Raw genomic sequence first — 114,990 nt, forward strand, 5'->3', positions numbered from 1 at the left:
GTTCGCGCAGCAGGTCGCGGAGCATGGCGGCGATCTCGTCGAAGCCGCCGGCCGCGTCCTCGGCGGACCGGTGGGCGTCGAGGAGGTCGGTGTGGGCTTCCCGGGCCTGGCGCAACGCCTCGCTGTGGGCGGACAGTTCGGCGGTCGCGGTGCGCAGCAGCGCCTGTGCGTGTCCGGCGTCGGCGGGGGCCAGCTCGTCGGGGAGCGCGGTGTGCGCCTCGCCGTCGTCGGGCGCGAGCCGCTCGGCCTCGCCCCGCAGCCGGCCGAGCTGCTCGCTCGCGCCGGACATCCGGGTCTCCAGGATCTGTACCAGTTCCTCGGCGCGGGCCGCGGCAGCCTGCCGGCTGGGCCCGTCGGAGCCGTCGGGCGACTGCAGCAGCAGCTCCGCGCGCGTGCGGACCTTGTTGCTGAGCCGGTCCAGCTCGGCGCGGGCGGCACTCTCGTCGCTCTCCGCGCGGGCCTGTTCGGCGCGCAGATCGGCGCCGACGCCCACCTTCTCGTAGACCTGCGACGCGGCACGGTACGCCTCGCGCAGAGCGGGCAGCGACGCCTGCGGGGTCTGCGTGCCGTCCTCGGGCACGTCGTCGGGGGCGCCCGCGATCTCGGAGCGCTCGGCGCGCAGGGCGCGGGCGGTGCGCCGGGCGTCGTCCGCCGCGCGCTGGGCGCCGCGCCGGTCCTCGTCGGCGGCGCGTGCCCGGTCCAGGCAGGTCTGGGCGCGTGCCTCCGACTCGCTCGCGTCGTCGGCCAGTTCGCGCAGCTTGACCTGCCAGCCGGCCCGTTCGCGCAGCCGGAAGGCGAGTCCCGCGAGGGCGTCGGCCGCGCGCCTGGCCTTCTGCGCGGCCTCCTGGCGCTCGTCGCGGACCCGGGTGGCCTCGACGGCCGTCTCCTCGGCTTCCGCGCGCACGGTGCGTGCCTCGGCCAGTTCGGCCTCCGCCTCCTCGGCGAAGGCGCGTGCCTCGTGCGCCGCCCCGGCCAGTTCGGTGAGCCGTCCGGCGGGGCAGCCGGTGCGCCAGGAGGTCAGCCGGGCGGCCAGTTCCCGGTCCTTGCCGAGCCGGGCGGCCAGGGAGCGGATCTCCTCGTCCCGTTCGGTGGCCCGGGCGCGCAGTGTCTGCCGCTCCTCGTCGGCGGCGTGCTCGTCGTGCATGGCCGGGTTCGGCGGTACGAGGAACACCTCGCCGCTGTCCGTGCCGGGTGCCGGCGTGGGGGCGAGCAGGGCGGCGGCCGTACCGACGGCGACGGCGGACCGGGGCAGCAGGGCGGCGTCGCTCAGCGCCTCACGGGCGCGGAGGTGGGAGCCGGGGTCGGTGATGATGACGCCGTCGACCAGTTCGGGGCGGGCGGCGAGGACACGCGCGTGGTCGGCCGGGTCGACGGCCTGGGCGAGGTAGCGCCATCCCGGCAGGGCGGGGATGCCGTGCTCGCCGAGGAACTCGACGGCGGCCAGCACGTCCGGGCCGGGCGGGAGCAGGCCGCCGTCACCGAGGGCGCCGAGGATCCGGGCGTCGTCCGCGGCGGCGGTGCGCAGGTCGAACAGCTGCCGTTCGGCGGAGGAGACGGCGTCGTCGAGCAGTTCGCGCAGTTCGTCGGCGAAGCGGTCGAGTTCCTCCGCGGTCAGGGCGCCCTCGCCGGTGGCGCCCGGGGCGTCGTCCTCGGTGCGCGGCGCCGGTACGCCGGCCCGCCGTCCGCCGGAGGCTCCCGGCAGGCTCAGCAGGTCCGCCAGCCGCTGCTCGGCGGCCAGCGCTTCGGCCGTGCGGCGCTCGCCCTCGTGGGCGCGTTCGGCCGCCGTGGCCGCGTCGGCCGCGCGGGCCGCGGTGAGTTCGGCGCGGCTCTCGGCGGCGGCCGCCTCCCGCGCGTGTTCGGTGGCCCGGCCGGACGTCTCGCGGGCGGTGTCCCAGGCGGCGACCGCCGCCTTCTCGGCGTCGCTGGCGGCGAGGGCAGCCCGGGCGGGGTCGGCGTCGGGGGCGCTGTCGTCGAGCCAGCCGGCCCGTACCGCCTCCGCGGTCTCCTGTTCGACCTCGGTGAGCCGCTGCCGCAGGTGACCGATCTCGCTGCGGGCCCGCTGTGCCTCGGTGGCGGCGGCGGTGGAGTCGCGGTAGGCGCCGTCGCTGACCTCCTGGAGGGCGGCGGACCGCTCCTCCTGTTCGTTGGCGAGGTTCTCGGCGTTCCGCGCGGCCGCGTGCAGGGCGCGGACCAGGTCGACGGCGGCCTTGGCGCGGGCCGCGAGCGCCGGTGCCGCGTCCCGTTCCGCTTCCTGGATCGCGGCGGAGACCCTGGCCACGCGGTCGGCGGCGGCGCGGTGGCGCAGTACGGCCTCGGCGGCCTGCCAGGCCGAGTACAGGGTGCGCGCGTCGGCGAGTTCGCGCTTCTGCGCGGCGGCGGACTTCTCCGCGGCGGCGAGCGCCAGGGAGGCGTGCCGGTAGGCGAGTTCGGCGGAGATCAGCGCGCTGTGCTCGCGCGCGGACTCGGCGTGGGTGACGGCGTGCGCGGCCTCGGTGACGCGCTGGGCCAGGTCGGCGGCGCGGACGCGTTCCCGGGCGCCGCGTGCGGTGAGCCGGCGGGCCAGGGTGCGGGTGCGGCGCTCGGCCGCGGTGTGGATCTCCCGTGCGCGGGTGCGGGTCTCGGCGACCTCCACGATCCGGCCGAGCAGGTCGACGGATCCGGCGGTGAAGTCGCGTTCGGCCATCAGTTCGGCGCGGCGGCCCAGTTTGTTGCCGAAACCGCTGACCAGGTCGGCGAGTCCGTCGGTGTCGCGGGTGTCGGTGACGGCGCGCAGCAGCAGGTCGGTGAAGTCGGAGTCCTTCTTGACCGCGAAGAGGCCGGCGGCCTCACCCTCGTCGGCGTTCATCTCCCGCTGGTAGCGGAAGAGTTCGGGGTCGAGTCCGAGCTCGCCGAGGTGTTCGGTCCAGCGTTCGTGGATCTCCTCCCAGTGGACCTCCAGGTGCGGGTAGGTCTTGCCGGCCTCGGTCAGGGCGTCGCGGAAGCCCTTCATGGTGCGGCGCCGTCCGCGGGCGCCCGACTGGCCCTCGGCGGAGGGCCGTACGGCGGTGGACTCGGCGACGGGGAGGTTGTCGAGGCCGAGGCCGGGGCCGGGGCGCAGCGAGTACCAGGCCTCGGCGAACTTCCGCGGGTCGCCGGAGACCTGGCGGCCCCGCCACTCGCTGACCTTGCCGACGACGACGCACTCGCCGGTCTGCACGTGCTGCCACTCCAGCGCCACGTGGCCGCAGTCGTCGGCGAGCAGGAATTTGCGCAGCACGCCGGAGCTGGCGCCGCCGAGGGTGTTGCGGTGGCCCGGGAGCATCACGGAGAAGATCAGTTTGAGCAGGACGGACTTCCCGCCGCCGTTCTCCAGGAAGAGCACCCCGGCGGGGGCGGGCCGGCGCGGCGGGCCGACGGGTTCCTCCTCGAAGAACTCCGCCTGCGTCGGGGCGGGGTCCGGCACCACCCCGCCGACACCGCGCAGGTCGAGAACGGTGTCGGCGTAGCGCGCACCGGCAGGCCCGATGGAGTAGAGGCGGACCCGGGACAGCTCGTACATGGCGGACTCTCGTGAGGCTTCGTGAGGTGGGGGGGTCAGGCGGAGTGGAACGGCAGGCCGGCGTCGGCGGCCAGTTCCAGGTCGTCGGTGTCCTCGGGCGGCAGCAGGGTGGGCGTGCCGTCGGTGACGGGGACGACGCCCAGTTCCAGCAGTTCGGCCATGGCCGCGCCGCCCGCCATGTCGCGGACCTGGAGCTGGTAGCGGGCGGTGGTGCGGTAGGTGCCGCCGTTGTCGTCGCCGGTCCGCTGGAGGAAGCCGGAGTCGGTGAGGAAGGTGACGGCCTTGGCGACGATGCCGGTGGTGGAGCCCGCGAGGCGGCGCGCGTCCTTGGTGGCGCCGGTGGCGCTGCGTCTGGCCCAGATCCGCCAGGCGGCCTCCAGGCCGGGGGCGTCGCTGGCCGGGTCGGTGTTCTCGCCCTGCCGCGCTGCGCGCTCCTCGAGGCGGTGGCATGCCTGGCGGACGAAGGCGTCGACGCCGTTGACCGTGACGCGGCCGATGTATCCGTCGTCGGCGAGGTCCTCGGGGCGGGGGAAGGCCATGGCGGCGACGGCGAGGTGGGCGAGGCCGTGCAGGAAGCGGTCGCCGCCGTCGGCGGAGGTGCGGCGCGCGTAGTCGCCCATGCGGACGGCGAAGACGGAGTCCTCGGCGGCGGTGACGGCCATGCCGGCGCGCGGGGACACCTCCAGGACGATCAGCCCCAGGCCGGTGGCGACGGCGTCGGCCAGTCGCGCGAAGGGCGGGTCCTCGCGGTAGCGGCGCAGCAGGTCGGCGTACTCCTGGTCGCGGGCGGGCTGGAGCTTGGGCTGGAGGCCGAAGGCGACGAGCCGGGCCGCGTCGGCGGCGTCGGCGGGCGTGACGGCGGTGCTCGCCGGTGGGGCCGCGGCCTCCTCTTCACTCCACTCGACGTACTCGGTCACGGTCGGGACTCCTTGCTCCGGGTTGCCTCGGTTCGCGCTGCTGCCGCGGTCATGCCGCCTCCGTCCGGTCCGCGGCCATGCCCGCGGCGTCGAGCAGGGCGGTGCCGACGACGAGGTCGGCGCCGCCGAACTCGGGGTCGTCGAGCTCGGTGCCGTCGTCCACGGCGAACAGCAGTTTCCGTTCGCCCTGGCGGTAGGCGGTGCCGACCGGCGGGCTGGCGGCGTGGACGGCCAGGAGGGCGACGAGGTAGGGCAGTTCGGGGTCCCGGCGGCGGGCTTCGGCGAGCAGGCCGGACAGCCGGCGTGGCGCGTCGGCCGGGAGGTCCAGCAGTTCGGTGGCGGCCGCCAGCTGTTCCTCGCTGAAGCGGCTGTCGTCGGGGGTGGCGATCAGGTCCGGTTCCGGCATCTCGGCGCCGAGGTGTTCCCGCTCCACGGGGGGTGTCAGCAGGATGTCGACGAGGTCGGCGATCCGGACGGACACCGGGGTGCGCAGTCCGGTGCCGTGGGCGAAGAAGGCGTCGGTGACCCGGGACGCCCGCTCCACGGGCAGCGGCAGCAGGGGTGCCAGGAGCTGGCCGTACAGGTCGGTGCCGGCGGCCGCGGCGGGGGTGGCGAAGGCCTGCCGGTCCTGTTCGGCGCGGAACAGCGGGCCGGCCTCCAGCAGCCGGGACTGGAGCTGGGTGTGGCGCCGGATGCAGTCCTTGACGATGTCCACCAGCTCGGCCGCGCGGCGCTTGTGCTCGGGGTCCTCGGACTCGTCACGGGCCTTGCGGATGTTGGTGAGGATCGCGTTCTCGTGGCGGTAGCGGTCCGCCACGTGGTCGAGGGCCTCGGCGATCATGTCGGGCACGGTGCTGAGCCAGTCCACCGCGCGGACGTTGCGCCGGGTGGCGTCCAGGGCGCGGCGGAGGGTCTCGGAGTACTGCACGGTCCGGTAGCGGGCCTGCTCGGCGGCGAGCTGGGCGTCGGCGAGCCGGCCCCGGCTGATCAGCACCTCGAGCTTGACCTCGGCGGCGATCTGCGCGCTGGTGACATCGGTGTCCAGGGCGCCGACCAGGACGTTGACCGCCTCGTCCGTGGTCCGCAGGTACACGGTGCCGCCGGGGCCGGGGACCTCTTCGATGAGCTTGAAGTCGTAGTCGCGGCGCACATAGCTGCCGTCCGCCCCGAACACGCCGTACACCGCGCGGAAGCCGCGGTCGACGCTGCCGACGTTGATCAGGTTCTCCAGGACCCAGCGGGCCACCCGCTCGTGCTCGCCGGCGGGCCGGCGCGGGGCCTGGGCGGCGATGCGCGGGATGAGCCGGGCCACTATCTGGTCGTGGTCGGCGCCCGTGTCGAAGTCCATGTTCAGGGTGACGAGGTCGATGCCCGCGAGGGCGATCTCCGCCATGCCGTAGACCGAGTACTCGCCGGCCAGGTTGGCCTTGCGCGCGTCGAGGTCGTGCAGCGGCGCGGTGCAGGCGAGCGCGCGCAGCCGCCGCGCCAGACCCTCGTCGGCGGCCGGGCCCGGCGCGGGCCGCGGCCCCGCGCTGAGCTGGGGCGGAACGCTGTCCGTCGATGCAGGCGAAGTCACGGTGCACAGACTAGGTCCTCGGTCTGACAAGGACCCAAACGAGGCAGATGGGGTCCGGCGTCACGGTTGTCGCACCGTGGCCCCGCGCCCGGCCGGGGGCCGGTTTCAGCCGCCCTGTCCGTCCTCCCCCACCCTGCGCCGGTACACCTCCAGCACCCGCTCCAGCGAGACGTCGAGGTAGGCCGCGAGCAGGTGCTCGGCCCGTTCGCGGTCACCGGCCCGGAGGGCGTCCAGGATCTCGACATTTCGTGCGATGTACGGTTCGTGGAGCTTCCGGGGCTCGTCCACCACGTGGAAGGCGAGGCGGAGTTCGGCGAAGACGCTGCGCATCAGCTCGTCGGTGCGCTCGCCGCCGGCCAGCGCCACCAGTTCCCGGTGGAAGTGGATGTTGGCCGTGCCCACACCTTTCCAGTCACCTTCGCGCGCCGCCCGGCGCCCTCGTTCCACCGCCCCGGCGAGTCCGTCGAGCGGGTAGGGCGGGTCGCCGAGGCCGCGCACGACCGCGCACTCGACGAGCCTGCGGGTGCGGTATATGTCCTCGACGTCCTCGACGGTCAGGACCCGCACGAACACGCCCCGGTTCAGCTCGTGGACGAGCAGCCGCTCGTGGGTGAGCAGCCGGAACGCCTCGCGCAGCGTGTTGCGCGAGACGCCGAGAGCGCCGCCGATGCCGTCCTCCGACAGGCGGGTCCCCGGGGGGAAGTACCCCTCGGCGATCCGGCTCCTGAGGATGTCCGCGACCCGCTCGGCGGTGCTGGTGCGGCCCAACAGGGCGCGGTCCTCGGCCAGTCCGCTCAGCTGCTCCGTCATGCCCGGAATTCAACCGCACCCGGAAGGACGAGACAACGGGGGTATTGAAGGATCGTTCAACGATCCTCTACCTTGCTGCGCACGGCACGGCACGGCTCGTCTCCTCCCGCACCCTTCGTCCTCCCTCTGCGAGGTGCCCATGAGCGCGACCCCTCCACCGAAGGCCCCGACCGACGAGGAACGCCCCGCGGCGCCCGTACTCCCGCACGGAGACGGGGCGTTCGGGAACGGCATCGCGGCCCTGGCACTGCCGGGGCCGGCCGGAGACGTGCGGGAGGGAACTCGGGTGAGGCCCACCGACGACCGCACGCCCACCGTCGTGCCCGACCGCCCGGTGGCCCTCACCGACGAGCACGCGCGTGAGTGGAGTCCGCGCGCGGCGCGTGCCCGCTTCCGGGAAGGTCTGGCGGGTCCCACGGCCGGAGTGGCCACGGGGCACACACAGGCCAACCTCGTGTCGGTGCCGGCCGACTGGGCGTACGACATGCTGCTGTTCTGCCAGCGCAATCCCAAGCCGTGTCCGGTCCTGGACGTCACCGACGCCGGTTCGCCGGCCACCGTACTCGCCGCGGACGCCGACCTGCGCACCGATCTGCCGCGCTACCGGGTGTGGGAGCACGGCGAGCTGGTGGACGAGCCGACGGACGTACGGGCGCACTGGCGCGGCGACCTGGTGTCGTTCCTCATCGGCTGCAGCTTCACGTTCGAATGGGCGCTGACAGCGGCGGGGGTCCCGGTCCGGCACCTCGAGCAGGGCCGCAACGTCCCCATGTACGTGACGAGTTGGCAGTGCCGCCCGGCGGGGCGCCTGAGCGGTCCGATGGTGGTGTCGATGCGCCCGGTACCGCCCGGGCGGCTGTCCGCCGCGATCCGGGAGAGCAGCCTGCTGCCCGCGGTGCACGGGGGTCCCGTGCACTGCGGGGACCCCTTCGGGCTGGGCATCGACGACCTCGGCCGACCGGACTTCGGCGATGCGGTGGACTTCGAGCCGGACGACATCCCGGTGTTCTGGGCCTGCGGAGTCACCCCGCAGGCCGCCGTCATGGCCTCCCGCCCGCCGTTCGCCATCACGCACGCACCGGGACAGATGTTCCTCAGCGACGCCCGGGACGAGCAGTTCCGCGTGGTGGTGTGACGGACCCGCCCGAGCACGAACAGGAGAAGCGAGGAACCCATGACCCCGATCGATCTGAACGCCGACCTCGGCGAAGGCTTCGGCCGCTGGCGCCTCACCGACGACGAGCGGCTGCTGTCCGTCGTCACCAGCGCCAACGTGGCCTGCGGTTTCCACGCCGGGGACGCGGCCACCATGCGCCGGGTGTGCGAGCTCGCGGCCGAGCGGGGGGTGCGGATCGGCGCCCAGGTCTCCTACCGGGACCTCGCGGGGTTCGGGAGGCGCGCGATGGACGTGCCGCCGGCCGAGCTGACGGCGGAAGTCGCCTACCAGATCGGCGCCCTGGAGGTGTTCGCCCGCGCGGCGGGTTCCCGCGTGGCGTACGTCAAGCCGCACGGAGCGCTCTACAACCGGGTCGTGCGCGACGAGGAGCAGGCCCGCGCGGTGGTCGACGGGGTGGTCCTGGCGGACGCCGGGCTGCCGGTGCTCGGCCTGCCCGGTTCCCGTCTGCTGGAACTGGCCGGGAAGGCGGGCCTGCCGGTGGTCACGGAGGCGTTCGCCGACCGGGCGTACACCGACGAGGGCGCGTTGGTGCCGCGCCGTGAGGAGGGTTCCGTGATCACCGACCCGGAGTCCGTCGTGGCGCGCTCGGTGGACCTGGCCCGCCGCGCGGAGGTCACCGCGCGGTCCGGGCGGCTCATCGAGGTGCGGGCGCGCTCCTTGTGCCTGCACGGGGACACGCCCGGCGCGGTGGACCTGGCACGGCGGGTGCGTACGGCGCTGGAGGCGGCCGGGGCCCGGGTGGAGGCGTTCGCATGAGGGTGCTGCCCGTCGGTGAGGACGCCCTGCTCGTCGAGGTCTCCACCGGCGACGAGGCGCAGGCGCTCCACGCGGAGCTGCTGCGGCGCCGCGCGGAGGGCTCGCTGCCGGCCGGTGAGATCGTGCCCGCGGCCCGTACGGTGCTGCTCGACGGCGTGACCGAGCCCGGCCGGCTGGCCGCCGAACTGGCCGCCCTGCGGCTGCCGCCGGTGCCCGCGCGTGCGGCGGAGACGGTCGAGATACCGGTGCGCTACGACGGACCGGATCTGGCCGACGTCGCCGCGCACTGGGGTGTTCCCGTCCGGGAGGTGGCGCGTGTGCACGCGGCGGCCGAGTTCCGTGTCGCCTTCTGCGGGTTCGCTCCCGGTTTCGGATATCTCACCGGTCTGCCGTCGCACTACGACGTGCCCCGCAGGCCGACTCCGCGCACGGCCGTCCCCGCCGGTTCGGTGGCTCTGGCGGGCCCCTACACGGGTGTGTACCCGCGGTCGTCCCCCGGGGGCTGGCGGCTGATCGGCACGACCGACCTCACGCTGTGGGACCCCGCGCGGGTGCCGGCGGCGCTGCTCTCCCCGGGCACGCGCGTGCGCTTCGTCCCGGTGCCGGCGACGGGGCGCGCGGCATGACGGACCGTGCGCTCGCCGTCGTACGGGCGGGTGCCCTGACCACGGTGCAGGACCGGGGCCGCCCCGGTCACGCCCACCTCGGTGTGCCCCGCTCGGGGGCGCTGGACGGGCCCGCCGCGGCCCTCGCGAACCGGCTCGTGGGCAACGCGCCGGACGCCGCCGTCCTGGAGACCACCCTGGACGGCTGTTCCGTACGCCCCCGTTCGACGGTCACGATGGCGGTCACCGGTGCGCCCTGCCCGGTGACGGTGGACGGCCGCCCGGCCGCGTGGGGGGCGCCGGTGCGGGTGCGGGCCGGTTCCGTGCTGGAGGCCGGGGCGGTGGTCCGCGGGGTGCGTTCCTATGTGGCGGTCTCCGGCGGGATCGCCGTCGAGCCGGTGCTCGGCAGCCGCTCCACGGATCTGCTCTCGGGCCTCGGCCCGGCCCCTCTCACGGCCGGTGCCGTGCTTCCCCTCGGACCGCCGCGGGAGGGCCACGCGGGCGTGGACGTCGCGCCGCAGCCCGCGCCCCCGGCGGAACTCGTGCTGCGCGTCACCACGGGCCCGCGCGACGACTGGTTCACCCCGGAGGCGGTACGGCTCTTCACGTCGCGGACGTACCACGTGTCGCCGGCGAGCAACCGCATCGGACTGCGCACGGCCGGGCCGGCCCTGGAACGGGTGAGGCGGGGGGAACTCCCGAGCGAGGGCATGGTGCTGGGCGCGGTCCAGGTGCCGCCGGACGGCACACCGGTGGTCTTCCTGGCCGACCATCCGACCACCGGGGGCTACCCGGTGATCGCGGTCGTCCACCGCGCCGACCTCCCGGCCGCCGCCCAGGCCCCGCCCGGCACCCCGGTCCGCTTCGTCGCCGTACGCCGCCGCCGAGGACCCGGGGCTTGCGGCAGCCGTCGTCTTCGGACGTGATCCGCAGACGGGGGGGCCGGGGCGCCCTTCCGTCCCGCCCGGCGGCTCGACGCGGCGCCCCGGCCCGGGCCGTGCCGCACAGGCCGGCCGGTGTCCGCCGGCCGCGCCCACGTCAGTGGCAGGGCGGGGTCGTGGCCGGCGAGAGGCCGGGCGGTCAGGCCGCTGCGGTGAGCCGCGCCGGTTCACATCGAGGGAGGACCCGGTGCCGACGACACGCGCACCCGGCCCCGGGGGCGCCCCGCCGTTCACGCCGGGCGGGCGCCGGCGGGTCACACCGCGGTCTCCTCGGGGCCGATCCGGCTGCGTACGGCGGTCTGGACCTCGGCCTCCTCGGCCGGGTCGGCGGCGAGCCTGCGCAGGCGGTCCACGACCCGGGTGTCGCCGGTCTCGGCGTGCCGGGCGGCGACCTCGCGGGTGGTCTCCTCGCAGTCCCACAGGCACTCGACGGCGAAGCCGGTGCCGAAGGAGGAATCGGTCGCGGCGAGGGCGCGGGCGGCCCTGCCGCGCAGGTGGGAGGAGGCGGTCTCGCGGTAGATGTGCCGCAGGACCGGGGCGGCGCAGGTGATGCCGAGGCGCCCGGCGCCGTCCACGAGGGTCCACAGGGTGGGAGCGTCGGGGCCCTCGCCCCGTACGGCCTCGCGGAGGGCGGCGAGGACCGGGTCGCGGTCCTGGAGGCCGCCCCGGCAGGCGAGCACCCGGCCGGCCGCGGCGCCGAGCGGGTCGGGCCGGCGGGCCCAGCCGCGCGCCCGGTCGACGGCGGTGAGACTGCGCATGCGTTCGAAGGCGTCGACGGCGGCCTCCACGACGGGCGCGGATCCGGTGGCCACGGCGCGCTCGATCAGTGTCAGGGCGTCGGGGTCGTTGCTGTCGGCGAGGTACCGCAGGGCGGTGCAGCGGGCTCCCTCGGTGCCGTCCTCGGCGGCCTGGACGATCTCGGGCCGGTCCTCGGGGCCGGCCACGGCGGACAGGCACCGGGCGGCCGGGACGTGGAGCGCCGCGCCGCGCTCCACGCCCTGCTGCGCCCATTCGAACACCGCTCGCACACTCCAGCCGGGGCGCGGTCCGGTGGGGCGCATCTGCCGCTGCCAGCGGTCGAAGCAGCCGGCCTCCTGGGCGGCGCGCACGCGGGTGGCGACGGACGGGCGCGGGTCGTCGGCCCACAGCCGCCACGGCCGCGGTTCGAAGGCGTCCCGGACGGTGGCCGCCAGCTCCGCCTCGCCCTCGGCGTCGGTGGCGAACCGGGCCAGTACCGGGGCGGCGAGGGCGCGCAGGCCCGCGTCGTCGTCCCTGAGCGCCAGTTCGTCCAGGGCCCAGGCCCAGTTGGTGCCGTGGGCGGCGTACCTGCGCAGCAGTGCCAGGGCGTCCCGCCTGCCGTAGGAGGCGAGGTGTCCCAGGACGGCCAGCGCGAGCCCGGTGCGTGACTCCTCGGTGTCGAGGACGTCCTCCGGGTCGAAGAGGTGGGCCTCGATCGCGTCGAGTTCGCCGTGCAGATCGAGGTAGAGGCGGGCGTAGTAGAGGGAGCGGTTCTCCACCTGCCAGTCGTGGCGCGGGTCGCGCAGCACACAGTGGTTCAGCGCCGCGAGCGCTTCGGGCCGCGGAGCGGTGAGCGCGTGCAGCGTGCCGTCGCCGCGGCCCCGCTGGAGCAGGCCGAGCAGCGTACCGCTGGGCGCTATGACCGGATCGAACATGGGAAACAGCCTCACATCAAGCGTCGACGCAACCGGGGACGTGCATTACCTGGCCGCGTGACAACACGTCGGGGCGCCCGCCGTTTCCTGCTTGCTGTAGACCATCTCTCTCTGCCTCTCGTCGGTGGCCCATGCGGGCCGGCGTCACGGCCCGCGCGGTGCGGCAACACCTGCCCAGCCATCGCGTCCGTGAATCACGTCGTCATGATGACCCGGCGGTCACATCCACCGCGACCGAAATTTCGGCGGCCCGGTACCGCCTCCCCGTTTTCCGTGTCCGCGCTGGTCGGAGCGTGTGGCTCAGTGCTCGCCGAACAGCTCGAGCAGTTCCGTGCGTTGGAACATCCGGGCCGTGTCGACGGCCGAGGGGGTGCCGGCGGACGGGTCGGCGCCGCCCTTCAGCAGGGCCTCGATCACCTCGGTCTCGCCCTTGAAGACCGCTCCCGCGAGTGGGGTCTGGCCCCGGTCGTTGACGCGGTCGGCGTCGGCGCCGCGCTCCAGCAGCGCGCGCACCGTCCCGGCGTGGCCGTGGTAGGCGGCGAGCATCACGAGCGCGTCGCCCCGGTCGTTGGTGAGATCGGCCGGGACCCCGGCGTCGACGTAGGCCACGAGTTCCTCGGTCCGACCGCGCCGGGCCAGGTCGAAGATCTTGGTCGCCAGCTCCACGACCTCGGGGTCGGGGGCATCAGTCATCGCCGGACCGCCTCTCACAGCTCATGCTTCACGCATCGGGGAACGAACGGGCGTCTGCGAGCGGTGCAGAGCCGTACGGGTGAATCGCCAGCGTACTGGCTCGCGCGGCACATGACCGGATCCGCCCGAGGTAAAGATCACGACAGGCCCGTCCGAGGGTTTTCGCGAATAATCCACCCAGTTGCACCTTTTATCGTATAGATACATTGTGTGATCCTGGAAGTACTCATGGTGACTGTCCCCGCGAACCAGGAGAGCTCAAGTGATCATCTCGATTTCGTGCGTGGTGCTGCTCGGCGTCGTCGTCTTCATCTTCTTCCGCAAGGACGGACTGAAGGCGTCGCACGCTCTGGTGGCGATGCTGTTCGGCTTCTACCTGGCCAGCACGGCCATCGCCCCGAGCATCAAGGCGGGCGGCGAGAGCCTGGCCGGCCTCCTGGGCGGGTTCAAGTTCTGACCCGCCCCCACCACGCCCCGCCCGCCCGTACGCACCCTCTGGAGACAGCAGTGGCCCGGCGCCCCCTCCCCCGCATCCTCAGCAACGGCAGCGCGCGTCTCGTCCGGAGCCGGGAGCTGGCCAGGACGGCGGCCGACAGCGCCACGGATGTCCTCCACCCGCTGATCACCATCACGCGCGGTCTGCGCCGGCTGGCCTCGGCCGGGCGGCGCAGGTGGGCCGACACCCCCAAGGACAGGCGGGGCGCGCTGCTCTTCCTGGTGGCGTCGGTCGTGCTGGTCGTGGCACTGGCGCCGTACGGTCCGCTGCTCGCCGTCATCACCCTGATGGCGGCGGCGGCCTGGCAGGGCCGGGACCGCGGCCCCGCCGTGCCGGAGGGACCCGACGCCACTCAGATCCAGCGCCTGAAGTACCTCTACGAAGCCCTGGTGCCCTACTTCTCCACCCCCGAGGACCCCGAACCGCTCTACGCCCACGGCGGTGACTGGGAGAAGTCCCTCTCCGAGTACGAGTTCGACGGCACGGGCCGCCTCACCCACCTCGTCATCGCCTACCCCGCCTACTTCACCGACGGCGAGCCCGAGTCCCGGGCGCGGATCGAGCACCTGGTCGCCGCCAAGTCGGGGCGCGGCCGCGAGTACCACTTCGTCTGGGACGAGGAGGGCAACCAGCTCACGGTCCGCGTCCTCGCGCCGCTGCCCACGGACATCGCCGCGCAGCCCTTCGTCACGGCCCCGGGAGAGACGGTCCTCGGCTTCACGGACCCCATCCGGGTGCAGCGGACGCTGCCGCTCACCCACGGCGCGCACGGCGAGGAGCAGCGCGACGTGCCCCCGGTCGTGTGGCGCACCGGCATCCGCTCCACCGAGCCCCATCTGCTCGCGGCCGGCCAGCCGGGCAGCGGCACCTCGACCCTGCTGCGCTCCATCGCACTGCAGGCGCTCCACCACGGTGACGTGGTGATCGTCGACGGCGGCGGCACGGGCGAGTACGCCTGTCTGACCGGCCGGGACGGTGTGCTCGCCGTCGAGTGCGGGCTGACGGGCGCGCTGACCAGCCTGGAATGGGCCGCGCACGAGACGGAGCGCCGGCTGATCGCCGCCAACCGGGCCCACCAGGCGGGCGATCCACCGCCGGAGGACACCAGGCGCCCGCTGTGGCTGTTGCTGGACCGGCCGAGCGCGTTCACCCACCTGGCCGCGGCGGACGGTCGCACGGACCCCCAGACCCTGCTCCAGGTCCCGCTGCGGCACGGCCGCCCGGCGAACGTCACCGTGGTCGTCGCCGAGCAGCTCGACGCCCTGGACACCCTCATCGACCCGGTACGGCAGCACACGCGCGCGCGTGTCGTCCTCGGCCCCGCGACGGCGGAGCAGCTCCGGACCGTCCTGGGGGCGCCTCCGCACACCACGCCCGTCGACCAGGTCCCGCCGGGGCGCGGCTTCGCCCGCCTGGGCGCGGGGCCGGTGCACCGCCTTCAGGTCCCGGCGACACCGGACCCGTACGACGACGCGACCAGTGACGTCCACCGGCAGGCGGTCCTGGACCTGCTGCCGCCGCGGACGACCCCGGCGGACGAGGAGCCCCAGCTGCTGGAGACGGAACGGGCGGACGCCGCCGTCATGCTCGCCGAGTCCGTGCGGCCGGAGAAGGTGGCCATGGAGAAGGTGCCCGCGGGGGCGGTGGCCGCCGAGGCGGAGGAACGGCCGGCCAACGGTTCCGCCGGTGCCGAGCCGGCGGCCGGGCAGGCGGCGGTGGCGGAGCCGTCCTCCTGACGGGCCGCCGGCGGCCACACGCCCCGCGTCCGGGCGCGGTACCCGGCTACGCCACGAAGGAGCGCGGGGCGTCCGTGCCGGTCGTCCCGCCGGACTCCACGATGCGGGCCGCCGCCGCCAGGCGTGCCGCGGCCTCGTCGGCCACCGCGCCGCCCACGGTGAACGGCAGCCGTACGTAGCCCTCGAACGCGCCGTCCACCCCGAAGCGCGGCCCGGACGGCACCCGCACACCGACCCGCTCCCCCGCCTCGGCCAGCCGGGAGCCGGAGAGACCGCCGGTGCGGACCCACAGGGTGAGTCCGCCCCGCGGCACCTCGAACTCCCAGTCGGGCAGCTCCCGCCGCACCGCGCTCACCAGCTCGTCCCGGTTCTGCCGGGCCTGGGCGCGCCGCACCTCCACCGCCTGCTGCCAGCCGCCCGCCCCGAACAGCCAGTTCACGGCCAGTTGCTCGAGAACGGGCGTACCCATGTCGGCGTACGCGCGCGCCGCGACGAGGCTGCGGATCACGTCGGGGGCCGCGCGGACCCAGCCGATGCGCATCCCGGCCCAGAAGGCCTTGCTCGCCGAACCGACCGTGATCACCGTGGACCCCGCCGGGTCGAACGCGCACACCGCGCGCGGCATCTCCACGTCCGCGTCGAGCCACAGCTCGCTCATCGTCTCGTCGGCGATCAGCACGGTCCCCGCGGAGCGTGCCGCGTCCACCAGCCGGCGCCGCTGGTCCTCGTCGGCGAGCGCTCCGGTCGGATTGTGGAAGTCGGCGACGACGTACGCGATCCGGGGGGCGGCCTCCCGCAGCACCTGACGCCAGCGGTCCATGTCCCAGCCGGTCAGCCCTTCGGCCATGGCGACGGGGACGAGCCGGGCGCCGGCCTCCCGCATCAGCTGGAGGATGTTGGCGTAGGACGGGGACTCGACGGCGATGCGTTCGCCGTGTCCGCCGAAGAGGTGGCAGATGGCGTCGATGGCGCCCATGGCGCCCGTCGTCACCATGATCTGCTCGGGCATGGTCGGGATGCCCCGCGCGGTGTAGCGGTCCGCGATCATCGACCGCAGGGCGGGCAGCCCGGCGGGATAGTCGCCGTGGGTGTGCGCGTACGGGGGAAGCTCCTCCAGGGCGCCCCGGACGGCCCGGGTGAGCCACGGTTCGGGGGCGGGCAGCGCCGCGCAGCCGAGGTCGATCATCGAGCCCAGGGCCTCGGGCGGCAGAGGTTCCAGTCCTCGCGCGGGGACCGGGTTGCCGGCCGGGACGGCGGTCCAGCTCCCCGCGCCGCGCCGTGACTCCAGGAAGCCCTCGGCGCGCAGTGCCTCGTAGGCGGCGGCGACGGTGGTGCGGCTGACGGACAGGGCGAGCGCCAGTTCGCGCTCGGCGGGCAGCCGCGCGGCGACGGGGACACGCCCCTCCAGCACCAGCAGGCGGATGCCGTCGGCGAGCGCGCGGTAGGCGGGCGGACGCCTGGCGCCCGGGCCGGCCGGGCGGTCCTGCTGCGAGCCGAGCAGCCGGGCCAGTTGCGCCGCACCCACCGCCGAGGTCCACTGCGCCATGGGAATCAGTCCACCTTCCTCGGATTGGCCATGGATGACATGACCAGTCGAGCCACAGGGTGTCATGCGTCGGTCCACTTCCACCACAGGGGGGCACATCTTGGCCAGGAACTCGTCCCGGCGGCATCTGACGCGTCAGCTTTTCCAGCTCTACGCCGGGCTGGCGCTGTACGGGGCGAGCTCCGCGCTGCTGGTGCGGTCGGGGCTCGGTCTGGAACCGTGGAACGTGCTGCACCAGGGTCTGTCCGAGCGCACGGGGCTGTCGATGGGCGTGGTGCTGACCGCCGTGGGCGCGGCGGTGCTGCTGCTGTGGATCCCGCTGCGGCAGCGGCCCGGGCTGGGCACGGTCTCCAACGTGCTGGTGATCGGCGCGGCGATGGACGCGACGCTGTCCGCGCTGCCGGAGGCGCACGGCGCGGCCGTGCGTCTGCCGCTGATGGCGGCGGGGATCGTGCTGAACGGGGCGGCGACCGGGCTGTACATCGCGGCGCGCTTCGGCCCCGGGCCGCGCGACGGGCTGATGACCGGGCTGCACCGGCGCACGGGGGTGTCGGTCCGTGTGGTCCGCACGGCCATCGAGGTCTCGGTGGTGGCCACGGGCTTCGTGCTCGGCGGTACCGTGGGCGTGGGCACGCTGCTCTACGCGGTGACGATCGGGCCGCTGGCCCAGTTGTTCCTCCGGGTCTTCGCCGTCTCCCCGACACCCGACGGCGGCACGGTCGTCGCCGCGGGTCGACCGCGAGGAGCGATACTGCGTCCGTGACCCCGCGGATACGCCACCCCTACCTCGACCATCCCGGCCCGATCGCCTTCGCCCACCGGGGCGGGGCGGCGGACGGCCTGGAGAACACCGTCCGGCAGTTCCGGTGCGCCGTCGAAGCCGGCTACCGGTACATCGAGACCGACGTGCACGTCACGCGCGACGGCCGGCTCGTCGCCTTCCACGACGCCACGCTCGACCGGGTGACGGACGGCGCGGGCCGGATCGCGGACCTGCCGTGGCGCGACGTCGAGCGGGCGCGCGTCGCCGGTGAGGAGCCCGTCCCGCTCTTCGAGGAGCTGCTGGAGACGTTCCCCGGGGTGCGGTGGAACATCGACGTCAAGGCCGGACCGGCCCTGCTGCCGCTGCTGGACCTGATCGAGCGCACCGACTCCTGGGACCGGGTCTGCCTCGGCTCGTTCTCCGAGGCGCGGGTGGTCCGCGCGCAGCGGCTGGCCGGCCCGCGGCTGGCCACGTCGTACGGGACGCGGGGTGTGCTGGGTCTGCGGCTGCGGTCGTGGGGACTGCCGGCCGCGGTGCGCCGGTCGGCCGTCGCCGCCCAGGTCCCCGAGGAACAGTCGGGCGTCCGGGTGGTCGACCGGCGTTTCGTGCGGGCCGCCCACGCGCGCGGGCTGCAGGTGCACGTGTGGACCGTCAACGAGCCGGAGCGGATGCACCGGCTCCTGGACCTGGGGGTCGATGGCATCATGACCGATCACATCGACACACTGCGCAAGGTCATGGAGGACCGCGGCATCTGGGTCTGAGACCCCCGCGCCGTCGCCTCCGCGCGTTCACGGGGAAGCGAGGGCACGGGTGGACACCGACACCGTGCGGTCGGCGGCGGGGGACGAGGCCGCCGACCTCAGGCGCCAGCAGCGCGGCTGGTATTTCTACGACTGGGCCTGCTCCGTGTACTCCACGAGCGTGGTCACCGTGTTCCTCGGCCCCTATCTGACCTCGATCGCCGAGGCGGCGGCCGACGCGGACGGGTTCGTCCACCCGCTGGGCGTACCGGTACGCGCGGGCTCCTTCTTCGCCTACGCGATCTCCGCGTCGGTGATCCTGGCCGTGCTGGTGATGCCGCTGGTGGGCGCCGCCGCCGACCGCACCGGGAGGAAGAAGCCGCTGCTCGCGGCCGCGGCGTACACGGGGGCCGCCACGACGGCGGGCATGTTCTTCCTGGACGGGGACCGCTACCTGCTCGGCGGTCTGCTGCTGGTGGTCGCCAACGCGGCGCAGTCCGTGGCGATGATGCTCTACAACGCCTACCTGCCGCAGATCGCACCGCCCGAGGAGCGCGACGCGGTCTCCTCGCGCGGCTGGGCGTTCGGATACGCGGCCGGGGCCCTGGTGCTGGTCCTCAACCTCGTCCTCTACACCGGCCACGAGAGCTTCGGTGTCTCCGAGGGCATGGCGGTGCGCATCTGTCTGGCGTCGGCCGGCCTGTGGTGGGGAGCCTTCGCCCTGATCCCCCTGCGCCGGCTGCGCGACCGCCGCGCCCCCGCGCGGGAGGCGGGGAAGGGCGCCCTGCCGGGGTTCCGGCAGCTCGCGGCGACCATCCGCGACATGCGCCGGCATCCGCTGACGCTCGCCTTCCTGCTGGCGTACCTGGTCTACAACGACGGCATCCAGACGGTGATCTCCCAGGCCTCGGTGTACGGGTCGAAGGAACTGGGGCTCGGGCAGTCGACGCTGATCGTGGCCGTGCTGCTGGTGCAGGTGCTGGCGGTGGCGGGCGCGCTGGCGCTGGGCCGGCTGGCCCGGCGGTACGGGGCCAAACGCACGATCCTCGGCTCCCTCGTCGCCTGGACCCTGACCCTGGCCGCCGGGTACTTCCTGCCGGCCGGGGCGCCGGCCTGGTTCTTCGTGCTGGCGGCCGGCATCGGGCTGGTACTCGGCGGCAGCCAGGCGCTGTCCCGCTCGCTCTTCTCCCACCTGGTGCCGCCGGGCAAGGAGGCCGAGTACTTCTCGGCGTACGAGATGAGCGATCGCGGGATGAGCTGGCTGGGGCCGCTGCTGTTCGGGCTCACCTATCAGCTCACGGGCAGCTACCGGGACGCCATCATCTCCCTGGTGGGCTTCTTCGTCCTCGGGTTCCTCCTGCTCGCCCGGGTGCCGGTGCGGCGGGCTATAGCCGACGCGGGCAACCCCGTTCCCGAACGGATTTAGCACTCGACGCGAAAGGGCGGTAGTGTACGCGTTTGGCCTGCCAGGCGTACCGTTACTGCGCGTCAAAGATGCCGAAACGCTGTGTCACATCTGCGAGTAGATGTGACAATCCGGGCGTCGGTGGGTACTGCAATGGTTGACAAGGCTGCGGCTACGACGGCGACGCAGACCCGGGACGGGACCCGGAACGGGAATCTTTACCGCCGACCGGACGTTGACCGGATGACGACGACAGCGACACCTGTCCTGTGGGCGACAAGCCCGGGAGGCACGATTCATGAGTGAGCGAGCTCTTCGCGGCACGCGCCTCGTGGTGACCAGCTACGAGACGGACCGCGGCATCGACCTGGCTCCGCGCCAGGCCGTGGAGTACGCATGCGAGAAGGGGCACCGCTTCGAGATGCCCTTCTCGGTCGAGGCGGAGATCCCGCCGGAGTGGGAGTGCAAGGTCTGCGGTGCCCAGGCACTCCTGGTGGACGGCGACGGCCCCGAGGAGAAGAAGGCCAAGCCCGCGCGTACGCATTGGGACATGCTGATGGAGCGGCGCACCCGAGAGGAACTCGAAGAGGTCCTCGAGGAGCGTCTCGCCGTTCTGCGCTCCGGTGCGATGAACATCGCGGTACACCCCCGGGACAGCCGAAAGTCGGCTTGATCCCGGCGGAGCCGGGCGACAACACACAAAGCAGAACAGGACCGTGGGCGCCGTACGAGTACGGCGCCCACGGTCCTGTCCGTGTCCGCTTCCGCCGGCGGGCGGCCCGGGCGCCCTACCGCGTCAGCGGCGGGGGCGGGCCCTGCGGGGTGTCGCCGGGAGTGCGCGCGGGTTCGTCGCGGATGACCTCGCCCTGGACGACCTTGCCGTCGGGCCGGTGGATGCGGACCTGCTGGAAGGCGCCGCCCAGGGAGCCGTTCCCCGCTTCCCGGAGCTTGCGCTCGAAGGTGCGCTCGGCGTAGCGGCTGACGGCCTTCTGGACCGGCGGCACCAGCAGGAGGAGTCCGAGCGCGTCCGAGACGAGACCGGGGATGATCAGCAGCAGGCCGCCCAGCATCATCAGGCCGTTGCCCTCGCTGTTGGGGCGGGGCTCCGACATCGCCGTGCCGCTCTGCTGCTGTTGCAGCGTCTCGGTGAGGTTCCTGAAGGCCCGCCGGCCGGCCCGCTTGATGACGACGGAGCCGAGGACGACGCCGCCCACCAGGATCAGGAAGGCCACGAAACCGTTCGACGCCCCGGCCACCACCGTCAGCAGCCAGATCTCCAGTACGAGCCACGCGGCGACGGCCAGCGGCAGGATGCCGCGCAGCCGGGAGCGCCGGGGCCGGACGGGATGCGGGGTCTGAGCGCCAGTCGTCATACCCCCAGTGTGCCTGGGGACGGCTCAGGGCGGGATAAGCGCGGGGTGAGGCCCCGCCGGCGCGGCGTACGCCTACGCCCCGGGCTGCCTGACGCCGGGGGCGGGCTGCTTGTCGTCGCCGGGGGCGGGCTGCTTGTCGTCGCCGCGTCCCAGGACCTTGCCCACGCGCTCCCCCACGCCCCACGCGGTGACCCGCCACAGCGCCTCGACGAGGATGTCGCGGCTCATCTTGGAATCACCGAGCTCGCGCTCGACGAAGGTGATGGGCACCTCGACGACGTGGTAGCCGGCCTTGACCGCGCGGCGGGCCAGGTCGACCTGGAAGCAGTAGCCCTGGGAGGCCACGTCCTCGAGGCCCAGACCCGTCAGGGTCTCGGCCCGGAAGGCACGGAACCCGCCGGTGATGTCACGCAGCGGCAGATCGAGCGCCACGCGCGAGTAGAGGCTGCCGCCGCGCGAGATGAACTCGCGGGACTTCGGCCAGTTCACCACCCGGCCGCCCGGCACCCAGCGGGAACCGAGCACCAGGTCGGCGCCCTTGAGCGCGGTCAGCAGGCGGGGCAGTTCCTCGGGCTGGTGGGAGCCGTCGGCGTCCATCTCGACCAGGACGTCGTAGCCGTGCTCCATGCCCCAGCGGAAACCCGCGAGGTAGGCCGCGCCCAGGCCTTCCTTGCCCTTGCGGTGCAGCACCTGCACGTGGTCGTCCGCGGCGGCCAGTTCGTCGGCGAGTTCGCCGGTGCCGTCGGGGCTGTTGTCGTCGGCCACGAGCACGTGTGCCTCGGGGACGGCCTTGCGCACCCGGCCGACGACGGCCTTGATGTTCTCCGCCTCGTTGTAGGTCGGAATGATCACCAGAGCCCTGCCGAGCGGGCCGAAGTTCCGCCCCTGGGATCCCGCCTCGGGGGTCCCGTCGCCGTCTTCCACTGCTGGCCCCTTCATCTCCTGTGCGCAGGGTCCCACCATAGTCGCCGGGACCTGCGCCGAGGCGACAGGACGTTCGTATGGTGGTGTCGTTTTCCGAAGATCGGGTAGCGATCCGCTTCTGAGCCGTGTTCCGGGGCGGGTACGGCGGCGGATGGGGGCCCGGCGCCCTTCGGGCCGGCCTGGGATCCGCCGGCTGCGGATCGACCTGAAGCCGTTGTCTACTGAGCGCCCGGGCCCCACCCGGGGTCGCACCTCCCCGACCGGCTGGAACCTTCCCTCGGTACTGCGCCGGCGCTGAGCCTGGCTCCCAGTGGCGGTGCCCCGGTGCGGCACACCGTCCCTGACCCAGCGGCGCTGACACGAGTGGCCGGAAGTTCTCCGAGCGGGCGTCCGGTGGTGGACCCGGCCGAACCTACCGGCCCCCTGCCGCCGCCTGTCAACAGTCGTTTGACCTGCGTATTGCGGTTCAAAGGCCTGGTCAGCGGCGAGGATGCGCAGGTCGCGAGACGAGGGCGCGGTACATGATCGCCACCGCGCCCGCGTCGTAGATCACTCGCCCGGCCGTACGAAGACGGTGCGGCCGCCGACCACCGTGCGCAGGCAGACGGGCAGGTCACGGCCCGGAGTGAGGTCGGGCAGGCCCGGGGTGCCGGAGCGGGGGTCGGTGGACCAGCGGGCCACCCGGTCGTCCGGCGCCTGGACGACGAGTTCACCGGTACGCCAGACGGCGTAGTCGGCGGGCGCGCCCGGCACCAGGACACCCGCGTCGTCGCGTCCGACGGCCCGCCAGCCGCCGCGCGTGTGGGCGGTGAAGGCGGCGCGGACGGAGACGCGGTGCTCCGGGGTGTGGTGGAAGGCCGCGGCCCGGACGGTGCCCCAGGGGTCGAGCGGGGTGACCGGGCTGTCGGATCCGAAGGCGAGCGGCACACCGGCGCGCAGCAGCGCCGCGAACGGGTTCAGGGAGCGGGCCCGCTCCCGGCCCAGGCGCTGGGCGTACATGCCCTCCTCCCCGCCCCACAGGGCGTCGAAGGCGGGCTGCACGGAGGCGGTCAGGCCGAGCTCGGCGAAGGCGGCGACGGTGTCGGGGGTGAGCATCTCGGCGTGCTCGACGCGGTGCCGGGCGGCGCGGACGCGGGCGAGGCCGAGCTTCTCGGCGGCGGCGCGCACGCCGTCGACGACGGTGCTCACCGCGGCGTCGCCGATGGCGTGGAAGCCCGCCTGGAGACCTGCCTCGGTGCAGGCGACGACATGGGCGGCCACGGCGGCCGCGTCCAGGTGGGCGGTGCCGGTGTGGCCGGCGTCGGCGTACGGCTGGTGCAGGCACGCGGTGTGCGAGCCGAGGGCGCCGTCGGCGAACAGGTCTCCCGCGGCGCCGGTCGCGCCCAGTTCCCGGGCCTTGGTGACGTCCTGCTCTGCCCAGTAGCCGACCACGCGCGGGCCGCTCTCCGCGGCGGCGAGCCGCAGCAGGCCGGTGAAGTCGTCCTCGGAGGAGATCTCCGGTCCGCCGCACTCGTGGACCGTGCCGATGCCGAGGGAGGCGGCGTGGGCGAGGGCGGCACGCTGGGCCCCGGTGCGCTGGGCCGGGGTGACGGCGGCCAGGGCGGCGGCGCGCACCGCGTGGTGGGCGTCCCCGGTGAGCGGGCGGTCCTCGCGCGCGGTCCCGCCCGGGACGAGGTCGAGCAGCGCGGTGGTGACGACCGCGGAGTGGACGTCGATGCGGCTGAGGTAGAGGGGCCTGCCGCCGGTGGCCTCGTCGAGTTCGGCGCGGGCCGGGGCCCGGCCGCCGGGCCAGCGGGCGGCGTCCCAGCCGTGGCCGAGCAGGACCCGGTCGTCCGGGCGGGCGGCGGCGAACTCCCGTACGCGGGCCAGTGCGGCCTCGAGCGTGGGCGCGGTGGACAGGTCGAGCCCGGTGAGGGCGAGACCGGTGGCCGTGGTGTGGACGTGCGCGTCGGTGAACGCGGGGGTGACCAGGGCACCGTCGAGGTCCACCACCTCGTCGACGCCGTCCGCGAAGGCGTCGGCGGCGCCTTCGGAGCCGACCCAGGCGACCTGACCGCGCTCGACGACCATCGCGGTCGCGAAGGGGTCGGCGGGACTGTGCACCTCTCCGCGGCGGAGCAGGACGGTGTGCGGCGGGACGGTACGTTCACTCATGTCCCACAGTCTCCCGCGTCGGCCCCCGTGAGCGGCACGCAGGTCCGCTTCACGGCGGACGCCCTCCGCGCCGCGACGGCCCCGCCGGCCGAAGCCGCCGTCGACCCCTGACGGGCCGTACGCCCCGCCGGGCGGCCGCCGTTCCGGGATCGCCCGGCCACGGTCCGGGTCGGACGCGGCCTGGGTCAGACGCGGGGCGGGCGGGCCTCGTACGGGGTGGACAGCACGACCGTCGTGCGGGTCGAGACGCCGGCCAGGGAGCGTACGCGGGCGAGGAGTTCCTCCAGTTCGTGCGGTGTGGACACACGCACCTTGAGGATGTAGTTCTCGTCGCCCGCGACGCTGTGGCAGGCCTCGATCTCGGGCACGTCGGCGAGGCGGTCCGCGATGTCGTCGGGGGCACTGGGGTCGAAGGGTTTGACCGAGATGAAGGCCGTGATGGGCAGCCCCACGGCCTCCGGGTCGACCACCGCGGCGTAACCGCGGATGACACCGCGCTGTTCCAGCCGCCGCACCCGCTGGTGCACGGCCGACGTGGACAGGCCCGTGGCCTTGCCCAGGTCCGTGTAACTCATCCGCCCGTCCTTGACGAGCAGCTGCACGATCTGTCGGTCCAGCTCCTCCATGGCGCAGAACCTACAGTGCGCTTGATCGTCCCGGATACCTGAGTGGGAGCGCCGCGGTCGCCGCGCAGGGCACCTGCGAGCGGCATGTGACGAACGCCACACCCTTTGGACCGTCTCCGTGATGTTCCCGTGATTACGCCCGAGGGGCGACGGGAAGTGCTTGCTGTGGTCGAGGCCGCAGTGCCTTCACGGCCCAGCCCGAGGGGGAGAACCCAGATGCAGAGTCTTAAGCGCCCTGGTCGTACCACGTCCAAGCGGCAGCAGCCGGTCGTCATGCCCGAGCCGGAACACTTCGAGTCCGACACCCTGGACGACGAGCCCGACGCGTACGACACCTTCGAGATGTACCGGGTGATCTGCCCGGACTGCGCGCAGCCGATCGCCCTGCTGGCGGACGAGGACGTCCTGCCGGAGCACGCGCTGTGCGCCTCGCCGTGGAACCCGTTCGGGCTCACGGTGTGCGCCGGCACCGGCCGCCCGGCCTCCGCGGCCCGGCCCGCGGACGAGTCCGCCGAGCCGCAGGAGCAGGACACCGCGCTGCTGTTGACGCTCCCTCAGGGGCTCGACTGGCGCACCCAGCCCTTCTCGCACGTCGGCGGCCCGGGCTCGCGCCCGATCAGGGTCCCGTCGATGCGGCGCCACGCCGCCTGAGCGCCCGCGGGGGCGAGGGAGCGCATCCGCCCTCCTCGCCCCGCCGTCGACGCCGTGCCCCGGTGCCGGCGCCCGGGATGGCGGTCGTATGCGCCCCTGCCACCCCGGTCGCCGGATCCCCGAAGGTCCACCGCGGTCCGCCACGGGTCCGGCTCACGGGGTTCCGCTCCTTCAGCGTGTCTCCGGCCCCGCCAGGTGGCGGGCGATGACCATGCGCTGGATCTGGTTGGTGCCTTCGACGATCTGCAGCACCTTGGCCTCGCGCATGTACCGCTCGGCCGGGAAGTCCGCGGTGTAGCCGTAACCGCCGAGGATCTGCACGGCGTCGGTGGTGACCCGCATCGCGGTGTCGGTGCAGTGCAGCTTCGCCATGGCCGCCTGCTTGGCGTACGGCCGCCCCGCGTCGCGCAGCCGGGCCGCCGCCAGGTACAGGGCGCGCCCCGCCTCGATCTGGGTGGCCATGTCGGCGATCATGAAGCGCAGACCCTGGAAGTCGGCGATCGGCTTCCCGAACTGCCGCCGCTCGGCGGCGTAGCCGAGCGCCTCGTCGAGCGCCGCCTGGGCCAGGCCGATGGCGCAGGCGGCGATGCCGAGCCGGCCGCCGTCCAGTGCCGACAGGGCGATCGCGAAGCCCTGCCCCTCCTCACCGACGCGCCGGGTGTCGGGGACCCGGACGCCGTCGAAGTGGATCTGGGCGGTGGGTGAGCCCTTCATGCCCATCTTCTTCTCCGGCACGGCGGCGCTCAGCCCCTCGGCGTCACCGGGCACCAGGAACGCGGTGATCCCGCGCGGGCCCTCCTCGCCGGTGCGGGCCATGACCGTGCAGAAGTCGGCGACACCGCCGTGCGTGATCCACGCCTTGGTGCCGGTGATCACCCAGTCGTCGCCGTCGCGCACCGCCCTGGTGCGCAGCGAGGCCGCGTCCGAGCCGGAGGCCGGCTCGGAGAGGCAGTAGGCGCCGAGCAGACCGCCGCCGAGCATCGCGGGCAGGTGCTCGGTCCGCTGCTCCTTGGATCCGAAGGCGGCGAGCGCGTAGGAGGCCAGGGTGTGCACGCTGACGCCGAGCCCGACGGTGAGGCGGGCCATGGCGAGCTCTTCGAGGACCTGGAGGTAGACCTCGTAGGGCTGCTCGCCGCCGCCGTACTCGGCGTCGTAGGGCAGTCCGAGCAGGCCGGACTCGGAGAGGAGGGTGAAGAGCTCGCGCGGGAAGCGTCCGGCGTCCTCCTCCTCGGCCGCGCGGGGGGCGATCTCGCGCTGGGCGATGTCGCGGACGAGCGAGATGAGATCCCTGGCCTCGTCCGTGGGCAGTTGCCGGTCCACCGGCTGCGGGGCGCGGTCGGGCATGGCGACGCTTCCTCCCTGTAGGGGCACGACGGCGTGCGCCTTGGGTGGGGGCGGCTCCGCCGGGGGTCGTTTCGGTGCCTGGCCGTGCTCGCGTTCCCGGGTCCCGGAAGCTGCTGACCAGCGGCTGTGCGCTGTGAGTATGCCCGATCGGCGGAAGGGAGTCACCAGTTAACGACCGCTTACTTCAGGATAACCGCGCGAGACGTTCCCCGGCCCGTTTTCCGTCCGCACCGTCGACCGGCTGATCGAGTGCTCTCCGGTCCTGGCGCAAGGCGGGCCGGGCCCGGATCAGGCGTCGCGGCGGGCGGGCGCGGGGGCCGGGCAGGAGGGGTCCAGCTCCTCGATGGCGCGCAGGGCGCCGCCCAGCGTCTTCACCAGCAGCTCGCACATCGTCTCGCGGGACAGCTCACCGCGGTCGATCCAGGCGAGCGCGGCACCCTCCACGCTGCACACCCAGGCCAGCAGCCCCATCCGGGCCACCGGGGCGATGTCAGTACGCCCGTAGGCACCCTCGGCGATGGTCGCGACGATCGCCTCCCGCACGCCGTCCCGGACGGCGTGCACCTCGGCGTCGAAGCCGACGCCGCCGCTGACGATCGCGCGGTACGCGGCCTGGTTGTGCTCGGCGTACCGCAGGTAGCTGTCGATGGTGCGCTGCACCCGCTCCACGGGCGGCAGTTCGGCTCCGCTCGCCGCATAGGTGACCAGGCCGGCAACCGAGTCCTCGATGATCGCCAGGTAGTAGCCCCGCTTGGAGTGGAAGTAGTAGTAGATCAGCCCCTTGGCGACCTGCGCCTGGCGTGCGATGTCGTCCATGGAGAGGGCGTCGTACGACGTGTCGGCGAACAGGCTCCGCCCGATGGCGATGAGTTCGGCCCGGCGGGTCGCGGAGCGCTGGGTGCCGCGCGCACCGGGGCGCGCGACGGGCTGCTTGCTGGTGTTCAATTCGACCCAGGTCTCCTGCTGGCGGCGGGACAATCCCGCAGTATGGCAGGTCGGGCGCCGGGCCGGGCGGCCCGGGTTACAGCAGTCCGAGCCGGGTCACGAGCATCGCGAGGACCACGACGAGGGTCCATCCCATGACGTGTTCGAGGATCTTCGGTCCGTCCTCCCGCGGGCCTCCGGTGCGGGCACGGGTGACGGTGGCTGCGTTCGCGGTCATGGCTACTCGCTGGTCTCGGTGGTGCGTGGACTCCCCCTGCGGCTGCGTCCACTGTGCCACCGCGAAGGGATTCCACGGCCGAGACGTCGGTCACACGACAGCGGGCCCCGGGGGTGCCCCGGGGCCCGCTCGCCGGAACGGCTCAGCGCACTCCCACCGCCGCGAGCGCCTTGCGCTGCCGCGGGGTCGGACGGGCCGGGAAGTAGAGGTAGCAGACCCCTCCGGTGCCGGAGACCACCCTGCCGGAGGCGTTGTACCGCTTGGTCCTCAGCCAGATGTTCTCCCACTCGCGCCGCCGGTAGACGCGGCGCACGGCCTCGTTGTCGTCGGAGGCGGGGTCGTTGGCGATCACATCACCGTCGGCGGTGAAGCCGATCACGGTCATCAGATGCCCGGCGGTGCCGTATCCCGCCCCGGTCAGCTCCTCCTCCAGGAACGACTGGGACGTGATGGCCGGGATGCCCGCGGCGATCAGCTGCTCCAGGTCGGTGAGGGAGGTCAGGCGGGTGACCACGCCCTGCAGGCCGTCGAAGGTGGCCGCGTAGGCGGCGTTGAACGGCCAGTTGCCGCAGCCCTCGTACTGGTGGTCGTAGGTGTACCGGGCTGCGTGGCAGACCTGCGGGTCGGCGTAGGAGGGGTCGACCCAGGACAGCTGCTCCTCGGTGAGCCGGCCGCCCCAGTACTCGATGATCATCTGCGAGGAGGTCGGGCTGCACCAGGCCTCGCCGCCGTTGTCGTACTCGGGGTACTGGCCCTTGTGGATCTCCTGCGAGTAGCGCGGGACGGCCAGTTCCCCGGCGAGGCCGGGCTTCGAGGCGGGGACGGTGAACCGGTCGGGGACGTCGGATCCCATCGCGCCGGCCCGCCACACGGTCGGGGTGAGGCGGGTGCCCGGGCGGCGGTGGAGGGTCAGGCGGAGCCGGTAGGAGACCAGGCGCAGGCCCGAGGCCGCGTCGTCGATGGCGAAGGTGTCCGTCCAGACGCTGCTCTTGCCGTCGCCCTGGTCGTCCACCGAGGTGCGCCGGATGTCCTGGTCCCCGGCCGCCCAGCGGCCCATGACGTACCAGGGGGTGTCCGTGCCGTCGGAGTAGCCGCCCTTCAGCTCGACCTGCAGCCAGGTGCCCTCGGGGGTGTGCGCGTTCCACGAGGGGATGACCTCGGTGGCCGGCACCTCGAGCCGGTGGACGGGCGAGGTCCACCGTGCGTACTCCCAGGCGGACGTGCGGCCCGTGTGCGGGTCGGTGTAGTCCGTGGTGCCGGCGGCCCTCGCGATCACCAGGCCGGGGCGGGCACCGGCGACGGCGCGCGTCCCCTCGGCGGTGCCGCCGCGCCAGTCGGTGTACGAGGTCCAGGCCCGGTAGTCGACGGTGCGGGCGGCGGCCCGGCGGGCCCGCGCCGTGCCGGGGGCGCCGGTGGTCAGGGTGCCGGCGGACGCCGGGCCCGCGCTCCCGGCGACGGTGGCGACGACCGCCGCGGCGAGGAGGGCCCTGCGGGAGGGCAGTTCGGCTCTGCTCATGGGTGGAGGACCCCCAGGTGTCGGAGTCGGGGACAGGACCGGTGCGCGGCCGGCGGACGGTGTACGTCCGCCCGCCGGAGCGTGTGTGGGCCAACTATGAACGCAGCCGGACGGATCCTGCCAGCACCCGGGCCGAACCACGCCCGACCAACATGGGACTCGACCAATGGCGGGACGCCGGCGGCGGGGCCCTAGAGTGCTGCCGTCAGCCCTCCGCCCAGCCCCCGGGGAACCAGCCATCCACGATCTCGCCTCCCGCATCCGCCGGCTCGGGCCCTCCTGCGGCCCGGTCCGCCTCGTCGGTGTCGACGGGCACGCCGGCTCGGGCAAGTCCACGTTCGCCGGTCGGCTGGCGGGGGCGCTGGACGGCGCCCCGGTGCTGAGGCTCGACGACGTGGCCAGCCACGAGGAGCTGTTCGACTGGACCGGGCGGCTGCTGCGCCAGGTGATCCGGCCGCTCGGCCGCGGTGAGACCGCGCACTGCTCCGCCTACGACTGGCGCACCCGCCGCTTCGGACCGCCCCGTCCCCTTCCGCCCGCCCCCGTGATCCTCGTGGAGGGCGTGGGCGCGGGCCGGCGGGCACTGCGTCCGTATCTGGCGCTGCTGCTGTGGATGGACCTGCCCCGTGAGGAGTCCTGGGCGCGGGGCCGGGCACGGGACGGGGAGGAGCAGCGGGAGTTCTGGGAGGGCTGGGTGCGCGCGGAACGCGAGCACTTCGCGGGTGACCCCACGCGCCCCTTCGCGGACCTCCTGGTGCGTCAGCGCGGGGAGGGGTACGAGGTGCTTCCCGGGCCTGCCGGGACGGCTGAACCACCCCCTTCGATCACCCAGGGTGACGGGCCGTAGGCGATGTGGTGATCCTGTGAAGGGCGGCCCGGAGCAAGTCGCCACAGTCGCCCAACTCCGCTTGACCCGGGGCCCGTACAGGTCTTACGTTCTCAATGTGCGGCTCTTCGGGGTCGCCCGCGGACACGAAGCCCCCGGTTGTTCCCCCGTGATCGGGGGCTTCGTTCTGCCCTCAGGCCGTCCCCCGACCGCTCAGCGGCATATGCCGATCACCCTGAGTCACCGGATGGGCCGCCGCCTCCTCCCCTCCGCTCCGCTCCCCCACCCGCACGGCACCCTACGGACGGGACGCCGCCGCAGGTACCATGCCCTCGGTGCGCCCTACGGACGACGCTTCGCGCACCTTGCAACTCCGGTCCGTGGCAGAGCGGTTCGACCACAGGGAGCCGACGGGCGAGGGCCGGCCGGCACACCGACGGGGGCACGGTTCGTGGGGGACGTGATGGACTTCGGCACGCAGGACCCGCAAGCCCCGGCCGACCTCGCCTGGCTGCGAGGCGTCGACGCCTACACCATGGGCGCCTATCCGCAGGCCGAGGAGGAGTTCCGCACCGCGGTGCGGATCGACCCCGGGATGGCCGACGGCTGGCTCGGACTGCACGCGCTGCGCATCGACACGACGGCCGCGCTGCTCCGGATGCACCGGCACCGCGAACGCTTCGGCGAACAGCGCGCCCGGCACCGGCGCACCCTCAACTCCTGGTACTGGCTCGGCTGGTGGGTGCAACCGGTGCTGGAGAGCCCCCGCGACCTGCTGCTGGCGCACGCCTCCCACTGGCTGGACGGCCGCCATGTCCCCGAGCTGGACCGGGCACTGGCCGGACTGCCCCCCGTGGACACCGATCCGCACGTCCGCTTCCTGCACGCCTGCCGCGCCTACCTCGTCAAGGACTGGGAGCAGTTGGTGCGACACACGGACTCCCTGGTCGAGGACCCGGTGCTGGGCATCGAGGCGGGACTGTTCGGCGGCATGGCCCGGGTGCGGCTGGAGATGTACGGACAGGCCGAACCGCTGCTGTCGGCGGCGCTCATGCGGTGCCGCAGCGAACAGCCGCAGCGCAAGGAGCTGCGCTACTGGCTGGCCCGCGCCCACGAGGGGACGGGACGCAGTGCCGCAGCGCTCCCCCTGTACCGGGCGGTGCACCGGGTCGACCCGGCCTTCATGGACACCTCCGCCCGGCTCGCCGCGATCGCCGAGGGCGACGGCTACGACGACGCCGCCGCGGATCTCGCCGCGATCGCTCTCGCGGGTGCCGGGGACACGGTCGACGGCACCGACACGCTCGATCCGCTCTTCGGCACCGAGGGGCGTGAGCTGCGCCTGTCCGAGCCCGAGCCGCCGCCGGCACCGCCGCCGTCGGTCTCCGGGCCGGGGGTGCTGCGGGTGCGGGCGGACGGTTCCGGCCCGGCGTTGCCGACGGGCCCCGCCGATCCGGCGTTACTGGAGGAGGCGCTCGCCGAGCTGGAGCGCATGGTGGGGCTGGAGCCGGTGAAGCGTCAGGTCAAAGCGCTGTCGGCGCAGCTGAACATGGCGCGGCTGCGGGCCGGGCAGGGGCTGCCGGTGCAGCCGCCGAAACGGCACTTCGTCTTCTCCGGACCGTCCGGGACGGGGAAGACGACCGTGGCCCGGATCCTGGGCCGGGTGTTCTACGCGCTCGGGCTGCTGGGAGGTGACCACCTCGTGGAGGCGCAGCGGGCGGACCTGGTGGGCGAGTACCTCGGGCAGACGGCCGTGAAGGCCAACGAGCTGATCGACTCCGCGCTCGGCGGGGTGCTGTTCGTGGACGAGGCGTACGCGCTGTCCAACTCCGGTTACGGCAAGGGCGACGCGTACGGGGACGAGGCGCTGCAGGTGCTGCTGAAGCGGGCGGAGGACAACCGGGACCACCTGGTGGTGATCCTCGCCGGGTACCCGGAGGGGATGGACCGGCTGCTGGCGGCCAATCCCGGGCTGTCGTCGCGGTTCACCACACGGGTGGACTTCCCCTCGTACCGGCCGCTGGAGCTCACCGCCATCGGGGAGGTGCTGGCCGGGGAGAACGGGGACGGCTGGGACGAGGAGGCGCTGGACGAACTGCGGTCGATCGCCGGGCACGTGGTGGACCAGGGGTGGATCGACGAGCTGGGGAACGGGCGGTTCCTGCGGACGCTGTACGAGAAGAGCTGTGCGTACCGGGATCTGAGGCTGTCGGTGTTTCCGGGGGCGCTGACCCGGGAGGATCTGGCGACCTTGCGGCTGCCCGATCTCATGCAGGCGTACGGGGAGGTGCTGTCCGGGCGGGGGCCGTCGGCCCCACCGGGGCTGTGAGGTCCCGGTGGGGCCGAGCGCGGCGTCCGGCGCGGTGGCGACGACCGCCTCGGCGGCTACGTCGCCAGGACATCCTCCGGGGTTCCGCCCGCCCTCGGGGGCGTGAGCGTCACCTCGCGGTGGGCCGGGTCCCTGACCTCGCCGACCAGGAGTTCCAGGACGTCCTCCAGGGCCACCAGGCCCAGGACCCGGCCGGTGGGATCGGCGACCTGGGCCAGATGGGTCGCGGCACGGCGCATCAGGGTGAGGGCGTCGTCCAGGGGGAGTTCGGGGCGCAGGGTCGTCATCCGGCGCCAGAGCCGGCGCGGGACGGCACGGTCGGAGTCCTCCAGGTCGAGCACGTCCTTGACGTGGAGGTAGCCAAGGAAGGAGCCGCCGTCCCCGGACACCGGGAAGCGGGAGTACCCGGTGCGGGCGGTGAGCTCCACGATCTGCGCCGGGGTGACCGCGGGGGTGACCGTGACCAGCGACCCGCCCTCGATCAGGACGTCCGTCACCGGGCGGGACCCCAGTTCCAGGGCGTCCTCCAGGTGCTCGGCCTCCTCGGGGTCGAGGAGCCCCGCCTGCCCGGCGTCCTCGACCAGCCGGTTGAGCTGCTCACTGGTGAAGACGGCCTCGACCTCGTCCTTCGGCTCGACGCGGAACAGCCGCAGGACGGCCTCGGCGCAGGCGCCGAGCGCGACGGTGACGGGCCGGCACAGCCGGGCGAACCAGACCAGCCCGGGGCTCAGCCACAGCGCGGCCGTCTCCGGGGCCGCCATCGCCAGGTTCTTCGGGACCATCTCGCCGATGACGAGGTGGAAGAAGACCACGACGGCGAGCGCGATGGCGTAGCCGAGCGGGTGGATCAGTCCGTGGGGCACGTGCATCCAGGCGAAGACGGGCTCCAGCAGATGGGCGACCGTGGGTTCGGCGACCGCGCCCAGGGTCAGCGAGCAGACGGTGATGCCGAACTGGGCCGCCGCCATCATCTGCGGCAGGTGCTCCAGGCCGTACAGCACCTGGCGGGCGCGGGCGGTGCCGAGCGGTTCGACCTGGCTGCGGCGGACCGACACCAGGGCGAACTCGGCGCCGACGAAGAAGCCGTTGGCGAGCACAAGCAGCGCGGCGAAGAGGAGCTGCAGCACACTCATCCGGCCACCTCCACCAGGGGCAGCGGGACCGTTCTGACCAGGCGGACGCGTTCGGCGCGGTAGTGGCCGACCCTGCGCACCGACAACCGCCAGCCGGTGAGTTCGGCGCGGTCGCCGACGGCCGGGATACGGCCGAGCAGGTCGGCGACCAGGCCGGCCACCGTCTCGTAGGGGCCCTCGGGCACGTGCAGTCCGATGCGCCGCAGCGCGTCGACGCGGACGGCGCCGTCGACGTCCCAGGCCGGGTTGCCGTCCTCCGGCGGGGCGGCGGCCAGTTCGGGGAGGGCCTGTCCGTCGTGCTCGTCACGCACCTCGCCGACGATCTCCTCGACGATGTCCTCCAGCGTGACGACCCCGGCCGTGCCGCCGTACTCGTCGACCACGACCGCGATCGGCTGTTCGCTGCGCAGCCGGGTGAGCAGCGGCCGCACGGGCAGGGTCTCGGGGATCAGCAGGGCCGGGCGGGCGATGCGGCCGGCGGGGGTGCGCAGCCGCTCCTCGGCGGGCACCGCGAGGGCGTCCTTGAGGTGGACCATGCCGACGATCTCGTCAATGCGGTCCCGGTACACGGGGAAGCGGGACAGGCCGGTGGCCCGGGTCAGGTTGACCACGTCCTCGGCGGTCGCCGACGCGTGCAGGGCGCTGACCCTCACGCGGGGGGTCATGACGTGCTGTGCGGTCAGCTCGCCCAGGGACAGGGTGCGGACGAAGAGGTCCGCCGTGTCCTGTTCCAGGGCGCCGGCCCGCGCGGAGTGGCGGGCCAGGGAGACGAGTTCACCGGGGGTGCGGGCGGAGGCCAGCTCCTCGGCGGGCTCGAAGCCCAGGGCGCGCACCAGCCGGTTGGCGACGGCGTTCAGCCCGGCGATGACCGGGCGGAACAGGCGGGCGAACGCGTGCTGCGGGCCGGCGACGAAGCGGGCGACCTGCAACGGGCGGGACACCGCCCAGTTCTTGGGCACGAGTTCGCCGATCACCATCTGCACGGCCGAGGCCAGCAGCATGCCGACGACGACGGCGACGCCGGGGACCGCGCCGCCGGGTATGCCGATGCCGGTGAAGGGGCCGTGCAGCAGTGCGGCGAGCGCCGGCTGGGCCAGCATGCCGACGACGAGGGAGGTGAGGGTGATGCCGAGCTGGGTGCCGGAGAGCTGGAACGACAGTTCCCTCAGCGACTCGACGACCCGGCGGGCGCGCCGGTCACCGGCCGCGGCGGCCCGTTCGGCGTCCGGCCGCTCGACGGTGACGAGACCGAACTCGGCGGCCACGAAGAATCCGTTGGCCAGGATCAGCAGGAAGGCGGCTGCCAGGAGCAGCAGGGGGGTGGTCATGATGCCGCCGCCTCGGCGCGCGCGCGAACCCGGTGACACGGGTCCGCGCTCGGTCGGCAGGGGGCGGCGCAGGTACTACAGGACGATCCGTCCATCGCCGGAGAGGGTCACTCCTCGGTCAGCAGGAGCCCCTGGGCCACCGGGCGGGGCGGCAGGGGCGAGGGCGCGGTCGTCGCGCCCTCGCCCACCAGATTAATCAGGACAGGGCCGGCCGCGGCAGGCGGACGACCCCCGTACTTCCCCGAGCCGTCACCCGTACGGGGCGCGGCGAGCGGTGCGCGGGGGCGGCCGGGGGTCAGTCCCGTACCGTGCCGGGCCCGGCCGTGGAGCGGTCCTCGGCGAGGGCCCGCAGGGTGCGCGCGTCGTCGACGGCGCGCGCCTTGGCGATGCCCGGCTGGATGCCGAGGACGGGCATGCTGGTGCCGTCGCTGAGGTCGAGGAAGACCCAGGGATCACCCGGGCGGAGGTTCACCCGAAGGATCTGCGCCCACTCCAGGCGGCGCCGGCCCACGATGTTGACGACCGTGACACCGTCCTCGTCCACGACGACCTTCGGCCGGGCCAGCAGGAACAGGACGCCGGCCAGCAGTGCGGCCGTGAACACGAAGCTGATCCGCTCCCCCGGGCCGAGCTGTTTCAGCAGCAGCCCGATGAGGGAGACGGCCACGAACAGCGCGATGCCGGCGGCGTGCAGCACCGCCCGGGTGCGGGCGGGGCGGAAGGTGACGGGCAGGGCGGGCAGGCGGCCCGTGGATTCCGACATGGGGTGCTCCGGGGCCGTCAGAGGCGGCAGGCGTGGATGGCCGTGGTGAGGATGGCGCGGGCGCCGATGTCGTAGAGGTCGTCCATGATCCGCTGTGCTTCCTTGGCGGGGACCATCGCGCGGACGGCGACCCAGCCCTCGTTGTGCAGCGGGGAGACGGTCGGCGACTCCAGGCCCGGGGTGAGCGCGACGGCCTTCTCCAGCTGCTCGACGCGGCAGTCGTAGTCCATCATCACGTACGTCCGGGCGACGAGGACGCCCTGGAGGCGGCGCAGGAACTGCTGCACCTTGGTCTCCACGGTCTCGTCGGCGTCGGCGGAGGCGCCGGTGCGGCGGACGACGACGGCCTCGGACTTCATGATCGGCTCGCCGAAGACCTCCAGGCCCGCGTTGCGCAGGGAGGTGCCGGTCTCGACGACGTCGGCGATGACCTCGGCGACGCCCAGTTCGATGGCGGTCTCGACGGCTCCGTCGAGGTGGACGACGGAGGCGTCGACGCCGTGGTCGGCGAGGTGTCCCGCGACGATCCCCTCGTAGGAGGTGGCGACCGTCCGGCCGGTGAGGTCGGACATGCCGCTCGCCGTGCCGGGCTTGGCGGCGAAGCGGAAGGTGGAGCGGGCGAAGCCGAGCGGGAGGATCTCCTCGGCGTCGGCGCCGGAGTCGACGAGCAGGTCGCGGCCGGTGATGCCGATGTCGAGCTTGCCGGAGGAGACGTAGATCGCGATGTCGCGGGGCCGGAGGTAGAAGAACTCGACCTCGTTCGTCGGGTCGACGATCCGCAGTTCCTTGGACTCGCGGCGCTGCTGGTAGCCGGCCTCATGCAGCATCTCCCCCGCGGGGCCTGACAGGGAACCCTTGTTGGGGACGGCGATGCGCAGCATGAGGTCGGCTTCCTTCGTGTGGAGGGGTGTGTCGCGGGGCGCGCGGGTTCACAGGTGGGCGTAGACGTCGTCGAGGGAGATGCCGCGGGCGACCATCATCACCTGGACGTGGTAGAGCAGCTGGGAGATCTCCTCGGCTGCCGCTTCCTTGCCCTCGTACTCGGCGGCCATCCATACCTCGGCGGCCTCTTCGACGACCTTCTTGCCGATGGCGTGGACGCCCTTGTCGACCAGCTCCGCGGTGCGGGAGGTGGCGGGGTCGCCGTGGGCTGCCTTGTGCTGGAGCTCGGTGAAGAGCTCCTCGAACGTCTTCTTGGCCATGGTGGTCCTTACCCTACGCGCTGAGGGGGACTGCTCACCGCCAGGGTTCGGATACCGAGCGCAGGCAGGCGGCGGTCGCCACGGCCGCGGTGACCGCCTCGTGGCCCTTGTCCTCGCTGGAGCCGTCCAGTCCGGCGCGGTCCAGGGCCTGCTCCTCGGTGTCGCAGGTGAGCACGCCGAAGCCGACGGGCACGCCGGTGTCGACCGAGACCTGGGTGAGGCCCTGGGTGACGCCCTGGCACACGTAGTCGAAGTGGGGCGTGCCGCCCCGGATCACGACGCCGAGGGCGACCACGGCGTCGTAGCCGCGGCCGGCCAGGACCTTGGCGACGACGGGGAGTTCCCAGCTGCCGGGGACCCTGAGCAGGGTCGGTTCGTCGATGCCGAGGTCGTGCAGGGCGCGCAGGGCGCCGTCGACCAGTCCGTCCATCACCTTCTCGTGCCACTGTGCCGCGATGACGGCGACCCGCAGGTCACCCACATTGCGTACGGACAGCTCCGGTGCACCCTTGCCGCTCACGTCTCTCCTCGGTGTTCTCTCTACTGGTTGCCGCAGGCGGGCACGGTCGGTGTGTCCAGCCAGGGCAGGTCGTGGCCCATCCGGTCCCGCTTGGTGCGCAGGTAGCGGAGGTTGTGCTCGCCGGCGGTGACGGGCATCGGCTCGCGCCGGACGACCTCGATGCCGTGGCGGGCGAGCGCGTCGGACTTGTCGGGGTTGTTGGTCATCAGGCGGACGCCGCGCACCCCGAGGTCGGCGAGGATCCGCGCTCCGGCGCCGTAGTCGCGGGCGTCGGCGGGCAGGCCGAGTTCGAGGTTGGCGTCGAGGGTGTCCCGGCCGCGTTCCTGGAGTTCGTAGGCGCGCAGCTTGGACATCAGGCCGATGCCGCGGCCCTCGTGTCCGCGCAGGTAGACGACGACGCCGCGGCCCTCGTCCTGGATGCGGGCGAGGGAGGCGTCGAGCTGGGGTCCGCAGTCGCAGCGCCGGGAGCCGAAGACGTCGCCGGTGAGGCACTCGGAGTGGACGCGGACCAGGACGTCCCGGCCGTCGCCGATCTCGCCGTGGACGAGGGCGACGTGTTCGACGCCGTCGACGGTGGAGCGGTAGCCGTACGCGGTGAAGGTGCCGTGGGAGGTGGGGAGCCGGACCGCGGCCTCGCGGCGGACGGTGGGTTCGGCGGAGCGGCGGTAGGCGATCAGGTCCTCGATGGAGATGATCGTCAGGCCGTGCTTGCGGGCGAACGGGACGAGCTCGGGCAGCCGCAGCATGCGGCCGTCCTCGCCGGCGATCTCGACGATGGCGCCGGCGGGGCGCAGTCCGGCGAGGCGGGCGAGGTCGACGGCGGCCTCGGTGTGGCCGTTGCGCACGAGCACACCGCCGGGGCGGGCGCGCAGCGGGAAGACGTGGCCGGGGCGGACGAGGTCGTCGGGTCCGGCGGTGCCGCCCGCCAGCAGCCGCAGCGTGGTGGCGCGGTCGGCGGCGGAGATGCCGGTGGTCACGCCGTGGGCGGCGGAGGCGTCGACGGAGACGGTGAACGCGGTCTTCATCGACTCGGTGTTGTCGTCGACCATCTGCGGGAGGCGCAGCCGGTCCAGTTCGTCGCCCTCCATGGGGGCGCAGATCAGGCCGCGGCACTCGCTCATCATGAAGGCGACGATCTCCTCGGTCGCCATCTCGGCGGCGATGACGAGGTCGCCCTCGTTCTCGCGGTCCTCGTCGTCGACGACCACGACGGGCCGGCCCGCCGCGATGTCGGCGACGGCCTGGGCGACGGGGTCGAGCCGCAGGTCGAGGTCGTCGGTGTCGTAGAGCATCGCCGGGGCGGCGCGGCGGGGGTCCGCCCAGCGCTCCGGGGAAGCCTGGCTGGGGGTGGTGGTGGGAGACGGGTGGGCGCTCATGCCGGCGCTCCTTCCAGGGCGGGCCGCGCGTCGCGGGAGCGCAGCCACCAGTCGCGCAGGCCCCACAGGACCAGTGCGCCGTAGATGACGTAGACGAAGCCGGAGAAGGCGAAGCCGTTGGCGAAGTTCAGCGGGACGCCGACGAGGTCGACCAGCAGCCAGGCGAACCAGAACTCGACCATGCCGCGGGCCTGGGCGTACATGGCGACGATCGTGCCGACGAAGATGTAGGCGTCCGGCCAGGGGTCCCAGGACAGGGACGGGTAGAGGGTGAACAGCCCGCCGACGGCGAGGGTGCCGAGCACCGCGCCGGCCGCGAGGGCGCCGCGTTCGCGCCAGGTCGCGAAGCGGACGGCGATGGAGCCGTCCTGCGCCTGCCGGCGGCCCCGGTTCCACTGCCAGAAGCCCCAGGAGGCGACCAGCATGACGACGATCTGCTTGCCCGCGCTGCCGGAGAGGTGGGCGGTGGCGAAGGCGGCGAAGAGGATGAGTCCGGAGACGAACTGGGCCGGCCAGGTCCACAGGGAGCGGCGCCAGCCGAGGGCGAGGGCGATCAGACCGATCACGTTGCCGATCATGTCCGACCACTTGATGTGCTGGTCGAAGAGCGTGAAGGCCTCGGAGTTGAGCCAGTTCACCGGGTTGCCTCCTCACCGGTGGCGCGGGCGCCGAGCATCCGCTCGACGTACTTGGCGATGACGTCGACCTCGAGATTGACCGGGTCGCCGGGCTGTTTGATGCCGAGCGTGGTCAGGGCGAGGGTGGTGGGGATGAGGCTGACGGTGAAGTGGTCGTCCGCGGCGTCGACGACGGTGAGGCTGATGCCGTCGACGGTGATGGAGCCCTTCTCCACGACGTAGCGGGAGAGGTCCGCCGGGAGCGAGATCGTCACGATCTCCCAGTGCTGCGACGGCTCGCGCCCGAGGATCTTCCCGGTGCCGTCGACGTGTCCCTGCACGATGTGGCCGCCCAGGCGGGAGCCCACGGCCGTGGGCCGTTCGAGGTTGACGCGGGAGCCGACGGCGAGGGCGCCGAGGCTGGAGCGGTTGAGGGTCTCGGCCATCACGTCCGCGGTGAACTCGTCGCCCTGGTGCTCGACCACCGTGAGGCAGACGCCGTTGACGGCGATGGAGTCGCCGTGTTTGGCGCCCTCGGTGACGACGGGGCCGCGCAGACGGAAGCGACAGGCGTCGTCGAGCGTCTCGACGGCGGTGATCTCGCCCAGCTCTTCGACGATTCCGGTGAACACTTCCCGGGCCTCCTGCCTCTTCGGGCACGGACTCCGGGGCTGTCGACGACGACAGAGCACGGGCGAGGACACCGGGGGCGACGCCGGACAGGGCTCGCCCGTATGGCGAACCGGTACGGCAGCGCGCATGGATGCCCGCCCGCCGCGCACTGCCTCCCATCCGGACTTTAACCGTCGGTCCAGGAATTTCACCTGGTCAACCGGCCGCTGGAAGCGACCGGGTCGCGGACTGTAACCGCCGGTTCGGACTTTCACCGACCCCGGAGTGCGCTGCTACTGGTACAGGGCCAGTGTGCCACGGCGGGGCGCCCTCCATACGGGCGAAGAGTGTGGGGTGGGTCACAGACGGCGACGCCGGGGCTGCCGGGTGTGGCGCCATCGACAACTCCGGGGCGGAGGCGCCCCCTTGAAAGCAGTGCGAGGTTGGTCCATACCTATTGACGCTGTGGTCTAGTCCACTTAGGGTCCGAGCCACCTGCCGAGGACAGGACCGGCCCGGCGGTGGTGACGACGGCCCTTGCCCACCGCCGGGCCTCACCATGCGCGGATGCGTGCGGCGCGGGACCCGGCGAAGCTGGACGGCGTACGGCGCCGGCCGGCGCGCGATGTCGCATCCGGCGGTGGCCGGTCCGTCCCGGCGCGAAGGGTGCTCCGCCCCAGGGGTGCTCCGCCGGGGAGCGACGGTGTCCGAAGGGACTGAACAGCATGACCACGATCCTGGTGACCGGCGGTACCGGAACCCTAGGCCGGCATGTCAGCGAGCGGCTGCGGGGGGCCGGGCACGAGGTGCGGGTGCTCAGCCGGAAGACCCGGCCGTACGCGGTCGACCTGCGCGAGGGCGGAAAGGTGCTGGAGGAGGCGGTCACGGGCGTGGACACGGTCGTGCACTGCGCGACGTCACCGCGCGGTGGCGACGAGCAGGCCGCGCGGAACCTGATCGCCGCGGCGCGGCGGGCCGGGGTCGGGCACCTCGTCGACATCTCGATCGTCGGTGTGGACCGGGTGCCGTACGGCTATTACCGGTCCAAGCTGGCGGTGGAGCGGCTGATCGAGGACTCGGGGACCGGCTGGACGGTGCTGCGCGCCACCCAGTTCCACGATCTGGTCCTCACCGTGCTCCAGGGTCTGGCGAGGCTTCCGGTCGTGCCGCTGCCCGCCCGGGTGAAGGACCAGCCCGTCGACGTCACGGAGGTGGCGGACCGTCTGACCGGGCTGGCCCTGGGCGCGCCGGCGGGCCGCGTGGACGACATGGGCGGACCCGAGGTCCGGACGTTCGACTCCCTCGCCCGCGCGTATCTGCGGGCCACGGGCCGCCGTCGTGCGGTGGTGAAGGTTCCGCTGCGCGGTGCGGCCTACCGGGCCTTCCGCGACGGCGGCCACCTCGCTCCGGACCACGCGGTCGGCAGGACGACCTTCGACGAGTTCCTCACCCGCCGGTTCGGCGCCGGCGCCGCACACCGGTAGGGAACGTCCCCGCCCGGCCGGTGAGCGGCACGCCCCGGGGGGGGCCGAACCCGCTGCCCCCGATGCCGGGTGGGACGCCGGCTCCCGGCGGGCGGATCAGTGCCCCGGGGTGCCGAAGAGTTCGTCCTGGGCCCGGTCGCGGGCGGTCAGGAGGGCTCCGCGCAGCACCGCGCCGCCGCCGAGGGTGCTGGGGCGCACCTCGGCCGGCAGCGGGGACAGCGCGGCCAGCCGGTCCCGGACCCGGGATGCCAGCGGTTCGCCGCCCGCCTGCCCGATCTCCCCGCCCAGGACCACGCAGCCGGGGTCCAGCAGCGCGACCACGGACGCGGCGCCCACCGCGATCCGGTCGGCCAGGGCGTCGAGGAAGGGTGCGCCGGCGGAGGTGGCGGCGGCGGTCCGTACCGCACCCGCCGCTCCTGAGGTGGCCTCCCGCTCCGCCTCGACGCCGTACTCCCGCGCCAGCTCCGCGACCGCCGCCGACCCGACCAGGGAGTGGAAGCCGCCCTCGCAGTCGGTGGCCGAGGGCAGGCCGCGGGTGCCCGGGACCGGGAGGAAGCCGATCTCGCCCGTGCCGCCGGAGGCGCCCCGGCGCAGGGTTCCGTCGAGGATCACGGCCGCTCCGGTGCCGTGGCCCAGCCAGAGCAGGACGAAGGTGTCCCGGTCGCGTGCCGCGCCGTAGCGCTGCTCGGCGAGCGCGGCGAGGTTGGTCTCGTTCTCCACGCTGACGCGTGCCTGGGGGAGCCGGTCCTGCAGCGCGGCGACCAGGCGGCGGTGCCACGCGGGCAGGCCGGTGGAGTCGCGCAGTTCGCCGCTCGCGGGGTCGATCAGCCCCGGCGCCCCGATCCCGACGGTGTGCAGCCGGTCGGCGCCCGCCTCCTTCGCCGTCCGCTCGACCAGTTCGACCGCCCGGTCCACCGCCGTCCCCGTGCCGGTGTCGCCGGTGATGGGCGCGGCGGCCTCGGCCAGGACCTCGCCGACGAGGTCGGACACGACCACGGCGACGCCTTCGGTGCGCACGTCCAGCGCGGCCAGGTGCGCCCGGCCCGCGACGATGCCGTACAGCTTGGCGTTGGGGCCGCGGCGCTGCTCCTTCGCCTCACCGGCCACCGCGATGAGGCCGGCCTCGCCGAGACGCTCGACGAGGTCGGCGACGGTGGGCCGGGACAGACCGGTCAGCTGCTTCAACTGCCCCGCCGTGAGCGGCCCCTGCTGCTGGAGCAGGCGCAGGGCGAGCCGGTCGTTGATGGCTCTGGCGGTGCTCGGGGATGCGGCCATGCCGGGATCCTTCCAGATCGGCGGGACCGGTCGGCGCGAGGACCGGCGGCGCGGGGCGGCGCGGAGGACGGACCTGGGGCGCCGGGGAACGCAGGGTCACGCCCCCTTATCTATCAGGCAAGGTTCCTGATAGTTTACGGCGGCGCTTGAGGGAACGGACCACCGGGAGGGGCGGCGCGATGAGCACAGGGGTGTACGCACCACAGGAGGTGAGGCGGGCACGGTACGCCGTGGGGGCGGTGTTCGCCGTGCACGGCGCGGTCACCGGCTCGTTCGCCACCCGCGTCCCCTGGATCCAGGACCACGCCGGGGTGAGCGCCGGGCAGCTGGGCCTCGCGCTCGCCTTCCCCGCGCTCGGCGCCTCCCTCGCCATGCCCCTGGCGGGGAGCATCAGCCACCGCTTCGGCGCCCGCAACGCGCTGCGCGGGCTGATCGCGCTGTGGACGCTCGCGCTGGTCCTGCCGTCGGTCTCCCCCAACCTGCTCACCCTCTGTCTGGCCCTGTTCGTCTACGGCGCCACGGCGGGCATGTCGGACGTGGCGATGAACGCGCTGGGCGTGGAGGTGGAGAACCGCCTCGACAAGTCGATCATGTCCGGGCTGCACGGCATGTGGAGCGCCGGCGCCCTGATCGGTTCGGCGGCCGGCACGCTCGCCGCCCACCTCGGCACGGACGCCCGGCTGCACCACGCCCTCGCGGCGGCCGTGCTGACGGTGACGGGCGTCGCCGCCTGCGCCTGGGTGCTCGATCTCCAGCCCACCGTCGACGAGGAGCCGCCGCCGCGGTTCGCGCTGCCGCCCCGCTCCGCGCTGCTGATCGGCGCCATCGGATTCTGCGCGGTGTTCGCGGAGGGCGCGAGCCTGGACTGGTCGGCGGTCTATCTGCGCGACCAGCTGGAGACGTCCGCGGGTCTCGCGGCGGCCTGCACCACCGGCTTCACGCTCACCATGGCGATCGCCCGGATCGCCGGAGACCGTGTCGTCGACCGTTTCGGCGCCGTGCGCACGGTCCGCACGAGCGGTGTCGTCGCCGTGCTCGGCGGGCTGCTGATCGTCCTCGCCGAACACCCCGCGACGGCGATGGCCGGCTTCGCGCTGATGGGCCTCGGCATCGCGGTCGTGGTGCCGCTGTGCTTCGCCGCGGCGGGCCGCAGCGGCGCGAACCCGAGCCTGGCCATCGCGGGCGTCGCGACCATCACCTACACCTCGGGGCTGATCGCCCCCAGCGCCATCGGCCTGCTGGCCCAGGCGACCAGCCTGCTGGTGTCGTTCGTCCTGGTGACGGTGCTCTCGTGCGGTGTCGCGGGGTTCGCGGGCGTCCTGCGCGCGGGAGACCGCACAACGGTCACGCGTCCGGACGCAGCAGTTCCCGAGCCGCGTCCCTGAACGCCTCGCTCCAGGGCGCCGGGCGCAGCGTCGTGGCGTCCAGCCGCACCAGCACCCGGCTGCCCCGGGCGTAGGTCACCGTGCCGTCGGCCGAACAGAAGCGGAAGCCGTAGGTGAGTCCGGTGGTGCCGAGCCGGTCCAGCCAGAGGTGGACGCCGTAGGTGCCCGGCCGGGTCACGGGGGCGTCGTAGGTGACGCGCAGTTCCCTCACCGCGTTGCAGGCGTCACCGGCCGCGTTCCAGTCGCCCTCGAAGCGGACGCCGTTGTCGTGCCAGAGCTCGGTCCAGGCCCGCTCGACCAGCAGCGGATAGCGGGCGTTGTGCAGCAGCCCCAGCGCGTCGAGGTCGTCGAAGTGGACGGTCACGGGGATCAGCCGGCCGTGGGAGAGGGTGGGGGCGAGCGTTGCTTCGGCGGTCACGGGTGGGACTCCTGGGACGTACGGGACGAGTGCCGCTCTCCATCGAACGACGGCGCACCCTCATCCTAAGCAGACGCTCAGCAGGCGGGAGGGGCCCGGCCACCTGTACGAAGCACGGTTGATCAGCCCGCACAATGGTCCGGACACGCTGGCCTGACGACGAAAGCGACACCCCATGAAACTCGGCGTCCGCTGGACACTGCACGGCGACGGACGCACCCCGGCGCCCGGCGCGGTGGTCCGCCCCGACGAACGGCTCTCCTGGCCCCGCACCGCGGGCCTGGGCGCCCAGCACGTGGTGGCGATGTTCGGTGCCTCCTTCGTCGCCCCGGTGCTCATGGGTCTCGACCCCAACCTGGCCATCATGATGTCGGGCGTCGCGACGATCGTCTTCCTGCTGGCGACGCGCGGCCGGGTGCCCAGCTACCTGGGCTGCTCGCTCTCGTTCGTGGGTGTCGCCGCGGTCATCCGGGCCGACGGCGGCTCCAGCGCCACCGTCACGGGCGCGGTGTTCGTGGTCGGCGCCGCGCTCTTCCTGGTGGGTCTCGCGGTGCGGCGGTTCGGGGCGCGGATCATCCACGCCGCGATGCCGCCGATCGTGACCGGCGCGGTGGTGATGCTGATCGGCTTCAACCTGGCGCCGGTGACCGCCGCCACCTACTGGCCGCAGGACCAGTGGACCGCCCTGTTCGTGATGCTGTTCACCGGTCTGGCCGTGGTCTGCCTGCGCGGTTTCTGGTCCCGGATCGCGATCTTCCTCGGTCTGGTCTTCGGATACGTCCTGTCCTGGGCCCTCGACCTGATCTTCGGCAAGATCCACTCGGCGGACGCCGGCGGCAAGGTCACCGACCACTGGCGCCTGGACCTGTCCGCGGTGGGCCGGGCGGACTGGATCGGCCTGCCGACCCTGCACGGGCCGTCCTTCGAGCTGTCGGCGATCCTCGTCGCCCTGCCGGTGGTCATCGCCCTGGTCGCGGAGAACGCCGGGCACGTGAAGGCGGTCGGCGAGATGACCGGCGACAACCTCGACGACAAGCTCGGCACGGCCATCTCCGCGGACGGTGTCGGCTCCATGCTGTCCACGGCCGTCGGCGGCCCGCCCAACACCACCTACTCCGAGAACATCGGCGTGATGGCCGCGACCCGCGTGTACTCCACCGCCGCGTACTGGGCCGCCGCCGGTTTCGCCCTGCTGTTCGGACTCTGCCCGAAGTTCGGCGCCGTCGTGGCGGCCATCCCGGGCGGAGTGCTCGGCGGGATCACCGTCATCCTGTACGGCATGATCGGCCTGCTCGGCGCCCAGATCTGGATCAACGCCAAGGTGGATCTGCGCAATCCGCTGAACCTCGTACCGGCCGCGGCGGGCATCATCATCGGCGTCGGCAACGTCTCGATGGAGTTCACCGACACGTTCTCGCTGAGCGGTATCGCCCTCGGCACGGTGGTGGTCATCACCGGCTACCACACGCTGCGCGCCTTCGCGCCGGCCCACCTCAAGACGCAGGAGCCGCTGCTCGACGAGGGCACGTCCTCCTACGACACCGGGGGCACCGAGGGCGATCAGCGCGCCAAGTCGTAGGCGTACGACGGGGTGAAGGTGCCCGGCGCCCCCTCGCAGCCGTCGGACTCGCCGGGGAGCTTCACCCACAGGTAGCCGTGGATCCTGGCCTCACCGGTGCTGAGCGTCGGGGCGCGGCCCAGTTTGCGGCCGGCCGGGTCGCACCATGCGCCGTCCGCCGGGGCGCCGTTGCCGTTGCGGCTGGTGTCGATGACGGCGCCGAGGCTCGACGGGCCACCGAGGGCGCCGAGCACGGCGCGGTCGTAGGAGATCTCGGCGGCCGTGCCGTGGAAGTTGGAGACGTTGCTGAAGATGCCGTCCGAGGAGGCGGCCGAGGCCGCCCCCGCCTGTCGCAGCCAGCCGGCCTGCTGGGCGGGCGCGTTCCAGCCGGAGTGCCCGGCGTCGAAGTAGACGCGGGCGCGGGGGTTGGCCTCCTTGAGCACCCGTCCGGCGCGGGCCAGCGAGGCGAAGCGGTCGGCGCGCTGCCCGGCGGAGAGGCACTCGGCCTGGGCGACCGAGTCGGGTTCCAGTATCACGATGACCTCACCGCCGCCGAGCCCGGCGGCGAAGCGGTCGATCCAGGCGTCGTAGGCGGCCAGGTCGGGGGCGCCGCCCTGGGAGTGCCCGCCGCAGTCGCGGTCGGGTATCGCGTACGGCACCAGGACCGGCGTCCGGCCCTGCGCGGCGCCGCCGGACGCCACCGCGCGGACCCGGGAGGTGATGGTGTCCGGGGAGTAGTCGGCGAACCACACGGCCGCGGGCCGGTCGGCTATCCGGGACTCGATGACCGCGCGGCGCGGGTCACCGGGGTTGGCCCGCACCCAGTCCAGGACACGGCTCTCGGGGTGCCGGTAGAGACGGGTGGACACGGGGGCGGTCTGCCGCTTCTTCGCGGTGCGGGACGCGGACGGCTTCGGGCTCGCCTTCCTCGCCGGGCCGGCGGTGGGCGAAGGGGACACCGACACCGACGGGGAGGGCGACGGCGGCACCGCGGGCAGCGGTGCCAGGCGCGGGGAGGAGGACACCTCGGGCCGGGCCTCGTCCGCACCGCGTCCGTCACCGACCGCCGAGATCATCCCGGTGGCGGCGCCGACGGCGACCACGACGGAGGCGGCCGCGACCATCGTGCCGCGCCGGGCGGCACGCCGACGTTCGGTTCTTCGCGCGGACAGGCGCTGGGCACGCGAGCCTGACACAGTACTGCTCCCCTCCCCCGCGGCGGGCGCGTTCCCCCGTTACGGGGAAGCGTGGGGCCCGCCGCCACTGGCACCACACTAAAGGTGCCACTCTGCGCTCATGGCGCAATGCGAACAAGTCCTCACCCCGGTGGACGGGGTCGTCTCCCGTGTGCGCGCCCTCGACGCGGGGCTGCACGCGCGGGACGGGGTCGCGGTCTTCCACCGCGTCTACCTCGCCGTGACCGAGGCCGCGGACCGGGGCACCGGCGCCGGCCCGTTCACGGACGCCGGCGCCGCGTCCGCGCTGGACGTGCGGCTCGCGGAGCGTTATCTGGCCGCGGTCGGCGCGGCCTCCGGTCAGCGGCGGCCACCGGCCTGCTGGCGCCCGCTGTTCGCCTCCCGCCACCATCCGGGGGTACGTCCGGTGCAGTTCGCCCTCGCGGGCATCAACGCGCACGTCGGTCACGATCTCGCGCTGGCCGTCGTGGACACCTGTCGTACGCTCGACTGCGAACCCGCCGACATCGAGGACGAGTTCGACCGGGTGGGCGAGTTCCTGGTCTCGCTGGAGGAACGCGTCCGCGAGGAGCTGACGCCCGGCCCCGACCTGCTGCGGATCGCCGATCCGCTGACGCACCTGCTCGGCGCGTGGAGCCTGGAGCGGGCCCGGGACGCCGCCTGGACGGCGGCCCGCACCCTGTGGGCGCTGCGCCGACTGCCGGACCTGGCCGGGGAGTTCACCGAGCGCCTCGACACGGCGGTGGGCTTCGCCGGACGCGTGCTTCTCGTCCCGCTGCCCCGCCTCGTCCCGGCGGGGGCCGGACGGGATCAGTCCTCGGGGAGTTCGACGGGGGCGATCTCGTCGTAGACGTCTCCGGGGCCGGGGTTGGTGGGGTCGGTCTCGCCGCCGAAGTGGTGCATGACGCCCCAGACCGCGTTCAGCGCGGTCTGGACGGCGCCCTCGGCCCAGCCGGCCGTCCAGGAGATGTCGTCGCCGGCGAGGAAGATGCCCCGCTTGTCCGCCGGCAGTTCCTCCTGCATGAAGTGCGTGAACAGACGCCGCTGGTAGCGGTAGTGGCCGGGCAGGTTGGCCTTGAACGCGCCCATGAAGTAGGGCTCGTTCTCCCAGGAGACGGTCACCGGGCTGCCGATGACGTGCTTCCTGATGTCGACGTCGGGGTAGATCTCGCCGAGCGACTTCAGCATGACCTCCATCCGCTCGTTCGCGGACAGCGGCAGCCACTTCAGGCTGTCGTCGCACCAGGTGTAGGAGAGGCAGATGACCGCGGGCCGGTCCGGGCCGTCGTCCAGGAGGTAGGTGCCGCGGGTCATGCGGTCGGTGAGCGTCATCGACATGACGTCCCGGCCCGTGCGCTCGTCCTTGTCCAGCCAGAACGGCCGGTCCACGGGCACGAAGAGCTTGGAGCTCTCCATGTAGTGGGTGCGTTCGATCGCGGTCCAGTGGTCGATCGGGAACAGCGAGTCGTCGCAGGCGATCTTGGACAGCAGCATCCAGGACTGGGCGGTGAAGACCGCCGCCTCGTAGGTGCGGATGTCTCCGTGGGCGTCCGTCACCGTGATGCGGTTGCCGGCGGTACGGTGGAGCCGGGTGACGGCCGGGCGCGGCTCGCCGTCCACGTGCAGGGTCCTCAGCGAGGTGCCGTACGGCCAGTGGACGATCTTCTCCGGCTCCCGCTCCCACAGCCTGAGCGGCAGTTGCTGCGAACCGCCGACGATGCCGCGGTGGTGGTCGTCGGCCTCGGTGTAGACGACCCGCAGGATCTCCAGGATGGAGTTGGGGAAGTCGGTGTCCCAGCCGCCGGTGCCGAAGCCGACCTGGCCGAAGATCTCGCGGTGCCGGAAGGACTTGAAGGCCTCGGAGTCGCAGAGGAAGCCGTAGAAGGTCTGGTTGTCGAGCTTCTCGACGAGCTTCGCCCAGATCTCGCGGATGCGCGGGACGTCCCGCTCGCGCAGGGCGCGGTTCATGTCGGAGAAGTCGGCGCCCTCCTCGAGGCACCTGCCCCAGGCGTCGGCGACGTCACGGTAGACCTGGGGCAGGTCGTCGAGGGTCTCGGCGTAGTGCGACTCGCCCTTGAGGTCGACGACGGTGGAGGGCGTCGCCTCGGCGAGGGGGTTGGGGAAGGGGCGGGTCGTCAGGCCCACCAGGTCGATGTAGTGCTGGAGCGCCGTGGAGGACGGCGGGAAGCGCATCGCGCCCATCTCGGCGGTCAGCGAGGGGTCGCAGCCGTCGAAGCCCACGGTGCGCAGCCGTCCGCCGATCCGGTCGGCCTCGTACACGACGGGCCTGAGGCCCATCTTCATCAGCTCGTACGCGGCCACCATGCCGGACAGGCCGCCGCCGATGACCGCGACCTCGGTGCCGTGCCGGGTCGCCGGTATCTGCCCGAGCCCCGCCGGGTGGGCGAGGTAGTCGTCGTACGCGTAGGGGAAGTCCGGGCCGAACATGGTGATCGGCGGCTGCTGCTCGTCGGTGTGCTCGACGGCGTTGGGCACCGTGGACGTCATGGGGGTACGGACTCCTTGCGGGGTGGAACGAAGGCGCGGCGCGGGGAGGTTCAGACGAGGGACCCGTAGAGGCCCGGGCGGCGGTCCCTCAGGTACGGGTTGTCCTCGCGAGACGCGGCGAGGAGGACGGGGTCGGCGTCGCCGACGACGAGTTCCTCGGTGCGGCCGGCCCGGGCCCGGACGACTCCGTCGGGGGCGGCGAGCGTGGACAGGCCCACGAACTCCAGGTCGCCCTCCTGCCCGACCCGGTTGACGTACGCGATGTACATCTGGTTCTCGAACGCCCGCACCGGTACGAGGGACTCGGCCACGAACTGGAAGGGGTGCATCTGCGCGGTGGGCACCAGGAGGAGGTCGGTGCCGGCCAGCGCGTGGGCGCGCACGTTCTCCGGGAACTCGACGTCGTAGCAGATCATCAGGCCGACGGTGAGACCGCCGAGCTCGGCCTGGACGACGGTCCGGTCGGCCGGGGTGAAGTGGTCCCGCTCGAAGCAGCCGAAGAGGTGGGTCTTGCGGTAGTTCGCGAGCCGGGTGCCGTCGGCGCCGACCAGCTGGACCGAGTTGTACACGGTGTCGCCGTCGCGTTCCGGGTAGCCGTAGGCGACGGCGAGGCCGTGGCGGCCGGCGGTGTCCGCGACCGCGTCGGCCGCGTCGCCGTCCGCGGGCTCGGCGAGGCGGCCGATGTCGTCGCCGATCGCGTACCCGGTCAGGAACAGCTCCGAGGTGACGAGCAGCGCGGCGCCCGCGGCGGCGGCGCGGGCGGCCGCGGCGTCGAGGACCTTGAGGTTCTCGGCGACGTGTCCGGGCCGGCCGGAGCTCTGGAGCAGGGCGGTGCGCATGCGTGTTCCTCACCGGTACGCGGGGGTTTCGGGGTTCGGATAGAAGGTACGGTCGGGCGGCTCGGGGGGACAAGGAGGAGCCGTTGCGTGCCGGTGAGCGGTTCGTTGCGTCCGGGGCGGGGTCGGCGGCGATTCGTTGCACGGCGGGGAGGGCGCGGGTGGGGGCGCCCGTTTTCGGGCCCCGCGGTGCACGGGGGACGCGTCAGCGTGGCGGCTCGGTGGCCGGCGATCCCCTGAGGAGCAGGAGTGCCGCCGTCGCCAGGTAGGGCACCGCGAACACCGCGAAGGCCGTGCTGTGGGGGTGCCCGGTGGCGATCAGGGCGTAGCCGCCGAAGGCCGCGATCGTCGCCAGTTCCGTGCCCAGCCCCGCCACCGAGGTCAGGGTGGCCCGGCCGGAGTCCTTGATGCGCCGCTGGAGGCGGGCGTCGGCCAGCACGTTCGCCGCCTGGAATCCGCCGACGGCCAGGGCGACGAGGATCAGCCCCCGCGGGCTGCCCTCGACGGCGCCGGCGGCCAGGGCGATGCCGGAGCCGGCCAGCAGGGCGGCGAGTCCCCGGGTGCCGAGCCGTTCGCCCTCCCCCGCCAGCAGGCTGCCGGCCGTGGCGCCCGACCAGACGAGCAGGAGCAGATACGGCACCGTACCGTCGGCGACCCCGGTCTCCCGCACCAGCAGCGGCGTGTACTCGTCCAGCGCACCCCACACGGCGCTCACGGCCGGAACCAGCAGCAGCGCGCCGCGCACCGAGCGGTCGGCGCGGGCCTCGGCGAGACCGGCGCGCAGGGTCCCGGACCAGGTGTGGTGCCCGGTCGCCGGGGTGCGGTGTTCGGGGAACCGCAGTGCCACGGCCGCCGTCAGCAGGCACGCCAGCACACTGGCGGCGCCGACGGCGGTGTGGCCGCCCCGGGTGAGCACCGGGCCGGCGAGTCCCATGGCCGCCATCACGGCGACCAGTCCGGCCGCGCGGGCCCGGCCCATGACCCGGGCATAGCGGTCGGCGGCGTCGAGCCGCTCCAGCTCGTCGTGGACGAGCGCCTCCAGCGCGCCGGAGCCGAGCGCTCCGCCGATGCCCCACAGCACGAAGCCGGCGGCGAAGGCACCGTACGACGGCAGCAGCACCCACAGGGCGAAGCCGGCGGCGGTCAGCAGCGGGCCGAGCCACAGCAGCAGCCGGCGGGAGACGGCGTCGGCCCAGACGCCGGAGGGGACCTCCAGCAGCACGGCGGTGACGGACCAGAGGGCGAACAGGGTGGAGATCTGCCGGACGGACAGGCCGGTGTCGCTGAACAGCAGCGCGTACACCGGGTACAGCAGGACGAACTCTTCGAGGAACGAGTAGCCGTACAGCGTGGTCGTCAGCCGTCGCACGCGGACGTCGGGGGCACGCGGGGGCGTGAGAGTCATGAGGCCTTCCCGTAAGGGCGGTTCGGACACCGGACGTGGGAGACGTACGGCGCCCGGGGTGGCCCTCGGGAGGCGCGGCTGGTGGATCAATGTCGCCAGGTCATGACGCCCATGCTAGTGCGGCCGCGACGGGAGTCGCACGGCGTTTCGGCGGGACCGGCCGCGGCTCACCGTTCCCGGGCGGGGAGCCGGGGCGGCAGTACGACGTCGCCGCTGCGCTTGAGGCGTTGCCAGGGCAGCCGGTACCCGTTGACGGCGGTGAGGCAGGCCTGCACGAGCACCAGGTACATGAGCTGGCGGTAGACGATCTGCTGGAGCGGGAGCGCCCACAGCGGCCGGAGGCTCTCGCCGTCCAGGCGGAAGGCGTAGGCCGCGCAGAGGGCCTGGACGGCCAGTACGCCGGTCCACGCCAGCAGCGTGAGGTACACGTCGCCGAAGAGCAGGCCGTAGACGGTCAGCAGGTCGATCAGCGGGGCGAGGAGCGGGGTGAGGATCTGGAAGACGGCCAGCAGGGGCAGCCCCAGGCGGCCGAAGTGCCCCGCGTGCCCGCGCTCGACCAGCGCGTGCCGGTGCTTCCAGGCGGCCTGCATGGTGCCGTAGCTCCAGCGGTAGCGCTGGCGCCACAGTTGTCGCAGCGAGCCCGGCACCTCGGTCCAGGCGAGCGCCTCCTCCGCGTAGCGGACCTCCCACCCGGACCGGTGCAGGGCCATGGTGATGTCGGTGTCCTCGGCGAGGGTGTCGCCGCTCATCATCCCGGCGTCCCGCAGGGCGGTGACGCGGAAGGCTCCGACGGCGCCGGGGATGGTCGGCATGCAGCGCAGCAGGTCGTACGCGCGGCGGTCCAGGTTGAAGCCCATCACGTACTCGATGTGCTGCCAACGGCCGAGCAGGCCGCGGCGGTTGCCCACCTTGGCGTTGCCGGCGGTGGCGCCGACGGAGGGGTCGGCGAACGGCTGGACGAGGCGGTGGACGGTCGAGGGGGCGAAGACCGTGTCGGCGTCGAGCATGACGACGAGGTCGTGGGAGGCCCGCCGGACGCCGGTGTTGAGGGCGGAGGCCTTGCCGCCGTTGGGCTGCCGTACGACGGTGACCCCCGGGAGGCCGAGTGACTCCGCGATGCCGGCGGTGTCGTCGTCGGAACCGTCGTCGACGACGATGATCTCGACGGGGTGGTCGCCGGCCGCGAGGGAGCGGAGCGTCTTGGCGATGCACGGACTCTCGTTGTGCGCGGGTACGACGACGCTGACGGGCCGGGTGACGGGCGGGCCGGGGTGCGCGGGAGGGCCCCGGCGGGCGTGCCGGCGGGCGAGGACCAGCAGCAGCGCGCAGCGGCCGAGGACGAGGGAACCGACGACCAGCAGCAGCACGCCGATGACCGACATCGTCGTCCCCGACACGGTCACGGCGGCCACGAACACCCGTCCCCGCCACCGTTCGGCGGTGCCGACGGGGCTGGTGAGGCTGTCGGTGCCGAGGACGTCGGCGAGGGTGGTGAAGCGGTAGCCCTGGGCCTGGAGCCTGGGGATCAGGATGTCGAGGGCCTCGACGGTCCGGGACCGGTCGCCTCCCGCGTCGTGCATGAGGACGATCGTGCCGCGGCCCGGCGTGCTCGGTGTGGCCGCGTCGGCGATGGCCCGGGCGCCGGGGCGTCGCCAGTCCCTGGTGTCCTGGTCGATGAAGGCCAGGACGTAGCCCTTGTCGCCCAGGCGCCGGGCGACGGACCAGTCCGCCCGGTCCAGGGCGGTGGTCTTGGAGGAGTAGGGCATCCGCAGGAGTGAACTGTTGACGCCGGCGGCCCCGGCGAGGGCGAGCTGGGTCAGCGCCAGTTCACGGTCGACGTCGCCCGCGGACCGGTGGGAGAGGTCGGGGTGGGAGAACGTGTGCACGCCGATCTCGTGGCCGGCGCGGATGACGTCGCGCAGGGTTCCGGGGTGGCGCACCGTCTGCTGACCGGTGACGAAGAAGGTGCCGGGCGTGCCGTGGCGGTCGAGGACGGCCTGGATGCGGGGCGTCCACTTGGGGTCCGGGCCGTCGTCGAAGGTGAGGACCACCGTCCTGTCGGGTGCCCGGTAGGTGCTCAGGCCGCCGCGGGTGGTGTCGACGACGGGGCCGCCGCCGGTGACCTCGCGGGGCACTCCGGTGGCCGCCTGCCCGGTGTTCCCCTCCTGGTCCCCGGAGTAGGTCCGGGTCGTGTACCCCTCGGCCAGCAGCACCGAGGCGACGAACGCCAGCAGGAGGAGCGGGACGAGTACGCGGAAGCGGTGCCGGCGCCGGGGGGACGCCCGGTCCGGCCGCGGACCGGGCGGTGCCGGTGGGGGGCGGACCGGACGGCGTGGGCGGCGGCGCGTCACGGGGTGCCGGCCGCGGGAGTGCCGCCGGGCGGGGGGCCGCCCGTGGCGTCCGGCGTGACCGGGGGCCCGGACGGTGCCTGCGGCTCGGAGGGCGGGGTGGGCTGGGGCGTTCCCGGCGGCGGTTCGGGGGCGGGCGGGTCGTCCGGGGGCGGCGGTGGGACGGGGTCGCCTCCGGTCGCGGGTGCGGACGGGTCGTCGGGGGCGGGCGCGGACGGCTCGTCCGGTGCGGGTGCGTCGGGCTCCTGCGGCGCCGGTGGGTCCGCCGGCGCGGGCGGGTCCGGTTCGGCCGGTACCGGCTCGCCGGGTACGGGCGGTGTCGCTGGGGCGAGGAGCGGGCCGTCGGGCGTGGTGAGCAGGGGGACCAGCAGGGAGCCCGGGCCGACCGCCGTGCCGGCGTCGCCGGCTCCGCCGCGGTCCGGGTCGAGTACGCCGCTGGGTGTCCGGGGCCCGGCCTCCTGGTCCTGCCGCTGCGGCGCGGACGGGGCCGTGGAGTCCCCCGGCAGGGGCGGGAGCAGGGCGTCCGGTGCGAAGGGCGTCGCCCCCAGGAGACTCAGTCCCAGCACCGCCAGGTACGCGGCCGCCGTGCCGGCGACGGCGTATCCGGTGCGCCGGAGGACCCGCGCGCGCCTGCCGGTGGAGTCGACGAACACGGGGAGGCCCGGATCAGCCGACGCGCCGATCCCCGTTCGTCCGGAATCATCCTGACTCCGCATGATGCCAGCGTACGCCCGGACGGGACCGCCTACGCGGGCGATCCCGACGAGTAGCGCCGCAGCAGCGGGGACAGCACCAGCACGGACTTGGTCCGCTCGACGAACGGCTCGCCCGCGATGCGCTCCAGCACCCTCTCGAAGTGGCGCATGTCGGAGGCGAAGACCTGGGCGACCGCGTCGGCGTCGCCGGTGACGGTGGAGGCGGACACGACCTCCTGGTAGCGCTCCAGGCCCCGCTGGATGGTCTCCGGGGAGGTGTTGCCGCGGCAGTAGATCTCGACGAACCCCTCCGTCTCCCAGCCGAGGGCGGCGGGGTCCACCCGTACGGTGAATCCGGTGATGGCCCCGGTGGCTCGCAGCCGGTCCACCCGCCGTTTCACGGCGGGCGCGGAGAGGCCGATCATCTGGCCGATGTCCGCGTAGGAGCGGCGGGCGTCCTCGGCGAGGGCGTGCACGATGCGTTCGTCGAGATCGTTCAGCACTGCGGGTGGTTCACTTCGCTTCTGAGGGGGCCGGTGCGGCGGCGAGCCGGGAACGGCGGTAGCCGTACAGGAAGTAGAACACGAGCCCGACGGCCATCCAGACACCGAAGACCACCCAGGTGACGGTGGACAGGCTGCCCATCATCCACAGGCAGAACGCGAAGCCGACGGCGGGCAGCACCGGCGACAGCGGCACCCGGAAGCTGCGCGGCATCTCGGGGCGGGACCGGCGCAGCACCACGACGGCGACGTTGACCAGCGCGAAGGCGAACAGGGTGCCGATGCTGGTGGCGTCGGCGAGCTGACCGAGCGGAATGGCGGCGGCCAGCACACCGCAGAACAGGGAGACGATGAGGGTGTTGGTGCGGGGTGTGCCGGTCTTCGGGCTGACCTTGCCGAACGCCTTGGGCACGAGCCCGTCCCGGGACATGGCGAACAGGATGCGGGTCTGGCCGTAGAGCACCGTCAGGACGACACTCGCGATGGCGATGACGGCGCAGAACGCCAGCAGGGTGCCCCAGAAGGTCTGGCCGGTGACGTCGCTCATGATCTGCGCGAGCGAGGCCTCGGAGTCGGTGAACTGCTGCCAGGGCTTGGCGCCCACGGCGACGGCGGCGACCAGGACGTACAGCGCGGTGATGACGGCGAGGGACAGCAGGATCGCGCGGGGCAGGTCGCGCTGGGCGTTCCGGGCCTCCTCGCCGGCGGTGGAGGCGGCGTCGAATCCGATGTACGAGAAGAACAGCGTCGCCCCGGCGGCGCTGACGCCGGCCATGCCGAGCGGCATGAAGTCGTCGTAGTTGCCGGAGCGGAAGCCCTGGACGCCGATGGCGCAGAACAGCACCAGGGCGCCGATCTTCACGATCACCATGACGGTGTTGGCGCGGGCGGACTCGCGGGCGCCGCCCATCAGGAACGCCATGGCGAGCAGGACGACGACCAGTGCGGGCAGGTTGAAGATCCCGCCGTCGCCGGGCGGGGCGGACAGGGCGGCCGGGATGGTGACGCCGATGGTGCCGTCGAGGAGTTCGTTGAGGTACTCGCCCCAGCCGACGGCGACGGCGGCGACCGAGACGCCGTACTCCAGCATCAGGCACCAGCCGCAGACCCAGGCGATCAGTTCGCCCATCGTTGCGTACGCATACGAGTAGGAGGATCCGGAGACCGGGATGGTGCCGGCCAGCTCGGCGTAGGAGAGGGCCGAGAAGAGGGCCGTCAGACCGGCTATGACGAAGGACAGCGTGACGGCCGGCCCCGCCTTGGGGACGGCCTCGCCGAGGACGACGAAGATACCGGTGCCGAGGGTGGCACCGATGCTGATCATGGTCAGCTGCCACAGTCCGAGGGAGCGGCGCAGCGAGCCGCCCTCACCCCGGCCACCCTCGGCGACCAGGCGTTCCACCGGCTTGCGGCGCATGAGGCGTGCGCCGACGCCCGGGGACTGCGGGGCGGCGGGACCGCCGTCGTGCGGGGGTGCGCCTTGGTCGAGCACGCGCTGACTCCTTCGTCGCTGCCGGTGTTCCGCGGCAGGGACCGACGGCGTCCCGCGACAGCCGGGACCCGTCGAGCGGGCTCCCCGCCGCACCACGTACAGCGCGTAACCCTACGAGGTTCCCCGTTGCTCCTGAAATGCAGCAACCTTGCGCACTGCCGCAAGATCATTGCGTTCGCCGAGGTGAGGCGGGTGTTCGTTGCGCGGGCGCTGTGGGCCGTCGCACACCCGCCTCGGGCCCGGGGTGTGCGGTCAGTTCCAGCTGGCGTGCAGGGGCTTGCCCTCGGCGTATCCGGCGGCGCTCTGGATGCCCACGACGGCCTTCTCGGCGAACTCCTCCAGCGACGCGGCTCCCGCGTAGGTGCAGGAGGAGCGGACGCCCGCGATGATCGAGTCGATCAGGTCCTCCACCCCGGGGGAGACCGGGTCGAGGAACATGCGGGAGGTGGAGATGCCCTCCTCGAACAGTGCCTTGCGGGCCCGGTCGTAGGCGGACTCCTCGGAGGTGCGGTTGCGCACGGCACGCGCGGAGGCCATGCCGAAGGACTCCTTGTAGGGGCGGCCGTCGGCGTCGTGCTGGAGGTCGCCCGGGGACTCGTAGGTCCCGGCGAACCAGGAGCCGACCATCACGTTGGACGCGCCGGCCGCGAGCGCCATGGCCACGTCGCGGGGGTGGCGGACACCGCCGTCGGCCCACACGTGCTTGCCGTACTTCCTCGCCTCCGCGGCGCACTCCAGGACGGCGGAGAACTGGGGCCGGCCGACACCGGTCATCATGCGGGTGGTGCACATGGCGCCGGGACCCACGCCGACCTTGACGATGTCGGCGCCCGCCTCGATCAGGTCGCGGACGCCCTCGGCGGAGACGATGTTGCCCGCGACGACCGGCACCCGCGGGTCCAGGTCGCGCACCAGCTTGACGGCGCTGATCATCGACTCCTGGTGGCCGTGCGCCGTGTCGATGACGAGCGTGTCCACGCCCGCCCGGAGCAGCTGCTCGGCCTTGCCCGCCACGTCGCCGTTGATGCCGACGGCGGCGGCGATGCGGAGCCGGCCCCCCGCGTCGGTGGCCGGGGTGTAGAGCGTGGCGCGCAGGGCGCCCTTGCGGGTGAGGATGCCGGCCAGGCGGCCGTCCTTGTCGACGGCGGGCGCGTAGCGCCGGTTGGCGCCGTCGAGGGTGTTGAAGGCCTCGCGCGGGTCCATGTCCGCGTCGATGAGGATGAGGTCCTTCGACATGACCTCTTCGAGCTGGGTGAAGCGGTCCACGCCGGACAGGTCGGTGTCGGTGACCACGCCGACCGGCCGGTGCCCGTCGTCGACGACGACGCCGGCGTTGTGCGCGCGCTTGGGCAGCAGGGCGAGCGCGTCCGCGACGGTCTGGTGCGGGGCCAGCACGATGGGGGTGTCCAGGACCAGGTGGCGGCCCTTCACCCAGGAGACGACCTCGGTGACGACCTCGATCGGGATGTCCTGGGGTATGACCACGAGTCCGCCGCGCCGGGCCACGGTCTCGGCCATGCGGCGTCCGGCGATCGCGGTCATGTTGGCGACGACGAGCGGGATGGTGGTGCCCGTGCCGTCCGGGGAGCTGAGGTCCACGCCCTGCCGCGAGCCGACCGCGGAGCGGCTCGGCACCATGAAGACGTCGTCGTACGTCAGGTCGTACGCGGGCTGGATGTCGTTGAGGAAACGCACGTGCTGCACATCCCAGTCGATCAGAGGTGGCCCCCGGACAGGTCAGCCAGGGGGAAGAGCACGTACTTCATTGTCCCATGCCGATCCCGGCGTCCTCCCCGGTCGGATCATCCATGCTGGTCAGCGCCCTGATCGGAGGTTCCTCCAAGGGCGGGGGCCACGGTGGGGGAGGCGGTGCGGTCCGCGGCCCCGGCGCACACGTCCGTGGCGGTCGCCCACTCCCCGGGGCGGGCCGCCGCGTACGGCCGCCCGTCGCGCACGACGCTCAGCAGCCCCCACTCCACCGCGCCCTCGGGCCGTACGGTGTGGTCGGCGAGGCAGTCCACCAGGGCGTCCCCGGTGCGGCCGAACCAGTCGGGCCGTGCCTCGGCGGGCGGATCGGCCTCCTGGACGGTGGGCATGCCCGCCGGCCCGCGCGGGCACTGCGCCATGGCCACCGGCGGACGAGCAGCCGGCCGGCAGGACGAGCAGGAAGGCCGCGAGACGCGGGAGCAGGGCCCGTCTCAGCACCATGCGGCCGATGCCGCCAGGCCCGCTTCCGCGTCACCCGCCGTCAGGGCCGTCCGGGTCGGCGCGGTTGAGGGCGGAGCGCGGGGCCGGTCCCGCCGTCATGAGGTAGTCCGCGGCCGATGTGTCCGTCACCAGGCTGGTGACCAGGCCGGAGCGCAGAACGGCGTCGATCGCGGGGCCCTTGCGCTGCCCGCCCGCGATCGCGACGACCTCCGGGACGCGGCGCAACTGGTCCGTCTTGACCGTGATGCAGCGCTCTCCGAGGTCCCGGCCGACCCGACGGCCCTCGGCGTCGAAGAGGTGCGCGGACATCTCCGCGGCGACTCCGAGGGAGGCGTAGTGGGCCCGCTCCTCGTCGCTGAGCATGTCGTGCACGGTCGAGATGCCCGGCTCCCAGGAGCCGATGGAGACACAGGCGACCGTGACCTTGTCGAAGTACTCGAAGGCCCTCGCGATGCCCGTCTGGTGGCGCAGCGCCTGCGCGGTGGCCTCGTCGGGCAGCAGCATCGGCGCGTAGATGGGGTGGGCGTCGCCGCCCGACACCTGCGCGGCGCGCCGTACGGCCTCCACGGAACCGCGCTCGGCGGTCCCGGCGTCGTACACGCCCGTGAGCTGTACGACCGTGCAGGGCGGCAGCCGGTCCAAGGCCGCCGCCATGTGGATGGTGGACCGGCCCCAGGCCAGACCCAGCACATCCCCTTCGTTGACCAGCTCGCCGAGCAGGTCGGCGGCCACCTCTCCCAGGTTCTCGGGGTCGGGTGTCTCCTCGGCCTCGGCCGGGGACTCGACCACGACGGCGTGCCTGAGGCCGTAGCGGGCGCGGAGCGCGTCGGAGCGCTCGGCGTCCAGCTCGGCCGGCACGCGGATCTCGATCCGCACGAGATCCCGTTCGAGGGCGGTCTCCAGGACCCGGGCCACCTTGAAGCGGCTGACGCCGAACTCCTCGGCGATCTGGATCTTGGATTTGCCCTCGAGGTAGAAGCGGCGGGCCATGGCCGCCGCCTGCACCAGCTCAGCGGGTCCCATCCGCATGGCTGACCGGCCCGCCGACATACCCGACACGGCGATCTCCTCACTGCTGTTCACACTCTGGATTCGCCGTTCATCCTTGCAGATCCGGCGCGGTCGATCAGCCCTGCTGGGCGCCGTTCACGTATCTGACGCTCAGTGGTCGCATGCCCACGCGGCCTTGGCCGTCGCGGCCTCCGCCTGGTTGCGCAGTGCACGTACCGCCTCGGCCGGGTCCGACGCCCCGTACACGGCGGATCCCGCGACGAAGACGTCGGCGCCGGCGTCGGCGCACCGCTCGATGGTGGAGGCCGAGACTCCGCCGTCGACCTGGAGCCAGAGCTCCAGGCCGTGCCTGCTGATCAGCTCACGGGTGCGGCGGATCTTCGGCAGCATGATGTCGAGGAACGCCTGCCCACCGAAGCCGGGCTCAACCGTCATGATCAGCAGCATGTCGAGTTCGGGGAGCAGGTCCTCGTACGGCTCGATGGGGGTCGCGGGCTTGAGCGCCATGGACGCGCGGGCGCCCTTGGCCCTGATCTCGCGCGCGAGCCGCACGGGTGCGGCGGCGGCCTCGACGTGGAAGGTGACCGACCCGGCTCCGGCCTCCACGTACTGCGGGGCCCAGCGGTCGGGGGCATCGATCATCAGATGGCAGTCCAGCGGCGTGTCCGTGGCCCGGGCCAGCGACTCCACGACCGGCACGCCGAGCGTGAGGTTGGGGACGAAGTGGTTGTCCATCACGTCGACGTGGAGCCAGTCGGCTCCCTGGACCGCTTTCGCCTCGTCCGCGAGGCGGGCGAAGTCGGCGGACAGGATGCTGGGGTTGATCTGCGGGGCCATGCCCCAAGCCTGCCATGCCCCCCGGGGGTTGCGTGTGGCGGTTCCGTTGCCGGCGGCGGCGAGACCGTCCGTCCGCCCCTTCGTCCGGCTCCGGAGCCGCCCGGCCCCTCGCACAGCCCGTCCCCGCGTCCAGCGCGCTCACTGAGGGGAGACCGGTAAGCACCCCGGCGACCGCGAGCACCCGTCCACTTGATCTCGCTCCCGGCACCGGGGCACTGGCACAGGGCCCGGTTGCTCACCGGAGGCGGGTCCGCGCCGGGGCGGCGAGGGCCGCGCGGCGGGCGCCCCGGCTCGCCCCGCGTCCCCGGGCGGCGGCACGCCCCCCGAGGTTCCTCAGCGCTCCGCCCCGAGCGCCGACGCACGACGTGCTCCGTCCGGCCTGCCTCATCACGCGCCACGGGCGGCCGGTCCGCATGCCGGGGGCGTCCCCGGGCACGCGGGCCGCCGAGGTCAGCCGGTCCGGCGGATCAGGGCCAGGTACATCGCGTCGGTGCCGTGCACATGGGGCCAGAGCTGCACGTCGGGGCCCTCGCCGAGGTCCGGGACCCCGGGCAGCAGCGGGCGGGCGTCGATCAGCTCGGTGTCCGGGAACTGCTTGAGGAGGTCGGCGACCACCGCCCGGGTCTCGGCGAGGTGCGGCGAGCAGGTGGCGTAGCCGACGACACCGCCGACGCGCACGGACTCCAGGGCGGTGCGCAGCAGCCCGCGCTGGAGCGGCGCGAACCCCTCCAGGTCGTCCGGGCGGCGCCGCCAGCGCGCCTCGGGGCGGCGGCGCAGGGCGCCCAGCCCGGTGCACGGCACGTCGACCAGCACCCGGTCGAAGCTGCCGGGCCGCCACGGGGGGCGCGTCCCGTCGGCGGCGACCACCTGGTACGGGCCCGGGTTGCCGGCGAGCGCCCTGGCCACCAGCCCGGCCCGGTGCGGCTGCTTCTCCGAGGCCAGCAGCAGGGCGCCGCGCTCGGCGGCGAGCGCCCCGAGCAGCGCGGCCTTGCCGCCCGGACCGGCGCACCCGTCGAGCCACATCCGGTCACGGCCCTCGACGGGAGTGTTGGCCAGCGCGAGCGCCACGAGCTGGCTGCCCTCGTCCTGCACACCGGCCCGGCCCTCGGCGACCGCCGCGATGGCGCCCGGCTCGCCGCCCTCGGCCAGTCGCACCGCGTGGGGCGACCAGCGGCCGGGGACGGCGGCCTCCTCGTCGAGCAGTTCGGCGGTGGTCGCCCGGCCGGGACGGGCGACCAGGGTCACCTCCGGCCGCTCGTTGTCGGCCCGCAGCAGGTCCTCGATGCCGTCCCGCCCGCCGCCGAGGGAGTCCCACAGTGCGGAGACGACCCAGCGGGGGTGCGAGTGCACGACGGCGAGGTGCTCCTCCGGGTCCTCGTCGTAGGGCGGGGCGACCCGCTCCAGCCAGCCGTCGAGGTCGTCCTGCGCGATCTTGCGCAGCACGGCGTTGACGAACTTGGCGCGCCCGTCGCCGAGCACCACCCGGGCCAGTTCGACGGAGGCGGACACGGCGGCGTGCGTGGGGATCCGCGTCCCGAGCAACTGGTGCGCGCCGAGGCTCAGCACGTCCAGCACCGGCGGGTCCACCTCGCGCAGCGGCCGGTCGACGCAGGCCGCGATGACCGCGTCGTACGTGCCCTGCCGGCGCAGGGTGCCGTACACCAGCTCGGTGGCGAGGGCCGCGTCCCTCGCGTCGAAGTCGCCGTCCTCGCGCGCCTTGCGCAGCAGCGGGGGCAGGACGAGGTTGGCGTACGCGTCCCGCTCGTCCACGGCCCGCAGGGCCTCGAAGGCGAGGACGCGGACGGGGTCCTTCTTGGGCCGGCGGTAGGGCTTGGCGGGCCTGCGGGGCCGACGGGGCTGGTCACTCACGAAAAAGGTGCTCCGGATGTGGGGTGAAGTGCGCGCCCAAGCCTACGTCCTGGCTTCCCCGGAGGCGTCAGGCGCCGACGCTCTCCCCGGCTCCGATCCGCACCCCGCGCGCCCAGTCGGCCGCCCGCATCGGCTTCTTGCCCTGGGCCTGCACCCACAGCAGTTCCACGGCGTACGAGCCGGTCCCCACGTACACGGTGTTCTTGCCGGCGGACAGCTGCCCGGGCGCGAGACCGGTGACGTCCGGTACGGGGGCGGCCTGGACGATCTTGAGGCGTTCGCCGCGGAAGGTGGTCCAGGCGCCGGGTGCGGGGGTGCAGCCGCGCACCACCCGGTCGACGCGCAGCGCCGGGGTGTTCCAGTCGACGCGGGCGTCCTCCACGGTGACCTTGGGGGCGAGGCTGACGCCGTCGGCGGGCTGCGGTACGGCCTTCAGGGTGCCGTCCTCGATGCCGTCCATGGTCGCGGTGAGCAGTCCGGCGCCGGCGAAGGCGAGCCGGGTGAGCAGGTCGCCGCTGGTGTCGGTGGGGCGGATCTCCTCGGTGACGGTGCCGTAGACGGGCCCCGAGTCGAGGCCTTCCTCGATGAGGAAGGTCGCGGCGCCGGTGATCTCGTCGCCGGCCATGATGGCGTGCTGCACGGGTGCGGCGCCGCGCCAGGCGGGGAGCAGCGAGAAGTGCAGGTTGACCCAGCCCCGGGCCGGGATGGCGAGGGCGGCCCTGGGCAGGAGGGCGCCGTAGGCGACGACGGGGCAGCAGTCCGGCGCGATCTCCGTCAGCCGCTCCAGGAAGCCGGGGTCCCGGGGTCTGGCCGGCTTCAGCACCTCGATGCCGGCCTCCTCGGCCCGCTCGGCGACGGGCGAGGCGACCAGTCTGCGGCCACGCCCGGCGGGCGCGTCGGGCCGGGTGACGACGGCGGCCACCTCGTGCCGCCCGGAGGCGAGAAGAGCGTCCAGTGCGGGAACGGCTACCTCGGGGGTGCCGGCGAAGACGAGCTTCATGGGGTGCTGGGGGCCTCTCGGGCGGGGGCGGCTGGGGCAGCGCACCAGTCTATGACCCGGCACCGGGAACCCCGCCCGGGGACGGGGTTCCCGGTGCCGGGCGGGCGCCCCGTGCGGAGACGCCCGCTCCCGGCCTGCTGGAAACGGGCGGCGCGCGGGCGGGAGCACGTCCGCGGCCACCTGCGGGGACGCGCCCCCGCGGGGGCGTACGCATATGCCGCCGCGCCCCCACCCCGTGACCAGCGGAGCGCCCACGCGTTGGTCAAACAAGAGTTGACCACGGGCCCGCAGCGGGCTCATTCCTTTCAACGCCGGTTCGAGAGGCTTGTTCATGGCCGACCACGCAACCCACGACGCCCAGGCTCGGGCCAGCCTGCACTTGCTGGTGCGGGACATCGAGCGGGTCCGGCGGCAGGTGGACGCACTGCGCACGCTCACCGCCCAGCTGGGCAACGTCTACCGCCCGCGCCGCTCCGGTCCCTCCACGGGCTTCGTCGTCTACGGACGTGCCCCCGCACCGACGGTCCGTCTCGCCCAGGAGCTGCGGGACAGCGTCGAGACCCTGGTCACGGCGGCCGTCGACTTCGACCGCTCGCTCGGCTTCTCGTGGGACGCGGTGGGCTCCGCGCTCGGAGTCACCAAGCAGGCGGTGCACCGCCGCTACGGTGCCCGCCGGGCCGCCGACCGGACACCGGCCGTCCCCGCCACAGCCACCGCCGAGGCCGAGCGGACGCCGGAGTCGCCGGGCACCCGCACGGTCAATGTGGGCGCCGGCGTCACCTCCGTCCCGACGGTTCCCGCGGCGCGCGCCATGCCGACGCAGCCCACCGCCGGCAGCCCCGCCCTGCGCGAGGAGCCCCGGCCCACCGTCTTCCCCGCCCCGCGCAACGGCTGAACCGCCCCGTCTCCCCCGCCCTCCCGGACGCACCGCCTCCGGGAGGGCTTCAGTCTGTTCCGTAAAGTTCAGGCTCGGATACGAAGACGACCGATGCGCGCCACCTCTTCCGCGAGCGGGGGCACGCACGGTCCGCTCAGCCGATGTCGAGCGGGTCGATGCGCACCCACACCGGGTCGTTCCCGCCCCGGGCCATGCGCGCCGCCTGGGCGGCCTTCAGGGCCGCCGCCAGTGCGGCGCCGTGTCCGGGCGGCACCCGGACCAGTGCCCGGTCCCACCGCTCCCCCGGCGGCGGTGCGCCCGGGCGCCGTGGCCGGCCGGCCGGGGTGACCGGCAGCGGCACCGGGCCGAGGATCTCCGCCGGCGCCGGCAGGTCCACCGCGCGGAGGAAACCGGCCACCGCCTCGGCCGGCCCCGACACCGCCGCCATCCGCGACACCGGCGGGAAGCCCAGTTCGCCGCGCTCGGCCAGTTCCCGCACCGCGTGCCCGACCGGATCCCACCGCACCAGCGCCTGCACCGGCCGCAGCGTCGGCTCCGCCACCACCACCACCGTGCCGCCCTCCGGCTGCGGGCGGACCAGCGCCGCCGCGCCGATCCAGCGGCGCAACGCGTCCTCGTCGGAGCGCAGGTCGGGCCGGCCCAGCATCGCCCACCCGTCCAGCAGCAGCGCCGCCGCGTATCCGCCCTCGGCCACCGGTTCCGCGCCCGGCGTGCTCACCACCAGCGCGGGCGCCCCCGGCACCGTGTCCAGGACGTGCTCGCGTCCCGAGGTCCGCACCGGCACCGCGGGGAAGGCCCGGCCCAGCTCCTCCGCGGTCCGCCGCGCCCCCACCACCTGCGCCCGCAGCCGGAAGCCGCCGCACTCCGGGCAGTGCCAGCCGCTCTCCTCGCGGCCGCACCAACCGCACCGCAGGTCGCCGGAGTCCTGGGCCTCCAGCGGCCCGGAGCAGTGCCGGCAGCGCGCCGGGGTCCGGCAGTTCGCGCACGCCATCCGCGGCACGTACCCCCGCCGTGGGACCTGGACCAGCACCGGCCCGTGCCGCAGTCCCTCCCTGACGGCCTGCCAGGCGAGCGTCGGCAGCCGCGCCGCGCGGGCGGCCTCGTCGCGCGCCAGGTCCTGGTCCCCCACGGTCCGCATTAGCGGCGCGGCGGCCCGGACCCGCTCCCTCGTGGCGACCAGCGGACGCGCCCAGCCGGTGTCGACGAGCTGGGCGGCCTCCACGGTGCAGCTCCAGCCGCCCAGCAGGAAGCCGCACCCGTCCTGCGCGGCCCTCAGCTCCAGGACCTCACGGGCGTGCGGCTGCGGGGCGTGCTGCTCACTGTGGCTGTCGTCGCCGTCGTCCCAGACCGCGACCAGTCCGAGATCGCGTACCGGCGCGAACATCGCGGCCCGCGTCCCGATCACGGCCCGTACGGATCCCCGCCGGACCGCGAGCCACTGCGCGTAGCGCTTCTCCGGACCCGCGTCGGCGGTGAGGACCGCGTGCCGCCCCTCCCCCAGCAGCGCGGTGAGCGCGGCGTCGGCGCGGGCCACGGCCCGGCCGTCCGGCAGGACGGCCAGCGCGCCTCGTCCGGAGGCCAGGGTCGCCGCGACGGCCCGGGCCAGCTCCTCGCTCCACAGGGGGCCGGGCAGCGCGTTCCACACGGCGCGTGGGGCGCCTCCGGAGGCCAGTGCCGCCAGGAAGGCGGGCCCCTGCTCGTAACGCTCCCAGGAGCCGGGTACGGGCGCCTCGGGCGGAGGCAGCGGCGCGGGCGAGGCACGCCGCTCGGCGCGGGCGTTGCGCGGCGGCACGGCGAGCTGGAGGACGTCGGCGAGGCTGCCCGCGTAGCGGTCGGCGACCGCTCGGGCGAGACCCAGCAGCTCCTCGTCGAGCACCCGCTCGGGCGAGACGACCTGGGCCAGGGCGGCCAGGGGGCCCGAGTAGTCGGATGCGGCGAGCCGCTCGACGAGGAACCCGTCGATCAGTCCGCCGCCCTCGCGCCGGCCCTCGCGCACCCGGTGCCGCCCGGCACCGAACCGCACCCGCACCCGCACGCCCGGCTGGGCGTCGGCGTCCAGCTCCTCGGGCACGGCGTAGTCGAAGTAGCGGTCGAGGTGGAGCACCCCCTTGTCGACGAGTACACGGGCGACGGGCAGCTCCTTCGCCAGCGCGGCGCCGCGCCAGGTGCGCGGTTTGGCCCGGGGGGTCCTGGCCTGGCGCACGCTCTCCCGGATGAGCGCGAGCTGCTCGGGCGGCGCGCCCTCCGCACCGCCGTCCTGCCGTCCGTTCTCGCTGCTCACGCATGCATTCTTACCAAACACGACTGACAGCGGCGCCCGGCCCGGGGTGGGCCCGCGGGCGCGGAGGACGCACGACGGCGCCTGTGCCCCGGGCAGGCAGCCGCAGCCGTCGCTGGAGCGGTGCCGGACGCGCCGGGGCCCGGCACCCCTGGGAAGGGGCGCCGGGCCTCGGAGGAAGTGCGGGCGGGACCTACAGTCCCGCCGCCTCACGCAGGGCGTCCACGCGGTCGGTGCGCTCCCAGGTGAAGTCGGGCAGCTCACGGCCGAAGTGGCCGTAGGCGGCGGTCTGGGCGTAGATCGGGCGCAGCAGGTCCAGGTCGCGGATGATCGCGGCCGGGCGGAGGTCGAAGACCTCGTCGATGGCCCGCTCGATCTTCTCGGTCTCGACCTTGGCGGTGCCGAAGGTCTCCACGAACAGGCCGACCGGCTCGGCCTTGCCGATCGCGTAGGCCACCTGCACCTCGCAGCGCGCGGCCAGACCGGCCGCCACCACGTTCTTGGCGACCCAGCGCATCGCGTACGCGGCGGAGCGGTCCACCTTGGAGGGGTCCTTGCCGGAGAACGCGCCGCCGCCGTGGCGGGCCATGCCGCCGTAGGTGTCGATGATGATCTTGCGTCCGGTCAGGCCGGCGTCACCCATCGGACCGCCGATCTCGAACCGGCCGGTGGGGTTGACCAGCAGCCGGTACTGCTCGGTCTCAAGCTTGATGCCCTCGTCGAGGAGCGCCTTCAGCTCCGGCTCCACGACGAACTCGCGGATGTCGGGGGCGAGCAGCGACTCCAGGTCGATGTCCGAGGCGTGCTGGGAGGACACGACCACGGTGTCCAGGCGGACCGCCTTGTCGCCGTCGTACTCGATGGTGACCTGGGTCTTGCCGTCGGGGCGCAGGTAGGGGATGGTCCCGTTCTTGCGCACGTCGGACAGGCGCTTGGACAGGCGGTGGGCGAGGAAGACCGGCAGCGGCATCAGCGTCGGGGTCTCGTCCGTCGCGTAGCCGAACATCAGGCCCTGGTCGCCGGCGCCCTGCCGGTCCAGCTCGTCGTCGTCCCCCTCGACACGGGACTCGTACGCGGTGTCGACGCCCTGGGCGATGTCCGGGGACTGCGCGCCGATCGACACCGAGACGCCGCAGGAGGCGCCGTCGAAGCCCTTCTTCGAGGAGTCGTAGCCGATCTCCAGGATCTTGTTGCGCACCAGCGTCGCGATGTCCGCGTACGTCTTGGTGGTCACCTCTCCGGCCACGTGCACCAGGCCGGTGGTGATCAGGGTCTCGACGGCGACCCGGGAGGTCGGGTCCTCGCGGAGCAGTGCGTCGAGGATGGTGTCGCTGATCTGGTCAGCGATCTTGTCGGGGTGACCTTCGGTCACGGACTCCGAGGTGAACAGACGACGGGACACAACGCTCCCTGGGGTTGCAGCGGCTGCTGGCTGATCGTTGGCGAACGGCGGGGGCTGCACCCGACGCCGTCGATGGAACAGTTTATCGGTCGCGCTTCGCCACGGGTCCCCCTGTCTCGCCTCGCGAGAGCGCTGTGACCTGCGGCACGGGCATTCTCCCCGGGCGGGGCGATGTTCGCCAGAGGTACCACGCCCCGGTGTGGGGGGTTTCGGTGAGGCCGGAGACGATATCGACCACTCATCCGAGGCGTTCGGCGACCAGGTCCCAGACGGTTTCGGCCACGTTCTCCTTGGGGCCGTGCGGGACGGGGGTCTCGGTACCGTCGGCGCCCAGGACCACGGCCTCGCTGTCGTCCAGGCCGAAGGTCTTGCGCTCCCCCACCTCGTTCACCACCAGCAGGTCGCAGCCCTTGCGCTTCAGCTTGGCCCGGCCGTTGGCGAGGACGTCGTCGGTCTCGGCGGCGAAGCCCACGATCACCTGTCCGGACCGCACCCGGTCGCCGGAGATCTCCGCGAGGATGTCCGGATTCCGCACCAGGGTGACGGGCTCGGGTTCCTGGCCGTCCTTCTTCTTGATTTTTCCGGTGGCGTAGGCCGCCGGGCGGAAGTCGGCGACGGCCGCCGCCATGACGACCGCGTCCGCGCCCGGGGCGGCGCGCAGGACGGCCTCACGCATGTCCTCGGCGGTCCCGACGGCGACGACGTCGACCCCGGCGGGGTCGGGCAGGGCGGCGTTGGCCGAGATCAGCGTCACGCGGGCGCCCCGGGCGGCGGCGGTGCGGGCCAGGGCGTAGCCCTGCTTGCCGGAGGAGCGGTTGCCGAGGAAGCGGACGGGGTCGAGGGGCTCGCGGGTGCCTCCGGCGGTGACGACGACGTGCCGGCCGGCGAGGTCGGGCGCGGTGACACCGCGGGCCAGGACCCGGCGGCACACCTCGAAGATCTCGCCGGGGTCGGGGAGGCGGCCCTTGCCGGTGTCGGCGCCGGTGAGACGGCCGACGGCCGGTTCGATGACGACGGCGCCCCGGGCGCGCAGGGTCGCCACGTTGTCCCGGGTGGCCGGGTGCTCCCACATCTCGGTGTGCATGGCGGGGGCGAAGACCACCGGGCAGCGGGCGGTGAGCAGGGTGTTGGTGAGCAGGTCGTCGGCCAGGCCGTGGGCGGCCCTGGCGAGCGTGTCGGCCGTGGCCGGGGCGACGACCACCAGGTCGGCGTGCTGTCCGATGCGGACGTGCGGCACCTCGTGGACGTCGTCCCAGACCTCGGTGGAGACCGGGTGGCCGGAGAGCGCGGACCAGGTGGCGGCGCCGACGAAGTGCAGCGCGGAGGCGGTGGGCACGACCCGTACGTCGTGTCCCGACTCCGTCAGCCGCCGGAGCAGCTCACAGGCCTTGTACGCGGCGATGCCGCCGCTGACCCCCAGAACGACCTTGGGCTTGTCCACCGTCTCTCCCCGTACCTCGGAAAATGTGCGACCGCCACCATCAGACACCACAGGCCCGGCAGACGGGCCGCCGGGCCTGTGGAAAAGTCAGCTGCAAACCGCTGATACGACTGACTGACCGGTTACTGACCGGGGCCTTCGACGGCCTCGGAGGTCAGCAGTCCCGCGTTGATCTCGCGCAGGGCGATCGAGAGCGGCTTCTCGTGGACGTGGGTGTCGACGAGGGGGCCGACGTACTCGAGCAGGCCCTCGCCGAGCTGCGAGTAGTACGCGTTGATCTGGCGGGCCCGCTTGGCCGCGTAGATCACGAGGCTGTACTTCGAGTCCGTGGCCTCGAGGAGCTCGTCGATCGGCGGGTTGATGATGCCCTCGGGCGCGGAGATGGAAGAGGACACGCTCTACCTTCCGATGGATGGGAAAGATTCAGTCGATCCGACCGGTGAACGATTGCTCACGATCACACGACGTTCATCAAGGCTAGCAGCTCGCGCGCGACGTCCTGGACGGAGGTGTTGACCAGGCTGGTGTCGAACTCCGGTTCCGCGGCCAGTTCGGTCTTCGCGGCCGCGAGCCGGCGCTCGATGACCTCGGCCGACTCCGTGCCGCGGCCCGTGAGCCTGCGTACGAGCTCCTCCCAGGAGGGAGGAGCCAGGAACACCAGCTGCGCCTCGGCCATGGACTCGCGGACCTGCCGCGCGCCCTGGAGGTCGATCTCCAGCAGCACGGGCACACCCGCCTCCAGGTGCTCCAGCACCGCCGCGCGGGGCGTGCCGTAGCGGTTGCCCGCGAACTCGGCCCACTCCAGCAGCTCACCGTTGGCGATCAGCTTGTCCATCTCGTCGTCGCTGACGAAGAAGTAGTGGACGCCGTGCTGCTCACCGGGGCGGGGCTTGCGTGTCGTCGCCGAGACGGAGAGCCAGACCTCGGGGTGTTCCTTGCGCATATGAGCGACGACCGTGCTCTTGCCGACCCCTGAGGGGCCGGAGAGCACGGTCAGCCGCGGACGTACGTCCGGGGGTACGGGGGACGTCCCCCGGGGTGTTGCAGCCATGCGGCGATTATTCCAGCAATCCCGGAGTGTCCGGGACGCCGGTCCCGGACGGCCCGGTACTCAGGAGCCGGTGCTGCCGAACTCGCGCTCCAGGGAGGCGATCTGGTTGGACCCGAGACCACGCACGCGGCGGCTCTCGGAGATGCCCAGTCGCTCCATGATCTGCTTGGCGCGGACCTTGCCCACGCCCGGCAGGGACTCCAGCAGGGCGGAGACCTTCATCTTGCCGATGACGTCGTTCTCCTGGCCCTGCTTGATGACCTCGTGCAGGGAGGCGCCGGAGTGCTTGAGTCGATTCTTGACCTCGGCCCGCTCCCGGCGAGCCGCGGCGGCCTTTTCGAGCGCGGCTGCGCGCTGTTCAGGGGTAAGGGGCGGAAGAGCCACGCCTACGTCACCTCGGATGTCGAACTGTCGGATACGGACCGGTGAGGAACCTGGTCGCCCCACACCTGGGGAGTCACGGACGACGGCGTCGCCCGTTCACTCTCCGTCGGAGACTAGCGGCCAAGTCCGCCTGAGTCAGCGAGAACTGCGGAAAAGTCCTGGTCAGCCTCCGTCAGGCCGGACATTTAAGACAAATGGTTGCCGATGTGAGGATGTTTTCACAGCGCGACGACCACGGATTACCTCGTCGGCGGGTCTCAGGCCGCCGTCACGGCGGTCCTGATCTCCTCCGCGAACCGCTCGGCGGCGTCACGCAGAGCGACCACGTCGGGACCGTGGCGCAACACTCCCCGGCTGACGTTCGGCACGACGTTGCGCACCGCGCTCCCGAACACCGCCGGCAGGTCGGCCGCCGTGGCGCCCTGCGCGCCGATGCCGGGGGCGAGGATCGGACCGTTCACGTCCAGGTCGTACGAGGACAGGTCGCCGAGCGTCGCGCCGACCACCGCGCCGAAGGATCCCAGCGGCTCCTCGCCGGCGTTCTCCAGGGCCAGGTGTCCGAGCATGGTCGCGCCGATGGTGCGCCCGTCGGCGCGGACCGCGTGCTGCACCTCACCGCCCTCCGGGTTGGACGTCAGCGCCAGCACGAACAGTCCGGTTCCGCTCTCGCGGGCCAGGGCGACGGCCGGGCTCAGCGAGCCGTAGCCGAGGTACGGCGAGACGGTGAGCGCGTCGGAGAACAGGGGCGCGTCCCGGTGCAGGAAGGACTCGGCGTAGGCGGCCATGGTGGAGCCGATGTCACCGCGCTTGGCGTCCATGACGACCAGCGCCCCGGCGGCCCGCGCCTCCTGGACCGTCTTCTCCAGGACGGCGACCCCGCGCGAGCCGAAGCGCTCGAAGAAGGCGCTCTGCGGCTTGAGCACGGCGACCCGGCCGGCCACCGCCTCGACGACGGTGCGGCTGAACGTCTCCAGGCCCGACACGCTGTCGTCCAGACCCCACTCGGCCAGCAGGGAGGAGTGCGGGTCGATGCCCACGCACAGCGGGCCGCGCTCGTCCATGGCCCGGCGCAGACGCGCGCCGAAGGGTTCCAGACCTGTCATGCCGGTGTCCTCACGTCGGCGCCCACCGCGTCGGCGAGCGTGGCGTAGGGGCTGGTGCGCAGGCGCGCGGCGAGCCCCTTGTGCATGGCGCGCCCCCAGAGGGGGCCCTCGTAGACGAACGCGCTGTAGCCCTGGACCAGGGTGGCGCCGGCCAGGATGCGCTGCCAGGCGTCCTCGGCGTTCTCGATGCCGCCGACGCCGACCAGGGTGATCCGGTCGCCCACGCGGGCGTAGAGACGGCGCAGCACCTCCAGGGAGCGGGCCTTCAGGGGCGCGCCGGACAGGCCGCCGGTCTCCTTCACGGCCGCGGGGTCGGACGTCAGGCCGAGTCCCGCCCGGGCGATGGTGGTGTTGGTGGCGATGATGCCGTCCAGGCCGAGCTCCACGGCGAGGTCGGCGACGGCGTCGATGTCCTCGTCGGCGAGGTCGGGGGCGATCTTCACCAGGAGCGGCACCCGGCGGGCCGGGACGCCGCGGTCGGCGGCCTCGCGGACAGCGGTGAGCAGCGGCCGCAGATGCTCCACGGCCTGCAGGTCGCGCAGTCCGGGCGTGTTCGGGGAGGAGACGTTGACGACCAGGTAGTCGGCGTACGGGGCGAGCCGCTCGGCGGACTTCACGTAGTCGGCGACGGCCTCCTCCTCGGGAACCGCCTTGGTCTTGCCGATGTTGACGCCGACGACCGTCCTGAAGACGGGCGTACGGGAGGCCAGGCGCGCCGCCACGGCGAGGGAGCCGTCGTTGTTGAAGCCCATGCGGTTGATCAGGGCCCGGTCGGCGACCAGGCGGAACAGCCGCTTCCTGGGGTTGCCGGGCTGCGGTTCCCCGGTCACGGTGCCGATCTCGACATGGTCGAAGCCGAGCATCGCCAGGCCGTCGATGCCCACCGCGTTCTTGTCGAAGCCGGCGGCGAGGCCGAAGGGGCTGTGCAGGCGCAGTCCGAGCGCCTCGGTGCGCAGTTCCTCGTGGCGCGGGGCGAGCACCGCGGCGACGAAGGTGCGCAGCACGGGGACCCGCGCGACGCGGCGGATCCAGCGGAAGGCCAGCTGGTGGGCCCGCTCGGGGTCCATCCGCCGGAAGAGCAGGGTGAAGAGGATGGTGTACATGGTGTCTCCATGAAGAGGGGGACACCGTTTCCGGTGTCCCCCTGGGGGCTGCTGCTAGTCGCGGGCCGCGGTCAGATGTTCCGCGTGTTCCTGGAGCGAGCGGACTCCCACGTCCCCGCGGTTGAGCGCGTCGATGCCCTGGACGGCGGCGGCGAGCGCCTGGACCGTCGTCAGGCACGGCACGGACCGGGCCACGGCCGCCGTGCGGATCTCGTAGCCGTCGAGGCGGCCGCCGGTGCCGTACGGGGTGTTGACGATGAGGTCGACCTCGCCGTCGTGGATGAGCTGGACGATGGTCTTCTCGCCGTTCGGGCCGGTGCCCTCGTACTGCTTGCGCACGACGGTGGCCTTGATGCCGTTGCGCTTGAGGACCTCGGCGGTGCCGGAGGTGGCGAGCAGCTCGAAGCCGTGGGCCACCAGCTCCCGCGCGGGGAAGATCATCGAGCGCTTGTCGCGGTTGGCGACCGAGATGAAGGCGCGCCCCTTGGTGGGCAGCGGCCCGTAGGCGCCGGCCTGCGACTTGGCGTACGCCGTGCCGAAGAGGGAGTCGATGCCCATGACCTCGCCGGTGGAGCGCATCTCCGGGCCGAGCACCGTGTCGACGCCGCGGCCGTGGATGTCCCGGAAGCGGGACCACGGCAGCACGGCCTCCTTGACGGAGATCGGCGCGTCCAGCGGCAGGGTGCCGCCGTCGCCGGTGGCCGGGAGCAGGCCCTCGGCGCGCAGTTCGGCGATGGTGGCGCCCAGCGAGATCCGGGCGGCGGCCTTCGCCAGCGGCACCGCGGTCGCCTTGGAGGTGAACGGCACGGTGCGCGAGGCGCGCGGGTTGGCCTCCAGGACGTAGAGGATGTCACCGGACAGCGCGAACTGGATGTTGATCAGGCCGCGTACCCCGACTCCGCGTGCGATGCCCTCGGTGGAGGCGCGCAGCCGCTTGATGTCGAAGCCGCCGAGGGTGATCGGGGGCAGCGCGCACGCCGAGTCGCCGGAGTGGATGCCGGCCTCCTCGATGTGCTCCATGACACCGCCGAGGTACAGCTCCTCGCCGTCGTAGAGGGCGTCGACGTCGATCTCTATGGCGTCGTCGAGGAAGCGGTCGACGAGGACCGGCCGGGAGGGGCTGATCTCGGTCGACTCGGCGATGTACGACTCCAGCCGGGCCTCGTCGTAGACGATCTCCATGCCGCGGCCGCCGAGCACGTAGGACGGCCGGACCAGGACCGGGTAGCCGATCTCGTCGGCGATGGCCTTGGCCTCGGCGAAGGTGGTGGCGGTGCCGTGCTTGGGGGCGGGCAGGCCGGCCTCCTTGAGGACCTGGCCGAAGGCGCCGCGGTCCTCGGCGGCGTGGATGGCCTCCGGGGAGGTGCCGACGATCGGCACGCCGTTGTCCTTGAGTGCCTGCGACAGGCCGAGCGGGGTCTGGCCGCCGAGCTGGACGACGACGCCCGCGACCGGTCCGGCCTGCCGCTCGGCGTGGACGATCTCCAGGACGTCCTCCAGGGTGAGCGGCTCGAAGTAGAGCCGGTCGGAGGTGTCGTAGTCGGTGGAGACGGTCTCCGGGTTGCAGTTGACCATCACGGTCTCGTAGCCCGCGTCGCTCAGTGCGAAGGAGGCGTGGACGCAGGAGTAGTCGAACTCGATGCCCTGGCCGATGCGGTTGGGGCCGGAACCCAGGATGATCACCGCGGGCTTCTCGCGCGGGGCGACCTCGGTCTCCTCGTCGTAGGAGGAGTAGAAGTACGGCGTCCGCGCGGCGAACTCGGCGGCGCAGGTGTCGACGGTCTTGTAGACCGGCCGGATGCCCAGCGCGTGCCGGACCTCGCGGACGACGTCCTCGCGCAGGCCGCGGATCTCGGCGATCTGCTGGTCGGAGAAGCCGTGGCGCTTGGCCTCGGCGAGCAGTTCGCGGGTCAGCTCCGGGGCGGCGGCCAGGTCGTCGGCGATCTCCTTGAGGAGGAAGAGCTGGTCGACGAACCAGGGGTCGATCTTCGTGGCGTCGAAGACCTCCTCGGGGGTGGCACCCGCGCGGATGGCGCCCATGACGGCGTTGATGCGGCCGTCGGTCGGGCGGATCGCCTCGCGCAGCAGTTCCGTCTTGTCGCCGGGCTCGCCCACGAAGGTGAACTGGCTGCCCTTCTTCTCCAGGGAGCGCAGCGCCTTCTGGAAGGCCTCGGTGAAGTTGCGGCCGATGGCCATGGCCTCGCCGACCGACTTCATGGTGGTGGTGAGGGTGGAGTCGGCGCTGGGAAACTTCTCGAAGGCGAACCGCGGGGCCTTGACGACCACGTAGTCGAGCGTCGGCTCGAAGGAGGCCGGGGTCTCGCGCGTGATGTCGTTCGGGATCTCGTCGAGGGTGTAGCCGACGGCGAGCTTGGCGGCGATCTTGGCGATCGGGAAACCGGTCGCCTTGGAGGCGAGGGCGGAGGAGCGCGACACGCGCGGGTTCATCTCGATGACGATGACCCGGCCGTCCTCGGGGTTCACCGCGAACTGGATGTTGCAGCCACCGGTGTCGACGCCGACCTCGCGGATGACGGCGATGCCGATGTCCCGCAGGATCTGGTACTCGCGGTCGGTGAGCGTCATCGCCGGGGCGACGGTGATGGAGTCACCGGTGTGCACGCCCATGGGGTCGAAGTTCTCGATGGAGCAGACGACCACGACGTTGTCGTGCTTGTCGCGCATCAGCTCCAGCTCGTACTCCTTCCATCCGAGGATGGACTCCTCCAGGAGCACCTCGGTGGTGGGCGAGAGGGTGAGGCCCTGGCCGGCGATGCGGCGCAGCTCGTCCTCGTCGTGGGCGAAGCCGGAGCCGGCGCCGCCCATGGTGAAGGACGGGCGGACGACGACCGGGTAGCCGCCCAGCTCGTCGACGCCGGCGAGCACCTGGTCCATGGTGTGGCAGATGACCGAGCGGGCGGACTCGCCGTGCCCGATCTTGCCGCGGACGGCCTCGACGACGTCCTTGAACTGGTCGCGGTCCTCGCCCTTGTGGATCGCCTCGACGTTGGCGCCGATCAGCTCGACGCCGTACGAGTCGAGGACGCCGTTCTCGTGCAGGGAGATGGCGGTGTTCAGGGCCGTCTGGCCGCCCAGGGTGGGCAGCAGGGCGTCCGGCCGTTCCTTGGCGATGATCTTCTCGACGAACTCGGGGGTGATCGGCTCGACGTAGGTGGCGTCGGCGATCTCCGGGTCGGTCATGATCGTCGCCGGGTTGGAGTTCACCAGGACGACGCGCAGGCCCTCGGCCTTGAGGACACGGCACGCCTGGGTGCCGGAGTAGTCGAACTCGGCGGCCTGGCCGATGACGATCGGGCCGGAGCCGATGACCAGGACGGACTGGATATCGGTGCGCTTAGGCACGCTGGCCCTCCATCGGGACGGTGCTCATCAAAGAGGTGAAGCGGTCGAACAGGTAGGCGGCGTCGTGCGGGCCCGCTGCCGCTTCGGGGTGGTACTGGACGCTGAAGGCCGGCTTGTCGAGCAGCCGGAGGCCCTCCACCACGTTGTCGTTGAGGCAGACGTGGGAGACCTCGGCGCGGCCGTAGGGGGTGTTGGAGACCTTGTCGAGCGGGGCGTCGACGGCGAACCCGTGGTTGTGCGCGGTGACCTCGACCTTGCCGGTCGTACGGTCCTGCACCGGCTGGTTGATGCCGCGGTGGCCGTACTTCAGCTTGTAGGTGCCGAAGCCGAGCGCGCGGCCGAGGATCTGGTTGCCGAAGCAGATGCCGAACAGCGGGGTGCCGCGTTCCAGGACCGCCCGCATGAGGGAGACCGGGTGGTCGGCGGTGGCGGGGTCGCCGGGGCCGTTGGAGAAGAACACGCCGTCGGGGTTGACGGCGTAGACGTCGTCCACGGTCGCCGTGGCCGGCAGGACGTGCACCTCGATGCCCCGCTCGGCCATGCGCTGCGGGGTCATGCCCTTGATGCCGAGGTCGATGGCGGCGACGGTGAACTTCTTCTCGCCGATCGCGGGGACGACGTAGGGCTCGGTGGTGGCGACCTCGGCGGAGAGGTCGGCGCCCTCCATCTCGGGGGCTTCCCTGACCCGGGCGAGCAGGGCCGCGTCGTCGCGCACCGCGTCGCCGCTGAAGATGCCCACCCGCATGGCACCGCGCTCGCGCAGGTGGCGGGTGAGGGCGCGGGTGTCGATGCCGCAGATGCCGACGACGCCCTGGGCGGCCAGCTCCTGGTCCAGCGAGCGCGTCGAGCGCCAGTTGGACGGCACGCGCGCGGGGTCGCGCACGACGTAGCCGGAGACCCAGATCTTCCTGGACTCCATGTCCTCGTCGTTGACGCCCGTGTTGCCCACGTGCGGGGCGGTCATCACGACGACCTGGCGGTGGTAGGACGGGTCGGTGAGGGTCTCCTGGTAGCCGGTCATGCCGGTGGAGAACACCGCTTCGCCGAAGGTCTCCCCCACTGCCCCGTAGGCGCGGCCGCGGAAGATCCGGCCGTCCTCCAGGACGAGTACGGCGGGAACCTTGGCGGTTCCCCTGGTGGAGGTTGTCATCGTGCGCCTTCCGTCTTGTTGATCATGTGGTTGAGGGCCTCGACCCATGCGTTGTGCTCGGCGGCGTGGTCGGAGCGGAAGCCGGAGTCGATCAGCCGCTCGCCGTGCGCCCAGGTGACGACCAGCAGGCCGCCCTCGGTGAGGACCTTGCCGGCGATGCCCTTGTCGAGCCGGGCCTCGCGCAGCGCGTCCGCCGGGACGAAGAAGTCGTCCGCCCCGGGGCGTACGACGTCCAGTCCGGCGTCGGTGAGCGTCAGCTCGGCACGGCTGCGGGTGCCCAGACCGCGCGCCACGATGCGGTCGAGCCACTGTCCGGCGGTGGTGGAGCCGTGGTAGCGGCCGCTCATGCTCAGTTTCGCCGGGCCCGGCTCGTCCGGCGCGCTGTGCAGCTCCGGCAGGTCGCCCTGGAGGGTGCCCCGCCACCGCCATCCTTCGCGCATCAGCCAGTACACGAGCGCCACGAAGAGGGCGAGTCCGACGACCCAGCCGATCCGGGCGGCCCAGTCGGTCACTTCCGCCGATTCCTTCTCGGCGGCCAGCAGGATGAGAGGAGTCACGTGAGCTTCCCGTCGACGAGCGTGGCCTTGCCCCGGAGCCAGGTGTGCGTGACACGGCCCGGCAGCTCACGGCCCTCGTAGGGGGTGTTGCGGCTGCGCGAGGCGAAGCCCGCGGGGTCCACGGCACCACGGTATGCCGTGTCGAGGAGGGTGAGGTTGGCGGGCTCACCTGCCGAGACGGGACGTCCGTGGCCCTCGGCCCGTCCGATGCGCGCCGGCGTGAAGGACATGCGGTCGGCGACGCCCGCCCAGTCCAGCAGGCCCGTGTCCACCATCGTCTCCTGGACCACCGACAGGGCGGTCTCCAGACCGACCATGCCCATGGCGGCCGCGGCCCACTCGCAGTCCTTGTCCTCGTGGGGGTGCGGGGCGTGGTCGGTGGCGACGATGTCGATCGTCCCGTCGGCGAGCGCCTGGCGCAGCGCCAGCACGTCCCGCTCGGTGCGCAGCGGCGGGTTGACCTTGTAGACCGGGTTGTAGGTGCGGACCAGCTCGTCGGTGAGGAGGAGGTGGTGCGGGGTGACCTCGGCGGTGACGTCGATGCCGCGGGACTTGGCCCAGCGGACGATCTCGACGCTGCCGGCCGTGGACAGGTGGCAGATGTGGACGCGGGAGCCGACGTGTTCGGCGAGCAGCACGTCCCGGGCGATGATCGACTCCTCGGCGACGGCGGGCCAGCCGCCGAGGCCGAGTTCGGCGGAGACGATGCCCTCGTTCATCTCGGCGCCCTCGGTCAGCCGCGGCTCCTGCGCGTGCTGGGCGACGACCCCGCCGAAGGCCTTCACGTACTCCAGCGCGCGGCGCATGATCACGGCGTCGTGGACGCACTTGCCGTCGTCGGAGAAGACGGTGACGCCGGCCGCGGACTCGTGCATGGCGCCCAGTTCGGCGAGCTTCTTGCCCTCCAGGCCGACGGTGACGGCGCCGATGGGCTGCACGTCGCAGTAGCCGGATTCCTGGCCGAGCCGCCAGACCTGCTCGACGACGCCGGCGGTGTCGGCGACCGGGAAGGTGTTGGCCATGGCGAAGACGCTGGTGTAGCCGCCGCTCGCCGCCGCCCGGGTGCCGGTCAGAACCGTCTCGGAGTCCTCGCGGCCGGGCTCGCGGAGGTGGGTGTGCAGATCGACCAGGCCCGGCAGGAGGACCTTGCCGGCGGCCTCGACGACCTCGGCGCCCTCGGCCGTCAGCCCGGTGCCGACCTGGGTGATGGTCTCACCGTCGATCAGGACGTCCTGCGGCTCGCCGCCGAGCACCTTCGCACCACGGATCAGGATCTTGCTCATCGTTGTCACTTCTCCTCGGTGGTGCGGAGTTCGGCGGTGGGCGCGAAGCGCCTCGTCGCGAGGGCGGTGGTGGGCGACGGGTGGGCGAGGGCGGGCTCGTTGCCGCCCAGCAGCAGGTAGAGGACGGCCATGCGGATGGAGACTCCGTTGGTGACCTGTTCGATCACGGTGCAGCGGTCGGAGTCCGCGACCTCGGCGGTGATCTCCATGCCGCGGACCATCGGGCCGGGGTGCATCACGATGGCGTGCTCCGGCATCCGTGCCATCCGCTCGCCGTCGAGGCCGTAGCGGCGCGAGTACTCCCGCTCGGTGGGGAAGAACGCGGCGTTCATCCGCTCGCGCTGCACGCGCAGCATCATCACCGCGTCGGACTTGGTGAGCGTGGAGTCGAGGTCGTACGACACCTCGCAGGGCCAGGTGTCGATGCCGACCGGCAGCAGGGTCGGCGGGGCGACGAGGGTGACCTCGGCGCCGAGGGTGTGCAGCAGGTCGACGTTGGAACGGGCGACCCGGCTGTGCAGGACGTCGCCGACGATGGTGATGCGCCGGCCGGAGAGGTCCTGGCCGATCCCCGCGTCCCGGCCGACGAGCCGGCGCCGCATGGTGAAGGCGTCGAGCAGGGCCTGCGTGGGGTGCTGGTGGGTGCCGTCGCCGGCGTTGATGACGTGCGCGTCGATCCAGCCGGAGGTGGCCAGCCGGTAGGGGGCTCCCGAGGCGCCGTGCCGGATGACCACGGCGTCCACGCCCATGGCCTCCAGGGTCTGGGCGGTGTCCTTGAGGGATTCGCCCTTGGAGACGCTGGAGCCCTTGGCGGTGAAGTTGATGACGTCCGCGGACAGCCGCTTCTCGGCCGCCTCGAAGGAGATCCGGGTGCGGGTGGAGTCCTCGAAGAAGAGGTTCACCACCGTGCGGCCGCGCAGGGTCGGCAGTTTCTTGATCGGCCGGTCGGCCACCCGGGCCATCTCCTCGGCGGTGTCGAGGATGAGGACGGCGTCGTCGCGGGTGAGGTCGGCGGCCGAGATGAGATGACGCTGCATCTGTCAGGCTCCGTAGGACAGTTCAAAAGAGGCGAGATCGGGCAGACGGGTACGCGCGTGGGCGTGCCGAGCCGGCGCACGCCTCGGCGTGCGCGTGACGTTCTACTGGGCGGTCTGCTTGGCGCCGAGCAGCACGGTGTCGCGACCGTCCTCCTCGGCGAGCAGGACCTTGACCGTCTCCCGCAGCGACGTGGGGAGGTTCTTTCCGACGTAGTCGGCGCGGATGGGCAGTTCGCGGTGGCCGCGGTCGACGAGGACGGCGAGCTGCACGGCGCGGGGGCGACCGATGTCGTTCAGCGCGTCGAGGGCGGCGCGGATGGTGCGGCCGGAGAAGAGCACGTCGTCGACGAGGACGACGAGGCGGCCGTCGATGCCGTCACCGGGAATCTCGGTGCGGGCCAGCGCGCGCGGCGGGTGCATGCGCAGGTCGTCGCGGTACATGGTGATGTCGAGCGAGCCGACCGGTACCTTGCGCTCGGTGATCTGCTCGAGCTTGGCGGCGAGCCGCTGGGCGAGGAAGACGCCTCTGGTCGGGATGCCGAGGAGCACCACGTCGTCGGCGCCCTTGGCGCGTTCGACGATCTCGTGGGCGATGCGGGTCAGTACCCGCGCGATGTCGGGGCCCTCGAGGACGGGCCGCGCGTCGGACTGCGCGTCCTGCGTGCCCGGCGTGTACTGCGTGTGCTGCTTGTCCATGTGACACGGACCTCCTTCTCCGCCTCACGGGACGGACCTTAAAGGACGTCGGATTGCGTCGCTCAGGTTATCAGGTCGGAATCATCCCGGAGCGACACCCCCGATCACTCGAATGGAGCAGCCGATCTTCGCTACCACGGAAGAGTCGGTGTGGACCATTCGGCTTGACGCGCGAGAGTAACGCTGCGTAACCTCACAGTGAGTTACCAGCCGCGCGGCATGGAAACCAGCCAGAGCCGCGTCGACACAGTGCCGGGGAGCTATATGTCCAGCGAATACGCCAAACAGCTCGGGGCCAAGCTCCGGGCGATCCGCACCCAGCAGGGCCTTTCCCTCCACGGTGTCGAGGAGAAGTCCCAGGGCCGCTGGAAGGCGGTCGTGGTCGGTTCGTACGAGCGCGGCGACCGCGCCGTGACCGTGCAGCGCCTCGCGGAGCTGGCGGACTTCTACGGCGTTCCGGTGCAGGAGCTGCTGCCGGGCACGACCCCGGGCGGCGCCGCCGAGCCGCCGCCGAAGCTGGTCCTGGACCTGGAGCGGCTGGCCACGGTGCCGGCCGAGAAGGCGGGCCCGCTGCAGCGCTACGCGGCGACGATCCAGTCCCAGCGCGGCGACTACAACGGCAAGGTGCTCTCCATCCGCCAGGACGACCTGCGCACCCTCGCCGTCATCTACGACCAGTCGCCCTCGGTCCTCACCGAGCAGCTGATCAGCTGGGGCGTCCTCGACGCGGACGCGCGCCGCGCGGTGGCGTCGCACGAGGAGTAGGGCTCCGCACGAGGAGCGGGACACCGCACCGGGAGCGGGACCTGGCCGCTCGCGCAGAAACGTGCCGCCGGGGGCCGGAACCCAAGTGGGTTCCGGCCCCCGGCGGCTTCTCGTGGGTGGGGCGGTCCCGGTTCGGCCGCGGGCCGTCCCGGGCGCGGTCTCCCGCACCCTCGCGGGGCGTCCTACTCCCGGCGCAGGGACGGCTTGAGTTCCTTGAGCCGGCCCAGCAGGCCGTTCACGAAGGAGGGCGACTCGTCCGTGGAGAACTCCTTGGCCAACTGCACCATCTCGTCGAGGACGACCGCGTCCGGGGTCTCGTCGACCCAGATCAGCTCGTAGGCGCCCAGACGCAGGATGTTGCGGTCGACCACCGGCATGCGGTCCAGGGTCCAGCCGACCGAGTACTGGGCGATCAGCTCGTCGATGCGCCGCGCGTGTTCCGCGTAGCCCTCGACGAGTTGCATGGTGTACTCGCTCACCGGCGGCTGCCGGGTGTCGGACCGGGAGTGCCGGATCCAGTCGGCGAGGACCGTCAGGACCTCGGTGCCGCGCTGGTCGCCCTCGAAGAGGATCTGGAAGGCACGCTTGCGGGCCGTGTTGCGGGCAGCCACGGTTAGCTGTTCACCCGGCCGAGGTAGTCGCTGGTGCGGGTGTCGACCTTGATCTTCTCACCGGTGGTGATGAAGAGGGGGACCTGGATCTGGTGACCGGTCTCCAGGGTCGCCGGCTTGGTGCCGCCGGTGGAGCGGTCGCCCTGCACGCCCGGCTCGGTCTCCTGGATGGTCAGCTCGACCGCGGCGGGCAGCTCGACGAAGAGCACCTCGCCCTCGTGCTGCGCGACGGTCGCCTCGAAGCCCTCGACGAGGAAGTTCGCGGCGTCGGCGACCGTCTTGCGGTCGATGTGCAGCTGGTCGTACGTCTGCATGTCCATGAAGACGAAGTACTCGCCGTCCATGTACGAGAACTGCATGTCACGCTTGTCGACGGTGGCCGTTTCGACCTTGACGCCGGCGTTGAAGGTCTTGTCGACGGTCTTGCCGGACAGCACGTTCTTCAGCTTGGTGCGCACGAAGGCCGGGCCTTTGCCGGGCTTGACGTGCTGGAACTCGACGACGGACCAGAGCTGGCCGCCTTCGAGCTTGAGCACCATGCCGTTCTTGAGGTCGTTCGTGGAAGCCACGGTTGCGGAATCTCCTGGACTGGACTGACGTGGACGACGGCCGGGGCGGGGGCAGGCGCACAGCTCGGAGGCTAGAGCGCGAGCAGCTCCTTGGTCGTGATGGTGAGTAGCTCGGGTCCGCCGTCCGCCTCGGGGCGCACGACGAGCGTGTCATCGATCCGGACTCCGCCCCGGCCGGGGAGGTGCACCCCCGGTTCGACGGTCACCGGCACGCAAGCGTCCAGTTTACCCATGGCCGCAGGGGTCAATTGAGGGTCCTCGTCGATTTCCAGTCCTACGCCGTGACCGGTGCGCGCGGGGAGCGCCTCGGCGTACCCGGCGGAGTCCAGGACGTGGCGCGCCGCGCGGTCCACGTCACGGCAGGAGGCGCCCGGGACGAGGGACTCCCGGCCGGCCCGCTGGGCCGAGAAGACGAGGTCGTACAGCTCGATCTGCCAGTCGGCGGGGGCCGTGCCGATGACGAACGTGCGGCCGATCTCGCAGCGGTAGCCGCGGTAGGTGGCGCCGAGGCAGACGGAGAGGAAGTCGCCCTCCTCGACGCGGCGGTCGGTGGGGCGGTGGCCGGGGCGGCCGGCGTTCGGGCCGGTGGCCACGGAGGTGGGGAAGGCGGGGCCGTCGGCGCCGTGGTCGACGAGGCGGCGTTCGAGTTCCAGGGCGAGATGGCGTTCGGTGCGGCCGACGAGGATGGACTCCAGGAGTTCGCCCAGGGCCTGGTCGGCGATCTCCGCTCCGATGCGGAGGCAGGAGATCTCCTCCTCGTCCTTGATCACGCGGAGCTGTTCCACCGCTCCGGCGATGCCGGCGAGACGGAGTTTCGGGGCGGCGGAGTGGATCTCGCGGTGCCGGGTCACGGTGAGGTGGTGTTCCTCGACGGCGAGGGAGTCGACGCCCTGGGCGACGGCGAGGCCGCCGGCGGCGACGGCCGGGTCGGCGCCGATGCCGTCCGTCAGGTGCAGGCGCAGCGATTCGTCGGGGCGGGTCTGCGGGGAGCGGTCGTCGGGCGGGGCCGCGCACACGAGGACGTCCTCGGTGCCGCCCAGCAGCAGGACGGCGCCCTCGGGGGCGGCGCCGGCGAGGTAGCGCACGTTGGCGGGGCGGGACACCAGCGCCGCCGTGCTGCCGACCGCGTTGCAGCATTCCCGTAGCCGCGCCCGGCGGACCGCGTAGACCTCAGACATTCTTCGAGCGTAGGAGCGGTGGCTGGATGTCGCCGGTCGAGCGGGGCCGAGTGGGGGGCCGGGTGGGCTGGGGGCCGCGCGTCGCGCACCGGCGCCCGCGGGAGCGTCCTGCCGGGCGACGGGCAGTCGCCCGGGGCGGGATCGTCGCCGCGGCGGACCGTTCACGGCGGGGGCATTTGAGGGCGCTCGGTCACCACTGGGGCGGGCTGGCTATCGAGCGGGCCAGGACCTCGTCCAGGACGCGGGCCGTCTCCGGTATGTCCAGCTGGGAGTTGTCGATGATCGGCAGGCCCGAGCCGTACCAGCCGGCCATACGGCCGTGGATGCGGGCCACCTCCTCGTCGCCGAGGCGGCGGTTGCCGGTGCGTTCCGCGTTGCGTTCCAGGACGACGTCCAGGCCGGGGAGGAGGACGACGGGCAGCAGGCCGGGGCCCACGTGGCGCTTCCAGCCGCCGAGGCCGACGACCGGGCGGTCGGGGAAGACCGCGTCGTCGAGGATGCAGGAGATGCCGTTGGCCAGGAAGTTGCGCGCGGCGAAGCCGCAGGTGCGGCGGGCCAGGCGGTACTGCGCCTCGGAGTTGTCGTTCCATCCGGACTGCGGGTCGGCGAAACCCGAGCGGACCCATTCCCGTACGTCGTCGAGGCTGATGTGGGCGGTCGGGACCCGGCGGTGGTCCGCCCAGTGCTTGGCCACGCTCGTCTTGCCGGCGCCCGCGGGCCCTATGAGCAGCACCGCGATGCTCGTGCCCGCGGGGTCCGGCACCGCCGGAGCCTGCGGAGGGCTGGGCATGGCGACCGGACCGCCGGGCGGCAGCGCCACATGGCCGGTGGTGTCCGGCGGCGGGGGCATCGAGGCGTGCTGCGGGCCCGCGGGGGGCCCGGGCGCGGGGTAGCCCGGTGCCGGAGGGGGCACCGGGGCGGGTCCCGGGTGCTGGCCCGGGTGGTGTGCGGCCGGTGACCAGCCGGCGGCCGGTCCGTGCCCCGGCTGGTGGGGCGGCGGCAGCGGAGAACCCACTGCGTGCTGCATCCGGTGCCACTCCGTCTCGTACAGGCGATGGGGCGCTGACAGCGGGGGCTCCCCGCGTGCTACCGAACGGTACCGCCCCCTGCCGCCGTTGTGTGAACGGCCGGGGGCGGCGGTGAGTGCCCGGGTTACTCCCCCACCTCGCCGTAGGCGGCGAGCAGGACGGCCGGGTCGGGTCCCTCGAGCACCGTGGGCCTGGCGAGCCCGTCGAGGACGACGAAGCGCAGCAGGTCGCCGCGGGACTTCTTGTCGACCTTCATGTTCTCCAGCAGCTTGGGCCACTGGTCGTAGCGGTAGTGCAGCGGCAGGCCCACCGACTGGAGGACCGTGCGGTGGCGGTCGGCGGTGGCGTCGTCGAGACGGCCCGCGAGGCGGCCCAGTTCGGCGGCGAAGTGCATGCCGACGGAGACGGCCGCGCCGTGGCGCCACTTGTAGCGCTCGTTCTTCTCGATGGCGTGACCCAGCGTGTGGCCGTAGTTGAGGATCTCGCGCAGTCCGGATTCCCTCAGGTCGGAGGAGACCACCTCGGCCTTGACCCGGATCGAGCGTTCGAAGAGTTCCGCGGTGTGCGGGCCCGCCGGGGTACGGGCGGCCTCGGGGTCGGACTCGATCAGGTCGAGGATCACCGGGTCGGCGATGAAGCCCGCCTTGATCACCTCGGCGAGTCCCGACACGTAGTCGTTGACCGGGAGGGAGTCCAGTGCGGCCAGGTCGCACAGGACACCGACGGGCGGGTGGAAGGAACCGACGAGGTTCTTGCCCTCCGCGGTGTTGATGCCGGTCTTGCCGCCGACGGCCGCGTCGACCATGGCCAGCACGGTGGTCGGGACGGCGATCCAGCGGACCCCGCGCAGCCAGGTCGCCGCGACGAACCCGGCCAGGTCGGTGGTGGCGCCGCCGCCGACACCCACGACGACGTCGGTGCGGGTGAAGCCGGACTGGCCGAGCGCCTTCCAGCAGTAGGCGGCGACCTCGGCGGTCTTGGCCTCCTCGGCGTTGGGCACCTGGATGGCGATCGCCTCGTAGCCCTGGCCGGCGAGGTCCGCGCGGAGCGCGTCGCCGGTCTCGGCGAGGGCCTCGGGGTGCACGACCGCGACCCGCTTGGCCCGGTCGCCGATCAGCCCGCCGAGCTCGCCGAGGAGCTGACGGCCCACCAGGACCTCGTAGGGGTCGGTACCCGCCGAGCCCGCGATGTGGATCCGCGTCACTGCCTCGTTGCTCATGCTTCCTTCAGCTCCAGTGCGTTCAGGGCGGCGTCGGCGATCTCTTCGGGGGTGCGGCCGTCCGTGGGCACGACGACCGTGGCGACCTCCTCGTAGAGGTGCCTGCGGGCCTCCATCAGCTCGCGCCACTGCTTGCGCGGGTTGACCGCGAGCAGGGGGCGGGCGGCGCCCAGACCGGTGCGCCGGGCCGCCTCCTCGACGCCCATCGAGAGGTAGACGACCCGCTGCGCGGCGAGCAGGGCGCGGGTGTCCTCGTCCAGGATCGCGCCGCCGCCGAGGGCCAGGACGCCCTCGTGCCCGGTGAGCGCCGAGCGCACGGCGCGCTTCTCGACGGCGCGGAAGGCCGCCTCGCCCTCGTCGACGAAGATGTCGGCGATGGTCCGGTTCTCGGCGGCGACGATGTCGTCGTCGGTGTCCCGGTAGCCGACGCCGAGGCGCTCGGCCAGCAGCGGGCCGACGGTGGACTTGCCCACGCCCATCGGGCCGACCAGCACGAGCCGCGGACTCATCGGATGGCCAGGTGGTCGAGGTACGACGTCACGTTGCGGCGGGTCTCGGTGACGCTGTCGCCGCCGAACTTCTCCGCGACCGCGTCCGCGAGGACCAGGGCGACCATGGCCTCGGCGACGATACCGGCGGCGGGCACCGCGCAGACGTCGGAGCGCTGGTGGTGGGCGGCCGCCTCCTCGCCGGTGGCGACGTCGATGGTCTTCAGCGCACGCGGCACCGTCGCGATCGGCTTCATCGCGGCGCGGACGCGCAGCAGTTCGCCGGTGGTCAGACCGCCCTCGGTGCCGCCGGAGCGGCCGGAGGCGCGCCTGATGCCGTCGGGGGTGGTGAGGATCTCGTCGTGCGCCTTCGAGCCGGGTACGCGGGCGAGGTCGAATCCGTCGCCGACCTCCACACCCTTGATGGCCTGGATGCCCATGAGAGCGGCGGCCAGGCGGGCGTCGAGCCTGCGGTCCCAGTGGACGTGGGAGCCGAGGCCGACGGGGACGCCGTAGGCCAGCACCTCGACCACACCGCCGAGGGTGTCGCCGTCCTTGTGGGCCTGGTCGATCTCCGCGACCATCGCCTCCGAGGCGTCCCCGTCCAGGCAGCGCACCGGGTCGGCGTCCAGCCGCTCCACGTCGGCGGGCGTCGGGTACACGCCGTACGGTGCCTTGGCGGCCGCCAGTTCCACGACGTGGCTGACGATCTCGATGCCGGCCGTCTCCTTGAGGTACGAGCGGGCCACCGCGCCGAGCGCCACGCGGGCGGCGGTCTCGCGGGCGGAGGCGCGCTCCAGGATCGGGCGGGCCTCGTCGAAGTCGTACTTCTGCATGCCGGCGAGGTCGGCGTGGCCGGGGCGGGGCCGGGTCAGCGGGGCGTTGCGCGCCAGGCCGGCCAGGACCTCGGGGTCGACCGGGTCGGCCGCCATGACCTGCTCCCACTTCGGCCATTCGGTGTTGCCGACCATGACCGCGACCGGGGAGCCGAGGGTCTTGCCGTGCCGTACGCCGCCGAGGAAGGTGACCTCGTCGCGCTCGAACTTCATCCGGGCACCGCGACCGTAGCCCAGCCGCCGCCTCGCGAGGTGGTCCGCCACCATGTCCGTGGTGATCGGCACGCCGGCGGGAAGGCCCTCCAGCGTCGCGACGAGTGCGGGACCGTGGGACTCCCCCGCGGTCAGCCAGCGCAACCTGCTCAACGGTGCTCCTCCGTGCTTCGCGCCCCGGTATGCCGTGCGTACGCGACGGTTCGCGTACCGCTGTGGCGTGACGGGGGTGCGCGGCCCCGGTCCGCCACCTCCGATCCTCCCACGTCCGGGCGGGGGACCCGGCCGCCGGTCCATCAGGCGGACGGGCGTGATCGCGGTCCGGGCGGAGCGGGGATCAGGCGCTGCCCTCCCCCTGGGACCTGCCGGGACGTGGGTGCCGAGGAGGCCGGCGCCGCTCGGCCGCCGGGCGGTCCGATCCCTCGGCCCGGGGCTCAGCGGGCGGCGAGGGCCCGCTCTCCCGCCTTCCGCATGGCGTCCAGCGGGGCCGGGGAGCGTCCCGTCATCTGTTCCACCTGGAGTACCGCCTGGTGCACCAGCAGGTCGAGCCCGCTGATCACGGCACCTCCGTACGCGGACCAGCGAGCGGCGAGGGCGGTCGGCCAGGGGTCGTACAGCACGTCGAAGAGGGCCGCCGGGCGTTCCGGGACGGCCCGGGCGAGCGCGTCCGTGACACCGGCCGGGGTGGTGCTGACGACCAGCGGCGCGTGGAGGGCCTGTTCGGCATCCGCCCAGTCGGCGATGCGTACCGGGACGCCGAGCCGCTCGGCCCACCGGCGCATCTCGGCCGCCCGGGCCTCGCTGCGGACGTGGACGGTGACCTCCCCCGTGCAGATCCGCGCGAGGGCGGCGAGAGCGGAGGATGCGGTGGCTCCGGCGCCGAGGACGGCGGCGGTCTCCACCGTCTCGATGCCGTGTTCGCGCAGGGCGGCGACGATGCCGGGGATGTCGGTGTTGTCGCCGGTCCTGCGGCCGTCCTCGTGGAGGACGACGGTGTTGACCGCGTCCACGGAGGCCGCCGTCTCGCTGATCCCGTCGAGCAGCGGGACGACCGCCCGCTTCAGCGGCATGGTCAGGGACAGGCCGGCCCAGTCCGGGCCCAGCGTCCCGAGGAACCCAGGCAGCGCCTCCTCGTCCACCTCGAAGCGCTCGTACGTCCAGCCCTCGAGACCCAGTTCCGCGTACGCGGCCCGGTGCAGCACCGGGGAGAGGGAGTGGACGATCGGGGAGCCGAGGACGGCGGCGCGGCGCGAGGTCATCCGCTCTTCCTGGATTCGTTGAACTCCTTGACCAGCTTGGCGTGTTCGGCGTTGGTCCTGGTGAACTTGCTGGTCTTCCCGTCGAGTGAGATGAAGTAGAACCAGCCCTCGTCCGTCGGGTCGAGCGCGCCCTTGATCGCGTCCTCACCGGGGTTGCTGATCGGTCCGGGCGGCAGGCCCTTGTAGAAGTACGTGTTGTACGGGTTGTCGTAGTTCCTGAGTTCCGCGAGGGTCAGGTCGATCTTGCTCTGGTTCTTGATGTAGTTGTACGTGGAGTCGAACTCCAGCATGCCGTTGGTCTCGGTGTTGCCGGGTTCGAGGCGGTTGTAGATGACCTCGGCCATCTTGCGGAAGTCGCTGTGGCTGGTGCCCTCCGCCTGGACGAGGCTGGCGATGGTGACCAGCTGCCACGGGTTCTCCAGCCCGAGCTTCGCGGCCTCCTTCTCGACCCCCAGCTTGTCGTACACCTCGGTGGCCTGCGCGACCATGCGCTTGAGGACGTCCTCGGGCTTCTGTCCCTTGGACACGCCGTAGCTGGACGGGAAGAGGAATCCTTCCAGCGGGTCCTTGACGTCCTTGTGGTTCTTGGCCCACTCGGGCAGACCGAGCTTCTCCCAGTCCTCCTCGGCCACCTTGGCCGTGGTGCCCGCCGTCACCCCGAGGCGCGCGTCGATCAGCTTGTAGATGTCGGCGTTGCGCTTGCCCTCGGCGATGATCAGGTTGTTGCGGCTCTTGGGGCTGAGCATCAGCTCCACCGCACTGGCCGCCGACATCTCCTTCTGCAGCGTGTACACGCCGTCCTGGATGGTGTTGCCCTGCGGGTTGGACGCCTGGGCCGCGACGAACGCGTCGACGCTCTTGACGACGCCGTTCTTCTTGAGTTCCTGGCCGATGGCGTAGCCGCCCGAGCCCTTGGGGATCGTGACGGTCACCTGCTGGCCGTTGCCGCCGCCCGCGTAGTCCTCGGGGCTGCCGAAACGATCCTGGTAGAACTGGTAGCCGAAGTAAGCGACACCGGCCAGGCCGCCGCCGAAGACCGCGACCACCACGAGGCAGGCCAGACCGCTGCGTCGTTTCTTCTCCTTGCCGCCGCGGCGCTCGCCGCGTCCGCGCCGGTCGGCCGGTTCGTCGTCGTCGCGGTCGTCGTCGCCGCCGGCGAAGAAGGCGTGCTCGCCCTGGTCGGGGCCCGGGTCCCAGTCGGTGTCCGGCTCGGGCTCGGGTTCGGTGCGGCGGCGGTTGGGCGGTTCGGGCGGCGGATAGGCGTCGGCGGTGCCGTAGTAGTCGCCCTGGTCCCCGCCGTAGCCGCCCGGCTGCTGCCCGTACGGGTTCGCCGGGTCGGCGGCGTAGGGGTCCTGCGGGTGGTGCGCGCCGACGGGCCAGCCGTTCTGGTCGTACTGCGGCTGGGGCTGGTTCTGGTGCTGCGGGTTCTGGTCGTACTGCGGCTGCTGCTGCTGCGGGGCGTACTGCTGGTCGTACTGCGGGTACTGCTGCTGCCCGTAGCCCTGCTGGTCGGGCTGCTGCCCGTACCCCTGCTGCTCGCCACTGCCCCAGTCGCCGTACTGCTGCCCCTGCGGCTGCTGCGGGTACTGCTGCTGGGGCCGGCCGTCGTAAGGGGACGGCGGGCCCTGCTGGGCCTGCTGTCCTCCCCATCCGCCGTCCCCGTACAACGGGTCGTCCGGATGCCACGGTTCGGAGCCTTGGCCCCGGCCATACTCAGTCATCGATCCCCTAGAGCCGCGAGGCGGCGGGCGCCCGGCCACCTGAAGACCACGGCTTCCGTCCCGTCTCTCTCTGTGCGCCGGCTGTTCGAACACCGCCCGCATCGCGCGGAACGTTACCGTATCGCGATCAGATGACCACTTCGACGCCCTCACCGGGTGGTCTGCCTGACACCCGTTCGGATTCCAGTGCCTGCTGGAGGATGATCACCGCGGCCGCCTGGTCGATGACGGAGCGGCCCTTCCTGGACTTCACACCGGAGGCGCGCAGCCCCTGACTGGCCGTCACCGTCGTCATGCGTTCGTCGACGAGGCGCACCGGAACGGGCGCGATCAGACGGGCCAGTTCGAGGACGAAGCCGCGGACCTTCGCCGCGGCGGGGCCCTCGCCGCCCTTGAGGGAGCGGGGCAGGCCGGCGACGACCTCGATGGGCTCGTACTCCTCGACGAGCTGCCTCAGTCTGCGGTGCGCGGCCGGGACGTCCCGGCCGGGGACGGTCTCGACGGGGGTGGCGAGGATCCCGTCGGGGTCGCAGGAGGCGACCCCGATGCGGGCGTCCCCGACGTCGACCGCGAGACGGCGGCCGCGGCGCATCGCCGGGCCGTCCGTCCGCTCGTTCGCCGGTCCGTTCACTTGGCGGTGTCCGCCACGAGGCGCTCGACGGCGTCGACGGCCTCGCCGACGGCGGCCGGGTTCTGACCGCCGCCCTGGGCGACGTCCGGCTTGCCGCCGCCACCGCCGCCGAGCGTCCTGGCGGCGGTGCGCACCAGGTCACCGGCCTTGAGACCGCGCTCGCGGGCGGCCTCGTTGGTGGCGATGACGGTGAGCGGCTTGCCGTTGCTGACCGCGAAGAGGGCGACGACGGCGGCCCGTCCGCCCTGGATGCGGCCGCGCACGTCGAGGACCAGCTTGCGCAGGTCGTCGGCGGCGGTGCCGTGCGGGACCTGGCCGGTGACCAGGGCGACGCCCTTGACGTCCTTGGCGGACTCGGCGAGACCGGCGGCGGCCTGGAGGACCTTCTCGGCGCGGAACTTCTCGATCTCCTTCTCGGCGTCCTTCAGTTTGCCGAGCATGGCGGAGACCTTCTCCGGCAGTTCCTCCGAGCGGCCCTTGAGCAGTTCGGTGAGCTGGTTGACCACCGTGTGCTCACGGGCGAGGAAGTTGTAGGCGTCCACGCCGACCAGGGCCTCGATGCGGCGCACCCCGGAGCCGATGGACGACTCGCCGAGCAGCTTCACCAGACCCAGCTGGGCGGTGTTGTGCACGTGGGTGCCGCCGCACAGCTCCTTGGAGAAGTCGCCGATGGTGACGACGCGGACGCGCTCGCCGTACTTCTCGCCGAACTCGGCGATGGCGCCCTGCTTCTTGGCCTCGTCGATGCCCATGACGTCGGCGCGCACGTCGAGATCGCGGGCGAGCACCTCGTTGATCTTCTGCTCGACGTCCAGCATGACCGTCTGCGGTACGGCGGACGGGGAGCCGAAGTCGAAGCGGAAGCGGCCGGGCTGGTTCTCGGAGCCGGCCTGGGCGGCCGTCGGGCCGAGGGCGTCGCGCAGCGCCTGGTGGGTGAGGTGGGTGGCCGAGTGGGCGCGGGCGATGGACTTGCGCCGGCGGTCGTCGATCGAGGCCTGGGCCTTGGCGCCGACGGTGATCTCGCCGACCTGGACGACGCCCTTGTGGACGTAGACGCCCGGGACCGGCTTCTGGCAGTCGCGGATCTCGATGACGGCACCGGAGTCGGCCCTGATCCGGCCGGTGTCGCCGATCTGGCCGCCGCCCTCGGCGTAGAACGGGGTGCGGTCGAGGACGATCTCGACCTCGTCGCCCTCGGTGGCGGCCGGCGAGGAGACACCGTCGACGAGGATGCCGACGACCGTGGACTCGCCCTCGGTGTCGGTGTAGCCGATGAAGTCGGTGGCCCCGGCGCGGTCGGCGATCTCGCGGTAGGCGCCGAGGTCGGCGTGGCCGGTCTTCTTGGACAGGGCGTCGGCCTTGGCCTTCTCCCGCTGCTCCTTCATCAGGCGGCGGAAGCCGTCCTCGTCCACGGAGAGCCCCTGCTCGGCGGCCATCTCCAGGGTGAGGTCGATCGGGAAGCCCCAGGTGTCGTGGAGCAGGAAGGCCTTGTCGCCGGGCAGCACGGTGGAGCCGGCGGACTTGGTGTCGGTGATGGCCGTGTCGAGGATGTTGGTGCCGGCCTTCAGCGTCTTCAGGAAGGCGTTCTCCTCGGCGAGGGCCACCTTCTCGATCCGCTCGCGGTCGGTGACCAGCTCGGGGTACTGCTGCCCCATCATGCGGATGACGACGTCGATCAGGTCCCTGACGACCGGTCCGGTGGCACCGAGCAGGCGCATGTTGCGGATGGCGCGGCGCATGATGCGGCGCAGCACGTAGCCGCGGCCCTCGTTGCCGGGGGTGACGCCGTCGCCGATGAGCATCACGGAGGTGCGCATGTGGTCGGTGACCACGCGCAGCGAGACGTCCGAGGCCTGGGCGTCGCCGTAGCGGACGCCGGTCAGCTCGGTGGCCTTGTCGATGACGGCCATGGAGGTGTCGATCTCGTACATGTTCCGCACGTCCTGCAGAATCATGGCGAGCCGCTCGAGGCCGAGACCGGTGTCGATGTTCTTGCTCGGCAGGTCCCCGAGGATCGGGTAGTCCTTGCCCGGACCCTCGCCCCGCTCGTACTGCATGAAGACCAGGTTCCAGATCTCCACGTACCGCTCGTCGTTGACGGCGGGGCCGCCCTCGGCGCCGAACTCGGGGCCGCGGTCGTAGTTGATCTCGGAGCAGGGACCGCAGGGGCCGGGGACGCCCATGTCCCAGAAGTTGTCCTTCTTGCCCAGGCGCTGGATGCGCTCGGCGGGCACGCCGACGACGTCGCGCCAGATCTGCTCGGCCTCGTCGTCGTCCTGGTAGACGGTGATCCACAGGCGCTCGGGGTCGAGGCCGTAACCGCCCTTGTCCTGGGCGCCGGTGAGCAGCTCCCAGGCGAGCTTGATGGCGCCTTCCTTGAAGTAGTCGCCGAAGGAGAAGTTGCCGCACATCTGGAAGAACGTGCCGTGCCGGGTGGTCTTGCCGACCTCTTCGATGTCGGGGGTGCGCACGCACTTCTGCACGCTGGTGGCACGCTCGAAGGGCGGCTTGACCTCACCCAGGAAGTACGGCTTGAAGGGCACCATGCCGGCCGGGACGAGCAGCAGAGTCGGGTCGTCCGCGATGAGCGACGCCGAAGGGACGACGGTGTGCCCGCGCTCCTCGAAGAAGCTCAGCCAGCGGCGGCGAATCTCGGCCGACTCCATCAGTGGTCCTCATTCCGGTTGTACGGGTACGTCGTGTACGTCGACTTGTGCGCGGGGCCCTCGACGTACTTGGGGCTGGTGCGGTTCTCGATGACGGCGTAGCCCCGGGGCGGCGGGAGTTCGCGGTCGACGGGGGCGTTGAGCCCGAGCGCGTCGCTCAGTTCGGCCTCGCGCCGCGCCATGTTGTCGCGGACCTCGAGCGCGAAGTCGACCGCGCGGTCCCTGAGCCGGCCGCCGGCCTCGATCGCCTTGTTCGCCGCGGTGACGGCGAGGTGCTCGGGCGTCAGCTGCTTGATCTTGCGGTTGACCTTGGTGGTGGCCCACACTCCGGCGGCGACGCCGCTGGTGAACCAGAACGTTCGGCGGAACATCGCTGGGTCAGTCCCTCTTTCCCCGGGTCCGCTTGTCACGCCGCGCGCCCGGGACGGTACGGCCCACGATCACGGAACGCCGCGGCTCCTCGGCCGGGGCGTCGTCCTTGCGGCCGCTGACGGCCCGGCGCACGCCGTAGCCGAAGGCGGCGACCTTGACCAGCGGGCCGCCGAAGGTGGAGGCCACGGTGGTCGAGAGGGCGGAGGCGTTGGAGGTGACCTCCTGGACGTCGGAGGCGATCGCGTCGACCCGCTCGATCTGGGTCTGCGCGGACCGCACCGCCGTGGAGGCGTCCGCCAGCAGCGGGACCGCCTGGTCGGTCACCTCCGCCACGAGCTTGGTGGTCGCCCGGAGCGTCTGGGCCAGCCTCGCCAGCGCGACGGCGAGGAAGGAGACCAGGATCGCCCAGAACACGGCCACCAGGATTCCGGCCACCTCGCCACCGGACACTGTGTGCACCCGCTCCCTTGTCACGCGCCTGAACATCGAGAAAGTCGTGTACCCGAGCCTATCGCGCCCATGACGCCCCTCCGTACCGGATTACCGGGCGCCGCCGGCCGAGTCGCCGCGGGAGGGGGTGCGGGAAAAGACGAACCCGCCGCCTCGTCCGCCCGGAGGGGCGGGGAGACGGCGGGCTCTGGACACCGCGTGCCTGCTGGGATCAGCGGGCGTAGTACTCGACGACGAGCTGCTCGTCGCAGATCACCGGGATCTCCTTGCGGTTCGGCTCACGGTCCAGGCGGAACGCCAGGGCCTTGAGGTTCACCTGGAGGTAGCGCGGGATCTCACCGTCGGGGGCGAAGCCACCCTCACGAGCGATCGTGAAGAGGGTCTTCTCCTTGCTGCGCTCACGGACCTGCACGACGTCGTCCGGGCGGACACGGAAGGAGGGCTTGTCGACCTTCTTGCCGTTGACCTGGATGTGGCCGTGCGTGACCATCTGGCGGGCCTGGTAGATCGTGCGGGCGATGCCCGAACGCAGGACCAGCGCGTCGAGACGGCGCTCGAGCTCGATGACGAGGGCCTCGCCGGTCTTCATCGAGGTCTTGGAGGCGCGCTCGTAGGCGCGGACCAGCTGACGCTCGGAGAGGTCGTACTGCGCGCGCAGACGCTGCTTCTCCAGCAGACGGACCTTGTAGTCCGAGTTCTGCTTGCGGCCACGGCCGTGCTCACCCGGGGGGTAGGGGCGGGCCTCGAAGTACTTGACGGCCTTCGGGGTCAGCGCGATGCCGAGGGCACGCGACTTCTTGACCTTGGGGCGGGACTGGTTCGCCACTTCTTTTCCTTTTCCTTTTCGGCTGCCTCAGGGTTACGGGAGGTCGCATCCGCAGCCTGGGGATTCCCCCCGGGTCCGGTGGGACCTGGTGGGCAGCCGCTCCCCTGGTCTGGGCACATACGTGCAGCACACGAACGGCCCACCGACCGGTCCCCTGACGTGCGGGTGGTGGTGGGCTGCCCGCGACACCTACGACGGTGCGCGACGCTCCTGGATCGAAGATCCGGCTGGGTGTCCCGCCTGAGGCGCCGACCGGAGCCGGACACGGGACTCAGCACTGCGCACGAGTCTACAGGGTGGTCACGAGCGCTTCCGACCGAGGTGCTTCCTGGTCCACTCCACCGCGTCCGCGTAGCGGGCCTCCGCACCGTGCCGGGTGGGCTCGTAGTACTCGCGGTCCTTCAGCGCGTCCGGCGCGTACTGCTGGGCGGCGATGCCCTCGGGCAGGTCGTGCGGGTAGGTGTAGCCCTTCCCGTGCCCCAGCTTCGTCGCCCCCTTGTAGTGGCTGTCCCGCAGGTGGGACGGCACGGGCCCGGCCAGGCCCTTGCGCACGTCGTCCAGGGCGGCGCCGATGGCGGTGGTCGCCGCGTTGGACTTGGGCGCGAGGGCGAGCGCGATGGTGGCGTGGCTGAGGGTGAGGGCGGCCTCGGGGAAGCCGATCATGGCGACGGCCTGGGCGGCGGCGACCGCGACGGACAGCGCGTGGGGGTCGGCGAGGCCGATGTCCTCGCTGGCGGAGATCATCAGCCGGCGGGCGATGAAGCGGGGGTCCTCGCCGGCTTCGATCATGCGGGCCAGGTAGTGCAGGGCGGCGTCCACGTCGGAGCCGCGGATGGACTTGATCAGGGCACTGGCGACGTCGTAGTGCTGGTCGCCGGCCCGGTCGTACTTCACCGCCGCCCGGTCGACCGTCTCCTCCAGGGTGGCCAGGGTGATCTCCGCCTCGCCCTTGTCGAGGGCGGCGCCGGCCGCGGCCTCCAGGGCGGTGAGCGCGCGCCGGGCGTCGCCCCCCGCGATCCGCTGGAGGTGGTCCGCGGTGTCGTCGGGGAGGGTGAGGGCGCTCCTGAGGCCCCGCTCGTCGGTGAGGGCCCGCTGGAGCAGGTCGCGGATGTCGGCGTCGGTGAGCGGTTCGAGGGTGAGCAGCAGGGACCGGGAGAGCAGCGGGGAGATGACCGAGAAGTAGGGGTTCTCGGTGGTCGCGGCGATCAGGGTGACCCAGCGGTTCTCCACGGCCGGGAGCAGGGAGTCCTGCTGGGCCTTGCTGAAGCGGTGGATCTCGTCGAGGAAGAGGACGGTCTCCTGGCCGTACCCGCCGGAGGCGCGGCGGGCGCCGTCGATGACCGCGCGGACCTCCTTGACGCCCGCGGTGATCGCCGAGAGTTCGACGAAGCGCTTGTTGGTGGCCTTGGAGACGACGTAGGCCAGGGTCGTCTTGCCGGTGCCGGGCGGGCCCCAGAGGAACACCGAGGAGGGACCCGCGGGGCCCGAGGCTCCTTCGCCGACCAGTCTGCGCAGCGGGGAGCCCGGCTTCAGCAGGTGTTGCTGGCCCACCACCTCGTCGAGGGTGCGCGGGCGCATCCGGACCGCCAGGGGGCTGCCGGTCGGGTCCTTCTCCTGGCGTTCTTCTGCTGCGGCGGTGAACAGGTCGGGCTCCACGCTGAAACCCTAAGGCACCGCACCGACAGCCCGGGGCGGGCGGTCAGCTGGTCCAGAACTCCCACCAGCGGGTCAGGATCAGCATGCCGATGATGCCGATGTGCAGGACCGGCAGCACCCAGGTGAACTCGCCGAAGAAGCCCTTCAGCCAGCCCGGCGCGGGCAGGAAGCCCTTGCGGACGTTGAACGACGTCACGTACCAGAACATGATGATCGTGGCGACCCAGGCCAGGCAGCACCACAGGCACAGGGCGTTGATCCGGTACAGCGACTGGAACATCAGCCAGGCGCAGAAGACGACGCCGAAGAGCATGCCCGCGTTGAGGGTGAGCCAGTACCAGCGCGGGAAGCGGGCGCGGGCCAGCAGGCTCATGCCGACGCAGACCACGATGCCGTAGGTGACGAGGCCGAGCATCGGGTTGGGGAAGCCGAAGACGGAGGCCTGGTCGCTCTCCATGACGCTGCCGCATGAGACCACGGGGTTGAGGCTGCACCCGGGGACGAACGTCTCGCCCTTGACCTTGGCCTCGAGCAGCTTGAACTTGTCGAGTGTGATCACCCACGCGGCGAGCACACCGGCGGCGCCGGTGATCACCAGGAGCAGGGCCAGGGCCCTGCTCGCGCCTTCCGTGCGGGGCGCGGAGGCGGGGCGCTCCGGCGAGGCCGAGGGTTCGGGCTCCATGTCGACGTCCCTGACTGTCGTCTTGCTCATCACGCCGATTCCGTCACTAGAGAGTGTGGACCTGCTTCTGGCTGGGGGCCATTGTGCCGTACGGGACTGTGGATGCGCCGTCGAGCGGGCATAAGGGCATACCGGCGTTCGCCCGGGAGCGTTCGGTTCCGGCCGACACGCGTGGGGGCGTCGCACAGGTGCTCCCTGCCGGATCCCTCCCGGGGGTGCCGGGCGGTGCCGCGCCGTTGACGCGAAGGCGCCGGGCACCCCGGAGGGCACCCGGCGCCTGTCGCGCGGGGTCAGCCGAGCCGCGACTCCAGTTCGGCCACGATCTCGTTCACGCCGACGGCGGTCTGCTCGCCGGACTCCATGTCCTTGAGCTGCACCACGCCCTCGGCGAGGTCGCGTTCCCCGAGGACCAGGGCGTAGCGGGCGCCCGAGCGGTTGGCGGCCTTCATCGCGGCCTTGAGGCCCTTGCCGCCGTAGGCGAAGTCCGCGGCCACGCCGTTCTTGCGCAGTTCGGTGACCTTCGCGAACAGCACCCGGCGGGCCTCCTCGCCGAGCGGCACCGCGAACACGCTGGTGGATGCGGGGAGTTCGAGCTCGACACCCTCCGCCTCCAGGGCCAGTACAGTGCGGTCGACGCCGAGGGCCCAGCCGACGGACGGCAGCGCGGGGCCGCCGATCATCTCGGACAGGCCGTCGTAGCGTCCGCCGCCGCCCACCGCGGACTGCGATCCGAGGCCGTCGTGGACGAACTCGAAGGTGGTGCGCGTGTAGTAGTCCAGGCCGCGCACCAGCTTGGGGTCGTCCTCGAAGGTGACACCCGCCGCCGTGATCAGCTCGCGCACCTCCTCGTGGTACGCCTTGCAGGCGTCGCAGAGGTAGTCGCGCAGCAGCGGCGCTCCGGTGAGCTGCTTCTGCACCGACTCGCGCTTGTCGTCCAGGACGCGCAGCGGGTTGATCTCCGCGCGGCGCAGGGTGTCCTCGTCGAGGTCGAGGCCGCGCAGGAAGTCCTGCAGCGCGGCCCGGTACACCGGGCGGCACCCCTGGTCGCCGAGGCTGTTGAGCAGGATGCGGAAGTTCCTCAGGCCCAGTGAGCGGTACGCCTGGTCGGCGAGGATGATGAGCTCGGCGTCCAGGGCCGGGTCCTCCGCGCCGACCGCCTCCGCGCCGACCTGGGAGAAGTGGCGGTAGCGGCCCTTCTGGGGGCGCTCGTAGCGGTAGTACGAGCCCGAGTACCAGAGCTTGACCGGGAGGTTGCCGGCCTTGTGCAGGTTGGCCTCCAGGGCGGCGCGCAGCACGGAGGCGGTGCCCTCGGGGCGCAGGGCGAGCCGGTCGCCGCCCTTGGTCTCGAAGGCGTACATCTCCTTGGTGACGATGTCGGTGGACTCACCGACACCGCGTGCGAACAGCTCGACGTTCTCGAAGCCGGGCGTCTCGATGTAGCCGTAGCCCGAGCCGCGCAGCGGGGCCGCGATGGCCTCGCGGACGGCGAGGTACTTCGCGCTGTCCGGCGGGATCAGGTCGTAGGTGCCCTTGGGGGCCTTGAAGGTGCTCACGGAAGTCTCTCGTCACATTCCTCGTCGGGGAGCCTCGGCGGCGCCGCGTCCTTGGCGGTCCGCCGCCACCTGCCGCAGATAGGGGTTGGTGGCGCGCTCCTGGCCGATGGTCGTCTGGGGGCCGTGGCCGGACAGCACCACGGTCGAGTCGTCGAGCGGCAGGCACACGCGGGCCAGCGAGTCGAGCATCTCGGCCATGTCACCGCCGGGCAGGTCGGTGCGTCCGATGGAGCCGGCGAACAACAGGTCGCCCGAGAACATGACCGGCGGGATGTCCGCCGCCTCGGGCATGTTGAAGGTCACCGACCCCTTGGTATGGCCCGGCGCGTGGGCGACGGAGAACGTGAGGCCCGCCAGCTCCAGCCGGGAACCGTCGGTGAGCTCCTTGACGTCGTCGGGCTCGCCCACGGTCAGCTCGCCCATCAGCGGCATGCCGATGGCCCGGCCGATCCCCTTTTCGGGGTCGCTCATCATGTAGCGGTCCTCGGGGTGGATCCAGGCCGGTACGTCGTGCGCCCCGCAGACGGGGACGACGGAGGCGACATGGTCGATGTGGCCGTGGGTGAGGACGACGGCGACGGGCTTGAGCCGGTGCTTCGCGACCGCCTCCGCCACGCCGTCGGCGGCCTGGTGGCCGGGGTCGATGATCACGCACTCCTCGCCGGCGGCGGGGGCGACGAGATAACAGTTCGTCCCCCAGGCCCCGGCGGGGAACCCGGCAATGAGCACGATCGTCCTTCGTTGTGTCGGTACGGGAGGCTTGCGACGGGGCTTCGCCCGTGGTCAGAGCCTACCGGCGCTGCCGATTCCTCAGCGAACCCATATACGGTACGGGGCACACGCAGGCGGTCGGCTCACCGCACGCACGCACGCGTACCGGCCGGCACACGACACGCATGAGGAGAGAACCCGGTGGTCAGCCAGGAACAGCGGCGGCGTCAGCTCGCCCGGGAGAAGTTCTTGCGGCAGCAGCAGCGACGCACCGAGGCGCGCCGCAAGTCGCGGACGCGCAACTCGGTGATCGCGGCCGTGCTCGGTGTGGTCCTCGTGGGCGGCCTCGGCCTGTACACGACCGGGGCGCTGGAGGGGGACGACGACAAGACCGACGCGAACGCGGAGGTCACGCCGAGCGCGGCGCCGGCCAGCAAGGCTCCGGACCCCTGCGACAAGCCCGCCGAGGGCGCGGTCAAGTCGCAGACGTGGAAGAAGGAGCCGGCGATGTCCATCGACAAGTCGGCGAAGTACACCATGACGCTGGACACGACCTGCGGTTCGATAGACCTGGCGCTGAAGGCGTCGGCGGCGCCGCACACCGTCAACTCCTTCGCGTTCCTCGCGGACAAGGGCTACCTCGACCACAGCAAGTGCCACCGGCTCACCACCAACGGCATCTACGTGCTGCAGTGCGGTGACCCGACGGGCACCGGTACCGGCGGCCCCGGGTACACGATCCCGGACGAGAACCTGAAGGACGCGAGCCTGAAGGACAACATCTACCCGGCGGGCACGGTCGCGATGGCCAACACCGGGCAGAAGGACAGTGGTGGCAGCCAGTTCTTCCTGGTCTACCAGGACAGTCAGCTTCCGCCCAACTACACACCGTTCGGCACCGTGTCGGAGGCCGGCATGGCGGTGCTGAAGAAGATCGCGGGCGCCGGGGAGAACACCGGAGCCGGTGACGGGGCACCCAACGCGACGGTCGTGATCGACAAGGCGACCGTCACCGAATCCTGAGCCCCAACTGCGTAATTTCGGTCGCGCGGGATGCGGACAGGCATCCCGTCGGTCGCCTATGTTGGCCGTGACGAAACTGTGGACGATGCCCGGGGGAGCTCGCAGGCCCCCTCGACGGCATCATGTGGAGGAGGCGCTGTGAGCAGCGACCCGTGGGGCCGCGTCGACGAGACGGGGACCGTGTACGTGCGTACGGCCGACGGTGAGCAGGTCGTCGGTTCCTGGCAGGCGGGCTCCCCCGAGGAGGCGCTGGCCTACTTCGAGCGCAAGTACGAGGGACTGGTTGTCGAGATCGGCCTCCTCGAGAAGCGAGTGAAGACCACCGACCTGTCGTCCAAGGACGCCCAGACCGCGATCGGCCACCTGCGCGAGCAGGTCGACGCCCATCACGCGGTCGGCGACCTGGACGCCCTCAGGGCCCGGCTGGACAAGCTCGTGGAGCTGGTGGAAGCGCGCCGCGAGGAGCGCAGGGCGCAGCGGGCCCGGCAGTCCGACGAGGCGCGCCACGCGAAGGAGGCACTGGTCACCGAGGCCGAGGAACTGGCGCAGTCCGACCAGTGGCGGGCGGCCGGTGAGCGGCTGCGGTCGCTGGTGGACACCTGGAAGGGCCTGCCGCGGCTGGACCGCAAGTCCGACGACGAGCTGTGGCACCGGTTCTCGCACGCGCGGTCGGCGTTCTCCAAGCGGCGCAAGCAGCACTTCGCGCAGCTGGACGCGCAGCGCGAGGAGGCCCGTAAGACCAAGGAACGGCTGGTCGCCGAGGCCGAGTCGCTGTCGAACTCGACGGACTGGGGTGCGACGGCCGCCCGCTACCGCGAGCTGATGACGGAGTGGAAGGCCGCGGGCCGCGCCCAGCGCGAGCACGAGGACGACCTGTGGAACCGCTTCCGGGGCGCCCAGGACGTGTTCTTCGCCGCCCGCGGCTCGGTCTTCGCCGAGCGGGACGCGGAGCAGGCCGAGAACCTCAAGCTCAAGGAGGAGCTGGCCGGGGAGGCGGAGAAGCTTCTGCCGATCACCGACCTGAAGGCCGCGCGGGCCGCGTTCCGTGCGATCAACGAGCGCTGGGAGGCCATCGGCCACGTGCCGCGGGACGCCCGCCCGAAGGTCGAGGGCCGGATGCACACCGTGGAGCGTGCCCTGCAGGAGGCCGAGGAGGCCGAGTGGCGCCGGACGAACCCGGAGGCACGCGCGCGTGCCGCGGGTCTGACCGGTCAGCTCCAGGCGGCCGTGGACAAGCTGACGGGCCAGATCGAGCAGGCGCGTGCGCAGGGCAGCACCGCCAGGGCGGAGAAGCTCGAGCGTGAGCTGGCGGGCCGCCAGGCGCTGCTGGACCAGGCGCTGAAGGGCCTGCAGGAGTTCGGCGGCTGAGAACCGCCCACGAAGAGGGGCCGCCGTACCGGGGTACGGCGGCCCCTCTTCGTGTGTCCTACGTACGGTTGCGGGCCGAGGTGACGCGGTAGACGTCGTAGACGCCCTCCACACCGCGCACGGCCTTCAGGACGTGCCCGAGGTGCTTGGGGTCGCCCATCTCGAAGGTGAAGCGGGAGGTGGCGACGCGGTCGCGGGAAGTCTGCACGGCGGCGGAGAGGATGTTGACGTGCTGGTCGGACAGGACGCGGGTGACGTCCGACAGCAGCCGGGAACGGTCCAGCGCCTCGACCTGGATGGCGACCAGGAACACCGAGGACTGGGTCGGCGCCCACTCGACCTCGAGGATCCGCTCGGGCTCGCGGGACAGCGAGTCGACGTTGACGCAGTCGCTGCGGTGCACGGAGACGCCGCTGCCGCGGGTGACGAAGCCGATGATGGGGTCCCCCGGGACCGGGGTGCAGCAGCGGGCGAGCTTGACCCAGACGTCCTCGACGCCCTTGACGATGACGCCGGGGTCGGAGCCGGCGCGGCGCTTGCGGCTGCGGCCGCGGGCCGGCGGGACGCTCTCGTCGATCTCCTCGGTGGCCGCCTCCTCGCCGCCGAGGGCCTGGACGAGCTTCTGCACGATGTTCTGCGCGGAGACGTGGCCCTCGCCGATCGCCGCGTACAGGGCGGAGATGTCCGAGTAGCGCATCTCGTGCGCGAGGGTGACCAGGGAGTCACCGGTGAGGATGCGCTGGATGGGCAGGTTCTGCTTGCGCATGGCGCGGACGATGGAGTCCTTGCCGTGCTCGATGGCCTCGTCCCGGCGCTCCTTGGAGAACCAGGCGCGGATCTTGTTGCGGGCGCGGGGTGACTTGACGAAGCCGAGCCAGTCACGGGAGGGGCCGGCGCCGGCCGCCTTGGAGGTGAAGACCTCCACCAGGTCGCCGTTGTCGAGGGTGGACTCCAGCGGTACGAGACGGCCGTTGACCCGTGCCCCTATGGTGCGGTGGCCGACCTCGGTGTGGACCGCGTAGGCGAAGTCCACGGGGGTGGCACCGGCGGGCAGCGCTATGACGTCGCCCTTCGGGGTGAAGACGAACACCTCGTTGCGCGAGAGGTCGAAGCGCAGGGACTCCAGGAACTCGCCCGGGTCCTCGGTCTCCTTCTGCCAGTCCAGGAGCTGCCGCAGCCACGCCATGTCGTTGATGGCGGCCGAGTCCCTGCCGGCCTTGCCGGTCGCCTTGGGTACGTCGGTACGGACCTTGGAGGCGCCGGCGACGGCTTCCTGCTTGTACTTCCAGTGCGCGGCGATGCCGTACTCGGCGCGGCGGTGCATGTCGAAGGTGCGGATCTGCAGCTCGACCGGCTTGCCGCCGGGGCCGATGACCGTCGTGTGCAGCGACTGGTACATGTTGAACTTGGGCATCGCGATGTAGTCCTTGAACCGGCCGGGGACCGGGTTCCATCGCGCGTGCACGGTGCCGAGGGCCGCGTAGCAGTCGCGGACGGTGTCCACGAGGACGCGGATGCCCACCAGGTCGTAGATCTCCGCGAAGTCACGGCCGCGGACGATCATCTTCTGGTAGACGCTGTAGTAGTGCTTGGGGCGGCCGGTGACGGTCGCCTTGATGCGGGCGGCGCGCAGGTCCTGCTGGACCTCGTCGGTGACGATGGCCAGGTACTCGTCGCGCTTGGGCGCCCGCTCGGCGACCAGGCGCACGATCTCGTCGTACATCTTGGGGTAGAGGATCGCGAAGGCGAGGTCCTCCAGCTCCCACTTGATGGTGTTCATGCCCAGCCGGTGGGCGAGCGGCGCGTAGATCTCCAGGGTCTCGCGCGCCTTCTTCTCCTGCTTCTCACGCTTGAGGTAGCGCATGGTGCGCATGTTGTGCAGGCGGTCGGCGAGCTTGATGACCAGGACGCGGGGGTCCTTGGCCATGGCGACGACCATCTTGCGCACGGTCTCGGCCTGGGCGGCCTCGCCGAACTTGACCTTGTCGAGCTTGGTGACGCCGTCGACGAGGAGGGTGACCACGTCACCGAAGTCGCGGCGGAGGTCCTCCAGGCCGTACTCGGTGTCCTCGACGGTGTCGTGCAGCAGGCCGGCCATGAGCGTGGCCGGGTCCATGCCGAGCTCGGCGAGGATGGTGGTCACCGCGAGCGGGTGCGTGATGTACGGGTCGCCGCTCTTGCGTTTCTGGCCGCGGTGCCAGCGCTCGGCGACCTGGTAGGCGCGCTCGATCTGGCGCAGGGTGGCGTTCTCGATCTTGGGGTCGTTGCTGCGGACGATGCGCAGCAGCGGCTCCAGCACCGGGTTGTAGGGGTTGGCGCGCTGGACGCCCAGCCGGGCGAGGCGGGCCCGTACGCGGTTGGAGGATCCGGAGCGGGCGGGCTGTCCGGTGTTGGGGCGGGCCACGGCGGCGGAACGCTCTGGCGGGGACGGCTTGGGGCGCGTCTGCTCGGGCTTGTCCACGGGCGCGGACTGGGCGTGCTGGACCGGCCCACGCGCGTCGTTCTTCGCGTGGGGCGCGCTCGGCGCGGGCTTCGCCGCGGCCGCCGAGGCGGACTCGGGCTTGGCTGCGGTCAGATGCTGGGCCTCGTCTGGCAAGAGGACTCCTCGTGCGCGATCCGGGTCCCCCGGTCAGGCTCCGGAGACCCCATGGTAGCGATCCCCTGCTCACGGATCGCCTTCGGAGCGGTGTGAGGACCGTCTACCCGGGAAACGCACGGGACGGACACCGGATTCCTCCGAGTCCGCCCCGTGCCGCGCACCGGTCCCGGGTGACGCGACGCGAAAGCGCCCCGGAACGGGTTCCGGGGCGCCCTCGTGGTGTCCGCTCACACGGCGATGAGTGCCTCCAGCGGCGCTCCGGCCAGCGCGGCCTCGAGCCGCTGCCGTCCGCCGAGGAACGTCAGCTCCATCAGGACCGCGAGACCGGCCACCTCGGCGCCCGCCCTGCGGACGAGCTCGACCGACGCCTCGGCGGTACCGCCGGTGGCGAGGACGTCGTCGATCACCAGGACCCGGTCGTCACGGGTCAGGTCCTCCGCGTGGATCTCGATCTCGGCGGATCCGTACTCCAGGTCGTACGCCTGGCTGAGGGTGGCTCCGGGGAGCTTGCCCGCCTTGCGCACCGGGATGAAGCCCAGACCGGCGCGGACGGCCACCGGGGCGCCGAGGATGAAGCCCCGGGCCTCCAGGCCGACGATCTTGGTGGCGCCGGTGCTCCGGGCGATGCCCGCGAGGACGTCGCTGAGAGCGGAGAACGCCTCGGGGTCCGCCAGGAGCGGGGTGATGTCCTTGAACATCACGCCCGGCTCCGGGTAGTCCGCCACGTCCCGGATCCGGCTGAGGAGCAGCGCCGGGACGTTCGTGAGCTCGGTCATCGGCGCTTCCCCGACGGTCGGCCCCGGCCGCGGTTGCGGGCGGCGGACTGGCGCGGTCCGACGACCGCTGGCGCGGCGTCGTCCTCGGGTTCGTCGCCGTGGTCCCCGGCGACGACCGTGGCCATCTGCGGGTCGCCCGGGTCGGCGCCCTGGGCGCGCTTGGCCATGACCCTCTTCCGGAGGGACTTCATGCCCGGCTCGAGCTCCTTGAGGTCGGCGACGAGCGGTGTCGCGATGAAGATCGAGGAGTACGCGCCGGCGGCGAGGCCGACGAACAGCGACAGCGAGATGTCGTTGAGCATGCCGGCGCCGAGGACACCACCGCCGATGAACAGCAGGCCCGCCACCGGCAGCAGGGCGACCACCGTGGTGTTGACGGAGCGGACCAGGGTGCTGTTGATGGAGCGGTTGGCGATCTCGCTGTAGGTCCAGCGGGTCTGCTTGGTGATGTCCTTTGTCTGTTCCTTGAGGCTGTCGAAGACGACGACCGTGTCGTACAGCGAGTAGCCGAGGATGGTCAGCAGACCGATCACCGTGCCGGGTGTGACCTCGAAGCCGACGAGGGCGTAGATGCCGACGGTGATCGTGATGTCGTGGATCAGCGCGACGAACGCGGCGACCGCCATCCGCCACTCGAAGGCGATCGCCAGATAGATCACCACGAGGATCATGAAGATGGCGAGGCCCTGCCAGGCCTTGTTGGCGATCTGTTCGCCCCAGCTGGGCCCGACCAGCTCGGCGTTGATCTGTTCGGCGTTGACCTTCAGGTCATCGGCGAGCGTGTCCTTGATCTTGTCCGAGGTGCTGGTGTCGATGCCCGCGACCTGGATGCGCAGGCTGCCGTCACCGAGCTTCTGGACGATGGCGTCGTGACCGGAGGCGTCCTCCGCGTACCCCTCGGCCGTGGCGACCGAGACGCTCATGTTCTTCGGGGTGGTGAAGACCGCTCCGCCCTGGAACTCGATGCCCATGTGCAGGCCGCGCACCGCCAGGCCGACGATGGCCAGGATGGTGATGAGGATGGAGACGCCGTACCAGATCTTGCGCTTCTTGACGAAGTCGTAGCCGATCTCGCCGTGGTGGAGCCGGGCTCCCAGCGTGCCGAGTTTCGACATCTCTCACGCCTCCTTCGTCAGGGCGGGGGCGGAGGGACGACGGGTGCGGCGCAGCGGTGGTTTGGCGCCCAGCGCCTTCGGGTCGAGCCCGGACCACTTGTGACCGCTCGCGAAGAACTTCCGGCGGGCCATGAGTGTCAGCAGCGGCTTGGTGAAGAAGAACACCACCACGACGTCGAGCACGGTGGTCAGACCGAGCGTGAAGGCGAAGCCCTGCACCTTGCCGACGGTCACGACGAAGAGCACGGCGGCGGCGAGGAACGACACGAAGTCGGAGACCAGGATGGTGCGCCGGGCGCGCGGCCAGGCCCGCTCCACGGAGGGGCGCAGCGTACGGCCCTCGCGGATCTCGTCCCGGACCCGTTCGAAGAACACGATGAACGAGTCCGCCGTGATGCCGATCGCGACGATGGCTCCGCACACGGCCGGCAGGTTCAGCGCGAAGCCGATGGTCGGGCCGAGCAGCGACATGATCACGTAGGTGAGGGCCGCGGAGATCAGCAGGGAGGCGATGGCGATGAAGGACAGGCCCCGGTAGTAGACCAGCAGGTAGAGGACGACCAGGGCGAGGCCGATCGCACCGGCGATCAGACCGGCCTGCAGCTGCTCACCGCCGAGGGCGGCGGTGACGGTGGTGACGCTGTCCTCGCGGAAGGTCAGGGGCAGGGCGCCGTAGGACAGCATGTTGGCCAGTTCCTGCGCCGACTGCTGGTTGAAGTTGCCGGAGATCTCGGCGTTGCCGCCGGTCAGCGCCTGGCTCACGTACGGGTCGGAGACGACCTCGTTGTCCAGGACGATGGCGAACTGGTTCTGCGGGGACTGCTGCTGGGCGAGCTGCCCGGTGATGTCGGCGAACTTCTTGGAGCCGGCGTCGCTGAACTTCATGGTGACGGTCCAGCCGGCACCGGTCTGGGTGTTCAGGACGGCGTCGGCCTCGTCGACGTCCGTGCCGTCGACCGCGGCGGGGCCGAGGATGTACTTCTGCCACTGGCCCTGGGAGTTCTGGCCGCAGGCGACGGTGGAGTCGGTGGCCTTGGCGCCGTCACCGGCCTTGGCGCGGACGCTCTCCTTGGTGCAGTCGAGCGCGGCGTACTGGGCCTGGAGCTCGCTGTCGTCGCCGGAGGCGCCGCCGGTCGCGGACGGGGCGGGCTCGGCCGTGTCGCCGGCCTTGCCGCTCGGGGAGGCGGAGGGGGTCTCGTCGGCCTTCAGGGCGTCGGTGACCGCGCGGCCCTGGGTGGTGGCGCTCGCCGACGGGCTGCCGGTGGCGGACGGGGACGAGCCGTCGGTCGCCTTCTCGGTGGCCTTGTCCTTGCCGGAGTCCTGCTCCGGGGCGCCGCCGGTGGCGCTGGGCGTCGGAGCGGCGCCGCCGCCGGCGAGCTCGGTGGCGACGACGGGGCGGAAGTAGAGCTTGGCGGTCGTACCGACCTGTTCCCGGGCCTGCTTGGAGTTCGTGCCCTTGGGAATGTTGACGATGATGTTGCGGGTGCCCTGCGTCTGGACCTCGGCCTCGGAGACACCGAGACCGTTGACACGCCGCTCCATGATGGAGACCGCGGTGTCCATGTTGGTCTTGTTGATCGCGGACTCCTGGCCGGCCTCGGGGACCGCTGCCAGGGTGATACTGGTGCCACCCGCGAGGTCGATACCGAGACGCGGAGTGGTGTGCCCGGAGGCGAACATCCCCCCGGTGAGCGCCACGATGGCGATGAGCATGAGGGCCAGCGAGCGCCACGGCTTACTTGTGGCGCTCGCTGTCTTTCCCTTTTTGAGTGCTGCCACCTTCTCGTACTCCCTCTCGGGCCGCCTCGCTCCTGGTCGGGGTGCGGGCGGCCATGACGTGGTGTCGGGATTCCGTGCGAGCTGGGCATGTCCCGGCGCGCGCGGGCGGCACCCGCGCGCCCCGGGACACGACTACTTCGCGTCGGAGTCGCCCTCGGACTTCTTCGGCTGCGCTTGCGCCTTCGCCTCGTCGGCGGTGTCGGCCGGCTCGTCGGCCGCGTCCTTCTTGCCGAGGTCGACAGGCGTGTCGTCGGAGGCGGCGGCAGCGTCGGAGGAGTCGTCGGTCTCGGTGAGGGAGGAGGCGTCGTCGGGGACGACGTCGGACTTCAGGTCGTGCTCGATCCCGTGGACGATGCGGTTGTACTCCTCGTCGGACAGGACGGCACCGATCGAGTTCTTGGCGAACAGCAGCTCGACGCCCGGGCCGGCGTCGAGGAGGACCGTGTCCTCGTTGACCTCCTTGACCGTGGCGTACATGCCCCCGATGGTGCGGACGCCGGAACCGGGCTGCATCTGGTTCCGCATCTCGATGGCCTCTTGCTGCTTCTTCTTGGCCGACCGGGTCATCAGGAACATGGCCCCGATGAGCACAATGAACGGGAGGAGGGTCAGGAGACTCACGGGTCGGAACTTCCTTCACACGACCGCGCTGGTGAACGGCCTGATGGTTGGGGGTATGTGATGCCGCCGACAACGGTGGCATCGGCGGAGTCTAAGCGAGTCCGCGTCAACGGAACAACGCTCAGCATGGCACCCAGGTTCCTGCCTGGGCCAACGCGCTCGCCGTCACGTCCCGAACAGGTCCCCTTGTCCGTTTCCCGGGGCCGCCGGGCGGGGCGGTACGAGTCCGAGGTGCGCCCATGCCGCCGGGGTGGCGACCCGTCCGCGGGGGGTGCGGGCGAGTAGCCCTTCCCTCACGAGGAAGGGCTCGGCCACCTCTTCCACGGTCTCACGCTCCTCCCCCACTGCGACAGCGAGCGTCGACAGGCCGACCGGCCCGCCGCCGAACAGTTTGAGCAGTGCCTCGAGCACCGCCCGGTCCAGCCGGTCCAGACCCCGGGCGTCGACCTCGTAGACGGCGAGGGCCGCCGCGGCGATGTCGCGGTTGATCAGACCGTCGGCCTTGACCTGCGCGTAGTCCCGGACGCGGCGCAGCAGCCGGTTGGCGATCCGGGGCGTGCCGCGGGAACGGCCGGCGATCTCCGCGGCGCCGTCGGCGTCGATCTCCACGTCGAGCAGGCCCGCCGAGCGGTGGACGACCCGCTCCAGTTCGGCGGGCTCGTAGAACTCCATGTGCGCGGTGAAGCCGAAGCGGTCGCGCAGCGGGGGCGGCAGCAGGCCGGCCCGGGTGGTGGCGCCGACCAGGGTGAAGGGGGGCAGTTCGAGGGGGATGGCGGTCGCGCCGGGGCCCTTGCCGACGATGACGTCGACGCGGAAGTCCTCCATCGCCATGTAGAGCATCTCCTCGGCGGGCCGGGACATGCGGTGGATCTCGTCGAGGAAGAGCACCTCGCCCTCCTGGAGGGAGGAGAGGATCGCCGCGAGGTCGCCCGCGTGCTGGATGGCGGGGCCCGAGGTGATGCGGATGGGGGCTTCCATCTCGGCGGCGATGATCATGGAGAGGGTGGTCTTGCCGAGGCCGGGGGCACCGGAGAGCAGCACGTGGTCGGCGGTGGCGCCGCGTGCGCGCGCGGCGCGCAGGACGAGGTCGAGCTGTTCACGGACCTTCTCCTGGCCGATGAACTCGCCGAGGTCCTTCGGGCGCAGGGCGGCCTCGACGGCCTGGTCCTCGCGGTCGGCGACAGGGCCCACCAGCCGCTCGCCGGTGGCGTCGGTGTCGGTGGTGTCGTCCCAGTTCATGTGCGTTGCCTCGGCTCTCGGTACGGGCTATCGGGCGCGGTTGAGCGTCTGCAGGGCAGCCTTGAGGAGCTGCCCCACCTGCGGGGTGCCCTCCGCCGCCTCCGCCTGCGGGGTGACCGCGGAGACGGCTTCGTCGGCCTCGCGGGTCGCGTAGCCGAGGCCGATCAGGGCGGCGTGGAGCTGGTCGCGCCAGCCGGTGGTGACCGGCGCGCCGACGGCGGGGGCGCCGAGCGGCTCGCCGAGGCGGTCCTTCAGCTCCAGCAGCAGCTTCTGGGCGCCCTTCTTGCCGATGCCGGGGACGGCGGTCAGTGCCTTCTCGTCGCCGGTGGAGACGGCTCGGCGCAGGGCGTCGGGGGCGTGCACGGCGAGCATCGCCTGGGCCAGCCGGGGGCCGACGCCGCTGGCGGTCTGGAGCAGCTCGAAGACCTGGCGCTCGTCGTCGTCGGCGAAGCCGTACAGGGTGAGGGAGTCCTCCCGCACGACGAGGGAGGTGGCGAGCTTCGCGGGCTTGCCCACCCGGAGCGTGGAGAGGGTGTTCGGCGTGCAGTGCACGGCCATGCCCACGCCGCCGACCTCGACCACCGCGGTGTCGGGGGCGAGGGCGGCGACCGTGCCGCTGACGAAGGCGATCATGTCGTACGGCCTTTCGATGCGTGCGGGGATCGGGGGGTGCGGGCCGTTCCCGGCACGCGGGCGGTTCCGGCGGCGTGCCGGGCGGCGGCCTGCTGGAGCCGGTTCTGGGCGGGGGCGCGCCAGATGTGGCAGATGGCGAGCGCGAGGGCGTCGGCGGCGTCGGCCGGTTTCGGCGGCGCGTCGAGCCGCAGCAGCCGGGTGACCATGGCGCCGACCTGAGCCTTGTCTGCGCGGCCCGATCCGGTGACGGCGGCCTTGACCTCGCTGGGGGTGTGCAGGGCGACGGGGATGCCGCGGCGGGAGGCGCACAGGATCGCCACCGCGCTGGCCTGGGCGGTGCCCATCACGGTGCGCACGTTGTGCTGGCTGAAGACGCGCTCCACGGCGACGAACTCGGGCCGGTGCTCGTCCAGCCATTGTTCGAGACCCTGCTCGACGGCGACGAGGCGGTGGCCGAGGTCGGCGTCCGGCGGGGTGCGGACGACGCCCACGCCGAGCATGGTGAGCGGTCTGCCCGCGACGCCCTCGACGACGCCCACACCGCACCGGGTCAGTCCCGGGTCCACCCCCAGTACGCGCACGCGCCGGCCCTCTCCCTCGATCACCTGTTTGTGCAGGCTATCGGGTGCCACTGACAGAGCGACGGGCCGGCGGAAGTGTCCCGCCGGCCCGCTGAGCAGTGGGCGCGTTACGCGTCGACCTTCTCCATGATCTCGTCGCTCACGTCGAAGTTGGCGAAGACGTTCTGCACGTCGTCGCTGTCCTCCAGGGCGTCGATGAGCTTGAAGATCTTCCTGGCGCCCTCCTCGTCCAGCTCGACCTGCATGGTCGGGACGAAGTTGGCCTCGGCGGAGTCGTAGTCGATCCCGGCGTCCTGCAGGGCGGTGCGCACGGCGACGAGGTCGGTGGCCTCGCTGAGCACCTCGAAGGACTCACCGAGGTCGTTGACCTCCTCGGCGCCGGCGTCCAAGACGGCGGTGAGGACGTCGTCCTCGCTCAGTTCGCCCTTGGGGACGATCACCACGCCCTTGCGGTTGAACAGGTACGACACCGAGCCCGGGTCGGCCATGGACCCGCCGTTGCGGGTCATCGCGACGCGCACGTCGGAGGCGGCACGGTTGCGGTTGTCGGTGAGGCACTCGATGAGGACCGCGACACCGTTGGGCCCGTAGCCCTCGTACATGATCGTCTCGTAGTCCGCGCCGCCGGCCTCGAGACCGCCACCGCGCTTGATGGCGGAGTCGATGTTCTTGTTCGGCACCGACGACTTCTTGGCCTTCTGGACGGCGTCGTAGAGGGTGGGGTTGCCGTCCAGGTCGACGCCGCCCATACGCGCGGCGACCTCGATGTTCTTGATCAGCTTCGCGAAGAGTTTGCCGCGCTTGGCGTCGATCACGGCCTTCTTGTGCTTCGTCGTGGCCCATTTAGAGTGGCCGGACATCTGCCTGTCTCCTTCGCGTAACCCATCTCTGCAACGAACGCAGGAATCCTACAAGGACTCGGCCGCCCGCTTCGCCCTTGCGATGTCGACGAAGAGGGCGTGCACGCGGTGGTCGCCGGTCAGTTCCGGATGGAACGAGGTGGCCAGCGCGTTTCCCTGGCGGACCGCGACGATGTGCCCGGCGTGTTCGGCGAGGACCTCGACCCCGGCGCCGACGGACTCCACCCAGGGCGCGCGGATGAAGACGCCTTCCACGGGGTCGCCGGTGACGCCCCTGACGTCGACCGCCGCCTCGAAGGACTCGTTCTGCCGTCCGAAGGCGTTGCGGCGCACGATCATGTCGATGCCGCCGACGGTCTCCTGGCCCGAGCGGGGGTCGAGGATCTTGTCCGCGAGCATGATCATTCCCGCGCAGGTGCCGTAGACCGGCATGCCGTCGCGCACGCGTGCGCGCAGGGGCTCCATCAGGCCGAACAGGACGGCCAGCTTGGAGATCGTGGTCGACTCGCCGCCGGGGACGACCAGGCCGTCCACCTCGGCGAGTTCCTCGGGCCGCCTGACCGGCCTGGCCACGGCGCCGGCCGCGGCCAGGGCGGTGAGGTGCTCCCGTACGTCGCCCTGGAGCGCCAGGACGCCGATGACGAGGGAGTCGCTCATCGGCGGACTACCAGCCGCGGTTGGCGTAGCGCTCGGTCTCGGGGAGGGTGTCGCAGTTGATGCCGACCATGGCCTCTCCGAGGTTGCGCGAGGCGTCCGCGATGATCTTCGGGTCGTCGTAGAAGGTGGTCGCCTTGACGATGGCGGCGGCACGCTTGGCCGGGTCGCCGGACTTGAAGATGCCGGAGCCGACGAACACGCCCTCGGCGCCGAGCTGGCGCATCAGCGCGGCGTCGGCGGGGGTGGCCACACCGCCGGCGGAGAACAGCACGACGGGCAGCTTGCCCAGCTCGGCGACCTCCTTGACCAGCTCGTAGGGGGCGCGCAGCTCCTTGGCGGCGGCGTACAGCTCGTTGTTGTCGTAGCCGCGCAGGCGGGCGATCTCGTTCTTGATCTGACGCAGGTGGCGTACGGCCTCGACGACGTTGCCGGTGCCGGCCTCGCCCTTGGAGCGGATCATCGCGGCGCCCTCGGCGACGCGGCGCAGCGCCTCGCCCAGGTTGGTGGCACCGCACACGAAGGGGGTGGTGAAGGCCCACTTGTCGGAGTGGTTGACCTCGTCGGCCGGGGTGAGGACCTCGGACTCGTCGATGTAGTCGACGCCGAGCGACTGGAGCACCTGGGCCTCGACGAAGTGGCCGATGCGGGACTTGGCCATCACGGGGATGGACACCGCGTCGATGATGCCCTCGATCATGTC

At 72.5% G+C, this 114,990-nt stretch carries 104 protein-coding genes and 1 riboswitch (1 of these 105 only partly in view); of the genes, 21 read left to right on the forward strand and 83 right to left on the reverse strand.

The annotated features are described in order from the left end of the window. The 4 genes from IE172_RS27460 to IE172_RS27475 all read right to left on the reverse strand — a co-directional run. On the reverse strand, window positions 1-3,538 hold a 3,538-nt coding region (locus tag IE172_RS27460), incomplete at its 3' end, for a hypothetical protein (RefSeq protein WP_190100014.1). A gap of 35 nt (window positions 3,539-3,573) precedes the next feature. After that, entirely contained in the window at window positions 3,574-4,455 is an 882-nt protein-coding gene (locus IE172_RS27465; RefSeq protein ID WP_190100015.1) for a hypothetical protein, read from the reverse strand. 49 nt (window positions 4,456-4,504) lie between these two features. Further along, a complete protein-coding gene (locus tag IE172_RS27470) occupies window positions 4,505-6,031 on the reverse strand; it encodes a hypothetical protein (protein WP_190100016.1) in 1,527 nt (508 codons plus the stop codon). 105 nt (window positions 6,032-6,136) lie between these two features. Further along, window positions 6,137-6,841, reverse strand: coding sequence for a GntR family transcriptional regulator (locus IE172_RS27475; protein WP_190100017.1), 705 nt, complete (start codon window positions 6,839-6,841; stop codon window positions 6,137-6,139). A 286-nt stretch (window positions 6,842-7,127) separates the two neighbouring features. Here IE172_RS27475 and IE172_RS27480 point away from each other — a divergent pair, with 286 nt between their 5' ends. Genes IE172_RS27480 through IE172_RS27495 form a run of 4 tightly spaced genes read left to right on the forward strand, consistent with a single transcriptional unit; the run spans window position 7,128 to window position 10,305 of the window. Further along, window positions 7,128-7,976, forward strand: coding sequence for a putative hydro-lyase (locus IE172_RS27480; RefSeq protein WP_190100146.1), 849 nt, complete (start codon window positions 7,128-7,130; stop codon window positions 7,974-7,976). Window positions 7,977-8,015: 39 nt separating this feature from the next. Then, a complete protein-coding gene (locus IE172_RS27485) occupies window positions 8,016-8,774 on the forward strand; it encodes a LamB/YcsF family protein (RefSeq protein WP_190100018.1) in 759 nt (252 codons plus the stop codon). Further along, a complete protein-coding gene (locus IE172_RS27490) occupies window positions 8,771-9,400 on the forward strand; it encodes a 5-oxoprolinase subunit B family protein (RefSeq protein ID WP_190100019.1) in 630 nt (209 codons plus the stop codon). Before IE172_RS27485 ends, IE172_RS27490 begins: the two co-directional genes overlap by 4 nt. After that, entirely contained in the window at window positions 9,397-10,305 is a 909-nt protein-coding gene (locus IE172_RS27495) for a 5-oxoprolinase subunit C family protein (RefSeq protein ID WP_190100020.1), read from the forward strand. Before IE172_RS27490 ends, IE172_RS27495 begins: the two co-directional genes overlap by 4 nt. Before the next feature lie 269 nt (window positions 10,306-10,574). Here the strand turns inward: IE172_RS27495 and IE172_RS27500 are convergent, their stop codons facing one another. Both IE172_RS27500 and IE172_RS27505 read right to left on the reverse strand, forming a co-directional pair. Continuing rightward, window positions 10,575-11,993 (reverse strand): HEAT repeat domain-containing protein, encoded by a 1,419-nt coding sequence (locus tag IE172_RS27500; protein WP_190100021.1) that lies wholly within the window; start codon window positions 11,991-11,993, stop codon window positions 10,575-10,577. A gap of 300 nt (window positions 11,994-12,293) precedes the next feature. Beyond that, window positions 12,294-12,686 carry an ankyrin repeat domain-containing protein gene (locus IE172_RS27505; RefSeq protein WP_190100022.1) on the reverse strand — a complete coding sequence of 131 codons (393 nt, stop codon included), beginning with the start codon at window positions 12,684-12,686 and terminating at the stop codon, window positions 12,294-12,296. 262 nt (window positions 12,687-12,948) lie between these two features. Here IE172_RS27505 and IE172_RS27510 point away from each other — a divergent pair, with 262 nt between their 5' ends. Continuing rightward, on the forward strand, window positions 12,949-13,143 hold the full coding sequence (locus IE172_RS27510; RefSeq protein WP_030832645.1) for a hypothetical protein: 195 nt from the start codon (window positions 12,949-12,951) through the stop codon (window positions 13,141-13,143). Window positions 13,144-13,193: 50 nt separating this feature from the next. Then, a complete protein-coding gene (locus IE172_RS27515) occupies window positions 13,194-14,918 on the forward strand; it encodes a P-loop NTPase family protein (protein WP_190100023.1) in 1,725 nt (574 codons plus the stop codon). 46 nt (window positions 14,919-14,964) lie between these two features. Here IE172_RS27515 and IE172_RS27520 read toward each other — a convergent pair whose 3' ends face one another. Further along, a complete protein-coding gene (locus tag IE172_RS27520) occupies window positions 14,965-16,464 on the reverse strand; it encodes an SCO1417 family PLP biosynthesis transcription factor (protein ID WP_190100024.1) in 1,500 nt (499 codons plus the stop codon). 64 nt (window positions 16,465-16,528) lie between these two features. Between IE172_RS27520 and yczE the strand changes: the two genes are divergently transcribed. The 4 genes from yczE (at window position 16,529) to IE172_RS27540 (ending at window position 20,048) form a co-directional block, all read left to right on the forward strand. After that, entirely contained in the window at window positions 16,529-17,227 is a 699-nt protein-coding gene (gene yczE, locus IE172_RS27525; protein ID WP_190100025.1) for a membrane protein YczE, read from the forward strand. Next, a complete protein-coding gene (locus IE172_RS27530; protein WP_190100026.1) occupies window positions 17,224-17,991 on the forward strand; it encodes a glycerophosphodiester phosphodiesterase family protein in 768 nt (255 codons plus the stop codon). The genes yczE and IE172_RS27530 overlap by 4 nt, the downstream gene beginning before the upstream one ends. 49 nt (window positions 17,992-18,040) lie before the next feature. Continuing rightward, a complete protein-coding gene (locus tag IE172_RS27535) occupies window positions 18,041-19,396 on the forward strand; it encodes an MFS transporter (protein WP_190100027.1) in 1,356 nt (451 codons plus the stop codon). 277 nt (window positions 19,397-19,673) lie between these two features. Further along, complete coding sequence (locus IE172_RS27540; RefSeq protein WP_003977404.1) at window positions 19,674-20,048, forward strand: RNA polymerase-binding protein RbpA; 375 nt, start codon at window positions 19,674-19,676, stop codon at window positions 20,046-20,048. A gap of 115 nt (window positions 20,049-20,163) precedes the next feature. Here the strand turns inward: IE172_RS27540 and fxsA are convergent, their stop codons facing one another. The 4 genes from fxsA to IE172_RS27560 all read right to left on the reverse strand — a co-directional run bounded on the left by fxsA (window position 20,164) and on the right by IE172_RS27560 (window position 24,452). Then, window positions 20,164-20,748, reverse strand: a complete 585-nt coding sequence (gene fxsA, locus IE172_RS27545) for an FxsA family membrane protein (RefSeq protein ID WP_190100028.1) — start codon at window positions 20,746-20,748, stop codon at window positions 20,164-20,166. A 72-nt stretch (window positions 20,749-20,820) separates the two neighbouring features. After that, complete coding sequence (locus IE172_RS27550) at window positions 20,821-21,672, reverse strand: polyprenol monophosphomannose synthase (RefSeq protein ID WP_190100029.1); 852 nt, start codon at window positions 21,670-21,672, stop codon at window positions 20,821-20,823. Window positions 21,673-22,221: 549 nt separating this feature from the next. Continuing rightward, window positions 22,222-23,826 carry an amidohydrolase gene (locus tag IE172_RS27555; protein ID WP_190100030.1) on the reverse strand — a complete coding sequence of 535 codons (1,605 nt, stop codon included), beginning with the start codon at window positions 23,824-23,826 and terminating at the stop codon, window positions 22,222-22,224. 185 nt (window positions 23,827-24,011) lie between these two features. Further along, window positions 24,012-24,452 (reverse strand): Lrp/AsnC family transcriptional regulator, encoded by a 441-nt coding sequence (locus IE172_RS27560; RefSeq protein ID WP_037936543.1) that lies wholly within the window; start codon window positions 24,450-24,452, stop codon window positions 24,012-24,014. Window positions 24,453-24,668: 216 nt separating this feature from the next. Between IE172_RS27560 and IE172_RS27565 the strand changes: the two genes are divergently transcribed. Next, entirely contained in the window at window positions 24,669-25,103 is a 435-nt protein-coding gene (locus IE172_RS27565; protein WP_190100031.1) for a hypothetical protein, read from the forward strand. 171 nt (window positions 25,104-25,274) lie between these two features. On the opposite strand, the gene IE172_RS27570 is transcribed toward IE172_RS27565, so the two are convergent. The 4 genes from IE172_RS27570 to IE172_RS27585 all read right to left on the reverse strand — a co-directional run bounded on the left by IE172_RS27570 (window position 25,275) and on the right by IE172_RS27585 (window position 29,125). After that, complete coding sequence (locus IE172_RS27570) at window positions 25,275-26,447, reverse strand: acyl-CoA dehydrogenase family protein (RefSeq protein WP_190100032.1); 1,173 nt, start codon at window positions 26,445-26,447, stop codon at window positions 25,275-25,277. Between the two features lie 288 nt (window positions 26,448-26,735). After that, entirely contained in the window at window positions 26,736-27,392 is a 657-nt protein-coding gene (locus IE172_RS27575; protein WP_190100147.1) for a TetR/AcrR family transcriptional regulator, read from the reverse strand. 76 nt (window positions 27,393-27,468) lie between these two features. Continuing rightward, on the reverse strand, window positions 27,469-27,609 hold the full coding sequence (locus IE172_RS27580) for an SCO1431 family membrane protein (protein ID WP_190100033.1): 141 nt from the start codon (window positions 27,607-27,609) through the stop codon (window positions 27,469-27,471). Between the two features lie 142 nt (window positions 27,610-27,751). Continuing rightward, window positions 27,752-29,125 carry a C39 family peptidase gene (locus tag IE172_RS27585; protein ID WP_190100034.1) on the reverse strand — a complete coding sequence of 458 codons (1,374 nt, stop codon included), beginning with the start codon at window positions 29,123-29,125 and terminating at the stop codon, window positions 27,752-27,754. Between the two features lie 199 nt (window positions 29,126-29,324). Here IE172_RS27585 and IE172_RS27590 point away from each other — a divergent pair, with 199 nt between their 5' ends. Together IE172_RS27590 and IE172_RS27595 are read left to right on the forward strand one after the other, a co-directional pair. Continuing rightward, on the forward strand, window positions 29,325-29,972 hold the full coding sequence (locus IE172_RS27590) for a uridine kinase family protein (protein WP_435808737.1): 648 nt from the start codon (window positions 29,325-29,327) through the stop codon (window positions 29,970-29,972). A 442-nt stretch (window positions 29,973-30,414) separates the two neighbouring features. Next, window positions 30,415-32,280, forward strand: a complete 1,866-nt coding sequence (locus IE172_RS27595) for an AAA family ATPase (protein ID WP_190100149.1) — start codon at window positions 30,415-30,417, stop codon at window positions 32,278-32,280. 56 nt (window positions 32,281-32,336) lie between these two features. Here the strand turns inward: IE172_RS27595 and IE172_RS27600 are convergent, their stop codons facing one another. The 9 genes from IE172_RS27600 to IE172_RS27640 all read right to left on the reverse strand — a co-directional run bounded on the left by IE172_RS27600 (window position 32,337) and on the right by IE172_RS27640 (window position 39,851). Continuing rightward, window positions 32,337-33,413, reverse strand: coding sequence for a hemolysin family protein (locus IE172_RS27600; protein ID WP_190100035.1), 1,077 nt, complete (start codon window positions 33,411-33,413; stop codon window positions 32,337-32,339). Next, window positions 33,410-34,741: a hemolysin family protein gene (locus tag IE172_RS27605; protein WP_190100036.1), complete on the reverse strand. Its 1,332-nt coding sequence runs from the start codon at window positions 34,739-34,741 to the stop codon at window positions 33,410-33,412. Before IE172_RS27605 ends, IE172_RS27600 begins: the two co-directional genes overlap by 4 nt. Window positions 34,742-35,036: 295 nt before the next feature. Beyond that, window positions 35,037-35,504 (reverse strand): PH domain-containing protein, encoded by a 468-nt coding sequence (locus IE172_RS27610; RefSeq protein WP_190100037.1) that lies wholly within the window; start codon window positions 35,502-35,504, stop codon window positions 35,037-35,039. 17 nt (window positions 35,505-35,521) lie between these two features. Further along, window positions 35,522-36,385 carry an ATP phosphoribosyltransferase gene (hisG, locus tag IE172_RS27615; RefSeq protein ID WP_190100038.1) on the reverse strand — a complete coding sequence of 288 codons (864 nt, stop codon included), beginning with the start codon at window positions 36,383-36,385 and terminating at the stop codon, window positions 35,522-35,524. A 48-nt stretch (window positions 36,386-36,433) separates the two neighbouring features. Beyond that, window positions 36,434-36,706 carry a phosphoribosyl-ATP diphosphatase gene (locus IE172_RS27620; protein WP_190100039.1) on the reverse strand — a complete coding sequence of 91 codons (273 nt, stop codon included), beginning with the start codon at window positions 36,704-36,706 and terminating at the stop codon, window positions 36,434-36,436. A 34-nt stretch (window positions 36,707-36,740) separates the two neighbouring features. Beyond that, a complete protein-coding gene (ribH, locus tag IE172_RS27625) occupies window positions 36,741-37,226 on the reverse strand; it encodes a 6,7-dimethyl-8-ribityllumazine synthase (RefSeq protein WP_190100040.1) in 486 nt (161 codons plus the stop codon). A 20-nt stretch (window positions 37,227-37,246) separates the two neighbouring features. Further along, window positions 37,247-38,518, reverse strand: coding sequence for a bifunctional 3,4-dihydroxy-2-butanone-4-phosphate synthase/GTP cyclohydrolase II (locus IE172_RS27630; protein ID WP_190100150.1), 1,272 nt, complete (start codon window positions 38,516-38,518; stop codon window positions 37,247-37,249). An 80-nt stretch (window positions 38,519-38,598) separates the two neighbouring features. Continuing rightward, a complete protein-coding gene (locus IE172_RS27635; protein ID WP_190100041.1) occupies window positions 38,599-39,240 on the reverse strand; it encodes a nicotinamide mononucleotide transporter family protein in 642 nt (213 codons plus the stop codon). Continuing rightward, window positions 39,237-39,851 carry a riboflavin synthase gene (locus IE172_RS27640; protein ID WP_190100042.1) on the reverse strand — a complete coding sequence of 205 codons (615 nt, stop codon included), beginning with the start codon at window positions 39,849-39,851 and terminating at the stop codon, window positions 39,237-39,239. Before IE172_RS27640 ends, IE172_RS27635 begins: the two co-directional genes overlap by 4 nt. A 142-nt stretch (window positions 39,852-39,993) precedes the next feature. Next, window positions 39,994-40,124, reverse strand: a riboswitch (FMN riboswitch). Between the two features lie 432 nt (window positions 40,125-40,556). On the opposite strand from IE172_RS27640, the gene IE172_RS27645 reads away from it, so the two are divergent. Continuing rightward, window positions 40,557-41,315, forward strand: a complete 759-nt coding sequence (locus IE172_RS27645) for an SDR family oxidoreductase (RefSeq protein WP_190100043.1) — start codon at window positions 40,557-40,559, stop codon at window positions 41,313-41,315. Window positions 41,316-41,411: 96 nt separating this feature from the next. Here IE172_RS27645 and IE172_RS27650 read toward each other — a convergent pair whose 3' ends face one another. Continuing rightward, window positions 41,412-42,590, reverse strand: a complete 1,179-nt coding sequence (locus IE172_RS27650) for an ROK family transcriptional regulator (RefSeq protein ID WP_190100044.1) — start codon at window positions 42,588-42,590, stop codon at window positions 41,412-41,414. Between the two features lie 179 nt (window positions 42,591-42,769). Here IE172_RS27650 and IE172_RS27655 point away from each other — a divergent pair, with 179 nt between their 5' ends. Beyond that, the gene (locus IE172_RS27655) at window positions 42,770-43,975 is read left to right on the forward strand and encodes an MFS transporter (RefSeq protein WP_190100045.1); all 1,206 of its coding nucleotides are present in this window, start codon (window positions 42,770-42,772) and stop codon (window positions 43,973-43,975) included. On the opposite strand, the gene IE172_RS27660 is transcribed toward IE172_RS27655, so the two are convergent. Then, window positions 43,935-44,393 carry an acyl-CoA thioesterase gene (locus IE172_RS27660; protein ID WP_190100046.1) on the reverse strand — a complete coding sequence of 153 codons (459 nt, stop codon included), beginning with the start codon at window positions 44,391-44,393 and terminating at the stop codon, window positions 43,935-43,937. The genes IE172_RS27655 and IE172_RS27660 overlap by 41 nt on opposite strands. 175 nt (window positions 44,394-44,568) lie before the next feature. Here IE172_RS27660 and IE172_RS27665 point away from each other — a divergent pair, with 175 nt between their 5' ends. Beyond that, window positions 44,569-45,972 (forward strand): uracil-xanthine permease family protein, encoded by a 1,404-nt coding sequence (locus IE172_RS27665; protein ID WP_190100047.1) that lies wholly within the window; start codon window positions 44,569-44,571, stop codon window positions 45,970-45,972. Here IE172_RS27665 and IE172_RS27670 read toward each other — a convergent pair. Further along, window positions 45,954-47,075, reverse strand: coding sequence for a glycoside hydrolase family 6 protein (locus IE172_RS27670; RefSeq protein ID WP_190100151.1), 1,122 nt, complete (start codon window positions 47,073-47,075; stop codon window positions 45,954-45,956). The genes IE172_RS27665 and IE172_RS27670 overlap by 19 nt on opposite strands. A gap of 172 nt (window positions 47,076-47,247) precedes the next feature. Between IE172_RS27670 and IE172_RS27675 the strand changes: the two genes are divergently transcribed. Further along, on the forward strand, window positions 47,248-47,997 hold the full coding sequence (locus tag IE172_RS27675; RefSeq protein WP_190100048.1) for a DUF5995 family protein: 750 nt from the start codon (window positions 47,248-47,250) through the stop codon (window positions 47,995-47,997). Here the strand turns inward: IE172_RS27675 and IE172_RS27680 are convergent. The 13 genes from IE172_RS27680 to fmt form a co-directional block, all read right to left on the reverse strand. Then, on the reverse strand, window positions 47,958-49,655 hold the full coding sequence (locus IE172_RS27680; protein WP_190100049.1) for a flavin monoamine oxidase family protein: 1,698 nt from the start codon (window positions 49,653-49,655) through the stop codon (window positions 47,958-47,960). The two genes, IE172_RS27675 and IE172_RS27680, sit on opposite strands and share 40 nt — an antisense overlap. 50 nt (window positions 49,656-49,705) lie before the next feature. Then, on the reverse strand, window positions 49,706-50,494 hold the full coding sequence (locus tag IE172_RS27685; protein WP_190100050.1) for a carbon-nitrogen hydrolase family protein: 789 nt from the start codon (window positions 50,492-50,494) through the stop codon (window positions 49,706-49,708). A 202-nt stretch (window positions 50,495-50,696) separates the two neighbouring features. Beyond that, window positions 50,697-51,896 (reverse strand): MFS transporter, encoded by a 1,200-nt coding sequence (locus tag IE172_RS27690; RefSeq protein WP_190100051.1) that lies wholly within the window; start codon window positions 51,894-51,896, stop codon window positions 50,697-50,699. A 167-nt stretch (window positions 51,897-52,063) separates the two neighbouring features. Continuing rightward, a complete protein-coding gene (locus IE172_RS27695) occupies window positions 52,064-54,109 on the reverse strand; it encodes a bifunctional polysaccharide deacetylase/glycosyltransferase family 2 protein (RefSeq protein ID WP_229886488.1) in 2,046 nt (681 codons plus the stop codon). Window positions 54,110-54,243: 134 nt separating this feature from the next. Further along, on the reverse strand, window positions 54,244-54,960 hold the full coding sequence (locus IE172_RS27700; protein WP_190100053.1) for a hypothetical protein: 717 nt from the start codon (window positions 54,958-54,960) through the stop codon (window positions 54,244-54,246). A gap of 29 nt (window positions 54,961-54,989) precedes the next feature. Beyond that, entirely contained in the window at window positions 54,990-55,442 is a 453-nt protein-coding gene (locus tag IE172_RS27705) for an Lrp/AsnC family transcriptional regulator (RefSeq protein WP_190100054.1), read from the reverse strand. A gap of 10 nt (window positions 55,443-55,452) precedes the next feature. Further along, window positions 55,453-56,934, reverse strand: coding sequence for an amino acid permease (locus tag IE172_RS27710; protein ID WP_190100055.1), 1,482 nt, complete (start codon window positions 56,932-56,934; stop codon window positions 55,453-55,455). A gap of 252 nt (window positions 56,935-57,186) precedes the next feature. Continuing rightward, complete coding sequence (locus tag IE172_RS27715) at window positions 57,187-58,629, reverse strand: GuaB1 family IMP dehydrogenase-related protein (RefSeq protein ID WP_190100152.1); 1,443 nt, start codon at window positions 58,627-58,629, stop codon at window positions 57,187-57,189. A 107-nt stretch (window positions 58,630-58,736) separates the two neighbouring features. Then, complete coding sequence (locus IE172_RS27720) at window positions 58,737-59,030, reverse strand: barstar family protein (protein WP_229886490.1); 294 nt, start codon at window positions 59,028-59,030, stop codon at window positions 58,737-58,739. 142 nt (window positions 59,031-59,172) lie between these two features. Further along, entirely contained in the window at window positions 59,173-60,225 is a 1,053-nt protein-coding gene (locus IE172_RS27725; protein WP_190100056.1) for a sugar-binding transcriptional regulator, read from the reverse strand. Between the two features lie 78 nt (window positions 60,226-60,303). Beyond that, a complete protein-coding gene (gene rpe, locus IE172_RS27730) occupies window positions 60,304-60,990 on the reverse strand; it encodes a ribulose-phosphate 3-epimerase (RefSeq protein ID WP_190100057.1) in 687 nt (228 codons plus the stop codon). A 450-nt stretch (window positions 60,991-61,440) separates the two neighbouring features. Next, window positions 61,441-62,859, reverse strand: a complete 1,419-nt coding sequence (locus tag IE172_RS27735; protein ID WP_190100058.1) for an RsmB/NOP family class I SAM-dependent RNA methyltransferase — start codon at window positions 62,857-62,859, stop codon at window positions 61,441-61,443. A 67-nt stretch (window positions 62,860-62,926) separates the two neighbouring features. Continuing rightward, a complete protein-coding gene (gene fmt / locus IE172_RS27740) occupies window positions 62,927-63,859 on the reverse strand; it encodes a methionyl-tRNA formyltransferase (protein WP_190100059.1) in 933 nt (310 codons plus the stop codon). A gap of 331 nt (window positions 63,860-64,190) precedes the next feature. Here fmt and IE172_RS27745 point away from each other — a divergent pair, with 331 nt between their 5' ends. Next, window positions 64,191-64,754 carry a hypothetical protein gene (locus IE172_RS27745; protein WP_190100060.1) on the forward strand — a complete coding sequence of 188 codons (564 nt, stop codon included), beginning with the start codon at window positions 64,191-64,193 and terminating at the stop codon, window positions 64,752-64,754. Window positions 64,755-64,890: 136 nt separating this feature from the next. Here the strand turns inward: IE172_RS27745 and IE172_RS27750 are convergent, their stop codons facing one another. From IE172_RS27750 to pyrR, 14 genes are all read right to left on the reverse strand, one after another. Beyond that, window positions 64,891-67,038 (reverse strand): primosomal protein N', encoded by a 2,148-nt coding sequence (locus tag IE172_RS27750; protein WP_190100061.1) that lies wholly within the window; start codon window positions 67,036-67,038, stop codon window positions 64,891-64,893. 190 nt (window positions 67,039-67,228) lie between these two features. Beyond that, window positions 67,229-68,437, reverse strand: coding sequence for a methionine adenosyltransferase (metK, locus tag IE172_RS27755; protein ID WP_190100062.1), 1,209 nt, complete (start codon window positions 68,435-68,437; stop codon window positions 67,229-67,231). 238 nt (window positions 68,438-68,675) lie between these two features. Next, window positions 68,676-69,878, reverse strand: a complete 1,203-nt coding sequence (gene coaBC / locus IE172_RS27760) for a bifunctional phosphopantothenoylcysteine decarboxylase/phosphopantothenate--cysteine ligase CoaBC (protein ID WP_190100063.1) — start codon at window positions 69,876-69,878, stop codon at window positions 68,676-68,678. A 122-nt stretch (window positions 69,879-70,000) separates the two neighbouring features. Next, a complete protein-coding gene (rpoZ, locus tag IE172_RS27765) occupies window positions 70,001-70,273 on the reverse strand; it encodes a DNA-directed RNA polymerase subunit omega (protein ID WP_004933985.1) in 273 nt (90 codons plus the stop codon). A gap of 62 nt (window positions 70,274-70,335) precedes the next feature. Next, window positions 70,336-70,929, reverse strand: a complete 594-nt coding sequence (gene gmk / locus IE172_RS27770; RefSeq protein ID WP_190100064.1) for a guanylate kinase — start codon at window positions 70,927-70,929, stop codon at window positions 70,336-70,338. Between the two features lie 60 nt (window positions 70,930-70,989). Beyond that, window positions 70,990-71,313, reverse strand: a complete 324-nt coding sequence (locus IE172_RS27775) for an integration host factor (protein WP_003977346.1) — start codon at window positions 71,311-71,313, stop codon at window positions 70,990-70,992. Window positions 71,314-71,570: 257 nt separating this feature from the next. Then, window positions 71,571-72,416, reverse strand: a complete 846-nt coding sequence (gene pyrF, locus IE172_RS27780; protein WP_190100065.1) for an orotidine-5'-phosphate decarboxylase — start codon at window positions 72,414-72,416, stop codon at window positions 71,571-71,573. Next, window positions 72,413-73,519, reverse strand: coding sequence for a quinone-dependent dihydroorotate dehydrogenase (locus IE172_RS27785; protein WP_190100066.1), 1,107 nt, complete (start codon window positions 73,517-73,519; stop codon window positions 72,413-72,415). The genes pyrF and IE172_RS27785 overlap by 4 nt, the downstream gene beginning before the upstream one ends. Window positions 73,520-73,573: 54 nt before the next feature. Next, complete coding sequence (gene carB, locus IE172_RS27790) at window positions 73,574-76,882, reverse strand: carbamoyl-phosphate synthase large subunit (RefSeq protein WP_190100067.1); 3,309 nt, start codon at window positions 76,880-76,882, stop codon at window positions 73,574-73,576. Further along, entirely contained in the window at window positions 76,875-78,032 is a 1,158-nt protein-coding gene (gene carA / locus IE172_RS27795; protein WP_190100068.1) for a glutamine-hydrolyzing carbamoyl-phosphate synthase small subunit, read from the reverse strand. The genes carB and carA overlap by 8 nt, the downstream gene beginning before the upstream one ends. Continuing rightward, the gene (locus IE172_RS27800; protein WP_190100069.1) at window positions 78,029-78,589 is read right to left on the reverse strand and encodes a PH-like domain-containing protein; all 561 of its coding nucleotides are present in this window, start codon (window positions 78,587-78,589) and stop codon (window positions 78,029-78,031) included. The genes carA and IE172_RS27800 overlap by 4 nt, the downstream gene beginning before the upstream one ends. Continuing rightward, window positions 78,586-79,872, reverse strand: coding sequence for a dihydroorotase (locus tag IE172_RS27805; RefSeq protein ID WP_190100070.1), 1,287 nt, complete (start codon window positions 79,870-79,872; stop codon window positions 78,586-78,588). Before IE172_RS27805 ends, IE172_RS27800 begins: the two co-directional genes overlap by 4 nt. Window positions 79,873-79,877: 5 nt before the next feature. Continuing rightward, a complete protein-coding gene (locus tag IE172_RS27810; RefSeq protein ID WP_190100071.1) occupies window positions 79,878-80,909 on the reverse strand; it encodes an aspartate carbamoyltransferase catalytic subunit in 1,032 nt (343 codons plus the stop codon). A 102-nt stretch (window positions 80,910-81,011) separates the two neighbouring features. After that, on the reverse strand, window positions 81,012-81,605 hold the full coding sequence (gene pyrR, locus IE172_RS27815; RefSeq protein ID WP_190100072.1) for a bifunctional pyr operon transcriptional regulator/uracil phosphoribosyltransferase PyrR: 594 nt from the start codon (window positions 81,603-81,605) through the stop codon (window positions 81,012-81,014). Window positions 81,606-81,869: 264 nt separating this feature from the next. Between pyrR and bldD the strand changes: the two genes are divergently transcribed. Next, window positions 81,870-82,370 (forward strand): transcriptional regulator BldD, encoded by a 501-nt coding sequence (gene bldD / locus IE172_RS27820; RefSeq protein WP_190100073.1) that lies wholly within the window; start codon window positions 81,870-81,872, stop codon window positions 82,368-82,370. 182 nt (window positions 82,371-82,552) lie between these two features. On the opposite strand, the gene nusB is transcribed toward bldD, so the two are convergent. From nusB to IE172_RS27910, 18 genes are all read right to left on the reverse strand, one after another. After that, the gene (nusB, locus tag IE172_RS27825; RefSeq protein WP_190100074.1) at window positions 82,553-82,981 is read right to left on the reverse strand and encodes a transcription antitermination factor NusB; all 429 of its coding nucleotides are present in this window, start codon (window positions 82,979-82,981) and stop codon (window positions 82,553-82,555) included. A gap of 2 nt (window positions 82,982-82,983) precedes the next feature. Continuing rightward, window positions 82,984-83,550, reverse strand: coding sequence for an elongation factor P (gene efp / locus IE172_RS27830; protein ID WP_190100075.1), 567 nt, complete (start codon window positions 83,548-83,550; stop codon window positions 82,984-82,986). Between the two features lie 71 nt (window positions 83,551-83,621). Beyond that, the gene (locus tag IE172_RS27835; protein ID WP_190100076.1) at window positions 83,622-84,728 is read right to left on the reverse strand and encodes an aminopeptidase P family protein; all 1,107 of its coding nucleotides are present in this window, start codon (window positions 84,726-84,728) and stop codon (window positions 83,622-83,624) included. Between the two features lie 190 nt (window positions 84,729-84,918). Continuing rightward, window positions 84,919-85,755: a Pro-rich N-terminal domain-containing protein gene (locus IE172_RS27840; protein WP_190100077.1), complete on the reverse strand. Its 837-nt coding sequence runs from the start codon at window positions 85,753-85,755 to the stop codon at window positions 84,919-84,921. A 125-nt stretch (window positions 85,756-85,880) separates the two neighbouring features. Continuing rightward, complete coding sequence (aroB, locus tag IE172_RS27845; RefSeq protein WP_190100078.1) at window positions 85,881-86,975, reverse strand: 3-dehydroquinate synthase; 1,095 nt, start codon at window positions 86,973-86,975, stop codon at window positions 85,881-85,883. After that, on the reverse strand, window positions 86,972-87,484 hold the full coding sequence (locus tag IE172_RS27850) for a shikimate kinase (RefSeq protein ID WP_190100079.1): 513 nt from the start codon (window positions 87,482-87,484) through the stop codon (window positions 86,972-86,974). Before IE172_RS27850 ends, aroB begins: the two co-directional genes overlap by 4 nt. Continuing rightward, window positions 87,481-88,665, reverse strand: coding sequence for a chorismate synthase (gene aroC, locus IE172_RS27855; RefSeq protein ID WP_190100080.1), 1,185 nt, complete (start codon window positions 88,663-88,665; stop codon window positions 87,481-87,483). Before aroC ends, IE172_RS27850 begins: the two co-directional genes overlap by 4 nt. Window positions 88,666-88,946: 281 nt before the next feature. Continuing rightward, entirely contained in the window at window positions 88,947-89,771 is an 825-nt protein-coding gene (locus tag IE172_RS27860; RefSeq protein ID WP_190100081.1) for a shikimate dehydrogenase, read from the reverse strand. Next, complete coding sequence (gene mltG, locus IE172_RS27865; protein ID WP_190100082.1) at window positions 89,768-91,492, reverse strand: endolytic transglycosylase MltG; 1,725 nt, start codon at window positions 91,490-91,492, stop codon at window positions 89,768-89,770. The genes IE172_RS27860 and mltG overlap by 4 nt, the downstream gene beginning before the upstream one ends. A gap of 127 nt (window positions 91,493-91,619) precedes the next feature. Beyond that, window positions 91,620-92,084 carry a Holliday junction resolvase RuvX gene (ruvX, locus tag IE172_RS27870; RefSeq protein WP_190100154.1) on the reverse strand — a complete coding sequence of 155 codons (465 nt, stop codon included), beginning with the start codon at window positions 92,082-92,084 and terminating at the stop codon, window positions 91,620-91,622. A 35-nt stretch (window positions 92,085-92,119) separates the two neighbouring features. Next, the gene (gene alaS / locus IE172_RS27875) at window positions 92,120-94,789 is read right to left on the reverse strand and encodes an alanine--tRNA ligase (RefSeq protein WP_190100083.1); all 2,670 of its coding nucleotides are present in this window, start codon (window positions 94,787-94,789) and stop codon (window positions 92,120-92,122) included. Continuing rightward, window positions 94,789-95,160 (reverse strand): hypothetical protein, encoded by a 372-nt coding sequence (locus IE172_RS27880; RefSeq protein WP_190100084.1) that lies wholly within the window; start codon window positions 95,158-95,160, stop codon window positions 94,789-94,791. The genes alaS and IE172_RS27880 overlap by 1 nt, the downstream gene beginning before the upstream one ends. A gap of 7 nt (window positions 95,161-95,167) precedes the next feature. Beyond that, entirely contained in the window at window positions 95,168-95,620 is a 453-nt protein-coding gene (locus tag IE172_RS27885) for a DUF948 domain-containing protein (RefSeq protein ID WP_190100085.1), read from the reverse strand. 202 nt (window positions 95,621-95,822) lie between these two features. Beyond that, window positions 95,823-96,437 carry a 30S ribosomal protein S4 gene (gene rpsD / locus IE172_RS27890; protein WP_189560244.1) on the reverse strand — a complete coding sequence of 205 codons (615 nt, stop codon included), beginning with the start codon at window positions 96,435-96,437 and terminating at the stop codon, window positions 95,823-95,825. 300 nt (window positions 96,438-96,737) lie between these two features. Further along, window positions 96,738-98,093: a replication-associated recombination protein A gene (locus tag IE172_RS27895; protein ID WP_190100086.1), complete on the reverse strand. Its 1,356-nt coding sequence runs from the start codon at window positions 98,091-98,093 to the stop codon at window positions 96,738-96,740. Window positions 98,094-98,136: 43 nt separating this feature from the next. Then, window positions 98,137-98,805, reverse strand: a complete 669-nt coding sequence (locus tag IE172_RS27900) for a vitamin K epoxide reductase family protein (RefSeq protein WP_190100087.1) — start codon at window positions 98,803-98,805, stop codon at window positions 98,137-98,139. Between the two features lie 260 nt (window positions 98,806-99,065). Further along, window positions 99,066-100,328 carry a histidine--tRNA ligase gene (hisS, locus tag IE172_RS27905; protein WP_190100088.1) on the reverse strand — a complete coding sequence of 421 codons (1,263 nt, stop codon included), beginning with the start codon at window positions 100,326-100,328 and terminating at the stop codon, window positions 99,066-99,068. A 12-nt stretch (window positions 100,329-100,340) separates the two neighbouring features. After that, window positions 100,341-101,057 carry an MBL fold metallo-hydrolase gene (locus tag IE172_RS27910; protein ID WP_190100089.1) on the reverse strand — a complete coding sequence of 239 codons (717 nt, stop codon included), beginning with the start codon at window positions 101,055-101,057 and terminating at the stop codon, window positions 100,341-100,343. 183 nt (window positions 101,058-101,240) lie between these two features. Between IE172_RS27910 and IE172_RS27915 the strand changes: the two genes are divergently transcribed. Together IE172_RS27915 and IE172_RS27920 are read left to right on the forward strand one after the other, a co-directional pair. After that, window positions 101,241-102,062 (forward strand): peptidylprolyl isomerase, encoded by an 822-nt coding sequence (locus tag IE172_RS27915; protein WP_190100090.1) that lies wholly within the window; start codon window positions 101,241-101,243, stop codon window positions 102,060-102,062. Between the two features lie 138 nt (window positions 102,063-102,200). Continuing rightward, window positions 102,201-103,430, forward strand: coding sequence for a DUF349 domain-containing protein (locus IE172_RS27920; RefSeq protein ID WP_190100091.1), 1,230 nt, complete (start codon window positions 102,201-102,203; stop codon window positions 103,428-103,430). Window positions 103,431-103,488: 58 nt separating this feature from the next. Here IE172_RS27920 and relA read toward each other — a convergent pair whose 3' ends face one another. The 11 genes from relA to pdxS form a co-directional block, all read right to left on the reverse strand. Then, window positions 103,489-106,026 carry a GTP pyrophosphokinase gene (gene relA / locus IE172_RS27925; RefSeq protein ID WP_190100092.1) on the reverse strand — a complete coding sequence of 846 codons (2,538 nt, stop codon included), beginning with the start codon at window positions 106,024-106,026 and terminating at the stop codon, window positions 103,489-103,491. A gap of 230 nt (window positions 106,027-106,256) precedes the next feature. After that, a complete protein-coding gene (locus tag IE172_RS27930) occupies window positions 106,257-106,805 on the reverse strand; it encodes an adenine phosphoribosyltransferase (RefSeq protein ID WP_190100093.1) in 549 nt (182 codons plus the stop codon). Then, window positions 106,802-107,920, reverse strand: coding sequence for a protein translocase subunit SecF (secF, locus tag IE172_RS27935; RefSeq protein WP_190100094.1), 1,119 nt, complete (start codon window positions 107,918-107,920; stop codon window positions 106,802-106,804). Before secF ends, IE172_RS27930 begins: the two co-directional genes overlap by 4 nt. A gap of 3 nt (window positions 107,921-107,923) precedes the next feature. Beyond that, window positions 107,924-109,699, reverse strand: a complete 1,776-nt coding sequence (gene secD / locus IE172_RS27940) for a protein translocase subunit SecD (protein WP_190100095.1) — start codon at window positions 109,697-109,699, stop codon at window positions 107,924-107,926. Between the two features lie 132 nt (window positions 109,700-109,831). Further along, window positions 109,832-110,320, reverse strand: a complete 489-nt coding sequence (gene yajC, locus IE172_RS27945) for a preprotein translocase subunit YajC (protein WP_190100096.1) — start codon at window positions 110,318-110,320, stop codon at window positions 109,832-109,834. A gap of 165 nt (window positions 110,321-110,485) precedes the next feature. Beyond that, on the reverse strand, window positions 110,486-111,559 hold the full coding sequence (gene ruvB, locus IE172_RS27950) for a Holliday junction branch migration DNA helicase RuvB (RefSeq protein ID WP_190100097.1): 1,074 nt from the start codon (window positions 111,557-111,559) through the stop codon (window positions 110,486-110,488). Window positions 111,560-111,586: 27 nt separating this feature from the next. After that, complete coding sequence (gene ruvA, locus IE172_RS27955; protein WP_190100098.1) at window positions 111,587-112,192, reverse strand: Holliday junction branch migration protein RuvA; 606 nt, start codon at window positions 112,190-112,192, stop codon at window positions 111,587-111,589. Next, on the reverse strand, window positions 112,189-112,773 hold the full coding sequence (gene ruvC, locus IE172_RS27960) for a crossover junction endodeoxyribonuclease RuvC (RefSeq protein WP_190100099.1): 585 nt from the start codon (window positions 112,771-112,773) through the stop codon (window positions 112,189-112,191). The genes ruvA and ruvC overlap by 4 nt, the downstream gene beginning before the upstream one ends. A gap of 107 nt (window positions 112,774-112,880) precedes the next feature. Next, window positions 112,881-113,633 carry a YebC/PmpR family DNA-binding transcriptional regulator gene (locus tag IE172_RS27965; RefSeq protein WP_190100100.1) on the reverse strand — a complete coding sequence of 251 codons (753 nt, stop codon included), beginning with the start codon at window positions 113,631-113,633 and terminating at the stop codon, window positions 112,881-112,883. Window positions 113,634-113,681: 48 nt separating this feature from the next. Further along, window positions 113,682-114,290: a pyridoxal 5'-phosphate synthase glutaminase subunit PdxT gene (gene pdxT, locus IE172_RS27970; protein ID WP_190100101.1), complete on the reverse strand. Its 609-nt coding sequence runs from the start codon at window positions 114,288-114,290 to the stop codon at window positions 113,682-113,684. Window positions 114,291-114,297: 7 nt separating this feature from the next. Then, window positions 114,298-114,990 carry the 3' portion of a pyridoxal 5'-phosphate synthase lyase subunit PdxS gene (gene pdxS / locus IE172_RS27975; RefSeq protein ID WP_189560261.1) on the reverse strand. The gene runs 219 nt beyond the window's last position, so the window shows 693 of its 912 coding nt (coding positions 220-912); its start codon lies off the right edge, out of view; the stop codon is at window positions 114,298-114,300.

The organism is Streptomyces griseoflavus (assembly GCF_014649995.1).
GTDB classification, from domain to species: domain Bacteria; phylum Actinomycetota; class Actinomycetes; order Streptomycetales; family Streptomycetaceae; genus Streptomyces; species Streptomyces griseoflavus.

Bases quoted from the DNA above. Each gene is read 5' to 3' on its own strand.
- IE172_RS27475 (WP_190100017.1), bottom strand. From the start codon at position 6,841: ATGACGGAGCAGCTGAGCGGACTGGCCGAGGACCGCGCCCTGTTGGGC.
- fxsA (WP_190100028.1), bottom strand. From the start codon at position 20,748: ATGACGACTGGCGCTCAGACCCCGCATCCCGTCCGGCCCCGGCGCTCC.
- IE172_RS27690 (WP_190100051.1), bottom strand. From the start codon at position 51,896: ATGACTCTCACGCCCCCGCGTGCCCCCGACGTCCGCGTGCGACGGCTG.
- IE172_RS27560 (WP_037936543.1), bottom strand. From the start codon at position 24,452: ATGGAGGAGCTGGACCGACAGATCGTGCAGCTGCTCGTCAAGGACGGG.
- IE172_RS27630 (WP_190100150.1), bottom strand. From the start codon at position 38,518: ATGCTCTACGACACCGACGACCTCGACCTGCGGCTCGACCCCGTCGCC.
- IE172_RS27500 (WP_190100021.1), bottom strand. From the start codon at position 11,993: ATGTTCGATCCGGTCATAGCGCCCAGCGGTACGCTGCTCGGCCTGCTC.
- aroB (WP_190100078.1), bottom strand. From the start codon at position 86,975: ATGAGCAACGAGGCAGTGACGCGGATCCACATCGCGGGCTCGGCGGGT.
- IE172_RS27685 (WP_190100050.1), bottom strand. From the start codon at position 50,494: ATGCGCACCGCCCTGCTCCAGAGCTCCGGCCGGCCCGGACACGTCGCC.
- IE172_RS27555 (WP_190100030.1), bottom strand. From the start codon at position 23,826: ATGAGTGAACGTACCGTCCCGCCGCACACCGTCCTGCTCCGCCGCGGA.
- IE172_RS27570 (WP_190100032.1), bottom strand. From the start codon at position 26,447: ATGCCCGACCGCGCCCCGCAGCCGGTGGACCGGCAACTGCCCACGGAC.
- rpe (WP_190100057.1), bottom strand. From the start codon at position 60,990: ATGGCCCCGCAGATCAACCCCAGCATCCTGTCCGCCGACTTCGCCCGC.
- IE172_RS27930 (WP_190100093.1), bottom strand. From the start codon at position 106,805: ATGACCGAGCTCACGAACGTCCCGGCGCTGCTCCTCAGCCGGATCCGG.
- IE172_RS27670 (WP_190100151.1), bottom strand. From the start codon at position 47,075: ATGGTCGCGGCCGCCTCCGTCGTGGTCGCCGTCGGCGCCGCCACCGGG.
- IE172_RS27810 (WP_190100071.1), bottom strand. From the start codon at position 80,909: ATGCAGCGTCATCTCATCTCGGCCGCCGACCTCACCCGCGACGACGCC.
- mltG (WP_190100082.1), bottom strand. From the start codon at position 91,492: ATGACTGAGTATGGCCGGGGCCAAGGCTCCGAACCGTGGCATCCGGAC.
- IE172_RS27585 (WP_190100034.1), bottom strand. From the start codon at position 29,125: ATGAGCAGAGCCGAACTGCCCTCCCGCAGGGCCCTCCTCGCCGCGGCG.
- IE172_RS27505 (WP_190100022.1), bottom strand. From the start codon at position 12,686: ATGACTGATGCCCCCGACCCCGAGGTCGTGGAGCTGGCGACCAAGATC.
- bldD (WP_190100073.1), top strand. From the start codon at position 81,870: ATGTCCAGCGAATACGCCAAACAGCTCGGGGCCAAGCTCCGGGCGATC.
- IE172_RS27900 (WP_190100087.1), bottom strand. From the start codon at position 98,805: ATGAGCAAGACGACAGTCAGGGACGTCGACATGGAGCCCGAACCCTCG.
- IE172_RS27600 (WP_190100035.1), bottom strand. From the start codon at position 33,413: ATGAGTGTGCTGCAGCTCCTCTTCGCCGCGCTGCTTGTGCTCGCCAAC.
- IE172_RS27605 (WP_190100036.1), bottom strand. From the start codon at position 34,741: ATGACCACCCCCCTGCTGCTCCTGGCAGCCGCCTTCCTGCTGATCCTG.
- ruvX (WP_190100154.1), bottom strand. From the start codon at position 92,084: ATGCGCCGCGGCCGCCGTCTCGCGGTCGACGTCGGGGACGCCCGCATC.
- IE172_RS27680 (WP_190100049.1), bottom strand. From the start codon at position 49,655: ATGACGTCCACGGTGCCCAACGCCGTCGAGCACACCGACGAGCAGCAG.
- fmt (WP_190100059.1), bottom strand. From the start codon at position 63,859: ATGAAGCTCGTCTTCGCCGGCACCCCCGAGGTAGCCGTTCCCGCACTG.
- ruvB (WP_190100097.1), bottom strand. From the start codon at position 111,559: ATGAACTGGGACGACACCACCGACACCGACGCCACCGGCGAGCGGCTG.
- IE172_RS27805 (WP_190100070.1), bottom strand. From the start codon at position 79,872: ATGAGCAAGATCCTGATCCGTGGTGCGAAGGTGCTCGGCGGCGAGCCG.
- IE172_RS27965 (WP_190100100.1), bottom strand. From the start codon at position 113,633: ATGTCCGGCCACTCTAAATGGGCCACGACGAAGCACAAGAAGGCCGTG.
- IE172_RS27850 (WP_190100079.1), bottom strand. From the start codon at position 87,484: ATGAGTCCGCGGCTCGTGCTGGTCGGCCCGATGGGCGTGGGCAAGTCC.
- IE172_RS27520 (WP_190100024.1), bottom strand. From the start codon at position 16,464: ATGGCGCAGTGGACCTCGGCGGTGGGTGCGGCGCAACTGGCCCGGCTG.
- IE172_RS27595 (WP_190100149.1), top strand. From the start codon at position 30,415: ATGGACTTCGGCACGCAGGACCCGCAAGCCCCGGCCGACCTCGCCTGG.
- IE172_RS27860 (WP_190100081.1), bottom strand. From the start codon at position 89,771: ATGACCTCGCGCCGCGCCGCCGTCCTCGGCTCCCCGATCGTCCACTCC.
- yczE (WP_190100025.1), top strand. From the start codon at position 16,529: ATGCGTCGGTCCACTTCCACCACAGGGGGGCACATCTTGGCCAGGAAC.
- IE172_RS27620 (WP_190100039.1), bottom strand. From the start codon at position 36,706: ATGGCCAAGAAGACGTTCGAGGAGCTCTTCACCGAGCTCCAGCACAAG.
- IE172_RS27675 (WP_190100048.1), top strand. From the start codon at position 47,248: ATGGCGCAATGCGAACAAGTCCTCACCCCGGTGGACGGGGTCGTCTCC.
- pyrR (WP_190100072.1), bottom strand. From the start codon at position 81,605: ATGGACAAGCAGCACACGCAGTACACGCCGGGCACGCAGGACGCGCAG.
- gmk (WP_190100064.1), bottom strand. From the start codon at position 70,929: ATGGCTGCAACACCCCGGGGGACGTCCCCCGTACCCCCGGACGTACGT.
- IE172_RS27835 (WP_190100076.1), bottom strand. From the start codon at position 84,728: ATGTCTGAGGTCTACGCGGTCCGCCGGGCGCGGCTACGGGAATGCTGC.
- IE172_RS27700 (WP_190100053.1), bottom strand. From the start codon at position 54,960: ATGCGGAGTCAGGATGATTCCGGACGAACGGGGATCGGCGCGTCGGCT.
- IE172_RS27540 (WP_003977404.1), top strand. From the start codon at position 19,674: ATGAGTGAGCGAGCTCTTCGCGGCACGCGCCTCGTGGTGACCAGCTAC.
- IE172_RS27745 (WP_190100060.1), top strand. From the start codon at position 64,191: ATGGCCGACCACGCAACCCACGACGCCCAGGCTCGGGCCAGCCTGCAC.
- IE172_RS27490 (WP_190100019.1), top strand. From the start codon at position 8,771: ATGAGGGTGCTGCCCGTCGGTGAGGACGCCCTGCTCGTCGAGGTCTCC.
- pdxT (WP_190100101.1), bottom strand. From the start codon at position 114,290: ATGAGCGACTCCCTCGTCATCGGCGTCCTGGCGCTCCAGGGCGACGTA.
- IE172_RS27880 (WP_190100084.1), bottom strand. From the start codon at position 95,160: ATGTTCCGCCGAACGTTCTGGTTCACCAGCGGCGTCGCCGCCGGAGTG.
- IE172_RS27485 (WP_190100018.1), top strand. From the start codon at position 8,016: ATGACCCCGATCGATCTGAACGCCGACCTCGGCGAAGGCTTCGGCCGC.
- IE172_RS27665 (WP_190100047.1), top strand. From the start codon at position 44,569: ATGAAACTCGGCGTCCGCTGGACACTGCACGGCGACGGACGCACCCCG.
- secF (WP_190100094.1), bottom strand. From the start codon at position 107,920: ATGTCGAAACTCGGCACGCTGGGAGCCCGGCTCCACCACGGCGAGATC.
- hisG (WP_190100038.1), bottom strand. From the start codon at position 36,385: ATGCTGCGCATCGCCGTCCCCAACAAGGGTTCCCTGTCAGGCCCCGCG.
- IE172_RS27580 (WP_190100033.1), bottom strand. From the start codon at position 27,609: ATGACCGCGAACGCAGCCACCGTCACCCGTGCCCGCACCGGAGGCCCG.
- pyrF (WP_190100065.1), bottom strand. From the start codon at position 72,416: ATGACAGGTCTGGAACCCTTCGGCGCGCGTCTGCGCCGGGCCATGGAC.
- IE172_RS27655 (WP_190100045.1), top strand. From the start codon at position 42,770: ATGAGCACAGGGGTGTACGCACCACAGGAGGTGAGGCGGGCACGGTAC.
- alaS (WP_190100083.1), bottom strand. From the start codon at position 94,789: ATGGAGTCGGCCGAGATTCGCCGCCGCTGGCTGAGCTTCTTCGAGGAG.
- IE172_RS27645 (WP_190100043.1), top strand. From the start codon at position 40,557: ATGACCACGATCCTGGTGACCGGCGGTACCGGAACCCTAGGCCGGCAT.
- IE172_RS27565 (WP_190100031.1), top strand. From the start codon at position 24,669: ATGCAGAGTCTTAAGCGCCCTGGTCGTACCACGTCCAAGCGGCAGCAG.
- IE172_RS27650 (WP_190100044.1), bottom strand. From the start codon at position 42,590: ATGGCCGCATCCCCGAGCACCGCCAGAGCCATCAACGACCGGCTCGCC.
- IE172_RS27840 (WP_190100077.1), bottom strand. From the start codon at position 85,755: ATGCAGCACGCAGTGGGTTCTCCGCTGCCGCCGCCCCACCAGCCGGGG.
- IE172_RS27720 (WP_229886490.1), bottom strand. From the start codon at position 59,030: ATGCCCACCGTCCAGGAGGCCGATCCGCCCGCCGAGGCACGGCCCGAC.
- carA (WP_190100068.1), bottom strand. From the start codon at position 78,032: ATGACAACCTCCACCAGGGGAACCGCCAAGGTTCCCGCCGTACTCGTC.
- IE172_RS27495 (WP_190100020.1), top strand. From the start codon at position 9,397: ATGACGGACCGTGCGCTCGCCGTCGTACGGGCGGGTGCCCTGACCACG.
- IE172_RS27610 (WP_190100037.1), bottom strand. From the start codon at position 35,504: ATGTCGGAATCCACGGGCCGCCTGCCCGCCCTGCCCGTCACCTTCCGC.
- IE172_RS27785 (WP_190100066.1), bottom strand. From the start codon at position 73,519: ATGTACACCATCCTCTTCACCCTGCTCTTCCGGCGGATGGACCCCGAG.
- ruvA (WP_190100098.1), bottom strand. From the start codon at position 112,192: ATGATCGCCTTCGTCAGCGGCACGGTCGCCGCCCTCGCCCCCGACACC.